Genomic DNA, 115343 nt, shown 5'->3' on the forward strand with positions numbered 1-115343 from the left:
AAGACGCGCAAAACCAAGGCCGGCAATCCTGAGAACAAATAGCATGACCGACGCGAAGAATGCTGATTTGAGGTGGAAGCCCGCCGAACAGCTACCCCTGGCTTTTACTCACGATGCCGCGACCGGCCGCGACGACTTGCTGGTCGCCGATCCCCTGAACGCGGCGGTGAAGATCGTCGATTCATGGCCGCACTGGCCGTCGCCGGTGGTTATCCTCGCCGGGCCGGTCGGCTCAGGAAAGTCGCACCTCGCCAGTATCTGGCGCGAGAGGAGTGGCGCGACCGCCATTCATCCGAAAGCCGGCTCCGGGGCAGCGGTTGTGGCTGCGAACGGCCCGGTCATCTTCGAGGATGTCGACCGCCTGGGCTTTGACGACACCGAGCTTTTCCATGTCATCAACAGCGTCAGGGAAAACGGCACGGGCTTGCTGATGACCAGCAGGCTCTGGCCGATGTCCTGGCCGGTGACGCTGCCTGATCTGCGCTCGCGGCTGAAGGCGGCGACCGTCGTCGAGATCGGCGAGCCGGACGAGGAATTGTTATCGCAGGTGATCGTAAAGCTCTTCGCCGACCGCCAGCTTTATATCGATGACAAGCTTGTTCTCTATATCGTCAATCGCATGGAACGCTCGTTGAATGCCGCCCAGTTGATCGTCGACCGGCTGGACCGCCTCGCGCTCGGTCGCGGTACCAGGATCACACGCATTTTGGCCGCTGAAGTCTTGAACGAATTGGGTAATTCCGCCCCGGCCGATTGAGCGATGGGTGAACTGTCACAGTTCCGTCGTCAAACTGCTATACGTGGCGCAAGGTTATAAGATGAGGCAGGTGGAACATGGACTCGGCATTAACGGAACATCAGGACGCCAACCAGCAGGTCCCGGAGGCCGCGCCGCCGATCAACGAGTTGCTGACTAGCCCCGAGCGCTTCATCAATCGCGAATTCTCCTGGCTGCAGTTCAATCGCCGTGTTCTTGAGGAAACGCTGAACACGGCGCATCCGCTTCTGGAGCGCATTCGTTTCCTCTCCATTTCCGCCGCCAACCTCGATGAGTTCTTTATGGTGCGCGTGGCCGGCCTCGAAGGTCAGGTCCGCCAAAAGATCTTAATGCGTACCCCGGACGGCAAGACACCGGCCGAACAGCTCGACGACATCCTGCGCGAAATCGACAATCTGCAGATGGAGCAACAGGCGTCGCTAGCCGTGCTGCAGCAGTATCTTGCCAAGGAAGACATTCTGATCGTGCGCCCGCCGGCACTTTCCGAAGTCGACCGGCAATGGCTTGCCAACGAATTCGAGCAGTCGATCTTCCCGGTCCTGACCCCGCTTTCCATCGATCCGGCGCATCCGTTCCCGTTCATTCCGAACCTCGGCTTCTCGATCGCGCTGCAACTGAACAGCATGAACGGCCGCGAGCCGATGACGGCGCTGCTGCGTCTGCCGCCGGCGCTTGACCGCTTCGTCCGTTTGCCGGACGCCAGCAACGTCATTCGCTACATTACGCTCGAAGATGTGGTGAACATCTTCATTCACCGGCTATATCCGGGTTACGAGGTGAAGGGTTCGGGTACCTTCCGCATCATCCGAGACAGCGATATCGAAGTCGAGGAAGAAGCCGAAGATCTGGTGCGTTTCTTCGAAACGGCGCTGAAGCGCCGCCGCCGTGGCTCGGTGATCCGCATCGAGACCGACTCGGAAATGCCGCTTGAGCTGCGCCAGTTCGTGGTGGAATCGCTGAACGTGCCGGAAAACCGCATCGCCGTTCTACCCGGCCTGCTGGCCCTCAACACGCTGTCCGAAATCGCCAAGGCACCGCGCGACGATCTGCGCTTCGAGCCCTACAATGCCCGATTTCCTGAGCGCGTCCGCGAACATGCCGGCGATTGCTTTGCCGCGATCCGCGAAAAGGACATGGTGGTCCACCATCCCTACGAATCCTTCGATGTCGTGGTTCAGTTCCTTCTCCAGGCTGCGCGCGATCCTGACGTTCTGGCGATAAAGCAGACGCTCTATCGCACCTCCAACGACAGCCCGATCGTGCGGGCGCTGATCGACGCTGCCGATATGGGCAAATCGGTTACGGCGCTGGTCGAGCTCAAGGCTCGTTTTGACGAAGAGGCCAACATCCGCTGGGCGCGCGATCTGGAACGCGCCGGCGTGCAGGTCGTCTTCGGCTTCATCGAGCTGAAGACCCATGCGAAGATGTCGATGGTCGTGCGCCGCGAAGACGGAAAGCTGCGCACCTATTGCCATCTCGGCACCGGCAACTATCACCCGATCACCGCCAAGATCTATACCGACCTGTCCTATTTCACCTGCGACCCGAAGATCGCTCACGACATGGCGAATATCTTCAACTTCATCACAGGTTACGGTGAGCCGGAAGAGGGCATGAAGATCGCAGTTTCGCCCTATACCCTGCGCCCGCGCATCCTCCAGCACATCGAGGAGGAGATCGAGCACGCAAAGAACGGCCAGCCGGCGGCGATCTGGATGAAGATGAATTCGCTGGTGGACCCCGACATCATCGATGCGCTCTATCGCGCGAGCAACGCCGGCGTCGAGATCGATCTCGTCATTCGCGGCATCTGCTGCCTGCGTCCGCAGGTGCCGGGGCTTTCCGAGAATATCCGCGTCAAGTCCATCGTCGGCCGCTTCCTCGAACACAGCCGCATCTTCTGCTTCGGCAATGGCCAGGGCCTGCCGTCGGAGAAGGCGCTGGTCTATATCGGCTCGGCCGACATGATGCCAAGAAACCTTGACCGACGCGTCGAAACTCTCGTTCCGCTGACCAATAAGACCGTGCATGAGCAAGTGCTTTCGCAGATCATGCTGGGCAATATCATTGACAATCAGCAGAGCTACGAGATATTGCCGGACGGTACTTCGCGGCGCATGGAGGTGCGCAAGGGTGAAGAGCCATTCAACGCGCAGCAGTATTTCATGACCAATCCCAGCCTGTCGGGCCGCGGTGAAGCTTTGAAATCCAGTGCGCCGAAACTGATCGCCGGGCTGTTGTCAGGCCGCAAGAAATAACTGGACCTGCATGGTTGAATCAGAAGCCCAGGGGCGCCTTCCCGGTATAGCCCCTGTCTCCGTCGTCGATATCGGATCGAACTCGGTTCGTCTTGTCGTCTATGAAGGCCATTCGCGGTCGCCGACCATTCTTTTCAACGAGAAAGTGCTTTGCGGCCTCGGCAAGGGCATAGCGCTGACCGGAAAGATGGATGAGGAGAGCGTCGCGCGCGCACTCGCAGCCTTGCACCGGTTCAAGGCGCTGTCCGATCAGGCGCGCGCATCGACCATCTATGTTCTGGCGACGGCCGCCGCCCGCGAGGCAAGCAACGGCCCGGAATTCATCCATCAGGCGGAATCGATCCTGCAGCGCAAGGTGCGGGTGCTTTCGGGCGAGGAAGAGGCGCGCTTTTCTGCGCTTGGCATCATCAGCGGCTTTTTCAGCCCGGATGGCATTGCCGGCGATCTTGGTGGCGGTTCGCTCGAACTCATCGACATCAAGGGCAGGGAGATCGGCAAGGGCATCACCCTGCCGCTCGGCGGCCTCAGGCTTTCCGAATATGCCGACGGCTCGCTCGCGAGAGCGCGCAGCTTTGCCCGCAAGCATGTCAAAACAGCGAAGTTGCTAAGCAAGGGCGAAGGGCGCACCTTTTATGCGGTCGGCGGCACGTGGCGAAACATCGCCAAGCTGCACATGGAAATGCGTAAATATGCGCTGCATATGATGCAGGGCTATGAAGTGCCGCTGGACGAGATGATGCGTTTCCTCGATCAGATCAGCGAAGCAAAGGAGTCGAAAGAGCCGGCGTTGCTGGCCATCTCCAAGCATCGCCGATTGCTGCTGCCCTTCGGTGCTGTGGCGATGCGCGAGGTGCTGGCGGAAATGAAGCCCTCCATCATCTCCTTCTCGGCCCAGGGCGTGCGTGAAGGCTACCTCTATTCGTTGCTGACCGAGGCGGAACGCCATAGCGACCCGTTGCTTGTCGCCGCCGGCGAACTTGCCATCCTGCGTGCCCGCTCACCGGAGCATGCTCGCGAGCTCGCCGAGTGGACCGGTCGCATGATGCCATTCTTCGGCGTTACAGAGACGGAGGAGGAGAGCCGCTACCGCCAGGCCGCCTGCCTGCTTGCCGATATCAGTTGGCGTGCCCATCCCGATTATCGTGGCCTGCAGGCGCTGAACATCATCGCCCACACGTCCTTCGTCGGCATCACCCATGCCGGCCGCGCCTATATCGCGCTCGCTAACTATTATCGTTTCGAGGGCCTTCACGACGACGGCGCCACCGAAGCGCTGGCGGCGATCGCCACGCCACTGTTCGTCGAACGTGCCAAACTGTTGGGCGGCCTGCTGCGCGTCGTCTATCTCTTTTCGGCTTCCATGCCGGGCGTTGTTCGCGCCCTGACATTTCGACGTTCGCCGAGCCCGGACCTGGATCTCGAATTCGTCGTCCCCGCCGAATACCACGATTTCGCCGGCGAACGACTCGAAGGCCGCTTGCAACAATTGGGCAGGCTGACGAACAGACGACTGGCATTTCGGTTCGAATAAAAAACCTTCTCCCCCGCAGGGAGAAGGTCGCGCAGAATGCGCGGGTTGAGGGGGCGTTTCACCGTAAAGATCGGCCCGCGGCCCTTACCTACCGGGCCATCGCTCTCCCACTCATTCGACCTTTGGGCATGAAGCAATCCGGCGTCGGCTGCTTTGGATCGGCGCAAGCCTTGCAGTAGGCAGCGGAAGATGACTATTCCGTTCCTATTGCCTATTGCCTATTGCCTATTGCCTATTGCCTTGAGTGCCGGCCGCCTCGCCATATGCAGCGCAATCACCTCCAGCGTCTGGTCGCGACCGCGAACGGCATGGTCGCCGAGATTTTCCCTGGCGATATCGTCGGGAAGTTCGATCCGTCTTGCAAGATCTGCCGAGATCAGCACCTGGCGCTCCAGCGTCTTGCAAAGAGATTCCAGCCTCGCGGTGGTGTTCACCGTGTCGCCGAAATAGGCGATCTTGTGGTGGTCGATACCGATTTCGGCAGTGACGATGCCGCCGCCGTGCAAGGCAGCCCTCAGACGCGGCACCCTGCCATAGGATTTCAACCATGTCTCCGCATTCGCCTCGATATCGGCAAGGATGTCGAAAACGCAGCGAATGCAACGGGCATTCTTCACGCCACGTTGGAGCGGCCAGGTGATGATGGCGGCGTCGCCGATATAGTCGTCGATCGCCCCCTTGTGTCGCCGCACCGGCTCGGCGAGCGCATTGAACACCGAGCCCAGGAATTGCTGCGTCCTGAGGTCGCCATGCTCTTCGGCAAAAGCCGTCGAACCGACGAGGTCGATGAAGAGAAATACACGCTCTTCCTGCACCGGATTGCGATAACGGCCGGTCAACAGGCTGAGAAAAACATCACGGCCGAGCAGCTCCCGCACGCGTCCGACGAAAATGATGATCGCGGTCACCATGACGGCGTAGATGTAGACATCCATCTTCAGCAGCATGACGTCGGCCCAGCTATCGGTAATCAGATGCAGGGATTTCATCAGGCCTCCGGCCATCGCAAAGCCGATGGCGATCAAGGCGAAATCGACAACCAAGGCCGAGGCGATAAAGGCCGGCGTGGGCAGCCGGTGCATCCAATGATTCAAGCGTGGCAGGATCATGCGGCGTTCGAAGGCCAGCGCCGGCATGCCGCAGAACAGCGCGTAGATTGCACCAATATATAGCGGCGAAGAGTGGAAAAATATCTTGCCATAGACGACGCCACTTGTGGCGACGACGATCGCGGTCACAATCCAGTTAAGCGCCGAAGGGAATCTTCCCATGCTGCCGATCCGCCAAGAGCCGGCGCATGCCCCCCCAACCGGAATTGGCTCGGGAAAAGACCTGTGCGCCACCAAATATGTTATTGCGCTAAGAGCCCATTCTGTCGGATGTGCGGCGCAATCGCGTTCGCAAACAGCATCTCTATTTTTGGATGGCGCGCAACCGGCAAATGGTCGGCGTCACCTGCGGCTATCAAGTCGCGGGATCACAGGCTGACCGTCTCGACCCGCTTGCCGACGAAGCGCAATGCCACCTGGCCCTGGATGAGCTGCAGCGCCGTCTCGCCGAACAGATCGCGTCGCCAGCCGGTGAGGGCGGCCACTTCGGCTTTCTCGCCTTCGGCGGCGATCTTGTCCAGATCTTCGCTGTTGGCGATGACTTTCGCGGCAACGCCGTGTTTTTCAGCGATCAGTTTCAGGAGAACCTTCAGCAGTTCGGCTGCTGCGGCCGTGCCCTCCGGCGCCTGCTGATGACGCGGCACATGCGGCATCTCGGCCTTGGGCAATGCCAGGGCCTGGTTGATTGCCTCCAATACGGCCGTGCCGGAGGCGGATCGTTCCCATCCCTTCGGGATCGTCCGCAGGCGTCCCAGCGCTTCCACGTCCTTTGGCTGCTGCTGGGCGATTTCGTAGATGGCGTCGTCTTTCAGTACGCGGGCGCGCGGCACGTTGCGGGCTCGCGCCTCGCGTTCGCGCCATGCGGCGACGTATTTCAACACGGCTAGTTCCTGCGGCTTGCGCAGGCGCATCTTCAGCCGCTGCCAGGCATCATCCGGATGCAGATCATAGGTTTCGCGCGCTTCGAGGATCGCCATTTCCTCGAGCAGCCAGGAGGCGCGGCCTTCGCGTTCGAGCTGCTGTTTCAGCGAGAGATAGACGTCGCGCAGGTGGGTGACGTCGGCGAGCGCATAGTCGAGCTGCTTCTCCGACAGCGGCCGGCGGCTCCAGTCGGTGAAGCGCGAGGACTTGTCGATATGGACGTTCTTGATGCGGCTGACGAGCTGATCGTAGGAGACCGAGTCGCCGAAGCCGCAGACCATGGCGGCCACCTGCGTATCGAAGATCGGATGCGGGATGAGGTTGCCGCGATTGAAGATGATTTCGATGTCCTGGCGTGCGGCGTGGAACACCTTCATGACAGAGGGATTGGCCATCAGCTCAAAAAAAGGCTTCAGGTCCAGGCCCTTGGCCAGAGGATCGACGAGTACTTCGGTCGTGGGGCTCGCCATCTGGATCAGGCAAAGCTCCGGCCAGAATGTCGTCTCGCGCAGGAATTCGGTGTCGATGGTAATGAATTCTGACTTGGCCAGCTCTTGGCAGGCCGCCTCCAATTGGGCGGTAGTTTCGATCATATCAACACATTCATGGTAAAATAGTTCGTTAACCTTCCTTCTCCTTTCGACCGGATATGTCAATACGTCGAAAGGGCAAGCCCCGTGTACACGCCGCTTTTAAGTGGAATCGCCGAAAGCCCGTGGGTTGCCCCGAGCGAGCCCGGAGCACATTTGCGACCGTGCTTAAGCCACACGAACATAGCTGGTCATGCCCGTCTTCTGATGTTCGATGATGTGGCAATGCAGCACCCAATCGCCAGGATTGTCAGCGACGAAGCCGAGCTGCACCTTTTCATTGGGCTGGATCAGGTAGGTGTCGGAGACGAACGGCTGCACCTGGCGCGTCGAAGAGGAGATCACGGTGAAGCTCATGCCGTGCAGATGAATCGGATGCGTATGCGGCGTTACGTTTTCCATGTCGATGACATAGCTCTTGCCTAGTTTCAGTTCGGCGAGCGGCGCGGTCGGATCGGGCCCATCGCCTGGCCACGGCACCTTGTTGATCGCCCAGAAACTGTAGCCGAGCGAGCCACAAATGCTGTTGTCGGCGGTATTTTCCGCCGTGGCGCTGAGGATCAGCGGAATATGCTCCGCCGCGCCGATATCGGCCTTTGCGACCGGATTGCCTTCGAGGGACGCCAGATCGCGAACATCGCGCTTCAAGGAGCTGCCGACGGAGCGCAGTGTCGTCAGCACTTTCGGATCGGTGCCCCTGATGTCTTCGAGCTTGACGATCGCGCCTTCGTCATCGGGCATGCGCAGGGCCAATTCCAGTCGCTGACCAGGCCCGAGCTGCAGCAAATCGAGCGGGAAGCGCTGCGGCACTGGATTGCCGTCGATGGCGATCACCGTCGCCTCGGCTCCATCCACGCGGAAAGAATAGATGCGGGTGACGTCGGTGATGGCGAGGCGCAGGCGCACCAACCCGCCGGAAGGGGCGTCATATTGCGGCTGCTGTTGCCAATTGGCGGTCCGCACCGTTCCGTAGGTGCCGGATTTGGCGGAATCGCGCGGGCGGAACTGCGCGATGAACTGGCCGTCGCCGCCGAGCCGCCAGTCGCGCAGATTGAGGACCACTTCCGAATCGAATGCCGGGTCCTTCGGATTTTCCACGACGATGAGGCCCGTCATGCCGTGTCCCATCTGGGTCAGCGTGTTGCAATGCGGATGGTACCAGAAGGTGCCGGCGTCCGGAGGCGTGAAGGCGTAATCGAAATGATCGCCGGTATAGACGTAAGGCTGCGTCAGGAAGGGCACACCGTCCATCTTGTTCGGCAGGCGAATGCCGTGCCAGTGGATCGTCGTCGGCTCGTCGATGCCGTTGATCAGCCTTGCGGCGAAGGACTCGCCCTTTTTCATGCGCAGGACGGGCGGCATGCCGGCTTCACCATAAGTCAAGACATCCCTGGTCGCTCCGGCATCCATCAAATTGGCTTGGATCTTCGCGGTCCTCAGCACCAGCGGCTCCGGCGCCGCCATAGCATTGCCGCCAAACCTGCCGGCAATGCCGAGCCCCACGCCATAGGCACCGGCAACGGCGGAGGCTTTCAGAACATTGCGGCGGGTAAGAATGGGCATGCGAGGCTCCGGAGGCGCTGGGATACGCACGCCTGTTTAAAGTTGACCATGGTGTTCAGCAATAGCGTTTGGGTGGCTGAATTGCCGCATGGACCACTGAGGGTAGTGATGGTCATTGGCGGCCAGTTCTCGTAATGCTAGAAATCTACCTGGCTTGATGCTTTTCACATGGAAACGAGAGAACTCTTGCATCGCAATGTTCCTGATCGACATAGGCAATTTGCCAGAGCGATGCGCAACGATGCCACCAAGGCAGAGAATATGCTTTGGCAGGCCTTGCGGGGCAGGCAACTTGAAGGATTGAAATCAAGCGACAGGTGCCGATTGATGGCTATATCCTGGACTTTGTATGTTTCGGAGCGCGGTTGATTGTTGAAGTCGATGGCGCGCAACATGCTGAAAGCGTGACTGATCGCGAGAGAGACGCGTATTTTCTAAATCAGGGCTTTCGCATTTTGCGGGTCTGGAACCATGAGGTCATCACGAATCTCGATGGAATCTGCTTGACGATCTTGGCAGAACTGAAAAACACTGGAGTATGAACTGGAGAGTGCGGCAAGCTCGAAGCCTATCTCGCCCTTGGCGGGCGAGAAAGCAATTTCATTGGTTTAGGAATTGCGCGACAGGAAGTTCCATGCACTCAAAAGCTAGGCGTAATTTCTAAGCCATTGAAATTGCAAGAGCGGGGGTCCGTTGCTTGCGTAACCTAGTTCAAGAGTTCTGTACCTCCCTGCCTACCCCCTCTCTTGCAAAAACTAAGACTTAGAAGAGGGACGAGCCCTCGTCTAAGCCTAAGTTTTTGCTTTCTCGCTCGCCGGGGGCGAGATAGAAGCGGCTTTCCAGCCTTGACAAATCGGGCGCACCATGCGCTTTTCCGCCCGATTTTCTCGTCGGCGGGCGAGGGGTCTGCGTGTCCTTTCGCCACCGTCCGCCAAGTCCAGGATAAATACTATGCATCGCTATCGCAGCCACACATGCGCCGCCCTGCGCAAGTCCGACGTCGGTTCGACCGTCCGCATCTCCGGCTGGGTTCATCGCGTCCGAGATCATGGTGGCGTGCTCTTCATCGATCTGCGCGATCACTACGGCATCACCCAGGTCGTCGCCGACCCGGATTCTCCGGCCTTCAAGCTGGCCGAGACCGTGCGCGGCGAGTGGGTCATCCGCATCGACGGCCTGGTGAAGGCCCGTACCGAAGATACGATCAACAAGAACATGCCGACCGGCGAGATCGAGCTTTATGCGCGGGAGATCGAAGTGCTCTCCGCCGCCAAGGAGCTGCCGTTGCCGGTCTTCGGCGAGCCGGACTATCCGGAGGACGTGCGCCTGAAGTATCGCTTCCTCGATCTGCGCCGCGAAACGCTGCACAAGAACATCGTCAAGCGCACGCAGGTCATTTCCTCGATGCGCCGCCGTATGGGCGAAGTCGGCTTCACCGAATACACCACACCGATCCTGACGGCCTCCTCGCCGGAAGGCGCGCGCGACTTCCTGGTGCCGAGCCGCATCCATCCCGGCACCTTCTATGCCCTGCCGCAGGCGCCGCAGCAGTACAAGCAGCTCCTGATGGTCGCCGGCTTCGACCGTTACTTCCAGATCGCGCCGTGCTTCCGTGACGAGGACCCGCGCGCCGACCGTCTGCCGGGCGAATTCTACCAGCTCGATCTCGAAATGAGCTTCGTGACGCAGGAAGATATCTGGAATACGGTGGGGCCACTGATGACCCAGGTGTTCGAAGAATTTGCCGAAGGCAAGCCGGTCACCAAGGAATGGCCGCGCATCCCCTACGACGTAGCGATCCGCAAATACGGTACGGACAAGCCGGACCTGCGCAACCCGATCGTCATGGAAGCGGTGACCGAGCATTTTGCCGGCTCCGGCTTCAAGGTTTTCGCCAACATGATCGCCTCGAACCCGAAGGTTCAGGTCTGGGCGATCCCGGCCAAGACCGGCGGCTCCAGAGCTTTCTGCGACCGCATGAACGCCTGGGCGCAGAGCCAGGGCCAGCCCGGCCTCGGCTATATCTTCTGGCGCAAGGAAGGCGAGAAGCTCGAAGGCGCCGGCCCGCTTGCCAAGAACATCGGCGAGGAGCGCACGGATGCGATCCGCACCCAGCTCGGCCTCGGCGACGGCGATGCCTGCTTCTTCGTTGCCGGCGATCCCGACAAGTTCTACAAGTTTGCCGGTGAAGCCCGCACCAGGGCCGGCGAAGAACTGAACCTGGTCGACCGCGACCGCTTCGAGCTTTGCTGGATCGTCGACTTCCCGTTCTTCGAATGGAGCGAGGAAGAAAAGAAGGTCGATTTCGCGCACAACCCATTCTCGATGCCGCAGGGCGGTCTTGAGGCGCTGCAGAGCCAGGATCCGCTGACGATCAAGGCCTTCCAGTACGACGCCGTCTGCAACGGTTTCGAAATCGCCTCGGGCTCTATCCGTAACCAGTCGCCGGAAATCATGGTTACCGCCTTCGAAAAGATCGGCCTCAGCCAGGCGGATGTGGAGGAGCGCTTCGGCGGCCTCTACCGGGCCTTCCAGTACGGCGCGCCTCCGCATGGCGGCGCTGCTTTCGGTATCGATCGTATCATCATGCTGCTGGTCGGTGCCAAGAACCTGCGCGAAATCTCGCTGTTCCCGATGAACCAGCAGGCGCAGGATCTGCTGATGGGCGCTCCGACGCCGGCAACGCCGACGCAACTGCGCGAGCTGGCAATTCGCCCGGTGCCGCCGGTCAAGAAGGACTGAAGCTCCGACGACTTCGATGGACACTAAAAACCTGGCGATTTCGGTCGCCGGGTTTTTTGTTGACCTTTGAGCTCAGCCAATGGCGGGCGGCATCAGCCGCATAAAAAACCCGGCGACCGAAATCGCCGGGTTGCTGACTGTCAAAATCGAATCTTCGATCAATCGTTGGACGAAACCTTGAGGCCGATGACCTGCGGGATCGACGACGGAGCGCCCATGGCAGCGCCAATGATCATCGGCAGCGGCACCGGCTTGTCCGGCGAAGCCTTGACCGTCAGGCTCTTCGGATTGTCGAGATAGGCGCTGACGGCGGCAGAAACGGCATTCTGCAGCTCCGGAATGTTGAGCTGCGCCATCATGATCGGCGTCATCGCCTTCAGCGTATCGGCCAATTGCTTGCCGGAAACGCCTTGCTGCTTGCCGGCAAATTCGAGCGCGCGGGACGTGATCGAGCTATCGTCGAAGCGGATCTGCGCGCTGTTGAAGGTTAGCTGCTGCAGAAGACCGAGCATGGCAAGACCGGCGGATTGCTGTGCGTCCTGCTGGTTCGGATTGGAGCGAACCGTCTTGAGCGCATCCTGAAGCGACTTGGCGAAGGCAGGCGTATAGCCGGAAAGGCTGAGCGCAATGTTCAGCTTGCCCACGTCCTTGAAGTCGAAGGAATATTCGGTGATGTCGATCTTGCCCGGCGCCATCTCCCAGCTACCCTTCATGGCGATCTTGCCGTTTAGCTGCTGCAGGTTGAGCTGACTGATCGCCTCTCTGGCCTGCGGATCGTCGACCTTGCTGAGATCGGCCTTGACGCCGTCCACTTCGGCATCGAAATCAAGGCCGGACTTGTCGGCGCGTTTGTTCATTGTGGCGTCGGCATTGGCGATCGAGAAGACCTGCGTGCCGTCCTTGGTGAAGGAGAGGGCGCCGGCATGCGCGCTCTTATACAAGAGCAGGGAATCGAGATCGCCCTTGGTTACGTCGGCCGGGATTTCGATCCCATTGATCTTGAGGTCGGAGGCTGCGATGGTAACGCCGTCCTTGGTCGTGGCGACATCGGGAAAGGCGATCTGATCGATTGTGTAGCCACCACCTGCTTCTGTGACGCCGGTCAACGTAAGGTCGCCCAGCTTGATGCCATCGGCAGCGCCGGCCGCTTTGACGCTGATGCCTTTCAGCGTCACCGTCGAACCGCTGACATCGATGCTGTCTGCGGCGATCGAACCGCCTTGCTGAGCGTAGACGTCATTGATCTTCTTCAGAAGATCGTTACCGTCGAGCGCAAAGGCCGAGCTGGCAAAAGACAGTAAGGCGGCGCTGGACAGCATCAGCCGTGTTGTCCGATAGAAAGTCATGATGGCTTTTCCTCATTGAGCTGGTGTAGGCGGGTACATATTTAGCGTGTACTGCCGTGAGTTATATTCACGTTCGCCTAAAATTCCAATGGCATGGCGATAGCAAATATATGCACGAGAATTGTGTCTGACGTTACGCCACATTGTGCTTGAACCGAGGCGTCATCCACAAATGCTTTCCACTGATTTCTTGCCGGGAATCGGCTTCTCCGCTAGTCAAGAGCCATGGGACAAAATCTTTTACCGCCCGGTGGCGGCGACGACGACAGCATCCTTCCGGTCGATCTCAAGGCCGCGCTCGAAGAGCGCTACCTGGCCTATGCGTTGTCGACAATCATGCATCGCGCCCTGCCGGATGTTCGCGACGGCCTGAAGCCGGTCCATCGCCGCATCGTCTATGCAATGAGCGAGATGGGCCTGCGCCCCACCGCGGCCTTCCGCAAATGCGCCAAGATCGTTGGCGAGGTGATGGGTAACTATCATCCGCATGGCGACCAATCGATCTACGACGCGCTCGCCCGCCTGGCGCAGGATTTCTCGCAACGCTACACGCTGGTCAACGGCCAGGGCAATTTCGGCAACATCGACGGCGATAGCCCCGCCGCCATGCGTTATACTGAATCCAAGATGACGGCGGTCTCGGAACTGCTGCTCGAAGGCATCGATCAGGATGCCGTGGATTTCCGCGATACCTACGACGAGTCTAATTCCGAGCCGGTCGTCCTGCCCGGTGCTTTTCCGAATTTGCTCGCCAACGGCTCCTCGGGCATCGCGGTTGGCATGGCGACCTCTATCCCGCCGCATAACGCTCACGAACTCTGTGACGCCGCACTTCACCTGATCCGCGATCGCGACGCGACCGTCGAAAAGCTGGTTGAGTTCATTCCCGGCCCGGATTTCCCGACCGGCGGCATCATCATCGACGATCGCGACAGCATCATCGAAAGCTACAAGACCGGCCGTGGCGGCTTCCGCGTCCGTGCCAAATGGGAAACGGAAGATCTCGGCCGCGGCGGCTATCAGATCGTCATTACCGAAATTCCGTTCCAGGTGCAGAAGTCGCGGCTGATCGAAAAGATCGCCGAACTGCTTCTGGCGCGTAAACTGCCGCTGCTTGAGGACGTTCGCGATGAGTCCGCCGAGGACATCCGCGTCATTCTCACACCGAAGAGTCGTACCGTCGATCCGATGATCCTGATGGAATCGATGTTCAAGCTGACGGAGCTGGAAAGCCGTTTTCCGCTGAACATGAACGTTCTCTCCATGGGCCGCATTCCGAAGGTCATGGCGCTGAACGACGTGCTGAAGGAATGGCTGGACCACCGGCGCGAAGTTTTGCTCCGCCGCTCGCGCTTCCGGCTCGCGGCGATCGAAAAACGCCTGGAAATCCTCGGTGGCTTCCTGATCGCTTACCTCAACATCGATGAGGTCATCGCCATCATCCGTGAGGAGGATGAGCCGAAGCCTGTCATGATGGAGCGGTTCGGTCTGACGGACAATCAGGTCGAAGCGATCCTAAACATGCGGCTGCGCTCCCTGCGCAAGCTCGAGGAATTCGAGATCCGCAAGGAATTCGACGGCCTGACCAAGGAAAAGGCCGATATCGAGGCCTTGCTCGCCTCCGAGGATAAGCAGTGGCAGACAGTCGCCTGGGAAATCGGCGAGGTTAAGAAGAAATTTGCGAAGGCGACCGAGCTCGGCCGACGCCGCACGCAGTTCGCCGAAGCGCCCGAGACCGATGATGCTGCGGTCCAGCAGGCGATGATCGAGAAGGAACCGATCACCGTCGTCGTTTCGGAAAAGGGCTGGATTCGCGCGCTGAAGGGCCACATCTCCGATACGTCGACGCTCACCTTCAAGGAGGGTGATGGGCTGAAGGTGGCATTCCCGGCGCAGACGACGGATAAGATTTTGATCATCACGACCGGCGGCAAGGCCTATACGCTGGGCGGCGACAAGCTGCCCGGCGGCCGTGGCCACGGCGAGCCGCTGCGTATCATGGTCGACATGGAAAACGATCAAGACGTGCTGACTGCCTTCGTTCACGATCCGCAGCGCAAGCAACTGGTCGCCTCGACCGCCGGCAACGGCTTTATCGTGCCGGAAGTGGAGCTGGTCGCCAATACCCGCAAGGGCAAGCAGATCATGAACCTGACGACGCCGGATGAGACGAAGCTACTCGTGCCGGTCTCGGGCGATCACGTCGCCGTCGTCGGCGAAAACCGCAAGATGGTGGTATTCTCGCTGTCGCAGATCCCGGAAATGTCGCGCGGCAAGGGCGTGCGCCTGCAGCGCTACAAGGATGGCGGCGTCGGCGATATCAAGTGCTTCGCCATCGCCGACGGCCTGACATGGGAGGACAGCGCCGGCCGTACGTTCACGAAGACCAAGGATGAGCTGATAGAATGGCTGGGTGACCGCGCCTCTGCCGGCCGTGCCGTGCCGAAAGGCTTCCCCAGGAGCGGCAGGTTTTCGGGGTGACGATCGGTCGGGCAAAGCCCGAGCAATCGACCAGGGGGTCGATTGCTGCGAGGAATGCTCTGGGCAGAAGTAAAGATTGAGCGAGGCAGAATGCGAGCCCGTTATTCCTCGTAGGGAATGCAAACGTCTCTAAGGAAACGCGTAGTGCCTTCTTCGTCAATTTCACCGGCGGCAACGGCAAGCACAAAGCTGTAGAGATTAGCGTCCGTTGTCTGGATCTTGTAACCATTGTCCATAAGGAAGATACCAGCAGCTACGATGGCGATGCGCTTGTTGCCATCCACGAACGCATGGTTTTTCGCCAAGCCAAACAGATAACCGGCAGCGAGTTCGACAACATTGTCGCTTCCGTACTGGGCTCTATTGATAGGACGCGCCAAGGCGGATTCGAGGGCGCCTTCGTCCCTTAACCCGTACGAGCCCCCAAATCGTTTAATTTGTATCTTGTGCAATTGTTCGACGAGCGTTCGCGTCAGGAAAACGATAGGCATTATTCCGCCAACTTCTTCAGCGCCACTTTATATTGATCCATGAAACGCTGCGCATGCTCCATTTGACGCGCGAAGTCCGCGTCAGTGGGCTGCAGGCGCAGTTCGCCGCCTTGCATGCTGAGTTCCAGCGTGTCACCGGCTTCAAGGCCCATTCGATCAAGAATTTCTCTCGGAATAATGACGCCTTCGGAATTGCCAATCTTGCGGATCACGACGTTCATGGTTTTTCTCCCAATGTAATAACGGCGTTATAACATCTTGATTCGGCTGCCGCAATATACGGTTCGCTTCACCCCACCGTCGCCACTCTCGCTCTGACCCGCACCTGCCACAGCGAATGCGCCGCCAACGCCATGATCAACACCAGTCCGCCGGCGAGTGTCATGTTGCTCGGCGCCTCGGCAAAGATCAGCCAGACCCAGATCGGCGCCAGGATCGTTTCCAGCAGATAGAACATCGCCACTTCCGGCGCCGAGAGAAAGCGCGTGCCGGTGGCGAGACACCAGAAGGAGAGGGGCATCAGGATCGCGCCGTCAAGCAGGATCCAGCCGGGGTGGTTGATCATGATACCCGAAGGCATGACATGGTAGAGTCCGACTGCAGCGGGGATGATGGCAGAGAGCAGCGAAGCAAAGCCCATATCTTTGCGCGAAGCTCGGGCGATTGTGATTGCGCAGGCAATGAAAAAAGAAGCGAGAACCGAAAGCGCGTCGCCGAGGAAATGACCGCCTTCCATACCGTCCCCCACGATCAGGCCGACGCCGAAGAGCATCGCGATCATGGTAATGATGGTGGAAAGAGCAGGGCGCTCCTTCAGGAAAATCCAGGAAAGGAGTGCTGCGAACATCGGATTGAGGGCGATGATGAACACCACGTTCGCTGCTGTCGTATAATAGATGGCAAGCAGAAAGGTGATGGTCGTCAGGCCATAGAAGAGGCCGACGGGAAGTCCGATCCAGCCCGGAAGCACGTTGCGCAGCGATCCCGTCATGCGGCGGATGACGATCAAAGCGAGAAGTGCCACGACGATCGTAGCAAGGCTGCGCGCCGACAACACGGACCAGACGTCGCCGCTCGAAAGCCGAATCAGCGGAATGTCCATCGACAGCGTGAGACCGCCGATGGTGGTCAGCAGCAGGCCTTTTCTGTGTTCCGAGAGATGGGAGACCATTTAGCGAGAGGGATCTTCGCTGACATCGGCGGGATTGAAACGTTCCCAACCACGCGGGGTCAGGTGCTCCTGCGGCTGAAACCGCGTCTTGTAATCCATCTTGCGGGAGCCTTTGACCCAATAGCCGAGATAGACATGCGGCAGCCCAAGCGCCTTGGTCCGCTTGATATGATCGAGGATCATGAAAGTGCCGAGCGAGCGATGGTCGAGATCCGGATTGAAATAGGAATAGACCATGGACAGCCCGTCGCTCATCACGTCGGTCAATGCTGCTGCCAGGAGCTCTCCCTTAGGCCGCTGCTCCAGCCCGGAGCCTTCTTCGCGCCGGCGATATTCGATGATGCGGGTATTGACGTGGGTGTCCTCGACCATGATCGCGTAATCGAGCACGGTCATATCGGACATGCCGCCCTGCTGATGACGATAATCGAGATAGCGGCGAAAGAGGGAATATTGCTCGCTGGAAGGCTGCGCCGGAAATTCCGTGGCGATGATATCGCTATTGGACGACAGGACGCGCTTCATCGATCGGCTGGGCTCGAATTCCTGAGCGAGAATGCGAACGGAAATACAGGCCCGGCAGGATTCGCAAGCCGGGCGATAAGCAATATTCTGCGAGCGACGAAAGCCGCCCTGGGTCAATATATCGTTCATTTCCGCCGCGCGCGGCCCGACGAGATGGGTGAAGACCTTACGCTCCATCTCGCGCGGCAGGTACGGGCAGGCGGCCGGTGCCGTCAGATAAAACTGCGGGGATGGCGTCGACTGCGTATTCATCTGCCGTTGATTAACCTTCCATTCGGCATTCGACTTCTCACAAGCATGGCCCAACTTTAGAAAACGTCAACTATGTCCTTTGTCCAAGGCCATAGTTTCCCAGCTTCTTCAGTAGCAAGCGGGATTTCTTACGATGATAGGGCGGATAACCAAACCGTTGGGGTGAGTTGAGCGAAATAGCCTTGCTTTACGCCGTTCGGACGATGACCGTGCCGAGGAGCAGGTCATGCACCAGCCGGCTGCGTTCAATGAACAGGCCTGCAAGTAGGATGAGCGGCGTCAGAACGGAGTTCAGAATCCAGAACAGCGCCAGATGCACGATCGCGGTGAGAAAATCCATCGGCCGGCCATCGATCCGCGCCATCGCGATGCCCATGGCGCGCATACCGAGCGAGGCCTGATGTGGCCCGCCGAGCGTCCAGCCGAAATAGAGGCCCGCAACGATGATAAAGAGGGCAGGGTAGAGCAGGAAGCCCAGTCCAAGCGTCAGGATCGAGACGAAGAACAGTACGACCGCGGCCGGAATGCAGAGCAGGCCGACGATGATGTAGTCGAGGATGAAGGCAAAGATGCGCCGGCTCAGCACACCACTATAGGCGCGCCAGTCATCCGGTGCTGCATAAAGCGGGCTGGGGTTCATGCTCATTGTCTTCCTCCTTCGCGCATAACCCCTTCATCGTTGCGATTTAAGGAAGGCATGCGCGGGTTAAAGATTCCACTGCGACCTTTGCGCATCCGGCAGGACGCGCGGCGCAGTAGGAAACATTTGCCGAACATATGGTGTGAGGTCCGGCAAATGCAATAAGCTTTGTGGCCGGTGATTACCTCTTTGCCAGCAGTCTTGCGACTTCGAGCGCGAAATAGGTGAGAATGCCGTCGCAGCCGGCGCGCTTGAAGGCGAGCAACGTTTCCAGCATCACCCTTTCGCCATCGATCCAGCCATTGGCGGCGGCAGCCTTGACCATCGAATATTCGCCGGAGACCTGGTAGGCGAAGGTCGGCAGGCCGAATGCCTCTTTCAGCCGCCAACAAATGTCGAGATAGGGCAGGCCGGGCTTGACCATCAGCATGTCGGCGCCTTCTTCGACATCGAGCGCGGCATCGCGTACCGCCTCGGTGCCGTTGGCCGGGTCGATATAATAGGTTTTCTTATCACCCTTCAGCAGCCCGCCGGTCGAGATCGCCTCGCGATAGGGGCCGTAGAAGGCGGAGCTGAACTTGGTGGCGTAGCTCATGATGCCGACGCTCTGATGTCCGGCGGCGTCGAGCGCATGACGGATCACGCCGATGCGCCCATCCATCATTTCCGACGGCGCGATGATGTCGGCGCCGGCATCGGCCTGGTAGACGGCGGCGCGCGCCACCTGTTCGACGGTCTCGTCATTGACGATTTCGTTACCGCGCAAAATGCCATCATGGCCGTGGCTGGTGAAGGGATCGAGGGCGACATCGGTGATGACCCCGATATTCGGCACGGCTTTCTTGATGGCGGCAGTGGCGAGATTGATGAGGTTGTTCTTTTCCAGGCTGTTCGAGCCGGTCTCGTCGCGCAGTTCCATTTCGATGTTCGGGAAGGTGGCGAGCGCGGGAATGCCGAGGTCGGCCGCCTCTTTTGCGGCTTCCACCGCCTTGTCGACGGTCAATCTGAAGACGCCGGGCATGGCTGGGATCGGCTCGGCGATGCCGCTACCGGGAATCAGGAAGATCGGCCAGATCAGGTCATCGACGGTCAGACGGTTTTCCTGCACCAACCGGCGCGTCCAGTCGGCCTTGCGGTTGCGCCGCATGCGCCGATGTCCGGTGATCTCGTCAACAAGATGCGTCTTGTCCTGCATGGTGCCGCCATCCTTTTTAGTCTATCTATGGCCTTAATGTATCGGCAGCGTACCTATCACGCTGTCCCCAGGAAACAAAACCCGGCGAAAGGCCGCAGCCATTATAGCGCTGGCGAGCTTGTGGCCCTCTACTTATTGTTCGCGCATGGAACCCGATTCTCCGACCATACCCAAGAGCACGCTGACGGACATCCTGTTCGTCCTGTTCCTGCGGCTGATTGCCATTGCCTGTTTCTGGCTTGGCCTGCAATATTGGTCGATGCTGGTCGGCTATTCGCTGGACGGCCAGGCGCGCTTCGACCTTCTCAATCTGCCCTGGAAGGTGGCGGGTGCAGGCCTTGCCGTGGTCTTCCCCGTCGCGGCCCTCGGCCTGTGGCTGACGGTCTCCTGGGGACCGGTGATCTGGGTGCTGGCGGCAGGCAGTCAGGCGCTGATGTATGGCCTCTGGCCGCAGATTTTCGGCTCCAATCCGTTGATCGTAATCCTGCATGCAGGCGTTGCCGTGCTCTATTGTATTTTCCGCATTTTGCTCTGGCTGGAGAAGCGCAAGCGCGAGCAGCAGGTAATGGTTGATTTACCCTGAAACACCAAGACTTCCTGGTAAGGTGCTGTTAAGCCTGCAGTTTAAGTAGAATTTTATGTGTATTCGATAGGGTCTCACTCAAGGCGGGAAGAAAACGACACCGCCAAACAAAACAGTGAGGCCAAGTCATGATGAACACGAAAATCAAGCCGCAGGCAGTTGCGAATGCTCGGGACCAGCAGATCGAAGATATCCGTGGTCTGTATATGGAATCGCTCCATCTGGTGGAGCGTCTTCACCGCCGTCTCCTTGATGTTATCAAGGACGAGTTCGACCGCCAAGGCCGCGACGACGTCAACGCGGTGCAGGCGCTGCTCCTCTTCAACATCGGCAATTCCGAGCTGACAGCCGGTGAACTGCGCTCCCGCGGTTTCTACCTCGGCTCCAACGTTTCCTATAACGTCAAGAAGCTGGTCGATCTCGGCTTCATCAACCACCAGCGCTCTCGCATCGATCGCCGCTCGGTCCGCATCAGCCTGACGGAAACCGGCCAGGAGATCGCCGAAACCGTCGCCAAGCTCTACGAGCGCCACATCGCCTCCATCGACAAGGTCGGCGGCATCGGCACGGACGAGTTCACCCAGATGAACAAGCTCCTGCAGCGTCTCGACCGCTTCTGGAACGACCAGATCCTCTATCGCCTGTAAGTCACTACGGCCGAGTTGCCGCTTGACTCTCCAGCAAAGCAAGCCGGACACGTTCCCTGCGTGTCTGGCTTGAACTTTTTATCGGCTTGCAATTGTGCGCTTTTTGCCACGCCCCCGCCGTGACGTTGCGCTGCACGCCCTGTATGCTGCATCTGCGCCATTGACGCGGGATCGTCACGCGCTATGAACCACACTCATTTAGTGGTATTTTAGCAACGCAAAATGGTGTTTCTTTCGACCCGGTCGATGAAGGCAAGTTTCATGCCGGGCGACACGAATTGGCCATATTGCTATGACAGCGGAAACGGACGGCAAACGGCGCTTTTCAAGTCTTGATCTTCATGCCTTAGCGCTTTGGGCTCGCAATATTGTGATGGTCCGGAGCGAAGTTTTAGTGGTGCTCTAAGGCAACGGATTGATACGGACCTGCGTTACTTGGCGCGAGCTGCAGTAATTTACTGCTTTATCTCTTGGCTGCGGATGAATTGGGTCGCAGCGTCAAACGGTGGGATATGTCGAAGAAAACCGGAATTGAACCTTTCTCGCGCCGCTCCTTCCTGCGGTCTGCGGCGACTTTTGGCGTGGCCGCTCTGGCAGCCCCGGCTTTTGCACAGGACCAAACGCCTCTCGATGCGCTGATCAACAATCGCGCCCGCGGCAACTGGGACGATCAGTTCGATGCAAAGGCCGCCGCGCGTACCGCCGCAGCGGTTGTTTCCAACACACCGATCCTCGGGCCTGATTCCGTACCGAACATCCAGCAGGCGATCGCCCAATATCAAAGCATCGCTGCCAATGGCGGCTGGCCGCAGGTCAATCCCGGCGAGCAGCAGCTCCAGCTCGGCGTCACCGATCCTTCCGTGCAGACGCTCCGCCAGCGTCTGATGGTCACCGGCGACCTGCCGAAGGAAGCTGGCATGTCTTCAGCGTTCGATTCCTATGTCGACGGTGCCGTCAAGCGCTTCCAGGCCCGCCACGGCCTGCCGCCGGATGGCGTTATCGGCGAGTTCACGCTGAAGGCGATGAATATTCCCGTTGATGTCCGCCTGCAGCAATTGAACACCAACCTTGTTCGCCTGCAGACATTCCCGGCCGATCTCGGCCGCCGCCACGTTATGGTCAATGTTCCGGCGACCTATATCGAAGCCGTTGAGGACGGTCAGGTGGCGCTGCGTCACGAGGCGATCGTCGGCCGCATCTCACGCCCGACGCACCTCATCAATTCCAAGATCTACGAGGTCATCCTCAACCCGTACTGGACGGCGCCGCGCTCGATCATCGTCAAGGACATCGTGCCGCTGATGCGCAAGGATCCGACCTATCTGACGAAGAACAACATCCGCCTGTTCGACAACAAGGGCCAGGAAGTTGCGCCTGAGACGATCGACTGGAATTCGGATAAGGCGCCGGATCTGATGTTCCGCCAGGATCCGGGCAAGAACAACGCCATGGCGTCCACGAAGATCAACTTCCACAACCCAAACAACGAATATATGCACGACACGCCCGAACAGGGCCTGTTCAACAAGCTGATGCGTTTCGACAGCTCAGGCTGCGTGCGCGTGCAAAACGTGCGCGACCTGACGACCTGGCTGCTTGCCGAAACGCCGGGTTGGCCGCGCCAGCATATCGAGCAGGTCATTTCCACCCGTGTCAACACGCCGATCACATTGGCAACGGAAGTCCCGGTTTATTTCGTCTATATCTCCGCATGGGGTGCCGGCAACGGCATCGTCCAGTTCCGCGACGATATCTATCAGCTCGACGGCAATTCCGAGCTGGCGCTGGATACGACGCAGGGCATGGAGCAGCCGGTGCAATAATCCGGCGCCGTTGCGACGATAGCCTCAGGAAGCCGCGTCCTTGGATGCGGCTTTTTTCTTTGCAGGGACCTTCATCGTAGAATGCCCAGCAAATGTCGCTGATTGTATTGCTCTTGTGCGACCCTGACGCTAATACCGTCTCCATTGCCGTTCCGGCCCGTTCAGGAGCTCCCACGATGACCAATGCTTCAACCGAACTTTTCTTCAATCGCTCGCTCGCAGATACCGATGCGGAAATCTTTAGCGCGATCGGCAAGGAATTAGGTCGTCAGCGGCATGAGATCGAACTGATTGCCTCGGAAAACATTGTTTCCCGCGCCGTATTGGAAGCGCAGGGTTCGATCATGACGAACAAATATGCCGAGGGATATCCGGGCAAGCGCTACTATGGTGGCTGCCAGTTCGTCGATATCGCTGAAGAGCTCGCCATCGAGCGCGCCAAGAAGCTGTTCGGCGTCAATTTCGCCAACGTTCAGCCGAATTCCGGTTCGCAGATGAACCAGGCGGTCTTCCTGGCACTGCTGCAGCCGGGCGACACCTTCATGGGCCTGGACCTCAATTCGGGTGGTCACCTGACGCATGGCTCGCCGGTCAACATGTCCGGCAAGTGGTTCAACGTCGTTTCCTACGGCGTGCGCGAAGGCGACAACCTGCTCGATATGGAAGAAGTGCAGCGCAAGGCCGAGCAGCACAAGCCGAAGCTGATCATCGCCGGCGGCACCGCCTATTCCCGCATCTGGGACTGGAAGCGCTTCCGCGAGATCGCCGACAGCATCGGCGCTTACCTGATGGTGGATATGGCCCACATTGCCGGTCTCGTTGCCGGCGGCCAGCATCCGTCGCCGTTCCCGCATTGCCATGTCGCTACGACCACCACCCACAAGTCGCTGCGTGGCCCGCGCGGCGGCATGATCCTCACCAATGACGAGGATCTGGCGAAGAAGCTCAATTCCGCAGTCTTCCCCGGCCTGCAGGGTGGCCCGCTGATGCATGTCATCGCTGCAAAGGCCGTGGCACTCGGCGAAGCGCTGAAGCCTGAGTTCAAGGACTATGCCGCCCAGATCGTCAAGAACGCCAAGGCGCTTGCCGAAACGCTGATCTCCGGCGGTGTCGACGTCGTCTCCGGCGGCACGGACAACCACCTGATGCTGGTCGACCTGCGCAAGAAGAACGCGACCGGCAAGCGAGCTGAGGCAGCTCTCGGCCGCGCCTATGTGACCTGCAACAAGAACGGCATCCCCTTCGATCCGGAAAAGCCTTTCGTCACCTCCGGCGTCCGTCTCGGCACCCCGGCCGGCACGACGCGCGGCTTCAAGGAAGCCGAATTCCGCGAGATCGGCAATCTCATCATCGAAGTGCTTGATGGCTTGAAGGTTGCCAACTCCGACGAAGGCAACGCCGCCGTTGAGGCTGCAGTGCGCGAGAAGGTGGTCAACCTCACCGGTCGCTTCCCCATGTATGGTTACATGGGCTAAGGAGAGCGCATGCGCTGCCCTTATTGCGGTTCGGAAGATACCCAGGTCAAGGATTCACGCCCGGCGGAGGACAATACGTCCATCCGCCGTCGGCGTATTTGTCCGGATTGCGGCGGCCGCTTCACAACCTTCGAGCGCGTGCAACTTCGCGAGCTGATGGTCATCAAGAAGACCGGCCGCAAGGTGCCTTTCGATCGGGACAAGTTGGTACGCTCCTTCGAAATCGCGCTGCGCAAACGCCCTGTCGACCGAGATCGTATCGAACGTGCCGTCTCCGGCATTGTCCGCCGTCTGGAAAGCTCCGGCGAGACGGAAATCAGTTCGGAGCAGATCGGCCTGCAGGTGCTTGAAGCCTTGAAGAGCCTCGACGATGTCGCCTTCGTGCGCTACGCTTCCGTCTATCGCGATTTCTCGCATGCGGAGGATTTCGAGCAGGTGATCACCGAGATCAACGCCAAGATCGCCCGCGATCCGCTGGACCCCTGACCATGGCGCTGCGGCCTGAAGACGAGCGTTTTATGGCCGCGGCGATCCGCCTGTCGCGCACGCATCTGGGGCTTACCTCCACCAACCCATCCGTCGGATGCCTGATCGTCAAGGATGGTGCCGTCATCGGCAGCGCCGTGACTGCGCTTGGCGGCAGGCCGCATGCCGAGCCGCAGGCTTTGGCCGAGGCCGGCGAAGCGGCGAGGGGGGCCACGGCCTACGTCTCGCTCGAACCTTGTTCCCACCACGGCAAGACACCGCCCTGCGCCGAGGCGCTCATCGCCTACGGCGTCGCCCGCGTCGTCATCAGCGTCACCGATCCCGACCAACGCGTTTCCGGCCGCGGCATCGCGCTGCTGCGGGATGCCGGGATCGAGGTCGATGCCGGTATTCTCGAAGAGGAAGGCAGGCGCGCGCTTGCCGGCTACCTCACGCGCCAGACGAAAAACCGGCCTTATGTGACTCTCAAACTTGCTGTTTCCGCAGACGGGATGATCGGCAAGACAGGCGAAGGGCAGGTTCGCATCACCGGCGATATCGCCCGCGCCCAGGTGCAGGTACTCAGAGCCGAAAGCGATGGCATTCTCGTCGGGATCGGCACGGCGATAGCAGACGATCCGGAATTGACCTGCCGTCTCCCGGGGCTGGAAAGCCGTAGCCCATTGCGCATCGTCATCGACGATCAGCTTCAGCTTCCGCTCGGCAGCAAGCTCGTGAAGACGGCACCTCAGTATGGCCTCATCATCGTCGCCGGTGATCCGCCGCCCTTTGATGTGAATATCGACAAGGCCTTCCTGGACCGCCGCGCTGCGCTCGATGCCGCGGGCGCTGAAGTGCTGCAATCCAGTTCCGGCGAACCGGGAGAACTGCTTGAGGCGCTGGGAACGCGCGGCATCTCCTCTCTATTGGTTGAAGGCGGCGCAAGGACGGCGCAACGCTTCCTCGCTACCGATCTCGTCGACCGCATCCTTCTGTTCCAGGGACCGGCTACGATCGGCGAGGGCGGTATTGAATCGCCGATCACGAAAACCAATATCCCATCGAGTTTCAGGCATATCCGCGCGAGCCGGTTTGGCGATGATCGCTGCGACGAATTTGAAAGAGGTTTTTGATGTTTACCGGAATTGTCACCGATATCGGCAAGGTCGAATCCGTTTCCCCCCTCAAGGAAGGCATCAAGCTGCGCGTCGCCACCAATTACGATCCGGCAACGATCGATATGGGTGCCTCGATCTCCCATTCCGGGATTTGCCTGACGGTGACGGGCCTGCCCGAAGCCGGCAGCAATGGCCGCTGGTTCGAGGTGGAGGCCTGGGAGGAAGCCCTGCGGCTGACCACCATCGGCACCTGGGAAGCCGGCAGCAATATCAATCTCGAACGCTCGCTGAAGATCGGCGATGAGCTCGGCGGCCATATCGTCTCCGGCCATGTCGACGGCAAGGCGGAGATCCTGTCTGTGACGACGGAAGGCGACGCCACCCGCTTCCGCCTGCGTGCTCCCTCCCATCTCGCCAAATTCGTCGCACCTAAGGGCTCGATCGCGCTCGACGGCACGTCGCTGACGGTCAACGCCGTCGACGGCACTGATTTCGACGTACTCCTGATCCGCCACACGCTGGAGGTCACGACCTGGGGCGAACGCAAGGCCGGCGATTTCGTCAATTTCGAAGTCGACACTATGGCCCGCTATGCGGCAAGGCTGGCGGAGTTCCCGACGGCCCGAGAAAGCTGATCCGAGACGGTGCCTGACAGTCTCCGTCGGTTCCGACGTTACCGCTCGAACATGATGTTGGGCTTGTCCTTGTAGAACACTTCGCCGATCCGGCGGAAGCCGACCTTTTCGGCGACCCGCTGCGATGGCCTGTTTGCCGGATCGATGATGCAGGTCATGCGTCGGCCTGGGAAAGTGTCTTCGGCCCAGGCGATCGCCGCGCTGACGGCTTCCGTCGCGTAGCCTTTGCCCTGCAGCGCCGGCGTAATCCCCCAACCGGCTTCCAATGTGCCTTCTGTGGTGGTCGGTTTCATGTCGCGATGCAGGTCGAGAAAACCGACTTCGCCGATGAAGCGACCGCTGCGACGCTCTTCGACAGCGAAGAAGCCGAAACCCAGATGATGCCACATGCCGGCATAACGCAACAGGCGCGACCAGGCCTGTTCGCGCGTCGAGGTCTCGCCGCCGATATAGCGGACAAGATCCTCCTGCGACCAGAAGGCCGTATAGTCTTCGAAGTCCTCCAATCGATGGGAGCGGAGGATGAGGCGTTCGGTCATCAGCGTCGGAATCATGGTCATGGCGGGAGCGGCTTCCTTCTTGTCTGCCATTTCTGCATTCATGTGCATCCGTTTATGCTCCCGGTTCGCCATCCCAATAATCCACGGCGTCGCCTTCGCGCCCAATGAAGCTGAAGCGCCGCGGCGCGTGGCCGGCTCGATTGGTTTTTGCCATGAACTTGCCGGAGTCGGGATATTCGACAATCTCCGTTCGGGCTTTGGTCGAAATGGCGAGATAGATCAGCACGCCCGGGCCGATATTGATGAGCTGGTGGGCTGTTTCATGGCCGCCGGCGGGTGCTCCCAATACATCGCCCTTCGCGACCGGAATACGCTCGCTCCCGAAGCGATATTCGCCTTCGCCGTCGAGAATGACGAAGAGTTCTTCTTCGACGTGATGATTGTGAAATGGACAACCGGATTTGCCGGGCGGCACTTCATTATAGCTGATGCCGAGATCCTTCAGCCCGAGCAGTGCGCCGAAGGAGACATCGCTGCCCGCAAAAAAATCTCCCTGCCGCCAATGATCGAGCTGCAGCGCGCCAAGGTTGACAGCATGTCTGGTTTTCTCTGTCATCAGGTTCCTCCCTGCCAGCTCAAATTCTTATCGAAGCGAGTGAGCTGGCGGAAGATACAATTTCTGGCACGGATCAATGTTCCTCAAATCGGGATTAGAATCGGCGCAGGCATCCAAAAACACTTGCCAAGCGCGGCCTGCCGTGGTTTGACCCGCCCTTAATCAAGGTGCTGCCCGCCCCTCTCATTTAGCAGGTGACGTATGTCCAGCTCTACCAATGCCCACATCCTCATCGTCGAAGCCCGCTTCTACGATGACATGGCCGACGCTCTTCTCGACGGCGCCAAGACCGCGCTCGAAGAAGCCGGCGCGACCTATGACGTCGTCACCGTGCCCGGCGCCCTCGAGATCCCGGCCGCCATCGCCATGGCGCTTGACGGTGCCGATAATGGTGGGACCGAATATGACGGCTATGTCGCCCTCGGCATGGTCATCCGCGGCGAGACCTATCATTTCGATATCGTCTCCAACGAATCCTCGCGTGCGCTGATGGATCTGGCCGTCAGCGAATCTCTGGCGATCGGCAACGGAATCCTGACGGTCGAAAATGACGATCAGGCCTGGGTGCGTGCGCGCCGTTCGGACAAGGACAAGGGCGGTTTCGCCGCCCGTGCAGCGCTGACGATGATCGCGCTGAAACAAAAGTTGGGTGCATAAATTCATGAGCAATCAGGATAACGAGCGACCGGCAAAGACCGCGAACCAGCGCGGGGCGGCACGCCTTGCCGCAGTTCAGGCGCTCTATCAGATGGATATCGGCGGTACCGGCGTGTTGGAGGTAGTGGCCGAATATGAGGCACACCGTCTCGGGCAGGAGCTGGACGGCGAGACCTATTTGAAGGCCGACGCATCCTGGTTCCGCTCCATCGTCTCCGGCGTCGTGCGCGAGCAGACCCGGCTCGACCCGCTGATCGGCTCTGCTCTGCAGGACGATTGGGCACTGTCGCGCCTCGACAGCACCGTGCGCGCCATCCTGCGCGCCGGCACCTTCGAGCTTCTCGACCGCAAGGACGTGCCGGTCCCGGTCATCGTCACCGAATATGTCGAGATCGCTCACGCCTTCTTTGAGGAGGATGAGCCGAAGCTCGTCAACGCTGTGCTCGATCGAATCGCCAAGCAGGTCCGCGGCGAAGCCAAGAAATAAGGGTCCACGTCAGCGCCGGTGCTTGTTCCCACCGCTTTCGTTTCCTTCGCTCGCGCCTGATTTCAGCAAGCGACATTCTTTTGAACCTCCATCGGGTGTTTTACCCGCTGGCGGTCTTGACGCGACGTTTTCCCAAACGCAATCTCGCCTTGCACATTTGCCGACCCCCTTGGGAGGAGGGGGCTGGCCGTTGTCGCAGGCGGCCGGAGGGGGAGTGAACCGCCGGCTTTTTTGGAGGGAAAAAGCGAAATGTCGATTCTTTTAGGAGTGATCGCGTGCGGACTGCTCTCGGTGATCTACGCCGTCTGGGCAACCCGGTCGGTGCTATCAGCCGACCAGGGCAGTGCACGCATGAAGGAAATCGCAGGCTATATTCGAGAAGGCGCGCAAGCCTATCTGGCACGTCAATACAGAACCATTGCCATTGTCGGCATCATCGTTTTCATCTTGGCCTGGCTGCTCCTGTCGGGCGAAGCCGCCATCGGGTTCCTGATCGGCGCTATTCTGTCGGGTTCCGCCGGGTTCATCGGCATGCATGTCTCCGTGCGCGCCAATGTCCGCACTGCGCAGGCCTCCTCGCATAGCCTGTCGGCCGGTCTTGACATCGCTTTCAAGTCGGGCGCCATCACCGGCATGCTGGTCGCCGGCCTCGCTTTGCTCGGCGTCTCCATCTATTTCTATGTGCTGACCACTATTCTCGGCCATGAGCCGGGCTCGCGCGATGTTATCGATGCGCTGGTGGCGCTCGGCTTCGGCGCTTCGTTGATTTCGATCTTCGCCCGTCTCGGCGGCGGTATCTTCACCAAGGGCGCCGATGTCGGCGGCGATCTCGTCGGCAAGGTGGAAGCCGGCATTCCGGAAGACGATCCGCGCAATCCCGCGACCATCGCCGACAATGTCGGCGACAATGTCGGCGACTGCGCCGGCATGGCCGCCGACCTCTTCGAAACCTATGCGGTCTCCGTCGTGGCGACCATGGTTCTTGCCGCGATCTTCTTCGCCGGCACGCCGATCCTCGCCTCGGCCATGATCTATCCGCTGGCGGTCTGCGGCACCTGCATCATCACCTCGATCATCGGCACTTTCTTCGTCAAGCTTGGCGCAAACGGCTCGATCATGGGCGCGCTCTACAAGGGCCTGATCGCCACGGGCCTCCTGTCGATCATCGGTCTCGCGGTCGCCACCTCGCTGACCGTCGGCTGGGGTTCGCTCGGTGCCATCACAGGTTTCGATGTCACGGGCACGAGGCTGTTCATCTGCGGTATCCTCGGCCTGGTCGTCACGGCGCTGATCGTCGTCATCACGGAATATTATACCGGCACCAACAAACGCCCGGTCAATTCCATCGCCCAGGCCTCGGTCACCGGCCATGGCACCAACGTCATCCAGGGCCTCGCCGTTTCGCTCGAATCGACGGCGCTGCCGGCCATCGTCATCGTCGGCGGCATTCTGGCCACCTATCAGCTCGGCGGCCTGTTCGGCATCGGCATTGCGGTCACGGCCATGCTCGGCCTCGCCGGCATGATCGTTGCGCTCGACGCCTTCGGTCCGGTCACCGACAATGCCGGCGGCATCGCCGAAATGTCTCATCTTCCGCCGGAAGTGCGCAAATCGACCGACGCGCTGGATGCGGTCGGCAACACCACCAAGGCGGTGACGAAAGGCTATGCCATCGGCTCGGCCGGCCTAGGCGCACTGGTGCTCTTCGCCGCCTATTCGAACGACCTGAAATATTTCGCAGCCCATGGCGATCTGTTCCCTTATTTCAAAGATGTGGGCACGATCTCCTTCGATCTCTCCAACCCTTATGTCGTCGCCGGCCTGTTGTTTGGCGGCCTGATTCCGTATCTTTTCGGTGGTATTGCCATGACGGCCGTCGGCCGTGCGGCCGGCGCGATCGTCGAGGAGGTGCGCAAGCAGTTCCGCGAAAAGCCGGGTATCATGAAGGGTACTGAGCGTCCCGATTACGGTCGCGCCGTCGACCTTCTGACCAAGGCCGCCATTCGTGAGATGATCATTCCGTCGCTGCTGCCGGTATTGGCGCCGATCGTCGTCTATTTCGGCGTATTGCTGATCTCCGGCTCGAAGGCGTCGGCCTTTGCTGCGCTCGGTGCCTCCCTGCTGGGCGTCATCATCAACGGCCTTTTCGTCGCCATTTCCATGACGTCGGGCGGCGGTGCCTGGGACAATGCCAAGAAGAGCTTCGAAGACGGTTTTGTCGACAAGGACGGCATGCGTCACCTGAAGGGTTCGGAGGCGCACAAGGCTTCCGTCACGGGCGATACCGTCGGCGATCCCTACAAGGACACGGCCGGCCCCGCCGTCAACCCGGCGATCAAGATCACCAATATCGTCGCGCTGCTGCTGCTTGCCATTCTCGCCGCATAAAAGCGAGAGTCATACAAACGAAAAAACCCGCGAAGCCTGAGCTTCGCGGGTTTTTTGATGTGATCTCGCCTGCTTATTGGCCGGCGTTAAGGTTGTTGAGGAAGTTCTTCGCCCCGTTGATGCCGTTGCCGCCGCCCTGCAGGATTTGTTGCAGGAAGGTCATGTCGCGACCGCCGGTCGGCGTCGTGCGGCTGATCATGTCGAAGACCTTGCCGTCCTTCAGCGTGTAGTTGGCTTCCTGCTTCACCACGCCGTCCTTGTCGAAATAGATCGCCAGGATGTTCTGATCGACCAGCTTCGGCTTCATGAAGGCCGCGGCGCGCGTGCGCTTCTGGGAGATGTAATAGAAGACTTCGCCATCGAAGGTCGCCGTCGTCGACGGGGTGCCGAGCGAAAGCAGCACCTGCTCGCGGCTCGAGCCGACAGGCACGAGATTGAGCGATTGCTGGTCGAAGATGTAGCCGTTGTTCATGACCTCGCTGGTCTGGCAGCCCGCGAGCCCCGCGGTGGCAATCACCAGAGCGATAGCGGCACTGCTGATGAAAGTCCTGTCAGACTTGAAATACCGTCTCGTCAACGACATCTCATCTCCCCTAATGAATCAAACCGATGGCCGAGCGGCCGATATGACCTTGCTGTGCACATCATTGTGGCCTTTCCGCGATTGGAGAAGACACAGCGATGTTGTTCGGCACTCTTCATAACCAATCATGCACGGGAGTGACGACGGCTTGGGGCGGGACCTTTGAAGCGGGCACAAACGGCATTGCAATTCGCGCCTGCTTCGGTAAACCAGCTTTCAAGTGGATGCAACAAGGCCAAGTGCAACGGGGCGCTCAGAATGAGCCAATTCCGGGAATTTTCATGATTTTTGGGCTCTTCCGCAAAAGAAATCACAACCAGATCATCGTCGTCAGGCAATATGACGCCTTGACCTCCATCGCGCGCTTGCCGGTTTTTTATACGGATTATGACGTGCCGGATACGGTCATGGGCCGTTTCGAGCTGCTGTCGGCGGTGATGATCCTGTTTTTCCGCCGGACGCGTTCGTCCGAAACCAGCGGCCAGGAGCTTGCGCAGGAAATCGTCGATGCCTTTTTTGAGGATATCGATTACTCCATCCGGGAGCTCGGAATCGGCGACAACAGTGTGCCGAAGCGGATGAAGAAACTGGCGGGCATGTTTTACGGGCGGCTGGAAAGCTACGCCGCGGCGATGGACGGGAACGACCGCAGCGCACTGGCCGCCGCGCTACGGCGTAATATCTATCCCAAGGCAGGCGAGGGAGCTCCCTCGATGATCGGCCTGGCGGATTGGATGATGACTGCCGAGGCGCATCTGTCAGGAACTGCGGAAACCGAGATCGCCACCGGCTCCGCAACGCTCCCGCAGCCGCCACAGATCGGCAAGACCGCATCTCAGATCGGCGAAGACGCACCTTAGGAGACAAAAAATGAAAAGACCCAACTCCGACGAAACGCCCTTTTCCTATCTCGTGAAGGTCGGTCATATCTCCGCCAACCCGGTGGACGTGCATCTCGAAGCCGACAAGAGGGAACTTGCCGGCCTGGCTGCGCTCTGGGATGTGCTTTCTGTCGAGAAGCTCTCGGCGGAACTGAAGATTTCCCGCTGGAAGCGCGATGGCATCCGCATCAAGGGCAATGTTCGCGCGAAGATCGTCCAGGCCTGCGTGGTCACACTGGAGCCGGTCGAATCGGAGATCGACGAGGATTTCGAGCATATTTTCATTCCCGAGGATTCGAAGCTGGCGCGGTCGCCGGCCGTGGATGCCGGCGAAATGGTGCTCGACCCCGACGGCCCGGATCTTCCGGAAACCTTCACCGGCGATACGATCGATGCCGGTGCCGTCGTCGCCGAATTTGCCGCCCTTGCCATCGATCCCTATCCGCGCAAGCCCGGTGTCGAGTTCGAAGGCCACGTCGAGGACAGTGGCGAAGATGACAAGAAGCCGTCGCCTTTCGCTGTCCTGAAAGACTGGAAAAAGGAATAGACCCCTCTGGCAATTGAACACAATTCAGTTGTAACGCGAGGAGAAACCGGTATTTTGACGCCAAATTCGCCGGGCCCGGCGGACAAAAAGGACTAGGGACGCGTGATCAGAATTTCTCTTGACCTAATGGGTGGCGACTTCGGCCCTGAGGTTGTCATTCCCGGCGCGGCCAAGGCGCTGGATAGGCATCCCGATATTACATTCATAATGTACGGTATGAAGGATCGTTGCGAAACGATCCTCGGCAAATATCCGAAACTTCGGGAAAAGTCCGTCTTCCACGAGTGCGATGTCGCCATCAGCATGGATGAAAAGCCGAGCCAGGCCCTGCGCCGCGGCCGCTATATATCCAGCATGTGGCGCTCGATCGAGGCGGTCAAGGTCGGCGACGCCGATGTCGTCGTTTCCGCTGGCAATACCGGTGCGCTGATGGCCATGGCGAAATTCTGCCTGCGCACCATGGCCAATATCGAGCGCCCGGCGATCGCCGCGATCTGGCCGACGCTGCGAGGCGAAAGCATCGTGCTCGATGTCGGCGCGACCATCGGCGCCGATTCGCAGCAGTTGCTGGATTTCGCTCTGATGGGCGGTGCCATGGCGCGCGCGCTCTTCGAAATCGATCGACCGACCATTGGCCTCCTCAATGTCGGCGTCGAAGAAATCAAGGGTCAGGAGGACGTCAAGGAAGCCGGCCGCCTGATCCGCGAAGCCAACCTCGAATCGCTCGAATATTTCGGCTTCGTCGAGGGTGACGATATCGGCAAGGGCACGGTCGATGTGGTGGTGACGGAGGGGTTTTCCGGCAATATCGCATTGAAGGCGGCGGAGGGTACGGCAAAGCAGATCGGTGCTTATCTGCGCGCCGCCATGACACGTACGCTGCTGGCCCGCATCGGCTACATCTTCGCCAAGGGCGCCTTCGACCTGCTGCGCGAGAAGCTTGATCCGAGCAAGGTCAATGGCGGCGTCTTCCTCGGTCTCAACGGTATCGTCATCAAGAGCCATGGCGGCGCCAATGTCGAGGCCTTCGCGGCCGCCATCGATGTCGGCTATGACATGGCCAAGAATGGCTTGACCCAAAAAATCGACAACGATCTGAAAAAATATCATGCCAAACGGCAGCCGCCGATCGGACCGGAAGCGGCATGAGCGACGGGGTATAACAAGAATGATCCGTTCAGTTGTTCGCGGATTTGGATCGGCGCTTCCCAAGCGCGCCATGACCAATCGCGAGATGGAGCAAGTCGTCGACACGAGCGATGACTGGATTGTCCAGCGCACCGGCATCCGGCAGCGTTATATTGCCGGCGACGGCGAGACCACCGCCTCGCTCGGCGAGCAGGCGGCGCGGGCGGCCCTTGCCAATGCCGGCCTGACGGCTGACGATATCGATCTGATCATCGTCGCCACCTCGACACCGGACAACACCTTTCCCGCCACCGCGGTGAACATCCAGAACCGTCTTGGCATGCATCATGGCTTCGCCTTCGATGTCCAGGCCGTCTGCTCTGGCTTCGTCTATGCGGTGACGACAGCCGACGCCTACATCCGCGGCGGTATAGCCAAGCGCGTGCTCGTCATCGGCGCCGAAACATTCTCCCGCATTCTCGACTGGACGGACCGCACGACCTGCGTCCTCTTCGGCGACGGCGCCGGCGCGCTGATCCTCGAGGCAGGCGAGGGGACCGGCGCCAGCAGCGATCGCGGCGTGCTGACGGCAAGCCTGCGCTCCGACGGTGCGCATAAGGACAAACTTTACGTCGATGGGGGCCCCTCCTCGACAGGAACGGTCGGCGTGCTGCACATGGCGGGTCGGGAAGTGTTCAAACATGCCGTCGGCATGATCACCGATGTCATCCAGGCCACCTTCGAAGCGGCAAGGGTGACAGCCGACGATCTCGACTGGCTGGTGCCGCATCAGGCGAACCGCCGTATTATCGACGGCTCGGCCAAAAAGCTCGGAATTGCTCCCGAGAAGGTTGTGGTTACCGTGGATCTTCATGGCAACACGTCAGCAGCGTCAATCCCGCTCGCGCTTGCCGTTGCGGCAGGTGACGGCCGGATCAAGAAGGGCGATCTGGTAATGCTGGAAGCCATGGGCGGCGGTTTTACCTGGGGTGCCGTCCTGCTTCGCTGGTAGGCTGCGTCTCTAAAATCCGATTCCTAACAAGAGCTTGACCGTTTGGTGCAAGGGCAATAGTCTCTTGCAGCTTAGATATAATTACGTAGCAATATGGGCGGGGAACTATGACTGGCAAGACAGTGACGCGCGCGGACTTGGCAGAGTCGGTATTCCGGAAAGTCGGCCTGTCCCGGACTGAGTCGGCGGAACTGGTTGAAACGGTAATCGACGAAATTTGCAACGCCATCGTGCGTGGCGAAACTGTAAAACTCTCCTCCTTCGCGACGTTTCAGGTGCGCGACAAGAACGAGCGTATCGGCCGAAATCCGAAGACCGGCGAGGAAGTACCCATCTCTCCGCGCCGTGTCATGACGTTCAAGGCATCGAACGTCCTCAAGACGCGTATTCTGAAAGCCCATACCAGCCGCAAGGCGAAAGCCCGGCCGGCAAATCCCGTTTCCTGATTCACCAAAGCAGATCCTGGCGGGGCCGGTGTCGCGCGCTTCGGCCGCGCTGCTTTTTCGGACTATTCGCGGTTATTTTTCGGCTTGCTTGTGAAAGAGCTGAAGAGGCGACTTGAATTTCTCCCGGCAAACCGTTGAAATATGATGAGTCGTATCGCGATGAGCTGCGGTGCGGATATGCGGTTTCGCATGATCTGGCCTGAGTGGCGGAGTCATGGTGTGGGAGTATGACGATGGACAAGAGCCCGGATGCATTTCGCACGATCAGCGAAGTCGCGGAAGACCTTGATCTGCCGCAGCATGTCCTGCGTTTCTGGGAAACCCGTTTCCCGCAGATCAAGCCGATGAAGCGCGGCGGCGGCCGCCGCTACTATCGCCCGGAAGACGTCGATCTGCTGAACGGCATTCGCCATCTGCTCTATGACCATGGCTATACGATCAAAGGCGTTCAGAAGCTTCTGAAGACCAATGGCAATAAATTCGTCATCGCCGTCGGCCATGGCGATCTCGCGAGCGTCGAGGCGCTTGCCACTGCGCAGGAGCCAGCAGTAGTCGAGCCGCGCGTCGGATCTCCCGACGACGACCAAATCGTCGGCCGTCCCAAGGCGCCGATCAGCCGTCGCTTCTTCAACTTTGTCAGCGGTGAAGACGAGGCTCCCGATGTTTCGATCGGCAAGTCGAGCGTCGGCAAGGAAGATCGGGCGCTGCTGCAGGAAACGCTTTACGACCTGCTGGAATGCAAGCGGCTGCTCGACCAGGTGCGGTAAGATCGCGGCGACCTGAAAAACGAATAGTCTGCTTCTCTGGCTCAGTTACATCTGCGAGGGACGATGGGATTGGCCTCGCTCGGCGCAACGATCGATTTGCCATCGGCGGAGCGGGGCAGCGTCCAGCATGCGTTCGGGTCTTTTTCCTCTGCGTCGCTCGTGTAGTGATCACCGACAATGGTGTTGCGATAATTGCCGGGGTCGTCCGCGCCCGGACTGTCGCCCCAACCACCACGATCGCCGCCAGCTCCGTGGCCGCTTGACGCCGCCATCGCCGTGGTGACCATGCCGATGCTAAGGAGAGATATGCTTAGAATTCTGAAAAACATGGGCTTTTCCCGCTGATCTAGGCATCTGCTACCACCATTGCGGTTACCGCAGACATCGTAACCGGAGCGGTGGATTGTATTTATTTATTGCCATCATTCAATACGACTAAAATACGCCTCGTGCGAAGCGGAGCAGCTTTCAAGCGCCTTAATCGAGCAACTGCCAGATGTCCGAGCAAACGTAAGTGTTATTTTCGTCACATATGGCGTTCGACGTTAATGTGACGATTAATTTGCTTTGCTTATTAACTTGCAAGCTCGCTGTGCCGGGTCCAGCTTCATTGCGCCGTCCTCACCGTAAGGGGATTTAAATCAGGTTATGGAGCGGTCCGATATCATCCGCCGTAAAGCCCATACTGATGGATATTCGAATGGAGACACCATGAACATCAAGAGCCTTTTTCTCGGCTCCGCGGCCGCATTGGCAACGGTGAGCGGTGCGCATGCGGCAGACGCCATCGTTGCGGCAGAGCCGGAGCCTTTGCAATATGTGCGCATTTGCGATGCCTATGGCACCGGCTATTTCTTCATTCCCGGCAAGGAAACCTGCCTCAAGATCGGCGGCAAAATCCGCACTGAAGGCGAATGGTATGACGCCTATAATCCGAAGAGCAGGGTCGGCACGCTCTGGCACGACCGCGCGGAACTCAATTTCGATACGGCGACGGACACGGAATACGGTCCTCTGAAGACAAATCTTATCCTGCGCTGGGAATGGAACGATGGAGGCGATACCGCTTCGAAGCTGCTGTTTGCCAATATCAGCCTTGGCGGTTTTACCGTCGGCAAGCTCGATTCGCAGTATAACCTCTATGCCGGTTATGCCGGCGACGTCATCAACGACGATGCGATCTATGACGGCCCGTATGAGCTCAACCAGTTGACGTACAATTATGACGCCGGCAACGGCTTCACCGGTGTCATTTCGCTGGAAGACAGCAATTCGACCTCGGATTCGGATAGCTATGGCGGCGCCTGGGTGACCTCGAAGGCCGACCACTATGGGCCAAATGTTGTCGCCGGTTTCGGCTACAAGACGGACACCCTCGGCTTCAAAGTCGTCGGCGGTTATGACTCTATCGTCGAGGAGGGCGCCATCAAGGCGCGCATCGATGCCAAGTTCGGCGGCGTGGAAGCGTTTCTGATGGGCGGTTGGAACACGGATGGCGATAAGCTCAACCAGTATGCCGGCTCCTATCAGAATGAATCGGCATGCACGACGTCAGACGGTATCGTTCACGGGGCAAAGTGCGGCTGGGGTGATTGGGCCGTGTGGGGCGGCTTGGGCGTGCCCATCAATGAAAAGCTGAAGTGGAACCTGCAGCTCGCCTATACCGACTCGAAGATTTTCGAGGCCACCACCAACCTCAAGTTCAATCCGGTCAAGAACCTGCTCATCGAACCGGAGGTGACCTACATGCATTATGACTTCATCAATGATGATACGGTCGCCGGCGTCCTTCGTTTCGAACGGAATTTCTAAGCGGAAGCGACCTTCGACCGAAAGCAGATAATCTCGGGGTCTGCCGCCGCCTCAACGCTGGTAAAGCGGGAGGCGGAGTTTTTTGTTGGCGGGTCTCGCCATCGTCAGAACGGCCGTGTCATCTCTTCTCTACTGCCAAGCTTCAGACTGCGATCGGGCTGAATAATGTAGGTTTCGTAGACATCCTGGCCCCACTGATTGACGAAATGATGCTGCAATCGGGTGCCCGGAGGCGATTGCGTCAGCTTCAATTGCGGCTGGCCGCGATAGGTGATGCTGCCGGGAACCGGCTGCAGCGATTGGTCGTTCGTCGTGCATGCGGCAAGCAGCAGCGTGCATAGCAGAAAGGCAATCAGGGGCTTCATCGCCGTAACTTTCTAATCACTTCTTATTCAAAGAAAATCCATTGGAGAAGAAAGGCAGAAGGGCATCTGTGAGCGTGGCTCGAAGCCACTATATAGAAGTAATGCCGGAGTGGTCGGCGGCAAGGTTTGCACGCAGATGTGCTTGGATCTGCCGCCGTTGGAGCTCGAAGGAGTCACAGATGCGAACGATCACAAGGTCGATAGCGGTCGCGGGTTTGGGTGCATTGCTGGCGGGAGGCGCCGCTGTGCCCGCCGGGGCCATTACCATGCCCGCGCTCTCGATGCCGCAGCAATCTGATATCATCCAGATTCACGACCACCATAACCATAACCGTTGGCACGAAGGCCATAAATTCCATGGCTTCGACGGCTACTATGACGATGATTCCGATAGTGGAGTGCTGTTCAAATCCTTCGTGACGGGGACGCTCTTCGACAGGCAGCGTACGGAAGGCTACTACGACAGCCATGCGCAGGCCTGCGCAGACCGCTATCCATCATACCGCGCCTCGGATAATACATATCAGCCGAGCCACGGGCCGCGGCGGGAATGCAGGTGATCGTGGAGCGAGCACTTTTCTCGCTCTTGATGCCATTTTTATCCCGACCTGTGATTTTACCTCTTGCGCAGCCATGCCCGAAAGTCTAACAGGATCAGGCCTTTTCGGCAGGTCGGGGCGTAGCGCAGCCCGGTAGCGCACTTGACTGGGGGTCAAGGGGTCGCTGGTTCGAGTCCAGTCGCCCCGACCATTAAAATCAATCACTTAGCCCCAGATGAGTGATTTGGCCAAAATATTTGCAGCCGGAAATATAGCCAAAGCGCGGCATTCGGAAATGCCTGCGCTTGTGATATCAGTCCCGGCTTAGATGTTTCCGATGCACTGAGGGCAGCGGTCTTTCGACCGTCCTACTCCGATTTGCCTATTGCACAATCTCGCAGAAGCGCCATACTTCACTCATGAACCACTTCTGATCGCTGACCGCGGATGTACCGGCAGCATCGGATTGGAGCAAGGAAGGCCGGCGAGAACATCGTTCGGCCTTTCCGTTTTAATGGTCCAGTCTGGCCCGACCATTTATCCCCTTGAGCTTAAATTCTACTGACTTAGCTGCACCACGACGTTGCCTGTCCCGTCCAGCGGCGGGCCAATCCTTCTGCAACCAACTGATCGCCGATGGACCGGCCGGCGCGCATGGCGATGCGGAATTTGCCGCCGTGCTGATCGTCGCCACGTCCGCTGGCGGAGAGCACGAAGGTGTCGTTGTTGAGAAGGGCTTGCAGCCGCAGCTTCGCGGCGGTGGCTTTTTGCCGTTCGTCCGCACAATGCGACGGCTCGATGTCAGGGACATCGATATCCGCCAGGCGGATTTTGATTCCGTTCTGCCAAAAGGTGTTGCCGTCGACGACACAGTTGATGCCGCTTTCGCCGCCGCACAGACCGAATCGTCCCGCGCGTTCGGGTCCGGCTGTGGCCAGCATTCGATCCGCCGGCACGGCGACGACGGGAATGGCGTTTGGGGGAACCGGCAGCGTCGAAGCCGGACGTTCGGGAGCGACGGCAGCCGTTTTTATCTTCGGCTTGGCAGTCGGCAGCGGTGCCTCCTGCGGCACATGCCGAACAGTGGCGGCGCCGGCATAGGCCTGCAGTGAAGCGGCCTGCAACGAAGGCATGTCGCGGCGATGCTCATAGGCGTACATGCCGGCGACGGCCGCCAGACCGACCATGCCCCATAGCCACATCGAATTGCCCGATTTGGGCTGTGGCTTGCGCCGCGTGCGTCGTTTCGCTTTTGCCATGGCTTCATTCCTCGATTGCGAGGAAATTATCGCCAAGATTTCTTACCGATCCGTTGGCTTCCCGTTGCCGAGTGGTCACATGGAACTCTTATTCACTTCGCGGCGCCGGCGGCAAGTTTCAGCTTGACGGCCATGGTGACCTGGCCGCGCACCATCAGCTTCGGGCCCCGGCCGTCGATATTGGTGACATCGGTATTGCTGGAAAGGCCGCTGATCTGGCAATCGTCGGCAATGGTGTCGAGCAGCACGGCGCAGTTGCTGGCGGCGATGCGATAGAAGGATTTGATCGCATCCTGCTGCTGCTTTTCATCATTGCCATCCGTGATCGGGATCGAAAATGATATCCCGGATTGTACGGAGATATAGCCATCGGGAGCCTGCCGCTGACCACGCAGCGGCAATCCCGAAAATGATTGCGAAAAGGCCGGGCCCGCAGAGCCGAGCAGAAGCATGCAAAGTGTCGCCGAGATCAGGCGTTTGTTCATCAGAAAGCCTCCGTTTCCTCTCTTTATGTCAGGCACCGATGAAGGCTTGGTGATGGTGTAACTTAAAATTGTAATCTTGTAAGAATTGCGAGCATATTCTTTCGAATCAGCAGCGCTTCAACATAAAGAGCCATTCCCACAAAACCTCGCTTGCCAAGCCTTTGAGCAGGGCGCATAGTCACTTTCTGTATCGTCGGTTTAACAAACGGGCACCGGCGAGTGTATATGCGTGCTGCCCGACGGACGAGGCGGCGCCATGTTGGAAACCTCCATTCATCCGCAGGATTTGCCCTTGTTTTCCGACGATTTGGATCGTTTGGAAAAGGTGTTGGATGCTGTCTGCCTGGATCGCGGCATCAGCCTCCGCAGCCAGGAGGCCGAACGCCTCGGTGCCCTGATGATTCAGCTCTATCGCCAAGGCGTGAAAGAGGATGCAAAGCTCCTCGCGCTTGCAAAAGCCTATCTCTGACGGCTTTTCCGTCAGTCATCTCATCGATTTAGGCCGATTTCACATAGCAGCAATGACGCATTGTGCCTGCTCGAATGCGTATCGCCGCCTTATATTTGCTGCATCGCACAAGCAGAGTCGATTGCTCGATCTCGTTGCCCTAGCGGGGTCGATGTGCGGCCCGTCCGCCAAGCTAAATCAATTACGGTGGGCGCGGATAATTTGGAAGGTCTATGATGAATTTCAAAGTTCCGAGCCGGCTTCGCCGTTTGCTCGTTGATTCCGTTGAGCTGCCGCAGTTCAAATTCCCCGTGACGCGGCCGCGATCGCAGCCCGCCCGCCGGCGCGTCTCCACGCAACTCGTGCCGCAGCGTCTGACGGAGGTTCTGTGGTTCGGGCGCAACCCTGGCGATCTGCGTATGCTGGAATATGTGCCGGCGGGCGTCAAAGGTCCGATGCCGCTTGTCGTGGTTTTGCATGGCTGTCACCAGAATGCCGAGGATTTCGATCGAGCCAGCGGCTGGACGGCCCTAGCGCGCCAACATGGTTTCGCCGTGCTCTATGCCGAGCAGAAGCCGTCCAACAATGCCAATCTCTGTTTCAATTGGTTCCGCCCCAGCCTTGTGACGCGCGACCGCGGCGAGCTGGGTTCGATCCGCGAGATGATCGATTTCAGCCGCCGGCTGCATGACATTGACGACAGCAAGATCTTCGTCATGGGCCTGTCGGCCGGTGGCGCCATGGCTTCGGCTCTGCTCGCCACCTATCCGGAGCTGTTTGCAGCCGGCGCCGTTATCGGCGGCTTACCTTTCGGCGCTGCCCGCGATGCCATGTCCGCGCTGGATGTGATGAAGAGATCCACAGCACGCACCGCCGAAAAATGGGCCGAACTCGTTCGTGAGGTCTCGCCGGATGCCGCTCGTTTTCCCGCCATCTCCATCTGGCACGGGACCAATGACGACGTCGTTTCGTTCGGCAATGCCGAAGCTTCGGTGGCGCAGTGGCTGGCCGTGCATGGGCGTCCGCAAACCAAGGGTCGGTTGCGCCTGTTCGAAGGCGGCGAGCGGCGCGAATGGCGCAATGACTATGGCGATGTGGTGCTGGAGCTGGTGACCCTGAACGAGTTCGGCCATGGCTTGCCGATCTGTCCCACCGGCGAGGCCAAGGAGCCCGCCAACGATACCGAACGCTTCATCTTGCCCGCCGCTCTCTCCGCGCCGCAGCAACTGGTTCGGAACTGGGGACTGGCTTAGTGCGTAAGCGCCCGGACCTCAGCCTAATTAGATCGGTCTGGGCAAAATCGTCGCCTTTATATAGAAGGCCGCTTGTTCCTGGTTGATGATTGCGACAATGACCGATGCGTCGATGAACATCAGGTGTCATCCCACATTTCGTCCGTAAATGCTTTAAAGTCGAAATCTGAATTAGGCAGACCGAGTTTCGCAGCTTCCGCCTGAATTTTGGCTATGCGATCATGCAACGGCACCGCCTGCCGCATTCGGTCGATTTCGTGGCGAAGAGCGGAGCGTACGGCCTCAGTTTTTGTACGTGCTTTGCTCAGAGCCTGCAGTTCCACTGCTAAGGCGTCGATATCGTCATACAAAGAGGCATTTGCATATCCCAAAATGAATATCCGAATATATCCCAGCGGATATTCCTCTGTGTCGCAATGCCGTGATTTCAATCGTCGTTGGTGGCGTTCAGGTTTTCCGGCCGGATACCGCCGTCTTCCGCCCAATGCTTGAAGCGGATGCCGGCGCCGCCGGCTTCGTCGCTCCCGCTGGCGAGGAACGATATGCCGCGGGCTTCGAGGGCAGCCCGCAAGGCGACAAGCGCCTTGGCATCCGCCGAACCGACGTCCGTTTCCAGTGTTTCAATCGTGGCTACGGAGAGATTGCTTTCGGCGGCAAGCGTCTCTGTCGTCAGTCCGAGCATGGCGCGTGCGCCGCGTAGTTGCGCTGATGTGATCATGTCTGAAATTTAGCGCATAAATCTGAAAATCGGAACCGATTTTCGAATTGGAACCATGTGCGACATTAAGATGAGGTTGCCCCTTTAGGACGCGCTGCGCAGTACAACTTTTTCCGGCGTTCTTAGGAGGTTAGGAGCGCGATAGCCGAGTAGTTCAAAATAAATTTCCTCGGTCGCATCCGCCATGCCGGCCAGCGTATAGCCGTCCTTGCGCAGCCGGGCCTCGTTGGTGAAACTTCGCAGCAATTTGGGATCGGCAAAGCGCATCATCGCCGCCGCCAGTTCCGATGGGTCGTCGCTGTTGGCGACGATATAGCCGTTCTTGCCGGGCTCGATCACCGTGCGCGCGCCGCCGACATCGGTCAGCAGCAGCGGCTTGCCACCGGCTGCAGCCTCGAGCATGACATAGGACATGGCCTCGTAGCGGCTCGGCATGACGACCACATCGAAGGCGTCGACGGCGGTTGCGCCGGGGATGGAGCTATCGAGATGGGCACGGTCTTCCAGGCCGGCGGCCTTGATCATATCGCGGACAGTGCCGGCCAGTTCGCCGATCCCGATCATCAGCAGATGTGCTTGTGGCAAGTCCGCGGCGATGCGAGCAAAGGCTTCGACCAGTCGCTGCGGCGCCTTCTGCTGCGTCAGCCGTCCGACGAAACCGAAGAGGAGGGCGTCTTGCGGTATCCCATAACGTGCGCGGATGGAGGCGCGTTGACCGGATGGCGGTGCGCTGACGCCGTTGACGACGATACGCAGCCGCTCCTTTGGAATGCCCAGGAACAGCGCATGATTATATTCATCGCGCGATACGCAGATCAGTCGGTCGGATAGCCAGTTGCCGAGCAGCCTCTCGATACCGCCATAGATCATCCGGCCTCTGCTTCCCAATGTCGGATCCATGGTGCGGAAGGCATGCGGAGTGTAAAGCACCGGGATATGCGGGCCGGGCAATCTCAACCGCGTCAGCGCTCCGGCTTTGGAGCTGTGGCCATGGATCAGATGAAACGGCCCGTGCCGTGCAACGATCTTGCGAATTTGCCACCAGGCAGTGACATCCCATGGTCCGGGCGCGCGCCGCATGGCAAGCGAGATGACACTGTCGAGGCCCATGCCTTCCAGTTCAGCCACGAAAGCCGCTTCGGCACGCAAGGGCGAATAGATCGCTGTCACTGAATGGCCGCGACGCTGCATCGCGCGGCAGAGATCGAGGAAATGTCGCCCGGAACCGCCGCCGCTTGGTTCGAGAACTTGCAGCAGCGACAGGCGTTTGATGCCGACATTGATAGTCACGGTGCTGCTTCCCTTCGGGTCAGGCTGCGCTGGTAACGTTGCTCGAGTGCCCCGCAGCCCCAGACGATGCCGATCAGCATGTAGAGATGGCGCCAATGATCGGTGTCGATAACGTTGCCGATGCCGACATGGCCGAGAATGACGATCCAGGCGATCATCAAGTAAGGCTGCCAAGGTCGTTCCTTCAAAAAGTTGCGGAAGCCGATATAGACGGTCCAGCAGATCATGCTGACCCAGCAGAAAAAGCCGAGCCAGCCATAGGTGGTCAGCGTCTTCAGCCAAATATTGTGCTCGTCCTCGCGAAACAGAGTGGAAAAGACGAGCGGTCCGATGCCGAGCGGCCGTTCCATCGACAGCATGAAACCGATGCGATGGCGCTCGAAGCGACCGAGATGGCCGCCATCGTAGTCCTGCACGAGTTGCGTGCGCGTCGAGAAGAGGTCGCTCACCTGATGGAACTGCAGCGCGACGATCAGCAGGAGGACCATGAGAAGGATCGCCGTCAGCGACATCACCAGAATGCGCAGCCGAAAGGCATTGCTACGGTGTTTCAGCAGCATGCAGAAGATCAGCATCGCAGAGGCAAAGGAGAACAATCCCCATGCGGCGCGCGAGAAGGAGAGAAAGATGCCGAAGGCCAGAATGAACAGACCTATCCCCTTGATCGGCGCCTTTTTCAGGTCACCGATCAGGATGCCGTGCATCAAGTATATGGTTGGTGTCACCAGGTAGGGACCAAAGACGTTGGGGTCTTGGAACACACCCATGGCACGGTCGTAGCGGGTAAAGATTTCAGCGCCCGGAAAGGCGTGGAAATAACCGAGAATGCCGAGGCTCGCCGTGATCAGCGCGGCGATGACCCAAGTATTGAAGATCAGCTTCAGTCGCTTTTCGCTGTCTTCGATGATTGCGGCATAGAAGACCGAACTCAGCGCCAGGAAGGTGGAGACGGCGACGTAGACTGGTCCGTCGAGATGGGAATTGGCGCCGAGGTCGCGCATCTGCGTCAGCGACAGCATGCCGCCGACGTTGAAGGTCAGGAACAGCGCCAGTAGGGGCGCGACATTGCGCGAGATCTTCAGCCCAAGGATGAACCAGACCCCGATGAGAAAGGCGACCCACAGCTCATAGGGCGCCGGTTCGGCGATGACGAAGCCCGACAGAAAGACCCCGAAAGCGACGCAAGCCGTTCCGATCAGCCGCAATGTTGCGAGCTGAGGCCGGTCGACGCGCCGATAGGGGAGATCGATCGCGGTCAATAGGCGTTTTCCGTGTTGAGAAGACGGAAGGGCGTCAGGAACAGGATCTTCAGATCGAAGAACAGCGACCAGTTCTCGATGTAATAGAGATCGTAAGCCGTGCGAAACTTGATCTTGTCGTCGCTGTCGATCTCGCCGCGCCAGCCATTGATCTGCGCCCAGCCGGTGACGCCGGGTTTGACGCGATGACGTGCGAAATAGCCTTCGACCACATCGGCATAAACGCGGTTGTGGCTTGCTGCCAATACGGCATGCGGACGAGGCCCGACGAGCGATAGACCGCCTAGCAGCACGTTGAAGAGCTGCGGCAATTCGTCGATCGAGGTCTTGCGGATGAAACGTCCGACCGGCGTGACGCGCGGATCGTTCTTCGTGACGGCATTGCGGGCCGTCGGGTCGCTCATATTGGTGTACATCGAGCGAAACTTGAAGACTTTGATGATTTCGTTGTTGAAACCGTGGCGGTTCTGCATGAAGAAGACCGGCCCCTTCGACGTCGTCTTCACGGCGATTGCGGCGCCGAGCATGATCGGCCAGAGCAGGCAAAGCGCCAGCAGGCTGAAGAAGACATCGAAGATACGCTTGGCGACGCCGTCCCAATCACGGATCGGTTTGTTGAAGATGTCGAGCATCGGTACCGCGCCGACATGCGAATAGGAACGCGGGCGGAAGCGCAACTTGTTGGCATGCGCCGCCAGTCTGATATCGACGGGCAGCACCCAAAGCTTCCTGAGGAGCTGTAGAATCCGGTCCTCGGCGCTGATCGGAAGCGCGATGATCAGCATGTCGATGCGTGTCAGCCGGGCGAATTCGACCAGCTCGGCAACGGTGCCGAGTTTCGGGTAGCCGGCGACCATCACGGGCGAGCGCTTCTCGCCTCGATCATCAAAGATGCCGCAGATGCGGATATCGTTGTCGGATTGATGCTCCAGCGCGCGGATCAGTTCCTTGGCGGGCTCTCCGCCGCCGACGATGACGGCGCGTCTTTCCATGAGGCCGTTGCGCGCCCAGTTGCGAATGCCATAGGCGAACACGGCGCGCGCAGCGACGAGGAAGACCGTGCCGGCAGCGAGCCAGATTCCAAGCACGCGGATCGAATAGATATGGTCGAGATCGAAGGGCAGGAGGGCAAGAACCATAACCGCAAATGCGGCCACCCACGAGGTTAGGATGCGCTGCGGGAAACGATGGGGTGCGCGCAGGACCGGGATCTGGTAGGCGTCAGCCACCTGCAGGAAGACGATTGCGAGACCGCAAAGCGCGATCGTCACCGCCGCCTGCGCCAGGAAGGGGTGGACGCCGGGCGCGGTCTGGAAGAACAGAACCGCAAGCCCTACGGCAAGCAACGACAGAAATTCGAAAAGCCGATATTGGCCGATGATGATTGCCGGCGTCTGATTGCTCTCGCGAAATTGTTCGGCGATCTGGCGGGCATAGGCATTGATGTCGCCGGCTTGGTGATCGCTGCTCTGTTCCTCGGTGCCGCGAGTGCGAATTTCCGAGACCTGCTTGCGAATATTGTCCAAGTTAAATTGCTCGGACTCGTCAATATCGTTCATGGCAATTCATCCGGTCGTTACCGGAAATGGCCTAACAGATATGAGCTAATAAACGTTTACAACACTTGCTTGTATTCTAATGTTCGCCATCTAATTCAAGTATATTGTAATATAGGTCTATAGTATCCTTCGCCATGACCGATGCCGAAAATGCCGACCGGATTCTGTCGATATTCGGCATGGTCTGCTGACGCCATTGCGGCTCGGTGATTGCGGCTGCCATGACACGTGCGAGATCGTCGGCATTGCCCGCCTCCGCGAGCGCTGGGCTCTGCTCACCAAGCGCTTCGGCAATGCCGCCGACGCGCGAGGCGATCACCGCCTTCTCGGCAGCCAGGGCTTCCAGTACGATATAGGGCATGGCTTCGGCGCGTGAGGGGACGACGACATTCTGCGACATGGCGAAGGCTTCATGCACGCGCATGGCCGGCAGCATTCCGATGCGATGACCAAGGCCGCGCTGGATCATCATGGTACGGTATTTGTCCTTGTCCGGTCCGTCGCCGATCATCAGAGCGGACAGGGGCCGGCCGATCCGCCGTTCGGTCTTGGCGAAGGCATCCACAAACAGATCGGGACCCTTCAGGTCCCGAAGCATGCCGATATAGACGAAGTGTACCGAGTCCGATCGCGTGGGCACGTTCCGAAAATCGCGCCCGCTGATGCCATTATATATCATGACGGTGCGCGTCCGCGGCTTGCCGATCTTGCTTTCGTAACTTCGGCGCTCGAATTCGCAGATGAAGATCAGCCCGTCGGTCAGAAATTCCAGCAGCCGTTCCAAGCTGTGCACCAGCAGGCCTTGCGGCGAGGCGCGCGAGAAATGCAGGCTGCCACCATGCGCAGTATAGACGCGGGCTACGCAATACTTGTTCACCCGCAAGGCTGAGCCGAGGATGCGCGCAAGCAGGCCGCCTTTGGCGCCGTGCCCATGCAGCACATCCGGCCGCAAACTTTTGACTTTGTTGTAGCTGTTCCAGAGCGTCGCGGCATCCGACAGGCTGATCTGACGCCGGATGGGCAGGCGCGTCACGCCGAGCGAGAGGAAAGGTCTCACATCGTCGAACAGCCGGTCCTCATGCGCCCCGCCGGTGAGGCTGTCGCAGAGAATGCCGACCGCATGTCCTGCCTTGCTCTGCTCTTCCGCCAGATCGCGGACATGGCGGAATATCCCGCCGACCGGAGACCTGAAGCAATGAAGGATGCGGAGCGGTCTTGCCATGATCGGGAACGGTCAGAATAGCCGTTCACGGACATAGATCGTGTCGCCCGCCAGAACCGGATCGGAGATGCCAACCCGCCCGGTCATGACATGGCCATTGATCTTGCGGGTGACGTCTGCATTGGACTGGTTCGCGCGGCTGGTGAAGCCGCCGGCAACTGCAATGGCATTCTGTATCGTCATGCCGGGCACGTAGGAATACTGACCGGGCTGGCCGACTTCGCCCATGATATAAACGGAGCGGTAGCGATCGACATCGATGGTGACGTCGGGATCGCGGATATAGCCTTGACGAAGTTTCTGCGCGATCTGGCCGGAGAGCTGCTGCAGCGTGCGGCCGCGGGCAGGGACCTGGCCGATCAGCGGGAAGGCGATATAGCCGGCCTGATCGACCGTATAGGTATTCGTCAAACCTTGCTGGTCGAAGACGGTGACGCGCAGGCGGTCGCCGCTATCAAGCGTATAGGGCTGGATCGTTGCTTCACTGAAGGCTTTCGGCGCCGGCTGATAGGTGTTGCAGCCACTGAGCGCAGCGCTCACGGCAGCAATGCCGAGTGCCAGGACAATCTTTGGCGTTGCGAAGGGCATTTCGCGCTCACAGGAGAGGAAAATCACTGTCGCCGTTATCGATCCGTTAGGGTTAACGGCCGGTAAAGAGGAAGAGAAATTCTATATTCTTTATTAGAAAGTACGAAAATAATACACGAAAAATACTTTAACGCTTGGGTTACCATAGTCGTTTACCCTTCTCTCGGCTTTATATTACGGAGTTCTTGCGTATGCCCGGCGTAAACAACAGCCAGCAGGATGTCGATATTGACCTCGCGCAGCTTTTTCGCGCCGTTTGGCAGCGCCGCGGGCGTGTCATCGCCATTACGCTGGTGGGCGCTTGCCTGGCCTTTGCCGTCGCCAAGATCGTCTCGCCGGAATACCGCAGCGAAACGCGCATCCTCATCGAACAACGTGCGCCTGCTTTTGCGACCACGACGCAGAATAATGATGCCAGCGCCGGTCCGCTGCTCGATGAACTCAACATCGCGAGCCAAGTGCAGATCCTGCAATCGGCCGATCTCATCAAGCAGGTGATTACCAACCTGAAGCTCTATGAGCGCCCCGAGTTCGATGACGCCACCAAGAGCTCGGCCATTTCCGACATTCTTGTCATGTTGCATCTGAAAAAGAGCCCGCTCGACAAGGCACCCGAAGAGCGGATGCTCGACGCCTTCACCAGCAAGCTTCAGGTCTATCAGATCAACAGCTCGCGCGTCATCGGCATCAGCTTCACTTCCCGCAGTCCGGATTTGGCGGCCAGCGTTCCGAACGCCATGGCGCAGGTCTATCTGTCGATGCAAAGCGGCGCCAAACTCGATTCCAATACCGAGGCGACGCGCTGGCTGGAGCCCGAGATCGCCAATCTGCGAAACAAGGTCAACGAAGCCGAGAAGAAGGTCGCCGACTATCGCTCCGCCAATGGGCTGCTGCAGACCAGCGACAACAATACCTTCGCGACACAACAACTCGCCGATATTTCCGGCCAACTGGCGCAGGTGCGCGGCGAGAGGGCCAATGCCGAGGCGCGGGCTCAGGCCGTGCGCAATGCGCTCGCCACCGGCCGTTCCACCGATACGCTCGCCGATGTTTCGGGATCGCAAACCATCCAGCGGCTGAAGGCGACGGAGTCCAGCCTGGAATCGCAGATTTCGGATCTCTCGACAACGCTAATGGATGGCCACCCGCGGCTGAAGAGCCTGCGCGCCCAGCTCGCCGACATCCGTCAGCAGATCGACCGCGAAACAAAGAAGATCCTTGCCAGCATCGAGAATGAAGCCAAGGTGGCACAACTGCGCGAGCAGCAGCTTGTCGCCCAGTCGAACACGCTGAAGGCCGATAGTGCCAGGGCAGGGGAAGACACCGTCGGCCTCAATGCGCTGGAACGCGAAGCGGCCGCAGAGCGGCAATTGCTGGAAACCTATCTCGCCCGCTATCGCGAAGCCGCTTCCCGCGTCGACAAGAATTCGAGCCCGGCGGATGCCCGCGTGGTCTCCCAGGCCGTCGAACCGGTCGATCCCTATTTCCCGAAGGTCGGTCCGATCGTCGTCGTCGCCACGCTTGCAACCTTTATTCTGACCGCGATCGTCATCATGCTGACCGAACTCTTCAGCGGCCGCGCCTTGCGTCCGGTCGGCCCCGTTGAACGCGAAGTCCTGACCCGGAAAGAAACCGCTCGTCCGGAAGCAGCAATCGAAGCCGCCCCTGGCAAACTCGTACCCGCAGCGCGTAAGGGCGACGTGCCGGCAAGCATGCTCTCCGTCGTTGCCGACGAGACGTTGGCGCGGGAGATGGAAAAAGCGGTTGATCTTGGGGATACGCCGCAAGAGGCTATTGAAGAGGCGGAAGACGAAGAGGATTTTTCCATCCAGTCGGTCGCTGATTATCTGATCGAACGCGACTCTCGCCTCGCCATCGCCATATCGCCGACCGGAGACAACGGGTCCACGGCGACAGTGATGCTGGCCCGTACCATCGCCGATGCCGGACGCCGTATCGTGCTGGTCGATATGACTGGAACGGGATGCCCCTCGCGATTGATGGCCGAAAGTGCAGGCCTTTCCGGGGTGACCGATCTGCTTTGCGGCGAGACCGCCTTTGCCGATACCATTCATCCCGACCGTCTTTCCGATGCTCATCTCGTGCCGCAGGGCACCAGCGACCTCGGCCGTGCCATGCGCGGCGCCGACCGCCTGTCGCTGATCCTCGATGCACTCGGCTCGGCCTATGATATCGTCCTGGTCGAATGCGGCGCCGCCGACGTGTCAGGCGTTGCGAGACTGACGCGCAGCAAGGATACGGAAATCATCCTCTCTATGCCGGAACCCGACGAAAACCAGTTTATGGCGGCAATGACGGAATTCCAGAAGGCCGGCTATGAGCACATCATCCTGATGTCCGGCTGGCGCCAGGAACATGGCCCCGACGCTCGTCAGCACGCGGCCTGATCAGTCCTTCTCGGCCTCTGCCGCCGAAGTATCCTTACCGCCTTGCCGCGCTCGCAGCCGCTGGATGAATCCATAGAGCTGCGGGTTGGTCTTGATGGCCGCCTTGGCGCGCGTCACTCCGCGTTGCGCGAAAGCCGCCGCATGGCCGATCCCCGACACCGGCAGGATCAGGTCATGCTGTGTCGTTTCCATCGGGCACCACGAGCGCTTGTAGTTCTGGTCGCCGATACCGAAATCGAAGATGGCGACACCCTCGCGATGAAGCCTGTCGATCATCAGCCAGAACAGCAGTTCGCCGGGGCTTGCCTCGGGAACCAGCGCCTCGTCGATCGAGGCAAACTGGCAGATGACGTGATCGCCTTTGCGCGAGAGGGCCGCGACCGCGGGGATATGTCCCTCATGCTCGCCCTTCAGCCGCAAGGCATGCATCTCCAGCGCTGCATAGGATCGCTCCTCACTGCTGAGCTCCAGCAGCCTGTGCAGCACCGTCTGAGTCGGCAGATCCTGAAACACATCCGGTAGGCCAGCCGCTTCAAAGCGGACGGCTTTCTGCCGAAAGAACAGCTCAAGCAAGGCATCCCGCTGGTGAGGCGCTGCGATCACATATTCGTAGCCGCCCTTGTCATTGAGAATGCGAGTCTGGTGATTGAATTTCTTGCGTCGCCGTTTCGCGTTCACCTGCTTCAGTGTCGCTTCGAAGGCGCCGAGGAAAGGCAATTGAAAGGCATGGTTCTGATTCTCGACGGCGGGCATTGAGGCGAGGGGGCTTTTGCGGCCTCGCCAGTCCAGCGGCACGTTGCGCAGGAGCATCAGGTCGGCCTTGCCGTGCAGCGCTCGCGCAATCTCTGCCTGCTGCGATGTCGAAAGGCCATTCTCCGCTGTTTCGAGAAATTCGCTGGAGAACAGGCCGGTATTGATATTGCTGTGACGCGCGCCGATGAATTCGGCGCGACGGATGCCGTGCGTGCGGATGATTTCGAGGGGCAGGATAAAGGCGGTGCGGCCGTTGAAAGAGCCGCGGACGATGGCGAGCGGATGCCGAAAGACCTCGGCCCAGGCGGTGCACCAGTCATAGCTTTGATGAAGCGAGTTGAGATCGTCTTGCTCCAGCGCCCGCCATTCGGCCTCCAACGGCGCCATGCTATCGAAGATGTCGATGCGCATGCCGTCGCCTGCCACGCCCGCAATAGGCATGGCTGCGATATCGAGCTTTTGCGTTTGTACCCTCTGCGCCTGCATCTGGGCGTCTCCAATCGGACGGCATTTGCACGCAGTCTTCAGGGCAGGCGGCTTATTTTTGGTTTAAGGCGAAGTGACCGGGCGGATTTCCCGTTGATCACGGTTATCTCCACGTAAATCCGAAATCGCTTGAATAAGGCAGCACCTATTGCGGACGCGGCCCGGCCATCCACTTGATGATGCCCATCGCCGGCAGTACCCAGATCATTCCGCTGAGGAGGAAATAGAGGAAATGCACCCAGCCGGGTTGGTCGCCGAGCGTGCGCACCGCCACGATCATCGCCACGATCGCATAGATGACGACCAGCAGGACAAGCAGGACCATGCCGATGAATTTGCGCAGGCGAAGGGGCAAGGGTGATCTCTCCTCTCTCGACGGCGTGCCGCGACGGCATGCCGCAAAGTCTCGGGACTTGTTTTGCACGCCCCTATCAGGCAAATCAACAGCCGGATTGAAGGGAGATCCCATGGTTGTCGCTAATTTCACGTCGGAACAGGCCGTTTTGAACGAAGTGGCCCGCCAGGATCGCAATCGCCGCGCCATCCGCATCTGGCTGGCCTGCGTGCTGTTGTCTCTTTTTGCTCTGGTGCTCGTCGGGGGCGCGACGCGCCTGACCAATTCCGGCCTGTCGATCACCGAATGGCAGCCGATCCATGGCGTCATCCCGCCGCTCAATGCGCAGGAATGGCAGGAGGAGTTCGACCTCTATAAGCGCATCCCGCAGTTCCAGCAGTTGAACAAGGACATGACGGTCGATGAGTTCAAAGGCATCTTCTGGTGGGAATGGGCGCATCGGCTGCTAGCCCGCGGCATGGGCGTCATCTTCGGCGTGCCATTGCTGTTCTTCGTTCTGACCGGCCGCGTCGAGCGTAAACTATGGCTGCCGCTCGGCGGTATTTTCGTGCTCGGCGGCTTACAGGGCGCAATCGGCTGGTGGATGGTGTCGTCCGGCCTGGAAGCGCGAACTGATGTCAGCCAGTATCGTCTTGCGACCCACCTCGTTACGGCCTGCCTGATCTTTGCCTCCTGCATGTGGTTCATGCGGGCGCTGTCGCCGCATTCGAAAGACCCGGCGCCGACACGTTATTCGGCAAAGCTTGCCGGCCTCATCGCCTTCATGGCGCTGTTCCAGATCTATCTCGGCGCACTGGTTGCCGGCCTCGACGCCGGTCTTTCCTACAACACCTGGCCGCTAATGGATGGCGCGGTGGTGCCGGGAGGATTGTTTGCGCAATCGCCGGGCTGGATCAATTTCTTCGAGAACCCGAAAATGGTGCAATATGTCCACCGTCTCGGCGCCTATGCGCTTTTCACGGTGGTTGCCATCAACATGATCATCTCGCTGCGCGCTGCCCCAGAGACGACGCATGCCCGCCGCTCAGTCGTGCTGTTCGTGCTGGTGCTGATCCAGGCGATCCTCGGCATTTCGACGCTGCTCATGCAGGTGCCGCTGCATCTGGCATTGACGCATCAGGCCGGCGCTCTCATCGTCTTCGGCTTTGCCATTGCCAATTGGCGCGGTTTCTATGGCGAATATCCGCACCAGACGGTCATCACTGTAGGGAACTGAGGCGGATAACCGCCTCGCCGTCGTGTTTCCTAAAAACTCAGCGCGCTGCAATTTTGCTGGGCGCCGACGACAGACTCGCTACTACCCGTATGCGTTTGATTTCGCCGCGCTTGAAGGCAGCAAGGAAGCGCTTGTAATCCTTGAAGACCACGCAGCCATTCGAGTCTCCACGGGATCCTCTGAGCATGTAGGTGTGAGCCAGCAAGCCGACGCGGCCATAGACGCGGGCGCCGTTTGCGGGTGTCAGTCGCAGCGCCTGCACGCCATGGAATAGGCTTTCTCTATAAGTCAGGTCATAAGTTTCAGGTGGCGTCGGACCGGTGTTCTTGCGGTCGACATAGCGGGGATTGTCGCGCATGTAGCCGAGGCCGGAATGCGCCTCGAGGCGTTCGCCGCTCGGCAGGTAGACGGTTCCGGCCGAGATATCGTAGATGGCGGTTCCACCTCGCGGGGTAAGGGCGGCGAACGGGTTGAGGAACGACCGCGACCGCTTGACCTCTTCATCCGGCTTGGCATAGGCCAATACGTGCGTCGGCGGCGTGTCAGCTTCGTCAGCAGCGTCCTGCGTGCTTGCGTCCGAGGCGGCGGCCCTTGCAACGACATGGGCCGGGCGCGGCAGCGGCACGACACTAGGCAGGTCCTCGACAGCCGACGTGTCTTCCGCTTCTGCAATATCGATGGTTCCGGGGTCCGACTGGTCCGGACGCGGCATCGGGATGATATCGAAAGGCTGCGAAGCGGAATCGCTGGAAGCCGTCGTCGCGAGGCTCTCCGCAACCGCGCGGTCGATCGTTCCGGCCGATGGGACGGCCGATGCCATCTCGGTGGGCGGTGCACCGCTTGCGGATGCTGCGATCGGCAGACCGTCCTTGCCCGGATGATCCAGGGCAGCCGAATTTGCCCCTGCGGTTTGGGGTGCGGGTTTGCTCAGCGCAACCTCTGCTGACCGCCGCATGGAACTGGCCGTGATCGAGACTGCTGCCCCGACGATCTTGCTCTGTATGAGGGACTTCCCGGCATTTGTCAGGGCGAGGGCGGCGACATCGCGCAGATGCGCAACCGTTTCCGGCGAGATCGATGCATCGTTCTTGGCAATGGCCGAAGCCGTCTGCGCCTCTGCGAGATCTGAGGCCTGCTGCGATAGCGCGCTTGCCAATTGCTGCTTGGCCAGCCCGCGCGCCAGGATCACTTTGGTACGTGCGATGGCCTCCTGCTTCTCCGCATCGGCGGACATGCCGCTTACCCGTGCTCTTCCGCCCATGGGCACGGTCTGGCTGGCAACACGCGCCGCATGCAGAGTGTGCCCCTGCGGCACGATGAAGGCAGACGCCCTCGGCGTCAGCGAATCCTGTAGCGTAGTATCTGCACCGGGGAGGGACAGGACCATCGATTGCGTGGTGATCAGCGTCGCGGCCACCCATGCAAAAACCGCAACTGCGACACCGGTGATGACCGTACCGTGACCGATTCCCGGGGATTTTTTCCGGCGTGGAGCGTAGCCGGAACGCGAATTGAAGTTACCGAACGTCTCGGTCGCAAACGCCATGATACTCATTATCCAAACTACATACGCCATGCCGGCCCACAAAAGTGCTTACGCCGAGACGCAAGATCTGCGTCCGGTCGTCACTTTGCCGACTGTCGGAAAGCATGCCGAATTATGGTAACCAATTCCTTTACGCCGCCCCGATCTTGGAACTGTGCATTCCTGATGGCCGCGATTATTGCGGCGGCGACAGCCGAAGCAGGCGATAAGGGCTGATTTGTGACAAAAAATTAATAATGTCTAATAAAGTATTATAAAATGCATACGAAAGGAGCGATCGGACGGATCAACGGCAATGCGGCATTTCAAAGCGATCCGCGATGACCATAAAGGTAGATGCGCCGAAGATGATTTCAGCCCGAATAAGTCAAGCCTAACCGAGCGACCTGGACGAGGCGATCGGTTGGGCTTCTTTGGCTTTGAATGTTGATGAGGTCGCTTGGATGATGTCATCGAATGGCATAGGCTGACGGCAGAGCAAGCGGCACTGGTAGAAGCAGGAGAAACGTCGTGGAGATCAAGCCCAATGGATCGCGCCCGTCTTTCGACGCGCCGGCCGAATATTTCACCGGCAGCGTACGCCAGGAACCATTGATACAGGCGCAGGCACCGGCTCGTGTCCAGGTGATCAATGTCAGCTTCGATCCCGGCGCCCGCACGGCTTGGCACACCCATCCCTTCGGCCAGACTTTGGTGGTGACGTCCGGCAAGGGACTTGCGCAGAGCTGGGGCGGCGAAATCCGGGAGATCAATGCCGGCGATGTCCTCTGGTTTGCTCCGGGCGAAAAGCATTGGCACGGCGCCGGGCCGGACACCGCATTGACGCATATCGCCATTCAGGAAATGCACGACGGCAAGGCCGCCGAGTGGATGGAATATGTAACCGAAGAGCAGTATCGCGGATAAAACAGCGCGGCGGTTCCCTCAGACGAGATAGCCGCCGAAACCTTACATCGATGGAATGCGCAGCTTCGTTGGCATCAAGATCTTCGGATCCGATTTATCTCGGCTATATGCCGGATTGATCGCGGGGTCCTCGAAAGTCGGTGTTGCGTGCAGCCGGCGCAGATTGTCTTTTTCCCGTTCAAATCGCTTTTTCCGTTCGCCGGATTTGTCCGATCCCCGTGAAAGCGATTCATGATGGTAAAGGCAGGCGAATGGCGTCCATATGATGCGAAAACCGGCCTTATGGGCTCGCAGGCAATAGTCGACATCATTGTAGGCGACAGCGAAATTTTCTTCATCGAACGTGCCGATGGCTGTGGCACAGTCACCGGAGATCAGCATGACCGCGCCGGTCACGCAGGTCACCGAATTGCGGACGTGCAGCCTGTTCATCGGACCGCCGAAATCTCGGGGCTTGTTCAGATACCAATGACCTGCCAGCCCGCCGAAGCCGACCATAACGCCGGCATGCTGGATCTTGTCGTTCGGATAGAGAAGCTTGGCGCCGACAATGCCGGTTCCTTCATAGGCAAGACAGGCCACCATCTCCTTCAGCCAGTCGGGCTCGATAATCTCGACGTCATTGTTGAGGATCAGATAGTGCTCACCTTTGGCGGCGCGCAAACCGCGATTGATCGACCGGGAGAAATTGAAGGGTTCGGGCGTGATCGCGACCGAAAACGCTGGCTGCGATTTGCGGTAGTGCTCATAGAGATCCAGAACGGCTTTGTCCGAAGAGCCGTTGTCGATGACAAGCACCTCGAAATTGGCATAGTCCGTTCGCTCGAAGATGTCCTTCAACACCCTGGAGATCAGGTCGAAACTATCCTTGCTTGGAATGATGATGGATATCTTCGGCCACGAGGTCTCCGGACGCTCGAACATCACGCGATGCAGGGTATCCGTCAGTGCCCCCTCGACGCGAACAGGCTGCCGTTGGCGATCAAATCGTTCGACAAGCGCTTTTCTGGCATTGGCGGTCGCAGCATCCATGAATTTCCGCGAATAGGTGCGTCCATTGCGCCGCCACCAATAGGCGGGGTAGGGCAGGTGAAGGATGGTATTGTCGGGCAGCCCTTCCAGATAGCGCAGCAGGAGATCATAGTCCTGCGATCCGTCATATCCGGTGCGGAGATAGCCGATCTCCTGAAGCCGGCTGCGGCGGTAGATGGAGAAATGATTGATGTAGTTGACCCCCGTCAGAAGAACGGAGTCATAGGCCGGTTTCAACATCAGACCCGTAGGCTTCAGTGCATCATCGACAACCATTTCATCGGTATATAGAAAATTTGCATCGGGATTTTGCTCCAACGTGCGTCGCACGACTTTGAAGGCATGAGGGGCGATCACGTCGTCATGGTCCAGGAACGCGACCCAAGACCCGCGCGCATGCAAAAGTCCGGCATTGGTGGCGGCCGCTATGCCGCCGTTCTTCTCGTTCAGAACGAAATGGACATTGTCTTTCGATCTCTGCGTCTCGAACCATCGCCGCGTTTCCGGCAAGGTCGATCCGTCGTCGCTCAGGATGAGTTCCGTACCTTCTTCGTTTTGTGCGTCGAAGGATCTTACGAGATCTTCGAGATACCGTACCGGGGCGTTGTAGACCGGGACGACAACGCTGAGCCATCGTCCCGCCGTCCGGGAAACAGGGGCAGCAGTGAGATCGGCGGCAAGCCGATAGCTTGCCTCCGCATATTGTATCGTTATGCTCCGCGAACGCTTTCCGAAGGCCAGCTTTGGCAGCTTCGTCCAGTATTGCGCAAGTTTACCGAGATCGACCCGTTCGGCTTGCCCGTCTGCACCCAGCAGAGTTGAAATATGCTTCTCAGCCGATTTCGCCGAAGAAAATGCCGCAACGTCGAAGCTGAACTTAGTCGGAAAACTTGTCGGGTCGGCACGGAGCGAGCAGATGGTGCCGACTGCTCCCACATCGGCCGTAACAATGAAGCGGCGCCCTGCCGACAGCGTGATCGCATCCTTTTCCCGAAAACCGCGACCGCGATTGATGTAGAACTTCGGATCGATGTCCTCATCGGTGCTGGCTATATGAATAACGACAAGCCTCCTTCTAAAGGGGGCGAATCGAATTTCGAAAGCAGGATCGTCGCCAAGGGATTTCCATAGATTGGCATCCGCATCGGGAGAAATCTCGCGTTGAAGATCGTCGTTGGGTAAAATCTTAAGTGTCATTGATTCATCAATATCCAAATTCCGGCAGCGAGAGCATCGCCTTGGCTGGCCATCAAGCCATATCATCAAGTCCAACGAAACGTACGCCTGGAAATGCCAGCGTCGCGTTCTGCCGCATTTTTTCTATGGATTGTAGCGTCGCATCGCGCGCGGCAATTCGCCGGTCCCGACCTTCCGCAAGCTGATCGATTGCCATCAGCCATTCCTCCGGCGTGTTCCCGATGTGAATCTCTCCAGCGACGGCGCAGCGTGTAAATGTCGCGCATCGGGAAAATATGGCGGCGGCTCCCATGCGGCTTATATCGATCCGCTTGGTATCGGCGCGGCTGTCGTTGGTTCTTCCCGCCAGGAGCGGCGCCAAGGCAATATCGGCACCATGATCCGCGGTCCTCGCAAGATAGGACGACCACGGCAATTGCGGGCGGATCGTCATCCGACCCGGATCGATATCCTGACGACGCCATCGGCGCGCAATACTGCCGTCGGCAAAGACCTCGAAATGTAAATTCTTATGCTTGTCCATGGCGGAGCTGACGATCGGCATCAGGAATTCGTGCTCACGACGGTGAATGCCGGTCGCATGATAGACCATCTTGAGCGATGCAGTCGTTTCGTCCTCGATCTCGGCCGATCTCGGGGCGAGTCGGGATGGCATCGGCGCAAGGATGTCGACCTTATGGCCCGAGTTTGCCAGTGTATCCGCCAGGTGCTCCGTCGAGGCCCACAGGTGGGTGAGCCGTCGGTTGAGGCGCGGGAGCGGTCGGATCGCGAAATTGAGCAGCCTGAATTTATAGGGCCAACTGGCTTCGTCGCCCGCGATGACGGCGGGAATATCGTCGTCGATGAAATAGGCTATCCCCGCCAGGCTCTTTTGCCTGTGCTCCAGCCAGCGCAGTTGCGGCCCCTTGATATAGCGGCAGATGACGACAAAAAGCCCCTGGCAATCGACGTCGTCCAAGCTGTCATCAAGCCCCTTCAGGATGACGGGAATATCGGCAAGGGCCCTGACGCGTTCATCCAGATAATAGCTGACGCTCGGGTTGGGATATCGCGACAGGATGAGCAGTCGTTTTGCGGGGGCGCGAATGCCGCCAAGAGATGTGGCGGAATGCCGCGGCTTGGGTATCAATCCGTAAATGGCGTCGCGCAGACTTTGCATGGGTGACTGACCGAACGTGATCACCCCAAGCGATTTCGCAGGGTTGTCAGCAGGCCGACGACAATGCTCCAAATCAGCAAGGTGGCTACTAAGACACCACCGATCCAGAGCCCTCGTCTGGGATACTCCGCTTCGTCCGGAAGGTCCGGCGCAAGAAAGGTATCGAGATAGAGGAGCTGTTGCTTGCTGACAAACTGCACTTGCTCCAACGTCTTCATGGCTATGGCGAACTGCTGTTCGGCGAGACTCTGTTCCAATTGTCGCTGGGACATGTCGACCGACACGTCGGCAAGGTTCCGCTCGGATTTATTCTGTCCTGCCACCTTGCTGTTCAGATCATCCAGTTGCTTCTGCTTGCTGTCGATTTCGCGCTTCAGAACCTTCATCTGTGGCGCATTGGGCGCCACCGTCCCGAGCAAGGCATCGTATTTCTGCTGAAGGTTGATCTTGTCCGTCTGAACGCTGGTTATCAAGCCCGAGAGAATTGCCGATGATCCCTCGACACTGAGGACGCCCGTTTGGTTACGGGCGAGCTGAAGCTGCTCCCGCGCTTTCTGTAGTTGATTCTTTGCATTGTCCAAATTGGTTTGAGCAGTGTTGATGACGTCGCGCCAGATGCGGGTGTTGACGTCGTTGACCACCGCTTCGGAAGCGGCAACGACCTCCTGCAATATCTTCTGCGCATCGGCGGCTGAAAAGGCACGGACCTTGACCGTTACGATGCCGCTGTTGGCATCGATTTTGACCGAGACCATATCCTTCCAGTAGTCGAGCATTTTCTCCGATGTCGCATCCTGCTTGAGCCTCGCCAGCGGGTCGATCGCCGGATTTCCATAGAGTTTTTGGAAGTCGACCTTGTTCCGGAGTGCGGCCACCATATCTTTGCTGGCAATGAAATTGGTAACGATCAACGTATTCTGAACGATCTGCGCCGATGGCAGGCCGGTTACCTTGGCCAGTTGGTCCTTCCCGAGCGCAGGCGTCGAAGACCGGACGGTAAAGCGCGTTTCGGATTGATATTGATCCGAGGCCATGCGTGTGAAGTAATAGATCGAAACGGCATTCGGAATAACCAGAAACAATACCGTAAAAGCCAATATGGCCCTTCCGAGGATTTGTTCCATCGGGCGGGGACGCAATCCGACTGCTTTGTAAAACTGGCTTCGCTTCGATGTCGAAAAGCGCAATTTGCGCGCAGTCACCGACAGTTTCGCGGCAACGTCGCGGCTATGCTGGATCGCACTGAGCTGAACAGTTTCAGATGTCTTTCCGGTATCGTGAGCCATATGGGACCTTGTTGACAATCCGTCGCATCTTATCTGTTCAATCTATAGTAGGCTTCGATGGCCTGCTCGACCTGATCGAAAAATATAAGTCTGCCGTCGACGAGCACCATTCCCTTGTCGCAATGCGATTTGATCATGCTCATGCTGTGCGAGATCATGATGATGTCGGAATATTTCCGCCGGCTGTCAAATGCGACGCGGCAGCGCTCCTGGAACCGAGCATCGCCCACCGCCAAAACTTCATCGACGAGATAGCATTCGAATTCGATAGCCATGGAAAGCCCGAAGGCCAATCGGGCGGCCATGCCGGAAGAATAGGTGCGCACCGGCGCATTGATATAATCGCCGAGCTCAGCGAACTCTTCGACAAAACGGGAGACTCGCCTGACATCCTCGCCATAGGCGCGGGCGACGAAGTGAAGATTGGCGCGGCCAGTCATATAGGGATTGAAGCCGCTGGAAAGGCCCAATGGCCAGGACACCCGAACATCCTTGGAGATCTTGCCTGAATTTGGCAGCATGGTGCCGGCGATCATCCGCATCGTCGTGGACTTTCCGGCACCATTGACGCCGAGCAGACCATAGGAATAGCCAGACATGAATTCGCAGCTCACGCGATCCAGGATCACTTTTTTGCTATTCTGCGTCTTGAAGTGTTTCGATACGTTCTTGAAGCGGATCATCGCGCCTTTCTCACTTATATCCGATGATCCTCTACCGACGCCCAGATCAACGAAAGAGTTGTCCAGAGAACGGCCAGGCCGAGCAATATGATCAGTGGTGTGGTAATCCGGTGAGGAAATTCGGCTTCATCCGGAAGCGCCGGCTTTACGAAAACCGCCAAGTAAAGCGTCTTTCGAAGTGCCTCCGCGAGGACCGCGTCGTAATTCTTCTGGGAAGCCTCATAGAGCTTCTCCGCGATCATCCGGTTTGTGTCGAGCTTGGAGTATTCGAGCAGTGCTTTGGCGAGGCTGGCGTTTTCCGGCCCGGTCAGTTCTGCTTTCTTCTTGTCGATCTGAGCGTCGAGGCTCTGTAGCGCGAGCGTGAGCTGCTGATAGGTCGGAGAACCCTCGGCATGGGATTGCTTCATCACGAACAGGCGCGTTTCGAATTCGAGCTTCTGCGCAAGGAGCCCCGTCAGCAGCGCGCTGCTGTCCTTCGCCTGCGTCTCCGGGCTGAGAAGCCCGGATTGATGTTGGAACTGATTGAGTGCAGCCAGGGTGTCGTTATAGGCTTTGCCGCTTTTCTCGACGTCGGCCTGCATGCTTTGCACGATATCGTTGCGTGCACGTTGGGAGAGCTCGTTGATCAACGATTCGCTCTCTTGAATGATGGCGTTGGAGAGCTTTACGGAATCATCGGGCGTGAATGTGCGCACCTTCAAAGTGATGATGCCGGAAGAGACGTCGATATAGGCGCTAACGTGGTTTTCCCAATAATTCAGAAATTCCTCATCGGATTGGGACGAGCGGAATCGAGATAGAAAATCGGCGTCCTGCCGCGCGAACATCGATCGATAGTCGAGTTTTTCGCCGATCCGTTTGAGAATCTCGGTGGAGTGAATGAAGCTCGTGACGACATAGGCGTCCTGTGACGCAGAACGCATGTTGAGAAGGCCCGCGGCGCCGTCGGATCCGCCGCTACCGTCGCCCTTGTCGTCCGAACTGGTGCCGGAGAGGGCACGGACGGCGAAGCGGGCTTCGGCAACATACTGATCCGAGGCAATGAAGACGTAGTAGATCGAGCTTGCCAGAAACGGCAGGATAACGATCAATAGAAAGCTGAGGAGCCTGAGTGGCGGTTTGCCGCCTTCTTGGGGGGTGGGTTCGTGCGCGCCGGGGGCCGGTATATATTCGATATCTTCCAGGTCAGTGTGCTGGTGCCGTTCCGGCAGCCTTCGCCGAAACAATGACGGCAGGATGTGCCGTACTGGCTTTACCCGCGGATATTGCTGATCGATTGTCTCTTCAATGGCTATTTTGGGCATATCGGCTTGCATTCGCTTTTTGCAATTCCGGCGCGGTTGGTTTCATCGCCTCACGCACGTAATGATCAAAAATCAAATCTTCTTCGAGTATCAGTTCGGCAATATGCAACGAGCGCAATCTCGTCGCAACGTCTTCCAGAGCGGAATGCCGCGAGGGCAGCGGAAGATCGCCTATGGAAATGCCAAGCAGCTCACCGATCGCGTCCTGAAAATGCAGGCTATCGGCATCGTGCCCGACAATGGTGAATCGTGAGAGCAGGTCGATCGCCGCGGCGACGTCGCTGCGCTTGACGAGTTGCTCGGGAGTGGTGGCGACCAGTTGGCGGGTGACGGGGGACAGCAGAACGTTTCTGACATTCTGCGACGCTTTCTTGAGCGCCGATTTAAGCGACGCCTCGCTTTCGAGATCGACATCGGCGAAATGCTCTGCGGCTGGCGCCAGGATGATCTTGTCCCGGTCGCCAAAGAAGGAAATCTGGGTTTTTGCCATTCGTTTCAAAAGGAATATGCGCAGTGCCAATTCGTAGTAGGGGTCTGTGAGCAGCACGATGGCCTTGAACCCCTTATCGAGAAACTCCTCATAATTCCGCAGCAGCAGCCGCCCGCTGATATAGATCGACTGAATGGCATTGAGATGAAAGGCCTGGAGCGCAGTTTCGTGGCCGAAGCGCTCCACGGACGACAGCTCATATTGGAAATGGCGGCCACAGTGATAATCGAATTTCGCCATGGGCACGAGTTGCGTTTCCAGACGCAGTATCTTCTGCGGAACCGGCTGCGATACCTGCGGCCGCCGGTAGATCAGCAACCCAGACTTGGCATCATGGATCATGAGCGTTTTTCGCTCGGCAATATCCGGAATGACAGACGCGTCTAATTTGAAGCCTACGCGCCCGTTTTCATGCCGCCCTGAGGCGACAACCGCCTCCTTGATCTGATCGCAAGGCAAGACCATCAGCTCGCCATCCACGTCGGATACCCTGATATGCGGCAGATCGGAAAATCCGTCCGGAATGAGATAGCCTTCCAGAACCGTGCCCCGATCATATTCGAGATTAAACAGCACGGCTATTCTCCGGCGTCTCAAGCTTGCCGGCAGGGAAGGAGCCTTGGCCCTCAAGAACCGTCAAATTGTCGTAGGTGCCTTCAAACACGTCATGATTATCCAAAATACTCTAGGGCGCAGAGCTTCGGCAGGCATGTGAATCACACAGCCGCATGCGCTTTGCGCGCCAGAAGAGAAAAGCACGGTCCACCGGAATGGCTGAAGTCCTGATCCTTGATTGTGATATCGCTGAATCCAAGCTTGTCCAGCAGGGTCAATATATCGTCTCTATGCATCCAAAAATGCCGATCCTTCATACCACCGCAGAAAGACGCGTTCGCGTTGGCATGTTGATAGCTGCGTTCGTAGTAGCGTACCGGAACGCCCTCGATCACCTTCGTTTCGACCTTTCCGCTGAAGGGATTGCGGCGCACATCGCCAGCAGGCATCGCTTCTTCCAGAAAAAAATGCGTCCAGATAAAAATGGCATTGGCGCGACTGGCCAACAGTCTCAAAAACTCTCCGGGATCGGCCATATGATAGAGGACGCCGGAAGCGACGGCAAAATCATAAACTTCACTGTGGTCGGTGAGCCACGCTTGAATATCGCCTAACAAAAACGACGCGGTGTCGATATCGAGAATCTGCCTTGTCACCAGGCACCGCAGGAAACAGAGCCGATTTGCTTCGATCGCATCGATTCGGGCCGGACGCTCGCGATGCAGCATATAAGTATGCATCCCCTCGAGGGGCCCGACTTCGAGTATCGTCTTCCCCGCAATCGAGCCAAACGATCGCAGAGCCCAGTCTATTCGATCGTCCGCGTAAAGATGATGTTTTCCGGCATTCAAGTTAAGCGCGACGGGAAAGGCGCTATTCCATCCGGGGAGGGCGTCAATCGCATTCTGATGGTCAGGTTTGCCCTGCTCGTATTGGTCAAATATCGCTTCCAGAGAATTCTCTGGCACCTTTTTCCTGGATCGCCTTGCAAAACCGAGCATCGACAGCACCTTCATTCCATCGGTATTTTGGTCCGGTTTCGAGACGCCTCTAAGCCGGTGGAAGAGGCCGGCTTTCAGCCGCCCTCATCCAAATCGCCGCAGCATCCTGCTTGGCCGGCGCGATCGCTTTACGGTCTGCTGCCATTTCCTGGGTCTGAGCCTTCAGGCGCTCAGCATCAGGTCCATGTTCTGGACCGCAGCGCCCGAAGCACCTTTGCCGAGATTGTCGAGCAGAGCGACGAGATTGACCTGAGTGGTGCCTGGCGTGCCGAATACGAACAGCTTCATCGTATCCCGGCCGGCCAGCTCGACGGCGTCGACGCGCGGCAAAGCGCGGCTTTCTGCCAGCGGGACGACCTGCACGATATCCTGACCGGCATAGTGGGCCGCGAGCACAGCATGGATGCTCTCCAGCGTCGCGCCTTCGGCGAGATCGTCGAGGTGCAACGGCACCTGCACGATCATGCCCTGCGGAAACTTGCCGACGGATGGCGAGAAGATCGGTGCGCGGTCAAGCAGGCCGTGCGTCGTCATCTCCGGCACATGCTTGTGAGTGAGCGGCAGGCCATAAAGAAAGTGCGGCGCGGTGATCGCATCAGGGTGATCGGCATTTTCCATCTGCGCGATCATCTGCTTGCCGCCGCCGGTATAGCCGGAAACGGCATTGATGGTGACGGGATAGCCATCTGGCAGGATGCCGGCAGCGCGCAGCGGCCGGATGAGGCCGATGGCGCCGGTGGGATAACAGCCGGGATTGGCGACGAAACGGGCAACCTTGATCTTGTCGCCCTGTTCCTTGTCCATTTCGGCAAAGCCATAGGCCCAGCCGGGATTGACGCGATGGGCGGTGGAGGTGTCGATGACGCGGACCCTGTTGTTCGCCGAGACCATCTTCACTGCTTCCTTCGATGCATCGTCGGGCAGGCAGAGAATGGCGATATCGGCGCTGTTCAGCATGTCTTCGCGCATCGCGGCATTGCGGCGTTCGGCTTCCGGAATGGACAGAAGCTCGACATCGCGGCGGTCGGCCATGCGCGTGCGGATCTGCAAGCCCGTGGTTCCGTGTTCGCCGTCGATGAAGATTTTCGGTGCCATTTTAATCCTGCTCTTTCAATAGGTTAAGAGTGTTTCCGGACTCGGTTTGCCATGGAGTTGATTCAAAATGATAACAGCTGCAATCAGCGGCTGCTCGCGCGCCTTTCCGCGTGGAGACCGAGCATATACATTGCCACTGTCGCTCCCGCAATGGCGGTGATGTCGGCATGGTCATAGGCCGGAGAAACTTCGACGATATCGGCACCCCTGATGTCGAGCTGATGCAGCCTCTGCAGCGCCGACAGGATTTTCGCACTCGACGGGCCACCGGCTACCGGCGTTCCGGTGCCGGGTGCGTAGGCCGGATCGAGGCAGTCGATATCGAAGGTCAGGTAGGCGGGCGCGCTCTTGGTGTGGGAGATGATCGTCGACGCAATGTCGGCCGCGCTCATATCTTCGACTTCATGGCCGTAGAGAAGCCGAATGCCGTAATCCTCCGGCGCGTGCGTGCGAATGCCGATCTGGATGGAGCGGTTGACATCGATCAAGCCGTCACGGGCAGCGCGTGCGACGAAGGAGCCGTGGTCGATTCGCTTGCCGTCGTCGAACCATGTGTCCTGGTGTGCGTCGAACTGCACCAACGACAAGGGGCCATGCTTGGCCGCATGCGCCTTCAGCAATGGCCAGGTGACGAAATGGTCGCCGCCGAGCGTGAGCAAAAAAGCGCCGCTATCGAGGATCGTGTTCGCTTGCCGCTCGATCTCCCCTGGCGTCTCCTGATGGTTGCCGTAGTCGAGCAGGCAATCGCCATAATCGATGACGGCCATCTCGGCGAAGAGGTCGCGGTGGAAAGGATATTGCGGATCATTGTCGAAGATCGCGGAGGCTCGACGGATCGCCTGCGGCCCGAAGCGCGTTCCAGGCCGATTGGATGTCGCCGCATCGAAAGGAATGCCCCATACGACAGCATCGACACCCTCGAGCGACTTGGTGAAGCGCCGGCGCATGAAGGAGAGCGCCCCCGCAAAAGTCGGATCGCTGGCAGCCGACGTCAGGCCTGTTGCCGAAAAGGCGTGATCAATCGACGTGCTCGGCAAGGGATTCTCCTCCTTTGTTCGCATGGAAACTATAGGCCCGCTCAACCCGGGCGACGCGGACTTGATATTGCTCGTACCAACGGTCGCGCCCGAGCTTTTGAGCCGCCATATGCGAGACGACGTTCTTCCAGGCCAGAATGCTTTTTTCATCCCGCCAGAAGGAAATGGTGATGCCGAAGCCATCGCTGCGTCTGGCGCTCTCAAGGCCGAAGCAACCATCCTGAGCGAGCGCCAGCGCCTCCATTTTCTCTCCCATGGCACCGTAGCCCTGATCGCCCGCGGTGCGGATGGAGGAAAAGGAGACGATGTAGTAGGGCGGCTCCGGCGTGGCGGCAAAAGGCGATGCACGATCATGTGTCATAGCGTGTCTCCCAAGGCGAAGAGAAGTAGAGGGCATAGACGTGGCATGCAAGCATCGGAGCTACAAACGCTATTTGCTTGCTGGCAGTGTGCATCGATACGCTTGCTTCACACAGGCGATTTGCGGCGTTGAACATTGCGCCTTTCCGTCGACAACGGCGCAGATCGAACATTGGTCGGTAAATTGCCGGCAATGCGGATTGGCTTGAAGGAAATCCCGCATGCTTTCCATGGGGACCGGTGCCGCCTCGATCGTCGTTACGGCATCCGCTGAAAGAGCCGCGGTTGCGCAGAGGGCTGCAAGCGCCAGCGAAGAGACCAAACCCAATCTCGTAGATCTCATGCCTGCCCCTGTCTGATTCCTGTCTCACCGATTGATGATACGATAACAGAGAAAAAGCGCTGACACATCTCAATGTGGAACATCGACCGCCGAGGGCATTGCAGTTCCGATAACTGAACACAACGAAAAAAAGGCCGGGCGAACCCGGCCTTTCCAAAATCCGATCTCGGATAAGCGATTAACGCTTGGAGAACTGGAACGAACGACGCGCCTTGGCGCGGCCGTACTTCTTGCGTTCGACGACGCGGCTGTCGCGGGTCAGGAAGCCGCCCTTCTTCAGGACCGAGCGCAGGCCCGGCTCGAAGTAGGTCAGCGCCTTGGACAGGCCGTGGCGAACGGCACCGGCCTGGCCGGAGAGACCGCCGCCGGCGACGGTTGCAACGATATCGAACTGGCCGTCACGGGCAGCAGCGACGATCGGCTGACGCAGGATCATCTGCAGAACCGGACGGGCGAAGTATGCCGTGTAGTCCTTGCCGTTGACGATGATCTTGCCGGAGCCGGCCTTGACCCAAACGCGGGCGACGGCGTCCTTGCGCTTGCCGGTCGCGTAGGAACGGCCAAGCGAATCGACCTTGCGGACGTGAACCGGAGCAGCAGCTTCCGATGCCGTGCCGAGATCCTTCAGGGAAGAGAGATCAGCCATTATCAGGCGCTCCTTACGTTCTTCTTGTTCAGCTTGGCCACGTCGAGAACGACCGGCTGCTGGGCTTCATGGGGATGGTTGGAGCCGGCGTAGACGCGCAGGTTCTTCATCTGGCGACGGCCGAGCGGGCCGCGCGGAACCATGCGTTCGACAGCCTTCTCGAGAACGCGCTCCGGGAAGCGGCCTTCGATGATCTGGCGAGCGGTGCGCTCCTTGATGCCGCCGGCATAACCGGTGTGCCAGTAGTAAACCTTGTCTTCGTACTTCTTGCCGGTGAAGACGACCTTGTCGGCATTGATGACGATGACATTGTCGCCGTCGTCGACGTGCGGCGTGAAGGTAGCCTTATGCTTGCCGCGCAGACGCATTGCGATGATAGAAGCGAGACGGCCAACGACGAGCCCTTCGGCGTCGATGAGAACCCACTTCTTCTCCACCTCTGCAGGCTTCTGGGAGAAGGTAGCCATGTTGAATACTCTCTTTTGGATCCCCGAGCCCGAAGGCATCAGGGCGTTTCTTGTTGCTTGGTTTGGCGAGCGAAACACGCGCCAAAAAGAAAGCAGCCCGGAAAGGCTGCGATCTGGTGCGGCTTATAAAGGGAATGGGTGAGGAGGTCAATAAGAGGAGATTTTGCAGTCTGAAAAATTACCGATTAAAATCAATAGGTTAAATATACGGTGTGTTAATACCACATATTTCTTGTCTCTAAGCCAGCCTCAGAACCAATACACCCCCTGCAATAATGGCACCGGCCACATAGCGCCAGATGCTCGATCGCTCCTTCAGGATAACCACCGAAATCACCAGCGCGAACAGGATCGATGTCTCGCGCAACGCCGCCACCATGGCGACGGGAGCCTTTGTCATCGCCCACAATGCCAGGCCGTAGGATGTCAGCGAACCGCCGCCGCCGATCAGCCCGCGCCACCAGTTGTAGCGGACGTGGGCGGCGACGACGGAAACGCCACGCCGCGAGATCGCCCAGGTGAACAGGAGTACCGGCGGTAGGAGCGACATCCACAGCGTATAGGATATGGAATTGCCGGAAAGGCGTGCGCCAATGCCGTCGACATAGGTATAGGTGGCGATGACCACCGCGTTGGATAGAGCGAGCACGATGGCCTGCCGGCCGCCCTTGCGGGCTTCGAAGGCAAGCGTCAATATCCCGGCGCAGATCGTCATCGTGCCGAGCAGCGCGCCACCGGACAGCGCCTCCCGCAAGATAAAGCCACTGGTCGCCACGATGATCAGCGGCGCCACCCCGCGCATGAGCGGATAGACGAGGCCGATGTCGCCGGCGCGGTAGGCCGCGGCGACCAATTGAAAATAAGCGAACTGCAGGATCGCCGACGCGCCGATGAATGGCCAGGCGGCCGAAGCCGGCAATGGCAGAAACGGTAGAAAGGGCAGGGCGGTTGCCGCGCCGCCGGCTGCAACCATGGCAGCATCCAGCGACTTGTCCGTTCCGGCCTTGATGATGGCGTTCCATGTTGCGTGCAGCAGGGCGCCGAAGAGAACGAGTGCAATAACGTCAGCGGACAAGGAGACCTCGGGATTGCGCGGCAACGGGCAAAGGTTTGACGATTTGTGGCTATGCAGGTGCCATTTGCGCCTCAATGCGCCAAAAGGCAACAAAATGTGTGGGTTTTCATGCGCCTGGCCGTCCTTTCTTTCAATAAACCCAATAGAAAAACATGGTTGTGCGTTCTTCGTTTGTTCGATTTGTTTGCGCAACCATGAGATGTTTCTAATTTATAGGGGAATGAAGCGGGAACAAAAATTGCATGCCGGGTGAACGCATGACGCGGGGTTATTTCGATAACATCCAAAGCGCTGTGAGGGTGTTATCGTAGTACCATTGAAGGCAGAAATTGTAATGGAAAGAATCCCGCTGCTTTCGGTTGGCTAAACTCATTGCGGGCGCAGGAACCACTCTGCGTCGGAAATTCGAGGCTTCCTGCAGGCTGAGCCACATCTTTCGTGAAAGCCGGACAACCTGTCGCTGCTATCGACGCGGGATGATCAGATCATCCTCGTCGAAATCGGTCGACGGCCGGCAGATATAGACAGGGCAATCGGCTCGGTCCTTGGTGGGCATATAGTCCTGATAGGCATAAAAGCCGGTATCGCAGGCATTGCTGTCTGAAACGAAGCGATCATAAAGCGTCATGTTGCGCACCCTGGAGGACGGATAGCGCATGATGACAGCCCGTTCGCGGTCGATGATCGCCTTCGCCTGGCCGCAGGTGAAGGACATGGAATTGTAGCGCGAGATCGCCAAGGCCGGCGTGGCCGCAGAGGCGATCAGCAGGCTCAGCAGAACGATTTTTTTCATCGGAGCAATCCTCCTCGAAATTGTTATAATGCTTATATATACGCGAAAGCCGCGGCCGTGGTTTCCGGATTTGTGGCAAAACGCAAGTGTGATCCAATGGGAGGCTCTGTGATGAACCATGACCGTTATGAGGATTCTTATATCGCCGACATTCTTTTATCCGTGCGGACCATCGCGCTTGTCGGCGCATCGCCCAATCCCGCGCGTCCAAGCAACGGCGTCATGGCCTATCTGATGGCGCGAGGCTATCGCGTTATTCCCGTCAATCCCGGACAGGCCGGCAAGGAGATCTTCGGACAATGGGTTTTTGGCCATCTGGCCGATATCCCTGAACCGGTTGACATGGTCGATGTTTTCCGTGCGCCGGAATATCTGCGATCGGTCGTCGAAGAGACGATCATGATCGAACCGCGGCCACCGGTCATTTGGGGCCAGCTCGGCGTAAGGGACGATGCCGCCGCTGCAAGAGCGGAAGCGGCCGGCGTCAAGGTCGTCATGGATCGCTGCCCGGCTATCGAATATCCGCGGCTGGTCGCCTGACGCTGGCGGGCGCCGCCGACTGCGAAAAACCTGACATGCGATATCGCTGAAAGATGGCAGGTTTTTCCCTCCGGTGGAAAAGCTCGGCAAAGTTCGCGGTTAACTTTCAAGCCTGAGACGTTATGATCCTCCCGTCACAACAGGGGCGGGAGAAGAGAAGTATGCCGACGAATAATCCGGGTTTCGACACGCTGGCGATCCATGCAGGCGCGCAGCCGGACCCGACGACGGGCGCCCGCGCGACGCCGATCTATCAGACGACCTCCTTCGTCTTTCAGGATGCGGACCACGCCGCCGCACTTTTCGGGCTGCAGCAGTTCGGCAATATCTACACGCGCATCATGAACCCGACCCAAGCCGTGCTCGAGGAGCGGGTGGCCGCTCTCGAAGGCGGCACGGCGGGTCTTGCTGTCGCCTCCGGTCATGCCGCCCAGATGATCGTTTTTCACACTATCATGCAGCCCGGCGACAATTTCGTCGCCGCCAGGCGGCTCTACGGCGGCTCGGTCAACCAGTTCGGTCATTCATTCCGGAATTTCGATTGGCATGTGCGTTGGGCCGACCCCGCCGATCCGGCCACGTTCGAGGCTGAGATCGACAGCCGCACCCGCGGCATCTTCATTGAAAGTCTTGCCAATCCCGGCGGCACCTTCGTCGATATCGAGGCCATCGCCGCCGTTGCCCGCAGGCACGGCCTGCCCCTGATTGTCGACAACACCATGGCCACTCCCTATCTCATCCGGCCATTGGAACATGGCGCCGACATCGTCGTGCACTCGCTGACCAAATTCATTGGCGGCCACGGCAATTCCATGGGCGGCATGATAATCGATGGCGGCACCTTCGACTGGTCGGTCTCTGGCAACTATCCAATGCTGTCGACGCCGAGGCCTGAATATAACGACATCGTGCTGCATGCGACCTTCGGCAATTTCGCTTTCGCCATAGCCTGCCGCGTCCTCGGCCTGCGCGATCTCGGCCCCGCCATCTCTCCTTTCAACGCCTTCCTGCTTCTCACAGGCATAGAGACGCTGCCGCTGCGCATGCAGCGCCATTCCGACAATGCGCTCGCCGTCGCCCGCTGGCTGAAACAGCAGCCCAAGGTGGCCTGGGTGAACTATGCCGGCCTTGAGGACGATCCGAACCATGCGCTGCAACAGCGCTATTCGCCGAAGGGAGCGGGTTCCGTCTTCACCTTCGGTTTGAGGGGCGGCTATGAAGCGGGCAAGGGCTTGGTGGAAGGCCTGGAGCTCTTTTCCCATCTCGCCAATATCGGCGATACCCGCTCGCTGGTCATCCACCCCGCTTCAACGACGCACAAACAGCTCACCGACGAGCAGAAAATCGCCGCCGGCGCCGGTCCCGATGTCGTACGCCTGTCGATCGGCATCGAAGATGTCAAGGACATCATCGCCGACCTCGAACAAGCGCTGGCGAAGGTGTGACACGGAAGCGTTTCCGGATCGGGACGGAGGATTTATGACAACATATTTACGATTGGGCCAGGACGGCATCGAGCCGGAAGCCGGCGCTCCCGCTGACGATCGCGTCCTTTCCGGTGCGCCAAAGTTCCGCACCTGGAACGTCGAGGAAGCCGACGGTGGCCTCTATGCCGGCATATGGGAGGCGACCCCCGGAAAATGGCAAATCGTCTATGACGAGTGGGAGTATTTCCACATTCTTTCCGGTTATTCGGTCGTCACCGCCGAAAATGGCGAGACTTTTCATCTGCGCGCCGGCGATCGGATGATTCTGAGACCCGGCTTCAAAGGGACGTGGGAAGTCATTGAAACGACTCGAAAGGATTATGTAATCCGTCTTTGAAGGCGCTGCTAATCCCGCCGCCAAGCGATCGGATTAATCCGTAAAGGCGAGCCTTGTTGGGATGTGGGCAGGTATTCATCGCACGGCCGGGCGACGGCCATTTTCATTGCCGCAAGTTGTGTCACTGGCCTTTCACCAAACTGTCATCAAACTGAAACACTGCGAGATTAGAGGCATCACTGTCGCCAGGAGATTGAGGTGGGGGTACGAACCAATGGGGCGCTCCACGCTAATCTCCTGCTCGCAATCCTTTCATCACTCTGGGAAGTGAGTTCAATCATGTTGCAACAGAAATTTCGTTCGCTTTGCCTGACTGCAGGCTTCATCGCGGCTATGTCCGTCTCGGCCTCTGCTGCCGACATCACGGGCGCCGGCTCGAGCTTCATCGCGCCGGTTCTGTCCAAGTGGGCCGAAGGCTATAAGGCTGCGACGAACAATGTCGTCAACTACCAGTCGGTCGGTTCGGGCGCCGGCATCAAGCAGCTCCTTGACAAGACCATCGTGTTCGGCGCTTCGGATAAGCCGATGAGCGACGCTGACCTCGAGAAGAACGGCATTGCCCAGTTCCCGATGATCTCCGGCGGCATCGTCGTTTCCTACAACATTGAAGGCGTAAAGCCGGGCGAACTCGTTCTCGACGGCAAGACGCTGAGCGACATCTTCCTCGGCAAGATCGCCAAGTGGGACGATGCGGCCATCAAGGCCCTCAACCCCGAGCTGAAGCTGCCTTCCACGGCAATCTCCGTCGTTTATCGCGCCGACAGCTCGGGCACGACCTTCAACTTCACCGATTACCTGTCGAAGGTTTCGCCGGAGTGGAAGGAAAAGGTCGGCTCGAACACGGCGGTTGAATGGCCGGTCGGCTTCGGCGCCAAGGGTTCCGAAGGCGTTTCCACCACTGTCAACCAGACGGCTGGTTCGATCTCCTACGTTGAATATTCTTACGTCGTCGCCAACCACATCGGTTTCGCGAAGATGAAGAACGCTGCCGGCAAGGTTATCGAGCCGAGCCTCGACACCTTCAAGGCTGCTGCTTCCAACGCAGATTGGGCGCATGCCAAGAACTTCAACCTGATCATCACCAATCAGCCGGGCGAAAAGAGCTGGCCGATTGCAGCTTCGACCTGGGTTATGCTCTACAAGAAACCGGCCGATGCTGCTAAGAACGAAGAGGCTCTGAAGTTCTTCAAGTGGGCCTATGAGAACGGCCAGAAGGACGCGACGGCCCTGTCGTATCTCGCGGTCCCGGACAATGTTGCAGAGGTTGTCGAGAAGTCCTGGAAGCAGGACTTCGGCACGAAATAATTTGTGCTGGATGTGAAGTTGCGGCGGACCGGGCAATGGCCCTGTCCGCCTTTCGTGACAGGACAAGGGGAAATCGATGGCTGATGCGACTCAGACGGCTGGCTTCCAGGCTCTGGATACCACCGCCGCCACCAGAAAATTCCGGATGCAGGATCGGATTTTCTATTTTATGACGCTTGGCTCGGCTACTCTTGTCGTGCTTCTGCTGTTGGCAATTCTTGCCGTTCTTGTCATCGATGCCTTGCCAACCTTCCAGACCTTCGGGTTTTCGTTCCTCTGGGGTACCAAGTGGAGTGCTCCAGTCGATATCTATGGTGCCGTGCCTGCCGTGGTCGGTACGCTGGTGAGTTCGATCATTGCCATGCTGATTTCCATTCCGCTCGGCATCGGCATCGCCATCTTCCTCACGGAACTCTGCCCCGGCAGCCTGCGTCGTCCGATCAGCACGGCCATCGAGCTTCTGGCCGGCGTTCCCTCCATTATCTACGGCATCGTCGGTCTGTTTATTCTCGTGCCGTTGATGCAGAACTATGTCCTGCCCTTCCTTATGATGACGATAGGCCAGGTGCCGTTGATCGGCCTGCTGTTCCAGCCGCCGGCGCCGGGCGTCGGCCTGCTGACGGCAAGCCTCGTGCTGGCCGTCATGATCCTGCCGTTCATCACCGCGATCTCCCGCGACGTGTTCAGCACCGTGCCGCCGATGCTGCGTGAATCCGCTTACGGCATGGGCATGACCACATGGGAAGTGGCTCGCCACATCCTCATCCCCTATACGCGTCGCGGCCTTGTCGGCGGCATCATGCTCGGCCTCGGCCGCGCGCTTGGCGAAACCATGGCTGTCACCTTCGTTGTAGGCTCGGTTAGCCGTCTGCAATCGTCGATCATCTCGCCGTCAACTACCATTTCCGCCCAGATCGCGAACAACTTCGGCGATGCCGACGGTCTGCAATTGTCGAGCTTGATTGCGCTCGGCCTGCTTCTGTTCGTCCTTTCCTTCTGCGTGCTTGCAGTGGCGAGATGGATGATCGGCCGTGGCGATTCGCTCTGAGGAAAAAACCATGGAAAATGCAATTCGTCAGAATCTTGTGTCGAGGCGGTATGCAAAGAACCGGGTGATGATGGCCTTGTCCTTCCTCGCGGCCATTCTCGGCATATTCTTTCTCAGCGTGATCCTTGTAACCCTGCTTTATCGCGGCGTATCGGCTCTCAGCCTCGACGTGTTCACCATGTCGATCCCAGCCCAGGGCTCGCGCGGCGGCCTGATCAACGCAATCTACGGCACTGTGCTGGTCACGGGCTGCGCCATCCTGATCGCTGCGCCGATCGGCATTCTCGCCGGCACCTATCTGGTGGAATATGCCAACGGCACCAAGCTTGCCGAGGCTGCCAAGTTCATCAACGACATCCTGCTCTCCGCACCGTCGATCATCATCGGTGTGTTCGTCTACGGCCTCGTGGTCGTGCCCATGCACGGCAACTCTGCCATCGCCGGCATCCTCGCGCTGGCGCTGATCGCCCTTCCGGTCGTCAACCGCACGACGCAGGACATGCTGTTGCTGGTGCCAAATGCGCTCCGTGAGGCGACCGCTGCGCTCGGCGCGCCGCGCTGGAAATCCATGATGATGGTGATCTACCGTTCCGCCTGGACGGGCATCCTCACGGGCATCCTGCTGGCTGTCGCCCGTATCAGCGGCGAAACCGCGCCGCTTCTCTTCACGGCCGGTTACAGCAAATTCATGAATGCAGGCCTGACCGGTCCGATCGCCACGCTGCCGGTTGCCATCAATACGCTCGCCGCCGATGCCGGCGAGGATCTCAAACAACTTGCCTGGGCCGGCGCGCTGATCATCACCGTTGCCATCCTTGCCCTCAACATCCTTGCCCGTGTCTTGAGTGGGCGCCGCCAGTGACGCAGCCGCCGAACGATAGGAATGAAGCCATGAACATGAGCGACAGCAATTTCCAGAGCGTCAACGCACAGCCGGGGAAGGACGCCGTTTCCCAGTCAGGTCTCGGCACGCTCGCGAAACTTGAGGTGAAGAACCTCGATTTCACCTATCAGAACGGCCATCGCGTTCTGAAGGGTGTGAATATGAACATCCGCAAAAATGCGGTTACGGCCTTCATCGGCCCTTCGGGTTGCGGTAAGTCCACGCTGCTGCGCACCTTCAACCGGATGTATGATCTCTATCCAGGCCAGACGGTTTCGGGTGAGATTCGGCTGGACGGACGCAATATTCTCGCCAAGGACGTCGATCTGAACGATTTGCGCGCCAAGGTCGGCATGGTGTTCCAGAAGCCCACGCCATTCCCGATGTCGATCTATGAAAACGTCGCTTTCGGCATCCGCCTTTATGAGAAGATCTCCAAGGCGGAAATGGACGTCCGCGTCGAAGCGGCGCTGACGGAAACAGCGTTGTGGAGTGAAGTGAAGGAAAAGCTGCACCAGAGCGGACTTGGCCTTTCCGGCGGCCAGCAGCAGCGTCTCTGCATCGCCCGCGCCATCGCTCTGCGTCCGGAAGTTCTGCTTCTCGACGAGCCGACCTCGGCTCTCGACCCGATCTCGACCGCCAAGGTCGAAGAATTGGTATCGCAGTTGAAGGGCGAGTTCACGATCGTCATCGTCACGCACAACATGCAGCAGGCAAGCCGCATCTCCGACAGCACCGCCTTCATGTATCTCGGCGAGCTGATCGAATACGGCCCGACCGAACAGATTTTCCAGGCGCCGAAGGTCAAGCGCACGGAAGATTACATCACCGGCCGTTACGGCTGATATGGCAGAGGCGGGCGTCTCCTGCTTCCCAGTGATTTTGCGATGGCGCGCCTGCCCGGCACGCCATTTTGCATTTTGGGCGAGGTTTCGTGACCCGGCTTTGAACGACATCAACGCCGTCGAACTTAAATCACCAGGTCAATTCGAGCTTGTCCAGGCCGTGGAATTGATAGAGGTCCTTGACCTCCGGCGTCTTCTTGAGCTTCAGGCCGCGCAGGCGCTCGAACAGGATCGGCAGCACCGCATTCAGTTCCAGCCGCGCCAACGGCGCGCCGATGCAGAAGTGGATGCCGGCGCCGAAGGAGAGGTTGGGCGCTTCATTGCGGTCGGGTTTGAAGGCGAGGGGATTGGAGAATTTCGTTGGGTCCAGATTGGCGGCGGCGAGAATCAGCGCCACCTTGTCGCCACGCTGGAAGGAAACACCGTCGATCTCGGCCGGCTCCAGGCACCAGCGCTGAAATACATGCACAGGCGCGCAGATGCGCAGGGTTTCCTCGACCGTACGCTCCGTCGTCGCCTCGTCCTTGAAGAGCTCGGCCGGTGCGTAGCCGCTCTCCAGAATGACGCGAACGGAATTGCCGATCTGGTGCACCGTCGCCTCATGGCCGGCATTGAGCAGCACGATCGTCGTCGAGACCAGCTCGTCTTCCGTCAGATACTGGCCCTTATGCTCTGTGGTGATCATATGCGTGAGGAGATCGTCGCGCGGATTGGCGCGGCGCTCGCGAATGACTGTTTTCACGTAGTCGGCAAATTCCTTGGCCGCCTGATCGGCAGCAATCTCGTCCTCGGGCGTACGGCCGAATATGTACATGCGCACATAGGCATGCGACCATTTCAGCAACTGTGGCCCCATCTCTTCCGGAATGCCGATCATACGGGCGATCATCGTGACGGGAATGATGTCGGCAAAGGCCGACAGCAGTTCGACTTCGCCTTTTTTCTCGAAATTGTCGATCAGCCGGTTGGCGAGCTCCGCCAGCTCCGGCTTCATCTTCTCGACGTGACGGGAGACGAAGGCGCGATTGACGAGGGTTCTGAGCCGCGTGTGTTCCGGCGGCTCGATTTCGAGAAGCGAATGCTGTTCGGCAAGATCGAAGTTCTTCAGGTGCGGCTGCGGCGCAGGGAGGCCGAGTTCTTCGCGGTCGGCGATGTGCAGGATCTGCCGGCCGAAGCGGCGGTCGCGCAGCAGGCCGTTCACGTGATCATAGCCGGTGAAATACCATTGCTGCTGCTGTTCCCAATAGAAGGTGGGACATTCGGCATGCAAGGCGGCATAGACGGCATTCGGATTGTTGTAGAAGGCGGGATCGCGGGCATTGAGGGACACGCGACGCGCCACGGGATCGATGGAGAAAACGGAGGATGTGGTCATGACGAAAGGATTATCGGAATAAATCGGCCGGGAAAAGACCGTTACATCCGCGACAAAGTGCCGAGGCGGCGCAGCGCATGGATTTGATCGTCGAGCGTCGGCACAAGTTCACCGCCGTTCGGATCGGGCGGCGTATCCGTAGCCATTGCCGCTTCAGCCTCGCTGAAGACGATCGTGCAATTGCGGCCGGCGCGCTTGGCGGCATAAAGCGCCCGATCGGCGGCGGAAACCAGCCGATCCCAATTCGCGGTTTCGCATGGCATGATCGCCAGGCCGATACTGACGGTCGCCGGCACCAATGAGCGGCCGGCAAGCAGCGGCACCCGGCAGAACTCCGTGCGGATAGTCTCGGCGATCGCCTCCGCCTCCGCCTGGTCGTCGACAAGGATGAAGGCGGTGAATTCTTCGCCGCCCATGCGGCCGAATGCGCCGCTGCGAGGCACGAACTGCCGTCCGATACGCGCGAATTCGGCAAGCACGATATCGCCCGTCTGGTGACCATAACGGTCGTTGATCGCCTTGAAATGATCGAGATCGAATAGCAGCGTGGCGATCTTCTGCGAGTCTTTCTTAGGCTTTCCGGCGACAAGCTCGAAAAAGTCCTGCAGGCCGCGTCGGTTCAAAACGCCCGTCAGCGTATCCGTGATCGAGATCGCCCGCCAGCGTCGTTCGGATCGTTCCATCATCAGCCTGCCGCTGAGCGCGATTGCCGTTGTGATCAGCAGCGCGCTGCCAAGGGCGGAGTAGCTGCGATAGTTCAGCGCATCCTGGAGGCTGGGCTGCAGAAGCGTCATCGATATGGCGGAAACGAAGCAAAGGCAGGCGAGCGCCATGAAAACGAAGCCGAGCTGACCGCGCACCCCCTCGCGCCGGCCTTCCGCCGGGCGAATCGAAGAGGCGAGCAGCGTCGCGCCGACAGCGCCGGCGAGATCGTAAAGGATGACGCGATTGACGTAGCTCTCGTGAATCCAAGGCAGTTCGACGCCGGCAAACCAGATGAGCGGCGGGAACAGCGCCCGCCAGTCCAGCCTGCGATTGTCCAGCCAGCAAAAGCCCGCGATCCACGCGCTTTCGCCGAGCAGGGCGACGCCGTTGCCGACTTCGATCGACAGGAAGTCCGGAATGAAACCGCGCGCTGCCACAAGCGCGAACCCGACGGCGCTGACGGTGAAGCCCAGCGCCCACATCAAATAGGCAGGCGTCTGGCGATCATGCCGCCAGGCAAAGAAAAGCACGGTTGCGAGCGTAAGCGCCTCCGAACACCAGATGGTGAGGCCCGTGGTGATATTGAGCACGATATGCGTTTCTCCTTTACCGTGGCGCGTATATCGTCTGCGCAAGGGACGCGGTAACGCTTGCAATGGAGGCATCATCGCTGAATAAGATGGTGAGTTCCTTAAGTCGCTTGGTAAATTTTACCTGCGCATCGGATTGATGCTGTGCCAACCTCGTCTGCGTTTCATCTTTCGTTCACCCTGCAGTTGGGAAAAGCGGTGGACCGCGCGCAGTGCATCATCGGATCTATTGGCAGGGGGAAATCAGCGGTTAGAAACGCTTCCTCAACATCTCCTGGGCCATTAGTCCTTTTTGACGTTATCCTGTCGCGCGTCTTGAAGTGCAGGGCAGTGACACTCTATGTAGGGTAAGGGATTTTATTCGATTCCCGGCATTTCGCCGTCGGGGCAAGTTTGGTAAAGGACGCACATGAGAAATCCAGTCGATACAGCTATGGCTCTGGTGCCGATGGTTGTTGAGCAGACCAACCGCGGGGAACGGTCTTACGACATCTATTCTCGCCTGCTGAAGGAACGCATCATCTTCCTGACAGGCCCGGTCGAAGATCAGATGGCAACGCTGGTCTGCGCCCAGCTTCTTTTCCTCGAGGCGGAAAACCCGAAGAAAGAGATCGCGCTCTACATCAATTCGCCGGGCGGCGTCGTCACGGCCGGCATGGCAATCTACGACACCATGCAGTTCATCAAGCCCGCCGTATCGACGCTTTGCATCGGCCAGGCGGCGTCCATGGGCTCGCTGCTGCTGGCGGCCGGCGATAAGGACATGCGTTTCGCGACGCCGAATTCGCGCATCATGGTTCACCAGCCTTCCGGCGGTTTCCAGGGGCAGGCTTCGGACATCGAACGTCACGCCCGCGACATCATCAAGATGAAGCGCCGCCTGAATGAGGTTTATGTCAAACATTGCGGCCGTACCTACGAAGAGGTGGAGCAGACGCTCGATCGTGACCATTTCATGTCCTCCGAGGAAGCCAAGGATTGGGGTCTGATCGACAAGGTGCTGACGTCCCGTACTGAAATGGAAGGGGAAACCCCCGCCTGAGTTATCCAAGGGCGGTGTCTTCTACGCCACAGTTCTATCCCATTTGTGATCGAATAGGGGTTTAATGTGGTGTAGAACACGGTAATAGTAAGCGTTAATGCTATGTAGCGAATTTATGACATAGCATTCGGCATTCGAAGGGGGATTCGTTGCCACCGCAGCCCGGGTATGTGGTCTGGGCTACGTTCAGTACCCCGAAGAGCGCCGCGATCTGCTGATGAAACGAGGGGCAGGTCCGGTGGGCGCAGTGAGTGGACCGCGATTTCAATCTGAAAATCAGCGGCGTGCTGGAAGGAAAATGATATGAGCAAAGTCAGCGGCAGCAACGGCGGCGACTCCAAGAATACCCTGTATTGTTCATTCTGCGGCAAGAGCCAGCATGAAGTGCGGAAGCTGATCGCCGGACCGACCGTCTTCATCTGCGATGAGTGCGTCGAGCTCTGCATGGACATCATCCGCGAGGAAAACAAATCCTCGATGGTGAAATCCCGTGACGGCGTGCCGACACCGCAGGATATCATCAAGGTTCTCGACGAATACGTCATCGGCCAGAGGCAGGCGAAGAAGATCCTGTCGGTGGCCGTTCACAACCACTACAAGCGTCTCGCACATGCGTCCAAGAACGGCGATGTCGAATTGGCGAAGTCGAACATCATGCTCGTCGGACCGACCGGCTGCGGCAAGACCTATCTTGCGCAGACGCTGGCCCGCATCATCGACGTGCCTTTCACCATGGCTGACGCAACGACGCTGACCGAAGCCGGCTATGTCGGTGAAGATGTCGAAAACATCATCCTGAAGCTGCTGCAGGCTGCCGACTACAACGTCGAGCGCGCCCAGCGCGGCATCGTCTACATCGATGAAGTCGACAAGATTTCGCGCAAGTCGGACAACCCGTCGATCACCCGCGACGTGTCGGGCGAAGGCGTCCAGCAGGCGCTGTTGAAGATCATGGAAGGCACGGTCGCTTCGGTTCCTCCCCAGGGTGGCCGCAAGCATCCGCAGCAGGAATTCCTGCAAGTTGACACGACGAACATCCTGTTCATCTGCGGCGGCGCTTTTGCTGGTCTCGACAAGATCATCTCCGCCCGCGGCGAAAAGACCTCGATCGGCTTCAGTGCCGCAGTCAAGGCGCCCGATGACCGCCGTGTTGGCGAAGTGCTGCGCGAACTGGAGCCGGAAGACCTGGTCAAGTTCGGCCTGATCCCGGAATTCATCGGCCGTCTGCCTGTTCTGGCGACGCTGGAAGACCTGGACGAGGATGCATTGATCCAGATCCTGTCGGAACCCAAGAACGCGCTCGTCAAGCAGTATCAGCGCCTGTTCGAGATGGAAGACGTCGAGCTGACCTTCCACGAGGATGCGTTGCGCGAAATCGCTCGCAAGGCGATCGTGCGCAAGACCGGCGCTCGCGGCCTGCGCTCGATCATGGAAAAGATCCTGCTCGACACCATGTTCGATTTGCCGGCGCTGGAAGGTGTTCGCGAAGTGGTCATCTCCGAAGAGGTCGTTCGCGGCTCTGCCCGTCCGCTTTACATTTATGCTGATCGGCAGGAAGAAAAGGCCAACGCCACCGCCTGATCGCCAGATTTGCGGCTTAATTTCGGGGCTCGTCGTTGACGGGCCCCTTTCTATTTGAAAAATCGTGCAGTTTCCTGATAAAGTCCGGGATAAGCTTGATGGGACGCCGACTAGACCGGTTGTTAAGAGCGCCCGCCGCGGCCATGATGGCGTGATTCTGGAGATCATCGGCGGATATGTGGATTTGCGTCCGCGAACCGCGTTGCCGGCGATGTTCGAGTAGCCGGGGTCCGGTGTTTGTTGTGCGTTCCTCCTCGTGATATGCGCGTTTTCGTGACCCGACGGCGCGTCTTGCACGACTTGAAATGATTGATGTGAAACTCCACTTCTAACCCAAGTGAGAGAGCCGGCTAATTCCCCCCCAAGCCGGCAGAGAGCCCGGGAACGGGACGACGGAAAGGAAATGACATGACTAAGAAAACGTCTGCGGCAAATGAGAGCATTGCCTATCCGGTATTGCCATTGCGCGACATCGTGGTTTTCCCCCACATGATCGTGCCGCTGTTCGTCGGACGGGAGAAGTCCATCCGGGCGCTTGAAGAGGTCATGGGGTCCGACAAGCAGATCATGCTCGTCACCCAGATCAACGCCAGCGACGACGATCCCGCCCCGGACGCAATTCATAGGGTTGGCACCGTAGCCAATGTGCTGCAGCTCCTGAAGCTCCCCGATGGCACCGTCAAGGTGCTGGTCGAAGGTCGGGCACGCGCAGAGATCGATTCTTACACGGGCCGCGAGGATTTTTACGAAGCCCTCGGCCATGTCCTGAATGAGCCGAATGAAGATCCGGTCGAACTGGAAGCGCTGAGCCGCTCGGTCGTTTCGGAATTCGAAAGCTACGTGAAGCTCAACAAGAAGATTTCGCCGGAAGTGGTCGGTGCGGCCAGCCAGATCGACGACTATTCGAAGCTCGCCGATACCGTTGCTTCGCACCTGTCGATCAAGATCACCGAGAAGCAGGAGATGCTGGAAACCACTAGCGTCAAGGGCCGCCTAGAAAAGGCGCTCGGCTTCATGGAAGGCGAGATTTCGGTTCTGCAGGTCGAAAAGCGTATCCGCTCGCGCGTCAAGCGCCAGATGGAGAAGACCCAGCGCGAATACTACCTGAATGAGCAGATGAAGGCGATCCAGAAGGAACTTGGCGACGGCGAGGAAGGCCGCGACGAGATGGCCGAACTGGAAGAGCGCATCTCGAAGACGAAGCTCTCCAAGGAAGCCAAGGAAAAGGCCGATACGGAGCTGAAGAAGCTGCGTCAGATGAGCCCGATGTCTGCGGAAGCTACCGTCGTGCGCAACTATCTCGACTGGTTGCTGGGTATCCCCTGGCATAAGAAATCGAAGATCAAGACCGATCTGAACAATGCCGAGAAGATCCTCGAAGCCGATCATTTCGGTCTCGAGAAGGTCAAGGAGCGCATCGTCGAATATCTGGCCGTTCAGGCTCGTGCCACCAAGATCAAGGGCCCGATCCTGTGCCTCGTCGGCCCTCCGGGCGTCGGCAAGACCTCGCTCGCTCAGTCGATCGCCAAGGCGACCGGCCGTGAGTACGTTCGCATGGCGCTTGGTGGCGTTCGGGACGAAGCTGAAATCCGCGGTCACCGCCGCACCTATATCGGCTCGATGCCCGGCAAGGTCATCCAGTCGATGAAGAAGGCCAAGAAGTCTAACCCGCTCTTCCTGCTCGACGAGATCGATAAGCTCGGCCAGGACTATCGCGGCGATCCGTCTTCGGCTTTGCTGGAAGTGCTGGACCCGGCGCAGAACTCGACCTTCATGGATCACTACCTGGAAGTCGAATATGATCTGTCTGATGTGATGTTCATCACGACGGCGAATACGCTGAACATCCCTGCGCCGCTGATGGACCGCATGGAGATCATCCGTATCGCCGGCTACACCGAAGACGAGAAGCGCGAAATCGCTAAGCGGCACCTGCTGCCGAAGGCCATTAAGGAACATGCGCTGCAGCCGAATGAATTTTCGGTCAGCGACGACGCCCTGATGGCGATCAGCCAGCAATATACCCGTGAAGCCGGTGTGCGTAACTTCGAACGCGAATTGATGAAGCTCGCCCGCAAGGCGGTCACCGAGATCATCAAGGGCAAGACCAAGTCCGTCGCGGTCACCGCTGCGAATATCGATGAATATCTCGGCGTTCCGCGCTTCCGCCATGGCGAAGCCGAGCGGGACGATCAGGTCGGTGTCGTAACGGGCCTCGCATGGACGGAAGTCGGCGGCGAGCTGCTGACGATCGAAGGCGTGATGATGCCGGGCAAGGGCCGCATGACGGTCACCGGCAACCTGAAGGAAGTCATGAAGGAATCGATTTCCGCGGCGGCTTCTTATGTCCGCTCGCGCGCCGTCGATTTCGGCGTCCAGCCGCCGCTCTTCGACAAGAGCGACATCCACGTGCACGTGCCGGAAGGTGCGACGCCGAAGGATGGCCCCTCGGCCGGCGTTGCCATGGCGACCGCCATCGTCTCGATCATGACCGGCATCCCGGTTTCCAAGGATGTCGCCATGACCGGTGAAATCACGCTGCGCGGCCGCGTGCTGCCGATCGGCGGCCTGAAGGAAAAGCTGCTTGCAGCGCTTCGCGGCGGCATCAAGAAGGTGCTGATTCCGGAGGAAAACGCCAAGGATCTGGCGGAGATTCCGGACAACGTGAAGAACAACATGGAGATCGTCCCGGTATCCCGCATGGGCGAGGTAATCAAGCATGCGCTCGTGCGCAGGCCCGAGCCGATCGAATGGGACGGCACCGTCGAAACGCCCGTGATCGCAACGGTTGAAGGCGTCGATGATGTGGGGGCGGCCATCGCCCACTAGGCTTGGTTGAGCCTCATTTGCGCCGAATTGACATAAAACCAGAAAAGACCGGCATTTTTGCCGGTCTTTTTTTGTGAAAAGCTTTTGGCGGCGCTTGCTTTTCCTTGATTTGCAGGGCTTTTGGGGGTTGCGGCGGGCTGGAGCACTCGTATTCTGCGCCCCGCTTACAAGATGAGTCGTTTCATACCAGAGAAAGGGGTGGAAACATGAACAAGAATGAGCTCGTGTCCGCAGTGGCCGAGAAGGCCGGTATCACGAAGGCTGACGCTGCTTCCGCTGTTGACGCTGTTTTCGATACCGTGCAGTCTGAACTGAAGAAGGGCGGCGACATTCGTCTCGCAGGTTTCGGCAGCTTCACCGTTTCCCACCGTGCAGCTACGAAGGGCCGTAACCCGTCCACCGGCGCTGAGGTTGATATCGCGGCTCGCAACGTGCCGAAGTTCACGCCCGGCAAGGGCCTGAAGGACGCCGTCAACGGCTGATACTCGTTTCCACCCGCCTCCCAGAAGATGATTTTGGAGGTGGAAGGTATAGGGGTCCGAACTTTCGGGCCCCTTTTTTTCCGTTCAGTGGCTTCTCGGAACATCCGGCGGCTCTGATGCATGTCGCGCAAAAGTGTGCGGCGGTTTTGCGAGAACGACATGCAAAAACAAAGAGCTAAAGCGTCGGAGCGAATCTGAAAAATCGCGACGAGCTTTAGGCGAGGCGCTTCAAAGAAGCCATGTGTTTTCCCAGCGACTCCTATCGCTACCAGCGGTGATGAACGTGCGGAGCGATCAGGCGTTCGTAGATCTCCCGCGTTGCCGCCATGACATCGGCTGAAAGCGGCGCAAGGTCAGCCGCCGCCGCATTTGCCCTGGCCTGCTCGGCATTGCGGGCTCCGGGGATGACGACCGTGACTGCGTCGCTCATCAGGATCCAGCGCAGCGCAAAAGCCGCCATGCTGGTGCCTGCGGGGACGAGCTTGCGGACTTCCTCGACCGCCTGCAGGCCGACCTCGAACGGCACGCCAGCAAAGGTTTCGCCGACATCGAAGGCCTCACCGTGGCGGTTGAAGTTGCGATGATCGTCGCTGGAGAACTGGGTATCGCGGGTGATTTTGCCGGAAAGCAGGCCGGAGGCCAGCGGCACGCGGGCGATGACCGCAACATTCTTGCGCCTGGCTTCCTTGAAAAACAGATGGTCGGGCCGCTGGCGGAAGATGTTGTAGATGATCTGGATGCTGAGCACGCCCGGATATTCGATCGCCTTCAGCGCTTCCTCGACCAGCGCGACACTGACGCCGTATCCCTTGATCTTTCCGGCCTTCTGCAGTTCGTCGAGCCCGGCGAAGACTTCGGGGCGATAGAGCACCTCGGTCGGCGGGCAATGCAATTGCACCAGGTCCAGGCTGTCGACGCCAAGGTTTTTCAGGCTGCGATCGATGAAGCCCTCGAGATTGGCCTTGGTGTAGCCATCGGCGACGTGCGGGTTGAGCCGGCGGCCGGCCTTGGTCGCGACCATCGGGCGCGTACCGCCGCGAGCCTTCAGCACATCGGCGATGATCTTTTCGGAGCGGCCATCGCCATAGACGTCAGCCGTGTCGATGAAGGTCATGCCGGCGTCGAGCGCGGCATTCAGGGCGGCGCGGCCATCGGCCTCGCTGACATCGCCCCAGGCGCCGCCGATCTGCCAGGCGCCGAAGCCCACATTCGTAACGATAAAAGGCGTGCGGCCGAAAGCATCGTGTTTCATGGAACTGTCTCCCCTCGTGATGAAATGCCAAGGCACTACCAGCCGCTCAGAGTGCGGACAAGCCTGTGACGACGTTGCAGGATCGCAATCGCGTGACATAGGAGCATGACAGGGCGTGACAATAGACGAAAGCGTTGGATGACCTCTTCCGCATGGTGTTCATCGGCTGCGTATTTCCCTAAAAGAAGATGCCAGCTATCTGACGATGACCGGAGCTTATGCCCTCTTTCAGTTTCATCCACGCCGCCGATCTGCATCTCGGCAGTCCTTTTCAGGGGCTGGCGTTGAAAGATGCGGCTATTGCCGCCGTCTTCGTGGAAGCGAGCCGTAAGGCCTTTTCGACGCTGGTAGGGCTGGCGATCGAGAAAGCGGTCGATTTCTTCCTCATTGCCGGCGATGTCTATGATGGCGATTGGAAGGACAACAAGATCGGCCTGTTTTTCAATCGGGAAATGGCGCGGCTGGAGCGGGCTGGTATTCGGGTCTATTTGCTGCGTGGAAATCACGATGCGGCAAGCGTCATCACCAAGACCATTACGCTGCCGGCCAATGTCCATGAATTCCCGACCAACAAGCCCGGCTCCGTCAAGCTGGATGGGTTGCAGGTGGCGCTGCACGGGCAGGGCTTTGCCGAACGCTCGGCCAACGACAATCTGGCGCTCGCCTATCCAGCGCCGGTGCACGGCTGGTTCAACATCGGCATTCTCCATACTTCGCTGACCGGCCGCGAGCCGCATGCGCCCTACGCGCCGTGCTCGGTCGATGATTTGCGTTCGCGTGGTTATGATTATTGGGCGCTTGGCCATGTGCACGACTATGAGGTGGTGGCGAGCGACCCGCTGGTGGTTTTTCCTGGCAACCTGCAGGGCCGCAGCATTCGCGAGCGTGGAGCAAAGGGCGCCGTGCTGGTCACGGTCGACGACGGCCGCGTCAGCCACGAACGCCTGATTGTCGACGAGGCGCGGTTCGCGCAAGCCGATATTGCCGTCGATCCGGAGGATGATCAGGCCGCAATCCTGCGCCGTATCGAACAGGCGGTGCAGCCGCTTGCCGATGATATGGCGGGGCGCATGACGGCGCTGCGCGTCCGGCTGTCGGGCATTACGCCATTGCAGGGCACTATTGCGGCCAATCGCCAGCAATGGCGTGACGAAGTCGAGGCCGCCTGCCATCGCGTGCATGAGGATATCTGGCTGGAGAAGCTGGAGCTGCGGCTGGAGCCGCCCGTCGCGAGCGCTGTCGAGGCCAACGGCACACTCGATCTCGGCCAATTGCTGACCGAACATGCCGGTGATGCGGATATTGTCGCGGAAGCGGAAAAGCTTGTCAGTGAGATCGCGATGCGCTTGCCGTCCGGCCTGGGCGCGGCGGAGTTGCCGCTTGACGATTCCGTCGAGATGTTGATGGAGGAGGCGCGGCAATTGCTGCTGGCGCGCGGGCAGGGGGCGGGCTGACCCATGCGCTTCGACCGGCTCGACATTCTCCGCTACGGCGCGCTGACCGAGCGCACGCTCGATTTTCGCGCCGGCGCGAAACTGCATGTCATCTACGGGCCGAACGAGGCCGGAAAGTCCTCGGCGCTCAGCGCCATTTCCGATCTGCTTTTCGGCTTCCCCGCTGCGGCCGAACAAAGCTTCCTGCACGAGCCGACGAGCCTGCGTGTCGGCGCGACAATCAGCGCGCGGGACGGTGCCATGCTCGCTTTCCGCCGCCGCCGCGGGCGCAAGAACACTTTGCTCGCGCCTGACGATAAGGAGACGCCGCTTGCGGAAGATGCCTTGGCGCCATTCCTCGGCAATTTGAGCCGAGACGTCTTCGAACGCGCCTTTGGCCTCGATTCCCTCCGGTTGCGCCAGGGAGCGACCGCCATGCTGCACAGTGGCGGCGAGATCGGCAGCCTGTTGTTTTCCGCCGCCTCCGGCCTCACCGGCCTCTCTCGCTTGCGGCAGTCTCTTGAGGGTGAAGCGGATGGCATCTATGCGCCGCGTCGGTCGAAGGATCGCAGTTTCTATCGGGCGCTGGACCGCCATGACGAGGCCCGCAAGGCCGAGCGCGACAATGAACTCAAATCCGGCGATTGGAAGAAGCTGCTGGCGGAAGCAGCGGAACTGGAAACGGAATTGGAGCGCCTGCAGGACCAGCGCCGCCAGACGCGGCAGGCGCTCGACCGGCTGCAGAGATTGAAGACGCTGCAGCCGCTGCTGGCCGAAATCGATGGCGAGGTCGCAGCTCTCGATCGCCTCGCCGATCTCTCGGCGCTACCGGACAGCTTTGCGGATCGGCTGGAGCAAAGCCTCAGCGATAAGCGCGCCGCCGAGGACGAGCTGCGCCGTGCCCAGCAACTGGCCACTCGCACCGACGAAGAGCTGTCGTCGATTGAGATAGACGAAACTCTGCTGCAGATATCGGGCGACATCACGCAGCTCTTTGCCGACACTGGCAACTATCGCAGCCAGCGTCAGGATCTACCGCGCGTCGATCAGGAATTGGCCGGTTATGACGCTGCGCTCGTACAGCTTGCCCGCCGCCTCGGCTTTTCAGATATTGCTCAGTTGGAAAAGCGCCAGCCGAGCGACGCCGACTGCGCGCGCCTCTCCGAACTGGTGGAAGAGGGCAGGCGATTGCAGCTCCGGGCTCAGGCCATCGCAGAGCAATTGGAGAGTGAGCGCGGCCAGCTCGCGACGCTGGAGAGAGACGGCCTCTCCGGCCGTTTGATCGATCCCCGGCCTCATATTGACCAACTGGAGTCACTGGGTAGTGACTTGGCTGCTCTTGCCGGTCTTGATGCGCTGGAGACACAAATCCGCCGTGCCGAAACGAACCTTCACGAAGCCGCCGCCCGCCTGCGCCCTCCTGTTGCGGATGTCGAGGCGCTATCCACCGCGCCGTTGCCGGACACAGTCGAGATCGCCACGCATCGCGAGACGATCGATGCCGCCCGCAATAGCTTCCGCGAGGCATCGGACAAGGTGCGCGTCTATGATGAGCAGTTGGCCGAGATCGAGCGGGCGCTGGAGGATGCCGAGCGTACAGGTTCGATCGTCACGCGCGAACAGATCGCCGACGCTAGGGGCGCGCGTGATGTCCTATGGCAATCGATCCGCGATGGATTGGCGGATGGTGGCAGGGCTCCCGAAGGCAAAGCGATCGCCAGTTTCGCGACGAGCCTTGCGGAAGCGGATCGCCTGGCCGATGCGGCACTGAGCGATGCGGACCGGGTTTCGCGCCATGCGGACAACCTGTTGCGTCAGGCGCGGCTGCGGCGGGAGCGCGAGGCCGCGGCGAAGCGAGTGCGGCAGCACGAGGAAACGTCGGCACAGGCGCTCGCCGCCTTTGCCGCACTCTTCGAGCCCTGCGGTGTCACGGCCCTCGATTCGGCGGCCATGCTGGAATGGCGGCGCGCAGTTGAAGGACTATTGCGGGAGCGCCGGGCTCTGCATGATCTCGTGGACGAGCGGGATGAAGCTGCCCTTGCTGAAGCGCGCGTTTCTCCGGCACTGAAAGATATCGCCGACGCCACCGGTTATAAAAGTGCTCGACTGCCGCCAGGCGCCATGGCGGAAGGATTGCGAAAACATCTTCGCTTGCTCTCGGAGCGCTGGAATGAAAGCCGCACGCGCGAAGGCGAGATCGCTTCGGCGCGTGACCGGCTGACGCGTCTTGGTGAGCAGAGCCAAGATATCGAGCGGCGGCAAGTCGGTTGGCGCGACGCATTCGGCAAAGCCGTGTTGCCGTTCGGTCTTTCTGCCGATGCGACACTGGAAATGGCTGCCGCTGCCTTGAAGGCATGGACGGAGCTTCCGGATGTCTTGGCGGAGCATGACAACCGTCGACGCCGTGTCAGCGGCATGCGCCGCGACATGGCCGATTTCGAGCGCCGGCTCGCCACACTTGCCGCAACCGCCGGCTATGAACTCGATCATTTGCCGCCGGATGCCGCAGCCGAAGCGCTGCACGCTCGCGCCAATGCGGCGCGCGGTGAACAGAAGAAGCACGATCAGCTCGACGAGGAGCGACAGCGCGCAGAGGCGCAGGCTATCCGCTGCGGTGACGCGGTTGCAAAGGTGATGGCTGCCCTTGACCGTCTGACCTCCGATCTGCCGGAGGATGCCGATCTGCCGGCTTTGCTGTCACGCCTGCGCGAACGTGCCCGGTTGAACACCAGGCTGATGGAAAGCCGCGACCGTTTCCGCCAGCAGGCCGACGGCGACAGCGAGGATGAAACCCGCGCTCAGCTCGCCGGCTTCGAGCGCGTCGCGGCGGAGTTGGAGATCGAGCGGCTAACTGGCGAAGATCTCCGGCAATTCACCGTGCATGGTGAATTGATGGCGCGCTTGTCGGAAAACCAGCGTCAGCGGCGCGCGCTGGAGACCGGCGTCAGCTCCGAACACGCCGTCTTCGAGAAGCTCTCTGCGGAGCAGGAAGCCAAGGACCTGGCGCGGCAATGGGTGGTGCTGAAACTCGCGGCACGGATGCTGGCAAGCTCGATGGAGGCCTATCGCGAGCAGCAGGCCGACCCCGTCATCAAGCGGGCAGGGGACCTGTTTTCGTTACTGACCGGCCAGCGCTTTGCGCGGCTGGTCGAGGAACATGACGAGAGGGACGCTCTGCAACTGCTGGCGGAGCGCTCGGGCGGCGAGCGCGTGCCGCTGGACGGCTTGAGCGAGGGTACTGGCGATCAGCTTTATCTCGCACTGCGGCTTGCCTTCCTCGAAGATTATTCGTTCCGCAACGAGCCCGCGCCGCTGATCGTCGACGACATCTTCCAGACCTTCGACGATGACCGCGTCAGCGCCGGCCTGAAGGCGCTTGTCGGCACGGCGGAGCGTTTCCAGACCATTCTTTTCACCCATGAAATGAGCCTGGTCGAGATTGCCAAACGGGATATCGGCAAGGACCTGGATCTGATCCAGTTGTAAAGCGCCGACATCGGCCATCACAAGGGCGCCCTCATAAAAAGGAAAAGGTGCTCGCCTTCGCTTCTTCCGTTTCGGCCGTGGAAGATTTCAAACTGCTTGATGTCATTACTTAATGGATTCCTTTATCGTTCAGTGAATATTAATTTAAATTGCTTAGAGAATTCCCGTAGAAATTGCCTTATTTCCGTTTTCAGCCTATACCGTAGGGATATGCTGCCGTAGCGTGAATTTGGAAGTATGCTTATAAGATCGCATACAAATTTTTTTCACGGTACTCGTGCTAAATCGGCTTGTTGAGGGGCTCCCATTATGCTTTTCAGGGCGCCGACGGATTTTATGAATAATGCGCTGTCCTGACCCGAGTCGGTAAGGTCGGCCGATATTGATTTTGAGGTTATTCAATTGATTCGCGTAGGGGCGGCGTTACTAGTTTGCGTAGTTCTGGCGGGATGTAATTCCGTCTCGAGCGAAGGGCCGCTGGCCGGTGCGATAGATGATGATGCCGGGCAATCGGGTGCGGAGCTTGGGCGCAAGAATGTGGCGGTCTTCGATGTCGTCGACATAAACAGCCGTACGGCGCGCTTTGTCTCGGATTACGTTTCCAGCGCACTCAACCGCCGATTCGGGATAGGCGGCCCTGTAGGCCGGGTTGTTATCGGCGTCGGCGATTCGCTTAAGGTGACGATCTTCGAGGCAGGTGCCGACGGATTGTTCTCGACGGCCCAGTCGAAGCAGGTATCTTTGGATATTATCGTCCAACCGGATGGGACTGCGGCCATTCCCTATGCCGGCACGGTCAAGTTTGCCGGTAAGACATTGGAACAGGCCCGGCAAGCTATTCTGGCGGCGCTGGCCACCAAGGCCGTCGAACCGGACGTCATCGTGACGAGCATGGGCACATCATCGCGCACCGTGACTGTTTCCGGCGCTGTCGGCCGCCCGTCGCTGGTTCCCTTGGATTTGACCGGCGAAAAGATCACGCAGGTGATTGCCAAGGCAGGTGGTCCCGTCACCCAACCTTACGAGACCTATGTGACGTTGGTTCGCGGCAACAGGACAGGGACAGTTCTGCTGAAATCGATCATCGAACATCCCACTGAAGATATTTACGTTCAGCCTGGCGACCAGATTTTCCTCGTGCGTGATCCCAGGACCTTTACTCTTCTTGGTGCCGTCAAGGGTGACGGACGTCTTGAGTTTGGGGCCAATGACCTGAATCTGCTGGAGGCTGTCGCCCTGGGTCACGGGGCGGTTGATGAAGCCGCCAATGCGCAAGGGTTTTTCCTGTTCCGGTATGAAGAGCCGGAAATCGTTCAGAATCTGCTCGGCGGCGCTCGCTTCCAAGAGCTGGTGCGCAAGGGAATGGTGCCGGATTCCAAGGGACGCTACCCGATCGTCTATAAGTTCGACATGTCGCATCCCGACAGCCTTATCGTCGGCCAGACATTCCCCATCAAGAGCCGCGACGTCATCTATGTATCGCGTCACCCCTCGGTCGATATCAGGAAATTCCTGACGCTTGTCGGCGCACCGCTCAATATAGCCTCCCAGGGCGCTGCGACAGCGGTCAATCTGGGACAATGACGCCGGCTTGACCGCGAGGCGACGCTTTGCCGGGAGTTGCGAGGCTCGCCGGCATAATCGCATTGTCGAAAGACAGGGATTCGTCGATCCACAGAGAACGGCTGAATCCGTAGGCTGCGTCGTGTGTTTGAATTTCGACGGCGGGTCTTCTATAAGGGGTTGTGGTCGGCCGAGCCTATCCACTTCGGCTCATGTTCGCGTTGTTTATTGATATGGTGTTCTGAACTCGGTTTTTTGCAGGTGACAACTGCGGGCAATTATGGTGTGAACAGTTGATAAGCAAATATGGCTACTTTCATCCTATGCAATTTTAAAGACGACGCCGAGAGATCATGACGGTTGAAATTATCGGGCGGGCGAGTATTGCCCCGGGGGCGGGTTCGATTGAAGAGCTGCAGCTCGTCCTCAAGGAAGGACGTTGCACGGTTAGCCGGATCCCCGATGAACGCTGGGATCTCGCGCGTTTTTGGCACCCCGTCGTCGGCACGCAAGGAAAGACTTATAGTTACGCCGCCGGTGTCATGGCGGATATCTACGCTTTTGACCCGGCAGTCTTCGGCCTCTCGCAGCGCGAGGCGATGCAGATGGATCCGCAGCAGCGCATTCTTCTGAATCTCGTCTGGCGGGCTTTAGAAGATGCGAACTTGCCCGTCGACAGTTTCGAAGGTGAAAGGGTCGGCGTCTATGTGGGCGCTTCCTCGCTCGACCATGGCAATCTCACCGCCGAAGACCCGGCCTCCGGTAGCCCGTATTTTATGACGGGCAACACGCTCTCGATCGTCTCCAACCGCATTTCGCATATTTTTGGCCTGCGTGGCCCAAGCATGACGATCGATACGGCCTGTTCGTCTTCGCTCGTGGCGCTCGACCAGGCGGTGAGGGCGCTGGAATGCGGCGATATCGATACGGCGATCGTCGGCGGCGTCAACCTTCTGCTTCATCCGCTCTCCTTCGTCGGCTTTTCCCAGGCGCGCATGCTGTCGCCGGAAGGGCTTTGCCGTGCCTACGATGACAACGGCCACGGCTACGTTCGTGCGGAAGGCGGCGCGGCTATCATCCTGCGTAGGACCGATCGCGCTTTGCGCGAAAGGGACCGCAGTCATGCGCGTATCCACGCTGTCGGGGTGAATTCGTCCGGCCGTACGAATGGGATTTCGTTGCCCTCGCGCGATGCACAGGCCGCTTTGCTGCGTTCGATCTACGAAGGGCAAAACATCGACGTCGATCGGGTTGCCTTCATCGAAGGTCATGGTACGGGAACCAAGGTCGGCGATCCCGCCGAGATCTGGGCGATCGGCGATGTCATCGGCCGGAACCGCCGGGCGCCAGTGCCCGTCGGCTCGATCAAATCCAATATCGGCCATACCGAGCCCGCGTCCGGGCTCTTTGGCCTGCTGAAGGCGATGATTGCGCTGGAGAATAATTTCCTGCCGGCATCGCTGCATTTCGAGCAGCCGAATGAAACCATCGATTTCGAAGGATTGAACGTTCGGGTCAATACATCGGCCATTGAGCTCCTTCCGGCCAAACGGCCACGCTTTGCCGGCATCAATTCCTTCGGTTTCGGCGGCACGAATGCCCATGTCGTCATCAGCGATCCTGATCCGGTCGCTCCACCCGTACCTCAGTTGCGGGGCGAAGGCGCGATTTTCACGGTAAGCGCCCATACGGCTACGGCGCTCTCGAAGCTGCTCGAAGACTACCGGAGCCGCATCGAGAGTGCAGAGCCTAAGGAGGCCCGGCAGATCATCGCGTCCGCCGCTGCCAATCGCGAACCGATGCGCCATCGTTTCGCAGCCAAGGCCAAAGACAGTGCCGCAGTGCTCGCGGCGATCGATGCGCATCTTGGCGGTGAAAATTCCGTCGGTGAAGTCGGCGAAGCGCCGGCGCAGGCGGTCAAGATCGCTTTCGTCTTTTCCGGTAACGGCTCGCAATGGGTGGGCATGGGCGTCGAGGCCTATCGGGAAAACAGCCATTTCCGGCAATGTTTTCAGTCATTCAGCGCGCTCTTCGAATATTATCTCGGCTTGAAGCTCACGGATATTCTGGTTTCCTCCGATTTATCCCTGCGGCTCGCCGACACCAAGATCGCGCAGCCTCTGCTTTTTGCAATTCAAGCTTCGCTGTCGGACTGCTTTTCGGCGTTGGGCGTGAAGCCTGATGCCGTTCTCGGCCACTCCGTCGGTGAAATTGCCGCTGCCTATGCTGCCAAAGCGCTGACGGCTGCCGAGGCGGTCGCCATCGTCGCCAAGCGCTCGCTGCATCAGGATCTTCTTGCCGGAGAAGGCAGGATGGCTGCGGTCGTTCTCAACGAGGACGCAGCACTCGCCTTCGCCAAATCGCACGATCTCCACAACATCTGCATCGCAGCGATCAACGCGCCGAATTCGATAACGATTTCCGGCCCTGTCCATGAGATCGAAGCATTCAAGGAGGCGGCCCGCAAGTCGCAGATCGTCGCGCATATTCTCGACATCAACTATCCCTTCCATCATCCAATCATCGATCGTGCGAAGGAAGCCTTTCTGGCCGATCTGCCTGATGTCGCGCCGGATGCCGGCGTCGGCACCTTCATTTCGACGGTGACCGGCGCCGTCTGTGACGGTCGCGTGCTGGACGCACAATATTGGTGGCGTAACGTCCGCGATCCCGTGCTTTTCAAGAGTGCTTGTCAGGCGGCGATGGCGATGGGGTGCAACCTCTTCATTGAAATTGCCCCGCGTCCGATCCTGTTGAATTATGTGACTGAAATCGCCAAGCAGGCGTCCGTCCAGGCGGTTGTGATACCGACATTGCTGCGGGAGCCAGGGCTCGCCGGCCGCGATCCGGTTTCGCAGGCCTTTGCGCGTGCTGTCGCGCATGGCGCGCCGGCGCTGCGTTCGCGCGGCAGCGCCACCCGCAACGCCTTCGTCAAGCTGCCGCCTTTGCCGTTCGAGCCCGTGGAGTTGCGTTCGCAGCCGACGACGGACGAAATCGACATTTTCGGCCGCGACGGTAAGAGCCCCTACACCTTGCTCGGCTGGCGGACGGACCCCAACGCCTCCACCTGGAAGAACCATCTGGATGCGCATCTCTTCGCGGGCCTCGCCGAACATGTCGTCGACGGCAAGTCGATCCTGCCAGGCAGTGGTTTCATTGAGATCGCCGTCACGGCGGTTCAGCGATATTATCAAACCGATGCGGTTGAGATCGGCAACCTCGAAATCGTCAGGCCTCTGGAACTGCGCCAGGACAGGATGATGGAACTCTCGACCATCCTTTCCCCGGAGACCGGTGACATCGAGATCCGCTCGCGTGAGCGGCTGAGCAACGACGACTGGACTGTTCATGCAGTCGCGCGTGGCCGCAAGTCGATCGGAAAGGACTATGCCGAGGGGCAAGCCACATGGCGGCTCGAAGAGCAGAAATCCGTCCTGACGTCCGAGAAGACCTATGAGATGGCGGAGCGTTTCGGGCTGCAATATGGTCCGCGTTTCCAGCTTCTGTCGAAAGCTGTCGCCTTCGGGCGCAACGTCATTGAAGTGGACCTCAAGCCGGCTGCGGCGCCCACCCATCCGTTCGTGACCTTCAACCTCAATCCGATGTCGATCGATGCGGCGTTCCACGGTCTCGTCGCGCTCTTCGATCAACTGTCAGGGGACGAGGCTGGAGCTCCCTATATCCCGGTTCGTTTCGGCACCGTGCGGGTCGCCGGCAAGAGAAAACCGGTTGTCAAAGCGGTCATAGAGATCGATCGGTTCAGCAAGAATTCGATCAAGGCCCGTTTTCGGATGTTCGGCGGCGATGGCGATGAGATTGCCGTTTTCGACGATTGCCGCTTCCGCCGCACCTATCTGCGCCGGCACACGACGCTCGATTCCGTCGCCTTCCACTATGAGACCGTGCCATCGACGATTTTTAGAGGTCGATCAGCATCCGACGTGGTGGTGCCGGATGCTTCGGTGCTGCGCCGCCTCGACGGAAATCATTCGCTCAATAATGCGACCCTGCTTCTCGATGCGGCGATCTACCGGGCATGTCACGAGACCGCCCTGGCGATCGCAGCCAGAGACGGAGCGCTCTCGCTTTCAAACCTTCCCGACGATCCGGAATTCCGGCCGTTTCTGATCAACTGCCTCTATATTCTGGAGGATGCCGGCATTGCTTCGGCTGTTGACGGCGGATGGCATATTCCGCTCGATTTTACCTTGCCCACGGTGAGCGAAGTCCTGCAGGAGCTTTATCGCGAGGATGCCGGCCGGGTTGCCGAAGCAATTCTTGTCAACAATGCCTATCGCGAAACCCTGGAGCGTCTGGCCGCCGTCCATAAGTATGTGCTTGGCCAACAGCGGGCCGAGACAATAGCTCATGCGGCTGGAGGAGCGACGCTGGAGCACGTGCTCGTTCACTCGCCCTTGAGCAGCAGGCGGCTTTCATTGATTGCTGAGGCGCTGATGGCTACCGTCGAGGCCAATCCCGGCAGCATCGGGCACATTTTGGAAGCGGGTTCGACATCCACGGCCTTCAGCCAGCGGTTGGCAGCGATCGCCGCCGGCGCCGGCGCGAGTCTGATCATAGCCGAGCCGCGAGAGCAGGTTCGCCGCGCGCTCGAAATCGCCTTTGAAGGAGCTGCGCATGTCACCGTCGCGGAGCCCGGCAAGCTTGCCGATCAGCCGCTCGCCGACGTTATCATCGCATGTGGTGATCAGAGCCAGCGTCTTCTATCGCACGACGAGGACCTGAAGGCGGCCATCCGCGGCGCTGCGGCGCGTGGTGCGCAACTCCTTTTTGCCGATCGCGCGCCGAGCGTCTTCAACGATTTTGCCTTCGGCCTGTCGGAAGGATGGTTCGCCGGCAGTCAGTCGCCTGAATTCCCGATCGGCCGATTGGGTACGTTGCAGCAGGTCGAGGATATCCTCGCAATGCTCGGTTTCGGCAAGGCGCAGGCCGAGGAGCAGGTTTTCCCGGAAGGGGGGCTGATCACCGCAGCGGCTGCATCGGAACGTCAAATCGAAGATGAGCCTGCTCTGTCCCGCACCAACGCGCCGCTTTTGGTTCTGTCCGAGCGCGGGGAGGGCATCGGTTTTTCCGATATGCAGGTGATCGCTGTCGGTATCGGGGCAGGATCTTCGAACCTCGCCGGTGTCCTGGCGTCCCATCATCCGCGCCGAATTCTCTATGTGGCGGAACGGGAGGGCGGTCGCAGCCCGTCCGATCTGTCGCGGATGCGGCTTGAGGTGTTCAGAGAGCTGGCCGACGCACTTACCAGATATGCGGAGGGCGACAGACCGCGCCTTGTCATCGTGGCTCCGGGCGGTTCGCCGCTCGCCAAGGGCCGGATTGATAGCGCCAATGCTGGATTGTGGGCCTTCGCGCGCGTGCTGCAGAACGAATATGACGGCTTCGACGTACATCTCCTTGACGCCGAAACGGACGACGAGCGGGCGATTGCGGCCATCGAGACCCTTCTTTTCACCGAGAGCAATAACGGGGAGTGGGTGCTCGACAGGGTAACCGGCGATATCCGTGAAATCCGGGCCGTAGCGGGTCCTTTCGGGGTGGCCGAGACGAACCGCCGCGACGTTGCCGCGGCGACCATCCGGCAACATACGAGCGGCCGGCTGGACAGCGTCGTTTGGGAAGAGGCGGATTTGCCGGCACCGTCAGACGACGAGGTCATCATTGCCGTCGAAGCGACCGGCCTCAATTTCCGCGACGTCATGTGGGCGATGGGCCTGTTGCCGGAAGAGGCGCTGGAGGATGGGTTTGCCGGCGCCACGATCGGCATGGAGTTCGCCGGCCGCGTGCTGCAGACCGGCTCTGATGTCGGTGATCTCCAGCCAGGCGACAAGGTCATGGGCATCGGTCCGGCTGCGTTTTCGACCCATGTGCGCGTGCGCCGGGACGGCGTCACCAGGTTGCCGGAGACGATGGACACGCTCGCCGCAGCCACGGTGCCCGTTGCCTTCCTGACCGCCTATTACGCTATGGTCGAGCTCGGGCGCATCCAGCCGGACGAAACCATCCTGATCCACGGTGCCGCCGGCGGCGTCGGCCTTGCTGCGCTGCAGATCGCCAAGCTCAAGGGGGCCAAGGTCATCGCCACCGCCGGCACGGTCGAGAAGCGCCGTTTCCTTCAAATGCTCGGCGTCGACCATGTGCTCGATTCCCGTTCGCTGGATTTCGTCGCGGGCGTTCGCCACATTACCCGGGGCGAAGGCGTCGATCTCGTGCTGAATTCGCTGTTCTCCGAAGCGATGGAGCGGAGCATCGAGCTGGTCAAACCGTTCGGGCGGTTCCTGGAACTGGGTAAGCGCGATTATTATTCCGACCGCAAGATCGGGCTGCGCCCTTTCCGCCGCAATATCAGCTATTTCGGCATCGACGCTGACCAATTGCTGGTCAACGCTCCCGCCTTGACGAAGCGGATCTTTACGGAAATCGGTCAGCTCTTCGCCGATCACAAGCTGACACCGTTGCCTTACCGTGCCTTTGGCTATGACGAAATCGGCAGCGCTTTCCGCTTGATGCAGAACGCCGGTCACATCGGCAAGATCGTCGTTCGTCCGCCCGTTCTTGGGGTCGATTCTGTCTTGCCGGCTCCGGCCAAGTCGCTGCGGCTCGATCCCGCCGGTATTTTCCTCGTGGCGGGCGGTATCGGCGGTTTCGGTCTCGCGGCAGCCGATTGGCTGGTATCCAAGGGCGCGCGCCGCATCGCACTGTGCTCGCGTCGGGGTGTCGCTGACGAGGAGACGCTGAAGACCGTGGGCGAATGGGAGAAGAGAGGCGTCACGGCAACGCTGCACGCCTGCGATATCACCGATGAGGTCGCTGTCGAGACGCTGCTTGGCTCTCTTCGCGCCGAGGGCGCGCTAAGAGGCATCATCCACGCCGCCATGGTCCTGGACGATGCACTTCTCGCCAACCTGACGCCGGAGCGCAATCGGCCGGTCATCGACGTTAAGGTCCGAGGCGCCGACAATCTTCATCGATTGACTGAGAAAGATGACCTCGAGCTGTTCCTGCTGTTTTCGTCGGCGACGACGATGCTCGGCAATCCGGGCCAGGCGAATTATGTCGCCGCAAACGGCTACCTTGAGGGTTTGGCGCGCGCACGCCGCGCCGCCGGTCTGCCGGCGCTCGCCGTCGGCTTCGGCGCCATCGCGGACAAAGGATTTCTTGCCCGCAATATCGAGGTCAACGAACTCTTGTCCAAGCGTATCGGCAAAGCGGCCCTGAAGGCGCGCGATGCGTTGGAGCAGGTCGAACGCTACATGCTTGCCGATACCGGCAAGATCGATGCCGCAGCCGTTATGATCGCCGAAATCGATTGGAGCGCGGCGCGCATGCTGCCGATCGCCGCTCGGTCGCTGTTTGAGCCGCTGATGCGCCAAGCTGGCGATCATCAGTCCCTGAACGATGGCGACATCATCGATCTCGCTCAGTTGATCAAAGGCAAATCCGAGGACGAGGCGCAGGGCGCTTTGCATGAGATCGTCGCCTCGGAAATTGCTGCGATCCTGCGTGTGACCGAAGATACGATTACGCCGGACAAGGTGCTGAAAGATATCGGCCTCGACAGTCTGATGGCGATGGAGCTCGGCATGAGCTTCCAGCAGAAGACGGGTTTCGACATTCCCTTGAGCGGCATCGGAGAGGGGACGACGGTCAGCGATGTTGTCAGCCGCCTGCGTGATCGGGTCATGAATCGCGGTGGCGCGGAGGCCGAGGGTTCGGCGGCGGGCGACGATCAGGTGGTCAGCCGATTGGTCCAAAGCCACTCCCTGCAATCGCCGCAGAAGAGAGCCGCACAGTCATGACGCAGGATGCCAATGATACCCCGCCCGGCGATAAGAAAAGCAGCCTGCTGGAGCAGATGCGCCGTGCCAATGAATCCTCCGGACGCAATCGAGTGGAGCGGTTGAACAGGCAACCGCAGCAGCCGATTCGCCAAGCCCTGCGCTTTGAGGATTTGCCGGAATACAAGCGCGTCATGACGCAGAAGATTGCCGGCGAGATGGCTGGCATTACCAATCCCTTCTACCGCTCGCATGATACTGCCGCCGGTGCGACGACAAAGATGGGCGGGAGGGAATTCGTCAATTTCGCCTCCTACGACTATCTGGCTACCAATACCGACCCGCTCGTGGCAGCCCGTGCCAAGGAAGCTATCGATCGTTTTGGCATCTCTGCCTCGGCCAGCCGCCTTGTTGCCGGCGAGCGGCCGGTGCATGTCGAGCTGGAGCAACAGCTCGCCAAGCTCTATGGCGTTGATGCCGCCGTCTGTTTCGTCAGCGGCTATCTGACCAATGTGGCGACCATCGGCTGTTTGCTGGGACCGCAGGATCTCGTCGTTCATGACGAGTTCATCCACAACAGCGCCCTTGCCGGCATCAAGCTTTCCGGCGCGGCGCGGCGCCTGTTCAAGCACAATGACGCCGAAAATCTAGAAAGCATCCTAAAGACGCTGTCTTCCGACTTTCGCCGCATCCTCGTCATTGTCGAAGGCATCTATTCCATGGACGGCGATGTCGCCGATCTCCCGGCGCTGTTGAAACTGAAGGCCCGCTACGGCTTCTGGCTGATGGTGGACGAGGCCCATGCGCTTGGCATACTCGGCGAAAAAGGCCTCGGCACCTTCGAACATTTCGGCGTCGATCCGCGCGAGGTCGACATCTGGATGGGTACGCTTTCGAAGACGACATCAAGCTGTGGCGGCTATATCGCCGGCAGTCGTGCGCTTGCCGATATCCTGAAGGCGGAGGCGGGCGGCTTCGTCTATAGCGTCGGCCTTGCCCCCGTTCTGGCTTCAGCGGCCATGGCCGGCCTGCAAATCCTGGAATCCGAACCGGAGAGAGCTGCCCGGCTAAGGCGCAACGGCAATCTTTTCCTGCAATGCGCTCGGGAAGCCGGCCTCGATACTGGTTTGAGCCTCGGCTTTTCCGTCGTTCCCGTCATCGTCGGCGATTCGCTGCGAGCGGTGCAGCTTTCCAATGATCTGCTGAGTGAAGGCGTCAATGTGCTGCCCATCATTCATCCGGCCGTGCCGGAAGGCATGGCCCGCCTACGCTTTTTCATCACCTGCAATCATACCGAAGAGCAAATCCGCCGTTCCGTCGCTGTCACCGCGCAGAGACTTCAAGATTTGCAGGATCGGAATTTCGGCTTGGCGTCCATCGATATGGAAAAGGTGATGCAGTTGTTGCCGGTGCGTCAGGCTAGCGGAAAGCCATAACCTTAAGGCGCTCAGTCCATGCATATCATCGTCACCGGAGGCTCAAGCGGAATCGGTCTAGCGATCGCCAAGCTCTATGCCACCAGGGGCGACCGGGTTTCTCTTCTCGCTCGCCACTCCGGGCGTTTGGAACAGGCGCGTATCGAGATTGCGGCGATGTCGGGCGTCGATCTTTCTCGCATCCAGATAGCCTCCGTCGATGTCGCGTCCGCCAATCAAGTTTCTGAGGCCGTTGAGACCTGCGAGCACGCCTTCGGGCCTTGCGACATTCTGATCGCGTCGGCCGGGATCGTAGAACCTTCTGCTTTCGATATCATGCCGGCGACGGTTTTCGAGGAGCAGATTGCCACGAATCTCCTGGGGACGGCGAATATTGTGCGTGCTGTCTACAACGGCATGAAGACCCGTCACGCTGGCAAGATCATGATGATCTCATCCGGCGCTGCTTTGATTGGCATTTACGGCTACACCGCCTATTGCGCTTCCAAGTCGGCATTGATCGGCTTTGCAGAGGCGTTGAGCGCCGAGGCGGCCGTTTCGGGCATTGGTGTCTCCATCTGTTTTCCGCCGGATACGCTCACCCCACAATATAGCCGTGAAATGTCGATGCGACCGGCGGAAGCGGAGCTTCTGATGGGCACGGTCAAGCCGTGGAAAGCGGAAGCCGTGGCGGCAAAAATCGTCCGCGGCCTCGACCGCGGCAGGACCCGAATTCACTTTGGATTGTCGCTGACCGCTCTCGCCTATTTCGGCCCGCTGATAAAGCCGCCGTTGATATGGTGGTATTCCCGCAAGCTTCGAAAAATAATTGAGCAAGGATGAGATGAAAGCCTTGCGCGCTCGAACGACAAAGGCTTTGGTTGAACGCGATTTCCATAATTCATGTGATGCTCCAGCGCGCCTGATGGGACGCGCTTAAAAAACGACAGAATTTGGAATTGGCGGGTTTTCTCTGGTTTTGAGGGAGCTGCCGCCGATTATGGTATTTGGACGGTATGGTTTTGAGACTTCATGATTTTCCGGCTCTTTTGACGATTGCCTGCTTCGCTTTTTCCTGTGTCGTCATTTTCCTGACCGACCCCTTTGCGATGCCTGCCGCCGTCAACAAGCAAAATCATACAAAGAGAAGTCTGAAGCGCCTGGCCTTCGAGTGGGCGGCAAGAATTCCCGTCATCGCTCTCGTCTATGCGTTTTTCTTCGCGATCTCCTGGCGTCCGATCTACGGTGCGCAGGGCGCGATCAGTTTTTTCGTCATCTTCACCGGAATATCGCGTGCAAAATTCGAGTTCATCCGCGAGCCTCTGGTTTTCTCCGACATCGCCCTGGTGGTCGACGTTTTCAAATACAAAGAGATTTTCTACGCGACGTCTCTGAACATCGTCTTCTGGGTCATCGCGCTTTCCTATGTGTTCGGCGTCAGCGCCCTCTATATGTATTTCGAACCGCCGATCCTGCCCGACCACCACGGCTTCCTCTGGATCCTCGTGATGTTGGCGGTGGCCTTCGGCCCCTGGCTCGCCTTGTTCAGCAGGGTCGTCAGCGGGCCCGTCTGCCGTTTCACGCAGAACGTCCTCGGCAAGATCGACGTCAAGAAGGATACGGTCAGGTTTGGCACCTTCGAATCCGTCGTTTTTCATTTCGTCATTTGGGTGGGCGTCAGGCGCGAGGCCATTGTCACGCAGTTATCGGAACGGTTCATCTCCGCCCTTCATGATCTATGGGAACATGGCGACGAGCCGTTGATCGTCATATGGCAATCCGAATCCTTCATCGATCTCCGGCATTTCGGCGCGGAAAATATCAAGCTGCCCAATCTGGACCGGCTACGGGATCAGGCAGCGCAATGGGGCCGCATGACAAGCGTCTTCGAAGGCGGCTATACGCTGCGCACCGAATTTGCGGTGCTGAGCGGGTTGTTGCCTGAAAACGTCCATATCGACGCGAGCTACCCCTATCTGCGCGCCAGCCACTACAAGGATGTCGTCTGGCCGCAACGGCTGCGGAAGGCGGGTTGGAAGACACAATTCATCCACCCCTACGACAAGACTTTTTTCCTGCGCCACAGGGCCATGCCGCAGCTTGGTTTCGACCGCATGATGATGCTGGACGAGTTCGACCACCGGCCCGAACGCGATGGCCCCTATGTCAGCGACCTGTCGCTGACGAAAAGCGTTATTCGAGCCATCGACGAGGACGGCGCCGGCAAAAACTTCGTCTTCGTCGCTTCCATGGCGAATCATGGGCCTTGGGAGCCGGGCCGCTGCGGCGACCTGACGAATCCGGTGGATATCTATAGCGAGCTGCTGATGCGCGCGGACCATGCGCTGGGCAATCTCGCGCATCATCTGGATCGGCTCGATCGCCCTGTGTGGCTTTTGTTCTATGGCGATCACGCGCCGCTGTTGAAGGCCTTTGCCGATCCCTTTCCGGATCCGCGCACGGACTACATCATCGTTCCGCTCGGCCGTGCGCGGTCACACTCGCAAAAGCCATTGCCGCCGCAGAAAGAAGCGCCCTGGAATCTCATCGGCACGCTGCTGCGTTATGCCGGCCTCAGCACCGAGGTTCCGGAGTGACGGCTGACGGGCAAAGAGATGCGGGGGCTTCTCAGCGCGTCTTTCTGTTCTTGCAGGGACCGTCCTCGCCGCTTTTTTCCGAAATCGCCAGGGCGCTGGAAGCCGCGGGCCATCGCTGTATTCGCATCAACCTGAACCCCGGCGATTGGATATTCTGGCGTCGTCGCGGAGCCTTCAATTATCGCGGCGGCTTTGCCGGCTGGCGCAGCTACGTTCGCCGCCGAATCGAGGCAGACAAGATCACGGACGTGATTCTTCTCGGAGAAGAGCGCCCGTATCATCAGGTCGCCATCGAAGAGGCGAGGCGGCGCTCCGCCAGCATCAACGTTGTCGAGATGGGATATCTGCGGCCGGATTGGGTGACGCTAGAGCGTGACGGAATGTCGTCCAATTCCCGTTTTCCTGTCGATCCGCTCTACATTGTCCAGGCTGCGGCGAGCCTTCCCGAGCCGGATTGGACCCGCCGGTTCAGTCATAGTTTTCTGGCGGAGGCGGCATACGACCTTCTCTATAATCTCCCCAACGCTTTCCTGTGGTTTCTCCATCCCGGCTATCGGCGTCATGCGCTCTATCATCCGCTGGTGGAATATGCGGGCTGGCTTTGTCGGCTGCCGTCGAGCGGCAGGCGCGCGCGGGAGGCAGAGGCTACGATCGAACGCTTGATCGCCGACGAAACGCGATTCTTCGTCTATCCCCTGCAGCTACAGACGGATTATCAACTGCGCTCGCACTCGCCATTTCATCGGCAGCAGGATGCCATCAGGCAGATCATGCGGTCGTTCGCCGCGCACGCAGCGCCGGATACGAATTTGGTGATAAAGCTCCATCCGCTCGACAATGGGCTTGTCGATTGGAGAGGCTATATCCACGGCATGGGCGCAAAGCTCGCCTTGTCTTCTCGCATCCATTTCATCGACGGCGGCAACCTCGAAAGACTGATCTCGGCAAGCCAGGGCATGGTGACGGTCAATTCCACCGCCGCGCTTTCCGCCCTTCAAGCTGAGAGGCCGGTAAAAGCGCTTGGAGCGGCTATCTACGATATCGACGGTCTGACCGATCAAAAGCCGCTGGACTTGTTCTGGGGCAATCCAGGCAGGCCGCTAATCGGCGTTCGCAATGCATTTCTGAAACTGCTTGCCGCATCGATACAGGTGCGCGGGAATTTCTACTCTCGTGTCGGCGCACGGGCGGCATCGGATGCGATCGTCGAGCGCCTTCTGTCGCGGAGCATCAACCTGCCGGCCGCCTTTATCGATCCGCCGCCTCGGCAAAGGCCGACAAAGATCAATATTCCCTGATCGCTCAGTCGATCGCCTAACAAGCAGTTTTGATCACACTCGGAAAGCCAGTGTTCATCTTCCGCTAAACATAAGAGTGACCTTTTGGATCATTGATCCTGAAATTGACATATCGTCCACGTATGGGAGATTCGCGTTGAACCCAATGCATCGATTCGGCGTTGGGACAGAGGGCGAATAAGCGGTTTGCAGGGAGCAAACGCCATGAATGGCAGCAAGATGGAACGCTTTATGCTGAAGGAGCTGCTCGCGATCATCGCAGCCCTTGTGCTTGTTTCAGCGGTACTTCTGACGATCGTGATTACGGGGAATTATTAAGCGGAACGCTGAATAGCGCATCCGCATCGTTCGATCCGCAAAAAGCGCTACCAAACCGCTATCTCAGTCAATCAACTATATCTTTGGAAAATGGTGGGCGATGAGAGACTCGAACTCCCGACATCCTCGGTGTAAACGAGGCGCTCTACCAACTGAGCTAATCGCCCTTCATGCTAGCGGGTCATTGCCCCGCCGCGTTCGGTGGCCGTGATCTATGCGGAACGACGAAAAACCGCAAGAGTGTTTGTGAAGATTTTTTGATTTTTTTGATGCCACGGCATGGCTGGCGGATATCGAGATCATACGGCTGCGGCCAAAGCTGGCTTGGACAGCGCGGCTTATGAGCTGTCTTTGAAATGCGCGGAGCGCGAACCTGCCATGCCAAATCGGCGGAGCGGAAACGTGCCGGCGGCCGTCGCGAAAACAATTCGTGCTCTGTCATGGATTTGTATTTAAACCTGCTTGACACCCAAACGCGAACCCCGTAGTTAGCCGCTCATCGAACGGCGAGGCCGCTTTGATGGGTGCGAAAGCATCCGGTATGCTTGAAATGAAGTGCGGGTGTAGCTCAGTCGGTTAGAGTGCCGGCCTGTCACGCCGGAGGTCGCGGGTTCGAGCCCCGTCACTCGCGCCATTTCAAAGCACAATCGCCGGATTTCGCACGACCGAGAGGTCAAACGATGCGCGGGTGTAGCTCAGTCGGTTAGAGTGCCGGCCTGTCACGCCGGAGGTCGCGGGTTCGAGCCCCGTCACTCGCGCCATTTGTTTCAAGTCATTACAATCAATCATCAATTTGCTGCGACTGCGAAAAAGCCGTTTTGCATTTGCGCGGATTTGTCGCGATATCGTTACAGCCTGTTGATCAGTCCGGTTCGGTGGTGCTTGAAACGACATATTCAAAAGGCTTGCGCCCGCGCTCCGGCTGCGCTAACCACGGCTCTGTTGCAACGCTCTTTCGCTTGGCTTGGGCATTTGCTCAGAGGCGCCACCCCGGCGCACATGGCAAGCAGGGATGGACATGATGACTGGACTGCTCAGTTCCTATATTCCGATAGCTATTTTCATTGGTATTGCCGTGGTGATCGGCCTGGCGTTGTTGATCACGCCGTTTGCCGTCGCCTTCAAGGCGCCTGATTCGGAAAAGCTGTCGGCCTACGAGTGCGGCTTCAACGCATTCGACGACGCCCGCATGAAGTTCGACATCCGCTTCTATCTCGTGTCGATTCTCTTCATCATCTTTGACCTGGAAGTCGCCTTCCTTTTCCCCTGGGCCGTATCCTTCGGTGCGATCGGCTGGTTCGGGTTCTGGTCGATGATGGTGTTCCTGGCGGTGCTGACCATCGGCTTTATTTATGAATGGAAGAAGGGGGCGCTCGAATGGGAGTAGCTCAAGGCAACATGCTCGTCGCGCCGCAGCCGAAGGGGATCATCGATCCCGCAACCGGCAAGCCTGTCGGCAGCAACGATCCGTTCTTCGGCGAGATCAACAATGAACTCGCCGACAAGGGTTTTCTGGTCACCTCGACCGACGAGCTGATCAACTGGGCCCGTACCGGCTCGCTGATGTGGATGACCTTCGGTCTTGCCTGCTGCGCTGTCGAGATGATGCAGGTTTCCATGCCGCGTTACGACGTCGAGCGCTTCGGCTTCGCGCCGCGCGCCTCGCCGCGCCAGTCCGACGTCATGATCGTCGCCGGCACGCTGACCAACAAGATGGCTCCGGCTCTGCGCAAGGTCTACGACCAGATGCCGGAACCGCGCTACGTCATCTCGATGGGCTCCTGCGCCAATGGCGGCGGCTACTATCACTATTCCTATTCGGTCGTGCGCGGCTGCGACCGCATCGTGCCGATCGACATCTATATACCGGGCTGTCCTCCCACGGCTGAGGCGCTGCTCTACGGCGTGCTTCTGCTGCAGAAGAAAATCCGGCGCACCGGCACGATCGAACGGTAAGGCAGGGGACAAGGCAATATGAGTGAAGCCCTGAACGAGCTCGCCACCTATCTCACGGAAGTTCGCGGTGCTCTGATTTCGTCGTTCGAGATCAAGTACGGCGAGCTGAACGTGACGACATCTGCCGCAAACATCGTCGCGCTGCTGACGTTCCTGCGTGACGATGCCAAATGCGGCTTCGTCAACTTGACGGACATTTGTGGCGTCGACTGGCCGCAGCGTCCCGATCGTTTCGACGTCGTCTACCATCTGCTGTCGCCGAAGAAGAACCTGCGCATCCGCATCAAGGTTCCGGTTGCGGAAGACCAGCCGGTTCCGTCGGCCTGCAGCGTCTATCCCGGCGCCGATTGGTTCGAGCGCGAGACCTGGGACATGTACGGTGTTCTCTTCACCGGCCACCCGGATCTCCGCCGCTTGCTGACCGACTACGGCTTCGAAGGTCATCCGCTGCGCAAGGATTTCCCGACGACCGGTTTCGTCGAAGTTCGTTATGACGACGCCGCCAAGCGTGTCGTCTATGAACCCGTCGATCTGAGGCAGGAATTCCGTAATTTCGACTTCTTGTCCCCTTGGGAGGGCACAGATTATGTGCTGCCGGGTGACGAGAAGGCGAAACAGTAAGCTCAGGCAGTAGGCAGTAGCCAATAGGCAATAGGAGAACGGCAAACGGCGATTAATTCCTACTAGGACCTTACTGTATGGCAGCGCGCCATGGACCTTGCAGTTGAATGTTACGCTCTTACTAAGGAATTTCCGAAGGAAGAGATTTACGGCTTGGTTTCGCAGATACGGCGCTCATCTGTGTCTGTCGCAGCAAACATTGCAGAAGGTTATGGGCGAGAAGCTACAGGGGCTACGTTCATCACCTGAAGATCGCACAAGGGTCGCTGAAGGAATTGGAAACGCATCTTATACTTTCAACACGAGTAGAGATCGTCGCTGGAACGAGTCAAGGCGGCGATGTCCTTGGGTGATGAAATCGGAAAGATGCTGCGATCGCTTATCCGCCGGTTGCAGGACGAACGACATGAATATGAAAGCTAACGGTTACACTATTGCCTATTGCCTACTGGCTAATGCCTGCAATAAGCGGAGCGCATTGCAATGACAGAACACAACGTTCGCAACTTCAACATCAATTTCGGTCCGCAGCACCCGGCCGCGCACGGCGTTTTGCGTCTTGTCCTTGAATTGGACGGCGAAATTGTGGAACGCGTCGATCCGCATATCGGCCTGCTGCATCGCGGCACGGAAAAGCTGATCGAATCGAAGACCTATCTGCAGGCCGTTCCTTATTTCGATCGCCTCGATTACGTGGCGCCGATGAACCAGGAACATGCCTTTGCGCTGGCGGTCGAAAAGCTGCTCGGCATCGACATTCCGATCCGCGGTCAGTTGATCCGCGTGCTCTACTCCGAAATCGGCCGCATCCTTTCGCATCTGCTGAACGTCACGACGCAGGCCATGGACGTCGGCGCGCTGACGCCGCCGCTCTGGGGCTTCGAAGAGCGCGAAAAGCTGATGGTGTTTTATGAACGCGCCTCCGGCTCGCGCATGCATGCGGCCTATTTCCGTCCGGGCGGCGTTCACCAGGACCTGCCGGAAAAGCTGGTGCAGGACATTGGCGACTGGTGCGATCCTTTCCTGAAGGCACTCGACGATATCGACGAACTGCTCACCGGCAACCGCATCTTCAAGCAGCGCAACGTCGATATCGGCGTTGTGTCGCTGGAAGACTGTTGGGCCTGGGGCTTCTCGGGCGTCATGGTCCGCGGCTCCGGTGCCGCCTGGGACCTGCGTCGCGCGCAGCCCTATGAGTGCTATTCCGATCTCGAATTCGACATTCCGATCGGCAAGAACGGCGACTGCTACGATCGTTACCTGATCCGCATGATCGAGATGCGCCAGTCAGTCCGCATCATGAAGCAGTGCGTAAATCGCCTGCTCGGCGATGCCAAGACCGGCCCGGTTTCTTCTCTCGACGGTAAGGTCGTGCCGCCGAAGCGTGGTGAGATGAAGCGCTCGATGGAAGCGTTGATCCACCACTTCAAGCTCTATACCGAAGGTTATCACGTGCCGGCCGGCGAGGTTTATGCCGCCGTCGAAGCGCCGAAGGGCGAGTTCGGCGTCTACCTCGTCTCCGACGGGTCGAACAAGCCGTATCGCTGCAAGATTCGCGCTCCGGGCTATGCGCATCTGCAGGCCATGGATTTCATGTGCCGCGGCCATCTGCTTGCCGACGTCGCGGCCGTGCTCGGTTCGCTCGACATCGTGTTCGGTGAGGTGGATCGCTGATGCAGTTTTGGCCGGTCATCGCTACTGCTCTTCTCGTTGCTTCCGGAGCTTCGGCTCAGCAGGTCGGCAAGGCGCAGGCGTTGCCCAGCATCTCCGTGCAAGGTTCGAATGCGAAAAGCGCGAATGGTGCAAAGAGCGGAAATACGGCTTCGCAGAGCGCGGTATCGACCATGGGCGATCTCGTGTCACGTGGCTATGAAATAAAGGCCGCCGTGCCGAACGGCGGCAAGTTCGTTGTGTTTATGCAGAAAGACCAGTCGGCCTATGCCTGCGAATTTTCGTCTCTGACGGATACGCGGTGTGGGTCCTTAAACTGAGATAAGGCGTGAAAGATGTCCGTTCGTCGACTAGCCGAAGATCAATTCCAGCCTGCCGCTTTCGCCTTTAACCAGGAGAACGCGGCTTGGGCTGAAAAGACGATCAAGAAATATCCCGAGGGCCGTCAGCAATCAGCGATCATCCCGCTGATGATGCGTGCGCAGGAGCAAGAGGGCTGGGTCACCAAGGCGGCCATCGAAAAGATCGCCGATATGCTCGACATGGCCTATATCCGTGCGCTCGAAGTCGCCACCTTCTACACGCAGTTCCAACTGCATCCGGTCGGCAGCCGTGCCCATATTCAGGTCTGCGGCACGACGCCTTGCATGTTGCGCGGCGCCGAAGGATTGGTGAAAGTCTGCAAGAGCCGGATTTCCGACCACGCGCTGGAGCGCAATGCCGAGGGCACGCTTTCCTGGGAAGAGGTCGAATGTCAGGGCGCCTGCGTCAACGCACCGATGGTCGTGATCGGCAAGGATACCTATGAGGATCTGACGCCGGAACGTCTCGAAGAGATCATCGATGCATTTGTCGCAGGCAAGGGCAGCGAAGTCCCGACCGGTCCGCAGATCGATCGTATTTTCTCGGCACCGGAGGGTGGTTTGACGTCGCTTCTGGATTCGCCGGCGGCGAAGACGAAGAAGAAGGCCAGTGCTAAGGTTGTTGCCGCCGAAACGGTCGCTCTGCCGCCATCCGAGGCAGCAAGGCCCATCAGCGGCGACGCCGAGACCAATCCGGCGCTGAAGAGCCCGGCCGACGGCAAGAGCGCGCTGCCCGCCGAGCATCCGAAGGCGGCTCCGGCCAAAAAAGACAATACGGCTGTCGGCGACAAGGCTGAGTAAGAGGTAAGGTATGTTACAGGATCAGGATCGCATCTTTACCAATATCTACGGTCTCAAGGACAAATCCCTGAAAGGCGCGATGAGCCGCGGCCACTGGGACGGCACCAAGCAGATCCTCGAAAAGGGCCGGGATTGGATCGTCAACGAGATGAAGGCATCGGGTCTGCGCGGCCGCGGCGGCGCAGGCTTTCCGACGGGCCTCAAATGGTCCTTCATGCCGAAGGAAAGCGACGGCCGCCCGCACTATCTCGTCGTCAATGCCGACGAGTCCGAACCTGGCACCTGCAAGGACCGCGACATCATGCGCCACGATCCGCATACGCTGATCGAAGGCTGCGTTATCGCTGGTTTCGCCATGGGTGCGAATACGGCCTATATCTATGTTCGCGGCGAATACATGCGCGAGCGCGAAGCTTTGCAGGCCGCGATCGACGAGTGCTACGATGCCGGACTTCTCGGCAAAAACAACAAACTCGGCTGGGATTTTGATGTTTTTGTTCATCACGGCGCCGGCGCTTATATCTGCGGCGAAGAAACCGCGTTGCTCGAGAGCCTGGAAGGCAAGAAGGGCCAGCCGCGCCTGAAGCCGCCGTTCCCGGCCAACATGGGTCTTTATGGCTGCCCGACGACTGTCAACAACGTCGAGTCGATCGCCGTTGCCCCGACGATCCTGCGTCGCGGCGCCGGCTGGTTCTCGTCCTTCGGCCGTCCGAATAACGTCGGCACGAAGCTGTTCATGCTGTCCGGTCACGTCAATCGTCCCTGCACGGTCGAAGAATCGATGGGCATCACCTTCCGCGAACTGGTCGAGAAGCACGGCGGCGGCATTCGTGGCGGCTGGGACAATCTGCTTGCCGTCATTCCCGGCGGCGCGTCGTGCCCGGTCGTTCCGGCGGCCGACATCATCGATTGTCCGATGGATTTCGACGGTCTGCGCGAAGTCAAGTCGTCCTTCGGTACGGCGGCTGCGATCGTCATGGACAAGTCGACCGACATCATCAAGGCGATTGCCCGCATCTCCGCCTTCTTCAAGCATGAAAGCTGCGGCCAGTGCACGCCATGCCGCGAAGGTACCGGCTGGATGTGGCGCGTGCTGGAGCGCATGGCGCGGGGCAATGCGCAGAAGCGGGAAATCGACATGCTGTTCCAGGTGACGAAGCAGATCGAAGGCCATACCATCTGTGCGCTCGGCGACGCCGCCGCATGGCCGGTACAGGGTCTGATCCGCAACTTCCGTCCGGAAATCGAAAAGCGCATTGACCAATACACGGCCAATGCCACGAGCCACGGCGCGGTGTTGGAAGCGGCCGAGTAAGGACTATGATGGCGAAGACCGCGGATACAAGGCAGAACAGCGGAGCGGCCGATGCATCGGCCGATCTCGGCCGTATCGCTGCGGATATGCTGCGGAATTCGCCGGTCTTGTCGATCAATCCGCTAATGGCACATCCGGCTGCTGCATTTGCGGCGGCGACTGCGATTGGGTTCGGGTTCTCGTCGCAAATGGCCGGTGCCTTCTTCGGCGCGCTGCAAGGCGCAGTCGAGGCGACGAACAAGCTTGCCGGGTCGCTGGACGAGAAGAACAATGACGCTGTTGAGGAAGAGCTGCCGACAAAGGGCGATGGGGTACGCGAGGCGACGCCGGTGAAGGCATCGCCTGCTGTCAAGCCGGTTAAAGCGACCCCGGCAGAGGTGAAGAAGGTCGAGCCGAAACCTGCCGCAGTGAAAGCGGAGCCGGTAAAGACGCCTGCCAAAGCGCGTGCCAAGGTCAAGGTCGTTGCCGCGGAGCCGGTTGCGGCAAAGCCGAGCACGGCGCCTGCGCGCAGCCGCAAAGCTGCTGCGAAGACCGATGACCTGAAGCGAATTTCGGGCGTCGGTCCGAAGTTGGAGCAGGTTCTGAACGGACGCGGCATTCTGCGCTTTGCCGATATCGCCGCCTGGAACGAGGCAGATGTCGAGCGGATCGATGCGGAACTCGGTTGCGACGGCCGTATCCGACGCGACGATTGGGTTGGCCAGGCGAGGGCGCTGCAGCCGAAAGGCCGGAGTTGAGAATTTTCTTCGGCTGCGCCCCAAGCGGCCGAAGTGTGTGAATAAGGCGGTGGGCATCTTGCGGGCGGGGCCTGAGATGTTTCAGCCGGTATGCTGATCTTGTGGGGGCAAGTTTCGGCAAGGAGATTGTGAGCAAGACCGGTGCCACGCGGCTCGAGTGCCGTGCCGGTGGCGAGACGGTATTGCGATCATGAAATTGTCTGTGGCCAGGTTGGGCGGCGGACGTGATATAGGACTGAGTGGACGATGGCAAAACTGAAGATTGACGGTAAAGAGATCGAAGTTCCGGATCACTACACGCTTATCCAGGCGTGCGAGGAAGCCGGCGC

The 115343-nt window shown here is 59.1% G+C and carries 102 protein-coding genes, 4 tRNA genes and 3 pseudogenes (2 of these 109 only partly in view); 64 read left to right on the forward strand and 45 right to left on the reverse strand.

Annotated features, from left to right (window positions below; all coding sequences use genetic code 11):
- The 4 genes from QA646_RS04140 to ppx form a co-directional block, all read left to right on the forward strand.
- A protein-coding gene (locus QA646_RS04140; RefSeq protein WP_283057773.1) for an AI-2E family transporter crosses the window boundary here: on the forward strand, positions 1-42 show its 3' end. 1089 nt of this gene lie to the left of the window's left edge; 42 of the gene's 1131 nt are visible here — the last part of the coding sequence; the start codon falls outside the window, past its left edge; the stop codon is at positions 40-42.
- Position 43: 1 nt separating this feature from the next.
- The gene (gene hdaA / locus QA646_RS04145; RefSeq protein ID WP_283057774.1) at positions 44-757 is read left to right on the forward strand and encodes a DnaA regulatory inactivator HdaA; all 714 of its coding nucleotides are present in this window, start codon (positions 44-46) and stop codon (positions 755-757) included.
- A 77-nt stretch (positions 758-834) separates the two neighbouring features.
- The gene (locus tag QA646_RS04150) at positions 835-3036 is read left to right on the forward strand and encodes an RNA degradosome polyphosphate kinase (protein WP_283057776.1); all 2202 of its coding nucleotides are present in this window, start codon (positions 835-837) and stop codon (positions 3034-3036) included.
- Between the two features lie 10 nt (positions 3037-3046).
- The gene (gene ppx / locus QA646_RS04155) at positions 3047-4567 is read left to right on the forward strand and encodes an exopolyphosphatase (protein WP_283057777.1); all 1521 of its coding nucleotides are present in this window, start codon (positions 3047-3049) and stop codon (positions 4565-4567) included.
- A gap of 218 nt (positions 4568-4785) precedes the next feature.
- Here ppx and QA646_RS04160 read toward each other — a convergent pair whose 3' ends face one another.
- From QA646_RS04160 to QA646_RS04170, 3 genes are all read right to left on the reverse strand, one after another.
- Positions 4786-5838: an adenylate/guanylate cyclase domain-containing protein gene (locus tag QA646_RS04160; protein WP_283057778.1), complete on the reverse strand. Its 1053-nt coding sequence runs from the start codon at positions 5836-5838 to the stop codon at positions 4786-4788.
- A 206-nt stretch (positions 5839-6044) separates the two neighbouring features.
- Positions 6045-7190 carry a ribonuclease D gene (gene rnd / locus QA646_RS04165; protein ID WP_283057779.1) on the reverse strand — a complete coding sequence of 382 codons (1146 nt, stop codon included), beginning with the start codon at positions 7188-7190 and terminating at the stop codon, positions 6045-6047.
- Positions 7191-7355: 165 nt separating this feature from the next.
- Positions 7356-8750, reverse strand: a complete 1395-nt coding sequence (locus tag QA646_RS04170; RefSeq protein WP_283057780.1) for a multicopper oxidase family protein — start codon at positions 8748-8750, stop codon at positions 7356-7358.
- Positions 8751-8981: 231 nt separating this feature from the next.
- Here QA646_RS04170 and QA646_RS04175 point away from each other — a divergent pair.
- Positions 8982-9292, forward strand: a pseudogene (locus QA646_RS04175) (DUF559 domain-containing protein).
- Between the two features lie 409 nt (positions 9293-9701).
- Positions 9702-11492 (forward strand): aspartate--tRNA ligase, encoded by a 1791-nt coding sequence (gene aspS / locus QA646_RS04180; RefSeq protein WP_283057781.1) that lies wholly within the window; start codon positions 9702-9704, stop codon positions 11490-11492.
- A 158-nt stretch (positions 11493-11650) separates the two neighbouring features.
- Here aspS and QA646_RS04185 read toward each other — a convergent pair whose 3' ends face one another.
- Complete coding sequence (locus QA646_RS04185; RefSeq protein WP_283057782.1) at positions 11651-12838, reverse strand: hypothetical protein; 1188 nt, start codon at positions 12836-12838, stop codon at positions 11651-11653.
- Positions 12839-13063: 225 nt separating this feature from the next.
- Between QA646_RS04185 and parC the strand changes: the two genes are divergently transcribed.
- Positions 13064-15319 (forward strand): DNA topoisomerase IV subunit A, encoded by a 2256-nt coding sequence (gene parC / locus QA646_RS04190; protein ID WP_283057783.1) that lies wholly within the window; start codon positions 13064-13066, stop codon positions 15317-15319.
- 101 nt (positions 15320-15420) lie between these two features.
- Here parC and QA646_RS04195 read toward each other — a convergent pair whose 3' ends face one another.
- The 6 genes from QA646_RS04195 to hemB form a co-directional block, all read right to left on the reverse strand.
- On the reverse strand, positions 15421-15810 hold the full coding sequence (locus tag QA646_RS04195) for a type II toxin-antitoxin system death-on-curing family toxin (RefSeq protein ID WP_283057785.1): 390 nt from the start codon (positions 15808-15810) through the stop codon (positions 15421-15423).
- Positions 15810-16031, reverse strand: coding sequence for an AbrB/MazE/SpoVT family DNA-binding domain-containing protein (locus QA646_RS04200; protein WP_283057786.1), 222 nt, complete (start codon positions 16029-16031; stop codon positions 15810-15812). Before QA646_RS04200 ends, QA646_RS04195 begins: the two co-directional genes overlap by 1 nt.
- A gap of 68 nt (positions 16032-16099) precedes the next feature.
- Entirely contained in the window at positions 16100-16981 is an 882-nt protein-coding gene (locus QA646_RS04205; RefSeq protein ID WP_283057787.1) for a DMT family transporter, read from the reverse strand.
- Complete coding sequence (locus QA646_RS04210; protein WP_283057788.1) at positions 16982-17758, reverse strand: arginyltransferase; 777 nt, start codon at positions 17756-17758, stop codon at positions 16982-16984.
- A gap of 187 nt (positions 17759-17945) precedes the next feature.
- Complete coding sequence (locus QA646_RS04215) at positions 17946-18404, reverse strand: RDD family protein (protein ID WP_283057789.1); 459 nt, start codon at positions 18402-18404, stop codon at positions 17946-17948.
- Positions 18405-18579: 175 nt separating this feature from the next.
- Entirely contained in the window at positions 18580-19593 is a 1014-nt protein-coding gene (gene hemB, locus QA646_RS04220) for a porphobilinogen synthase (RefSeq protein ID WP_283057790.1), read from the reverse strand.
- A gap of 145 nt (positions 19594-19738) precedes the next feature.
- Between hemB and QA646_RS04225 the strand changes: the two genes are divergently transcribed.
- The 7 genes from QA646_RS04225 (at position 19739) to QA646_RS04255 (ending at position 26339) form a co-directional block, all read left to right on the forward strand.
- A complete protein-coding gene (locus tag QA646_RS04225) occupies positions 19739-20176 on the forward strand; it encodes a DUF6163 family protein (RefSeq protein ID WP_283057791.1) in 438 nt (145 codons plus the stop codon).
- A gap of 131 nt (positions 20177-20307) precedes the next feature.
- Entirely contained in the window at positions 20308-20823 is a 516-nt protein-coding gene (locus tag QA646_RS04230) for a MarR family winged helix-turn-helix transcriptional regulator (RefSeq protein WP_283058963.1), read from the forward strand.
- Positions 20824-21335: 512 nt separating this feature from the next.
- Entirely contained in the window at positions 21336-22646 is a 1311-nt protein-coding gene (locus QA646_RS04235; protein WP_283057792.1) for a L,D-transpeptidase family protein, read from the forward strand.
- Positions 22647-22822: 176 nt separating this feature from the next.
- Complete coding sequence (gene glyA / locus QA646_RS04240) at positions 22823-24121, forward strand: serine hydroxymethyltransferase (RefSeq protein ID WP_283057794.1); 1299 nt, start codon at positions 22823-22825, stop codon at positions 24119-24121.
- A 9-nt stretch (positions 24122-24130) separates the two neighbouring features.
- Positions 24131-24607 (forward strand): transcriptional regulator NrdR, encoded by a 477-nt coding sequence (gene nrdR, locus QA646_RS04245; RefSeq protein WP_028753312.1) that lies wholly within the window; start codon positions 24131-24133, stop codon positions 24605-24607.
- A 2-nt stretch (positions 24608-24609) separates the two neighbouring features.
- Positions 24610-25719 (forward strand): bifunctional diaminohydroxyphosphoribosylaminopyrimidine deaminase/5-amino-6-(5-phosphoribosylamino)uracil reductase RibD, encoded by a 1110-nt coding sequence (gene ribD, locus QA646_RS04250; RefSeq protein WP_283057795.1) that lies wholly within the window; start codon positions 24610-24612, stop codon positions 25717-25719.
- On the forward strand, positions 25719-26339 hold the full coding sequence (locus QA646_RS04255) for a riboflavin synthase (RefSeq protein WP_283057796.1): 621 nt from the start codon (positions 25719-25721) through the stop codon (positions 26337-26339). Before ribD ends, QA646_RS04255 begins: the two co-directional genes overlap by 1 nt.
- 38 nt (positions 26340-26377) lie before the next feature.
- Here the strand turns inward: QA646_RS04255 and QA646_RS04260 are convergent, their stop codons facing one another.
- Both QA646_RS04260 and QA646_RS04265 read right to left on the reverse strand, forming a co-directional pair.
- Positions 26378-26947 carry a GNAT family N-acetyltransferase gene (locus QA646_RS04260; RefSeq protein WP_283057797.1) on the reverse strand — a complete coding sequence of 190 codons (570 nt, stop codon included), beginning with the start codon at positions 26945-26947 and terminating at the stop codon, positions 26378-26380.
- Between the two features lie 4 nt (positions 26948-26951).
- Positions 26952-27455 (reverse strand): cupin domain-containing protein, encoded by a 504-nt coding sequence (locus QA646_RS04265; protein ID WP_283057798.1) that lies wholly within the window; start codon positions 27453-27455, stop codon positions 26952-26954.
- Positions 27456-27656: 201 nt separating this feature from the next.
- Between QA646_RS04265 and QA646_RS04270 the strand changes: the two genes are divergently transcribed.
- The 3 genes from QA646_RS04270 to QA646_RS04280 all read left to right on the forward strand — a co-directional run bounded on the left by QA646_RS04270 (position 27657) and on the right by QA646_RS04280 (position 30987).
- Positions 27657-28112 (forward strand): 6,7-dimethyl-8-ribityllumazine synthase, encoded by a 456-nt coding sequence (locus QA646_RS04270; RefSeq protein ID WP_028753307.1) that lies wholly within the window; start codon positions 27657-27659, stop codon positions 28110-28112.
- 4 nt (positions 28113-28116) lie between these two features.
- Positions 28117-28599 carry a transcription antitermination factor NusB gene (nusB, locus tag QA646_RS04275; RefSeq protein ID WP_107107680.1) on the forward strand — a complete coding sequence of 161 codons (483 nt, stop codon included), beginning with the start codon at positions 28117-28119 and terminating at the stop codon, positions 28597-28599.
- Between the two features lie 249 nt (positions 28600-28848).
- Positions 28849-30987, forward strand: a complete 2139-nt coding sequence (locus QA646_RS04280) for a sodium-translocating pyrophosphatase (protein ID WP_283057799.1) — start codon at positions 28849-28851, stop codon at positions 30985-30987.
- Between the two features lie 73 nt (positions 30988-31060).
- Here the strand turns inward: QA646_RS04280 and QA646_RS04285 are convergent, their stop codons facing one another.
- Positions 31061-31570 (reverse strand): outer membrane protein assembly factor BamE, encoded by a 510-nt coding sequence (locus tag QA646_RS04285; protein WP_283057800.1) that lies wholly within the window; start codon positions 31568-31570, stop codon positions 31061-31063.
- Positions 31571-31794: 224 nt separating this feature from the next.
- Here QA646_RS04285 and QA646_RS04290 point away from each other — a divergent pair, with 224 nt between their 5' ends.
- The 6 genes from QA646_RS04290 (at position 31795) to QA646_RS04315 (ending at position 36351) form a co-directional block, all read left to right on the forward strand.
- A complete protein-coding gene (locus QA646_RS04290; protein WP_283058964.1) occupies positions 31795-32430 on the forward strand; it encodes a ubiquinol-cytochrome C chaperone family protein in 636 nt (211 codons plus the stop codon).
- Positions 32431-32440: 10 nt separating this feature from the next.
- Positions 32441-32998 carry a DUF177 domain-containing protein gene (locus QA646_RS04295; protein WP_283057801.1) on the forward strand — a complete coding sequence of 186 codons (558 nt, stop codon included), beginning with the start codon at positions 32441-32443 and terminating at the stop codon, positions 32996-32998.
- Between the two features lie 102 nt (positions 32999-33100).
- On the forward strand, positions 33101-34147 hold the full coding sequence (plsX, locus tag QA646_RS04300; RefSeq protein ID WP_283057802.1) for a phosphate acyltransferase PlsX: 1047 nt from the start codon (positions 33101-33103) through the stop codon (positions 34145-34147).
- Between the two features lie 19 nt (positions 34148-34166).
- Positions 34167-35138: a beta-ketoacyl-ACP synthase III gene (locus QA646_RS04305; protein ID WP_283057803.1), complete on the forward strand. Its 972-nt coding sequence runs from the start codon at positions 34167-34169 to the stop codon at positions 35136-35138.
- 107 nt (positions 35139-35245) lie between these two features.
- On the forward strand, positions 35246-35584 hold the full coding sequence (locus QA646_RS04310; protein WP_283057804.1) for an integration host factor subunit alpha: 339 nt from the start codon (positions 35246-35248) through the stop codon (positions 35582-35584).
- Positions 35585-35811: 227 nt separating this feature from the next.
- Positions 35812-36351 (forward strand): MerR family transcriptional regulator, encoded by a 540-nt coding sequence (locus tag QA646_RS04315; RefSeq protein ID WP_283057805.1) that lies wholly within the window; start codon positions 35812-35814, stop codon positions 36349-36351.
- Between the two features lie 41 nt (positions 36352-36392).
- Here the strand turns inward: QA646_RS04315 and QA646_RS04320 are convergent, their stop codons facing one another.
- Positions 36393-36680, reverse strand: coding sequence for a hypothetical protein (locus tag QA646_RS04320; RefSeq protein ID WP_283057806.1), 288 nt, complete (start codon positions 36678-36680; stop codon positions 36393-36395).
- A 382-nt stretch (positions 36681-37062) separates the two neighbouring features.
- Here QA646_RS04320 and QA646_RS04325 point away from each other — a divergent pair, with 382 nt between their 5' ends.
- Entirely contained in the window at positions 37063-38163 is a 1101-nt protein-coding gene (locus QA646_RS04325) for a porin (protein WP_283057807.1), read from the forward strand.
- Positions 38164-38267: 104 nt separating this feature from the next.
- Here the strand turns inward: QA646_RS04325 and QA646_RS04330 are convergent, their stop codons facing one another.
- Positions 38268-38528 carry a hypothetical protein gene (locus QA646_RS04330; protein WP_283057808.1) on the reverse strand — a complete coding sequence of 87 codons (261 nt, stop codon included), beginning with the start codon at positions 38526-38528 and terminating at the stop codon, positions 38268-38270.
- 179 nt (positions 38529-38707) lie between these two features.
- Between QA646_RS04330 and QA646_RS04335 the strand changes: the two genes are divergently transcribed.
- Together QA646_RS04335 and QA646_RS04340 are read left to right on the forward strand one after the other, a co-directional pair.
- Positions 38708-39088 (forward strand): BA14K family protein, encoded by a 381-nt coding sequence (locus tag QA646_RS04335; protein ID WP_283057809.1) that lies wholly within the window; start codon positions 38708-38710, stop codon positions 39086-39088.
- A 113-nt stretch (positions 39089-39201) separates the two neighbouring features.
- Positions 39202-39278, forward strand: a tRNA-Pro gene (locus QA646_RS04340).
- Between the two features lie 355 nt (positions 39279-39633).
- On the opposite strand, the gene QA646_RS04345 is transcribed toward QA646_RS04340, so the two are convergent.
- Together QA646_RS04345 and QA646_RS04350 are read right to left on the reverse strand one after the other, a co-directional pair.
- Positions 39634-40326: a thermonuclease family protein gene (locus tag QA646_RS04345; protein WP_283057810.1), complete on the reverse strand. Its 693-nt coding sequence runs from the start codon at positions 40324-40326 to the stop codon at positions 39634-39636.
- Positions 40327-40418: 92 nt separating this feature from the next.
- Positions 40419-40811, reverse strand: coding sequence for a hypothetical protein (locus QA646_RS04350; RefSeq protein ID WP_283057811.1), 393 nt, complete (start codon positions 40809-40811; stop codon positions 40419-40421).
- A gap of 256 nt (positions 40812-41067) precedes the next feature.
- Here QA646_RS04350 and QA646_RS04355 point away from each other — a divergent pair, with 256 nt between their 5' ends.
- On the forward strand, positions 41068-41280 hold the full coding sequence (locus QA646_RS04355) for a hypothetical protein (RefSeq protein ID WP_283057812.1): 213 nt from the start codon (positions 41068-41070) through the stop codon (positions 41278-41280).
- A gap of 215 nt (positions 41281-41495) precedes the next feature.
- Complete coding sequence (locus QA646_RS04360) at positions 41496-42512, forward strand: PHB depolymerase family esterase (protein WP_283057813.1); 1017 nt, start codon at positions 41496-41498, stop codon at positions 42510-42512.
- Positions 42513-42631: 119 nt separating this feature from the next.
- Here QA646_RS04360 and QA646_RS04365 read toward each other — a convergent pair whose 3' ends face one another.
- The 7 genes from QA646_RS04365 to QA646_RS04395 all read right to left on the reverse strand — a co-directional run bounded on the left by QA646_RS04365 (position 42632) and on the right by QA646_RS04395 (position 49148).
- On the reverse strand, positions 42632-42883 hold the full coding sequence (locus QA646_RS04365) for a type II toxin-antitoxin system VapB family antitoxin (RefSeq protein ID WP_283057814.1): 252 nt from the start codon (positions 42881-42883) through the stop codon (positions 42632-42634).
- 56 nt (positions 42884-42939) lie between these two features.
- A complete protein-coding gene (locus tag QA646_RS04370) occupies positions 42940-43230 on the reverse strand; it encodes a DNA-binding protein (protein ID WP_283057816.1) in 291 nt (96 codons plus the stop codon).
- Positions 43231-43314: 84 nt separating this feature from the next.
- Entirely contained in the window at positions 43315-44520 is a 1206-nt protein-coding gene (locus QA646_RS04375) for a glycosyltransferase family 4 protein (RefSeq protein ID WP_283057817.1), read from the reverse strand.
- Positions 44517-45779, reverse strand: a complete 1263-nt coding sequence (locus QA646_RS04380) for an O-antigen ligase family protein (protein WP_283057818.1) — start codon at positions 45777-45779, stop codon at positions 44517-44519. The genes QA646_RS04375 and QA646_RS04380 overlap by 4 nt, the downstream gene beginning before the upstream one ends.
- On the reverse strand, positions 45776-47338 hold the full coding sequence (locus tag QA646_RS04385; RefSeq protein ID WP_283057819.1) for an undecaprenyl-phosphate glucose phosphotransferase: 1563 nt from the start codon (positions 47336-47338) through the stop codon (positions 45776-45778). Before QA646_RS04385 ends, QA646_RS04380 begins: the two co-directional genes overlap by 4 nt.
- 76 nt (positions 47339-47414) lie before the next feature.
- Complete coding sequence (locus QA646_RS04390; RefSeq protein WP_283057820.1) at positions 47415-48560, reverse strand: glycosyltransferase family 4 protein; 1146 nt, start codon at positions 48558-48560, stop codon at positions 47415-47417.
- 12 nt (positions 48561-48572) lie between these two features.
- Positions 48573-49148 carry a polysaccharide biosynthesis/export family protein gene (locus QA646_RS04395; RefSeq protein WP_283057821.1) on the reverse strand — a complete coding sequence of 192 codons (576 nt, stop codon included), beginning with the start codon at positions 49146-49148 and terminating at the stop codon, positions 48573-48575.
- A gap of 191 nt (positions 49149-49339) precedes the next feature.
- Between QA646_RS04395 and QA646_RS04400 the strand changes: the two genes are divergently transcribed.
- Complete coding sequence (locus tag QA646_RS04400) at positions 49340-51556, forward strand: Wzz/FepE/Etk N-terminal domain-containing protein (protein ID WP_283057822.1); 2217 nt, start codon at positions 49340-49342, stop codon at positions 51554-51556.
- Here QA646_RS04400 and QA646_RS04405 read toward each other — a convergent pair whose 3' ends face one another.
- Positions 51557-52795, reverse strand: coding sequence for a GNAT family N-acetyltransferase (locus QA646_RS04405; protein ID WP_283057824.1), 1239 nt, complete (start codon positions 52793-52795; stop codon positions 51557-51559). It lies immediately after the preceding gene.
- Between the two features lie 145 nt (positions 52796-52940).
- The gene (locus QA646_RS04410) at positions 52941-53150 is read right to left on the reverse strand and encodes a DUF2842 domain-containing protein (RefSeq protein WP_283057825.1); all 210 of its coding nucleotides are present in this window, start codon (positions 53148-53150) and stop codon (positions 52941-52943) included.
- 112 nt (positions 53151-53262) lie between these two features.
- Between QA646_RS04410 and QA646_RS04415 the strand changes: the two genes are divergently transcribed.
- Positions 53263-54366, forward strand: a complete 1104-nt coding sequence (locus QA646_RS04415; protein WP_283057826.1) for a COX15/CtaA family protein — start codon at positions 53263-53265, stop codon at positions 54364-54366.
- A gap of 37 nt (positions 54367-54403) precedes the next feature.
- Here the strand turns inward: QA646_RS04415 and QA646_RS04420 are convergent, their stop codons facing one another.
- Complete coding sequence (locus QA646_RS04420) at positions 54404-55912, reverse strand: tlde1 domain-containing protein (RefSeq protein ID WP_283057828.1); 1509 nt, start codon at positions 55910-55912, stop codon at positions 54404-54406.
- 510 nt (positions 55913-56422) lie between these two features.
- Here QA646_RS04420 and QA646_RS04425 point away from each other — a divergent pair.
- Positions 56423-56818 (forward strand): cupin domain-containing protein, encoded by a 396-nt coding sequence (locus QA646_RS04425; RefSeq protein WP_283057829.1) that lies wholly within the window; start codon positions 56423-56425, stop codon positions 56816-56818.
- Between the two features lie 42 nt (positions 56819-56860).
- Here the strand turns inward: QA646_RS04425 and QA646_RS04430 are convergent, their stop codons facing one another.
- The 10 genes from QA646_RS04430 to QA646_RS04475 all read right to left on the reverse strand — a co-directional run bounded on the left by QA646_RS04430 (position 56861) and on the right by QA646_RS04475 (position 68018).
- A complete protein-coding gene (locus tag QA646_RS04430; protein ID WP_283057830.1) occupies positions 56861-59047 on the reverse strand; it encodes a glycosyltransferase family 2 protein in 2187 nt (728 codons plus the stop codon).
- 52 nt (positions 59048-59099) lie between these two features.
- The gene (locus tag QA646_RS04435; protein WP_283057832.1) at positions 59100-60206 is read right to left on the reverse strand and encodes a hypothetical protein; all 1107 of its coding nucleotides are present in this window, start codon (positions 60204-60206) and stop codon (positions 59100-59102) included.
- 20 nt (positions 60207-60226) lie between these two features.
- Positions 60227-61303: a capsule biosynthesis protein gene (locus QA646_RS04440; protein WP_283057833.1), complete on the reverse strand. Its 1077-nt coding sequence runs from the start codon at positions 61301-61303 to the stop codon at positions 60227-60229.
- Positions 61304-61521: 218 nt separating this feature from the next.
- Positions 61522-62175 carry an ABC transporter ATP-binding protein gene (locus tag QA646_RS04445; protein WP_283057834.1) on the reverse strand — a complete coding sequence of 218 codons (654 nt, stop codon included), beginning with the start codon at positions 62173-62175 and terminating at the stop codon, positions 61522-61524.
- 14 nt (positions 62176-62189) lie between these two features.
- Positions 62190-63479, reverse strand: coding sequence for a capsule biosynthesis protein (locus tag QA646_RS04450; protein WP_283057835.1), 1290 nt, complete (start codon positions 63477-63479; stop codon positions 62190-62192).
- Complete coding sequence (locus QA646_RS04455) at positions 63460-64545, reverse strand: hypothetical protein (protein ID WP_283057836.1); 1086 nt, start codon at positions 64543-64545, stop codon at positions 63460-63462. Before QA646_RS04455 ends, QA646_RS04450 begins: the two co-directional genes overlap by 20 nt.
- Before the next feature lie 140 nt (positions 64546-64685).
- Positions 64686-65540 carry a class I SAM-dependent methyltransferase gene (locus QA646_RS04460; protein ID WP_283057837.1) on the reverse strand — a complete coding sequence of 285 codons (855 nt, stop codon included), beginning with the start codon at positions 65538-65540 and terminating at the stop codon, positions 64686-64688.
- A 147-nt stretch (positions 65541-65687) separates the two neighbouring features.
- Positions 65688-66620, reverse strand: a complete 933-nt coding sequence (argC, locus tag QA646_RS04465) for an N-acetyl-gamma-glutamyl-phosphate reductase (protein WP_283057838.1) — start codon at positions 66618-66620, stop codon at positions 65688-65690.
- Between the two features lie 83 nt (positions 66621-66703).
- Positions 66704-67657 (reverse strand): agmatinase, encoded by a 954-nt coding sequence (gene speB, locus QA646_RS04470; protein ID WP_283057839.1) that lies wholly within the window; start codon positions 67655-67657, stop codon positions 66704-66706.
- On the reverse strand, positions 67638-68018 hold the full coding sequence (locus QA646_RS04475; protein ID WP_283057840.1) for an antibiotic biosynthesis monooxygenase: 381 nt from the start codon (positions 68016-68018) through the stop codon (positions 67638-67640). Before QA646_RS04475 ends, speB begins: the two co-directional genes overlap by 20 nt.
- Positions 68019-68238: 220 nt before the next feature.
- On the opposite strand from QA646_RS04475, the gene QA646_RS30590 reads away from it, so the two are divergent.
- The gene (locus QA646_RS30590; RefSeq protein WP_349254257.1) at positions 68239-68376 is read left to right on the forward strand and encodes a hypothetical protein; all 138 of its coding nucleotides are present in this window, start codon (positions 68239-68241) and stop codon (positions 68374-68376) included.
- 162 nt (positions 68377-68538) lie between these two features.
- On the opposite strand, the gene rpsI is transcribed toward QA646_RS30590, so the two are convergent.
- Complete coding sequence (gene rpsI, locus QA646_RS04485; protein ID WP_028753976.1) at positions 68539-69006, reverse strand: 30S ribosomal protein S9; 468 nt, start codon at positions 69004-69006, stop codon at positions 68539-68541.
- 2 nt (positions 69007-69008) lie between these two features.
- Complete coding sequence (rplM, locus tag QA646_RS04490) at positions 69009-69473, reverse strand: 50S ribosomal protein L13 (RefSeq protein WP_028753977.1); 465 nt, start codon at positions 69471-69473, stop codon at positions 69009-69011.
- Between rplM and QA646_RS04495 the strand changes: the two genes are divergently transcribed.
- The gene (locus QA646_RS04495) at positions 69472-69615 is read left to right on the forward strand and encodes a hypothetical protein (protein WP_283057842.1); all 144 of its coding nucleotides are present in this window, start codon (positions 69472-69474) and stop codon (positions 69613-69615) included. The genes rplM and QA646_RS04495 overlap by 2 nt on opposite strands.
- A 96-nt stretch (positions 69616-69711) precedes the next feature.
- Here QA646_RS04495 and QA646_RS04500 read toward each other — a convergent pair whose 3' ends face one another.
- A complete protein-coding gene (locus tag QA646_RS04500; RefSeq protein WP_283057843.1) occupies positions 69712-70548 on the reverse strand; it encodes an EamA family transporter in 837 nt (278 codons plus the stop codon).
- Positions 70549-71011: 463 nt separating this feature from the next.
- Entirely contained in the window at positions 71012-71341 is a 330-nt protein-coding gene (locus QA646_RS04505; RefSeq protein WP_283057844.1) for a hypothetical protein, read from the reverse strand.
- A gap of 111 nt (positions 71342-71452) precedes the next feature.
- On the opposite strand from QA646_RS04505, the gene QA646_RS04510 reads away from it, so the two are divergent.
- From QA646_RS04510 to pstB, 7 genes are all read left to right on the forward strand, one after another.
- Positions 71453-71881, forward strand: a complete 429-nt coding sequence (locus QA646_RS04510; protein WP_283057845.1) for a CoA-binding protein — start codon at positions 71453-71455, stop codon at positions 71879-71881.
- Between the two features lie 161 nt (positions 71882-72042).
- The gene (locus QA646_RS04515; protein WP_283057846.1) at positions 72043-73326 is read left to right on the forward strand and encodes an O-acetylhomoserine aminocarboxypropyltransferase; all 1284 of its coding nucleotides are present in this window, start codon (positions 72043-72045) and stop codon (positions 73324-73326) included.
- 34 nt (positions 73327-73360) lie between these two features.
- The gene (locus QA646_RS04520) at positions 73361-73705 is read left to right on the forward strand and encodes a cupin domain-containing protein (protein ID WP_283057847.1); all 345 of its coding nucleotides are present in this window, start codon (positions 73361-73363) and stop codon (positions 73703-73705) included.
- 333 nt (positions 73706-74038) lie between these two features.
- On the forward strand, positions 74039-75010 hold the full coding sequence (gene pstS / locus QA646_RS04525; RefSeq protein WP_283058965.1) for a phosphate ABC transporter substrate-binding protein PstS: 972 nt from the start codon (positions 74039-74041) through the stop codon (positions 75008-75010).
- Positions 75011-75086: 76 nt separating this feature from the next.
- Positions 75087-76058 (forward strand): phosphate ABC transporter permease subunit PstC, encoded by a 972-nt coding sequence (pstC, locus tag QA646_RS04530; protein ID WP_283057848.1) that lies wholly within the window; start codon positions 75087-75089, stop codon positions 76056-76058.
- A 10-nt stretch (positions 76059-76068) separates the two neighbouring features.
- Positions 76069-76920 (forward strand): phosphate ABC transporter permease PstA, encoded by an 852-nt coding sequence (gene pstA, locus QA646_RS04535; RefSeq protein WP_283057850.1) that lies wholly within the window; start codon positions 76069-76071, stop codon positions 76918-76920.
- 29 nt (positions 76921-76949) lie between these two features.
- A complete protein-coding gene (pstB, locus tag QA646_RS04540) occupies positions 76950-77786 on the forward strand; it encodes a phosphate ABC transporter ATP-binding protein PstB (protein WP_283057851.1) in 837 nt (278 codons plus the stop codon).
- A gap of 130 nt (positions 77787-77916) precedes the next feature.
- Here the strand turns inward: pstB and QA646_RS04545 are convergent, their stop codons facing one another.
- Together QA646_RS04545 and QA646_RS04550 are read right to left on the reverse strand one after the other, a co-directional pair.
- Entirely contained in the window at positions 77917-79161 is a 1245-nt protein-coding gene (locus QA646_RS04545) for a cytochrome P450 (RefSeq protein WP_283057852.1), read from the reverse strand.
- A 41-nt stretch (positions 79162-79202) separates the two neighbouring features.
- On the reverse strand, positions 79203-80456 hold the full coding sequence (locus QA646_RS04550; protein ID WP_283057854.1) for a GGDEF domain-containing protein: 1254 nt from the start codon (positions 80454-80456) through the stop codon (positions 79203-79205).
- Between the two features lie 409 nt (positions 80457-80865).
- On the opposite strand from QA646_RS04550, the gene clpP reads away from it, so the two are divergent.
- The 4 genes from clpP (at position 80866) to hupB (ending at position 86390) form a co-directional block, all read left to right on the forward strand.
- The gene (gene clpP / locus QA646_RS04555) at positions 80866-81498 is read left to right on the forward strand and encodes an ATP-dependent Clp endopeptidase proteolytic subunit ClpP (protein WP_283057855.1); all 633 of its coding nucleotides are present in this window, start codon (positions 80866-80868) and stop codon (positions 81496-81498) included.
- Positions 81499-81801: 303 nt separating this feature from the next.
- Positions 81802-83079 carry an ATP-dependent Clp protease ATP-binding subunit ClpX gene (gene clpX / locus QA646_RS04560; RefSeq protein WP_028753990.1) on the forward strand — a complete coding sequence of 426 codons (1278 nt, stop codon included), beginning with the start codon at positions 81802-81804 and terminating at the stop codon, positions 83077-83079.
- A 408-nt stretch (positions 83080-83487) separates the two neighbouring features.
- Positions 83488-85908: an endopeptidase La gene (gene lon / locus QA646_RS04565; protein WP_283057856.1), complete on the forward strand. Its 2421-nt coding sequence runs from the start codon at positions 83488-83490 to the stop codon at positions 85906-85908.
- A gap of 206 nt (positions 85909-86114) precedes the next feature.
- Positions 86115-86390, forward strand: coding sequence for a DNA-binding protein HupB (gene hupB, locus QA646_RS04570; protein WP_104822664.1), 276 nt, complete (start codon positions 86115-86117; stop codon positions 86388-86390).
- A gap of 265 nt (positions 86391-86655) precedes the next feature.
- Here the strand turns inward: hupB and QA646_RS04575 are convergent, their stop codons facing one another.
- On the reverse strand, positions 86656-87642 hold the full coding sequence (locus QA646_RS04575) for an aldo/keto reductase (protein ID WP_283057857.1): 987 nt from the start codon (positions 87640-87642) through the stop codon (positions 86656-86658).
- A gap of 218 nt (positions 87643-87860) precedes the next feature.
- Between QA646_RS04575 and QA646_RS04580 the strand changes: the two genes are divergently transcribed.
- The 8 genes from QA646_RS04580 (at position 87861) to QA646_RS04615 (ending at position 107233) form a co-directional block, all read left to right on the forward strand.
- Positions 87861-89096: a DNA repair exonuclease gene (locus tag QA646_RS04580; RefSeq protein WP_283057858.1), complete on the forward strand. Its 1236-nt coding sequence runs from the start codon at positions 87861-87863 to the stop codon at positions 89094-89096.
- Between the two features lie 3 nt (positions 89097-89099).
- Positions 89100-92561: a YhaN family protein gene (locus QA646_RS04585; protein ID WP_283057860.1), complete on the forward strand. Its 3462-nt coding sequence runs from the start codon at positions 89100-89102 to the stop codon at positions 92559-92561.
- Positions 92562-92966: 405 nt separating this feature from the next.
- Positions 92967-94145 carry a polysaccharide biosynthesis/export family protein gene (locus QA646_RS04590; RefSeq protein ID WP_283058966.1) on the forward strand — a complete coding sequence of 393 codons (1179 nt, stop codon included), beginning with the start codon at positions 92967-92969 and terminating at the stop codon, positions 94143-94145.
- Between the two features lie 332 nt (positions 94146-94477).
- The gene (locus QA646_RS04595; protein ID WP_283057862.1) at positions 94478-101944 is read left to right on the forward strand and encodes a type I polyketide synthase; all 7467 of its coding nucleotides are present in this window, start codon (positions 94478-94480) and stop codon (positions 101942-101944) included.
- Entirely contained in the window at positions 101941-103359 is a 1419-nt protein-coding gene (locus QA646_RS04600; RefSeq protein ID WP_283057863.1) for an aminotransferase class I/II-fold pyridoxal phosphate-dependent enzyme, read from the forward strand. Before QA646_RS04595 ends, QA646_RS04600 begins: the two co-directional genes overlap by 4 nt.
- An 18-nt stretch (positions 103360-103377) precedes the next feature.
- A complete protein-coding gene (locus QA646_RS04605; protein ID WP_283057865.1) occupies positions 103378-104181 on the forward strand; it encodes an SDR family oxidoreductase in 804 nt (267 codons plus the stop codon).
- A gap of 173 nt (positions 104182-104354) precedes the next feature.
- Positions 104355-105935: a sulfatase-like hydrolase/transferase gene (locus tag QA646_RS04610; protein WP_283057866.1), complete on the forward strand. Its 1581-nt coding sequence runs from the start codon at positions 104355-104357 to the stop codon at positions 105933-105935.
- Positions 105932-107233 (forward strand): capsular biosynthesis protein, encoded by a 1302-nt coding sequence (locus QA646_RS04615; RefSeq protein WP_283057868.1) that lies wholly within the window; start codon positions 105932-105934, stop codon positions 107231-107233. The genes QA646_RS04610 and QA646_RS04615 overlap by 4 nt, the downstream gene beginning before the upstream one ends.
- Before the next feature lie 409 nt (positions 107234-107642).
- Here QA646_RS04615 and QA646_RS04620 read toward each other — a convergent pair.
- A tRNA-Val gene (locus tag QA646_RS04620) sits at positions 107643-107718 on the reverse strand.
- A 390-nt stretch (positions 107719-108108) separates the two neighbouring features.
- On the opposite strand from QA646_RS04620, the gene QA646_RS04625 reads away from it, so the two are divergent.
- From QA646_RS04625 to nuoG, 12 genes and pseudogenes are all read left to right on the forward strand, one after another.
- Positions 108109-108185: transfer RNA gene (locus QA646_RS04625), tRNA-Asp, on the forward strand.
- Between the two features lie 50 nt (positions 108186-108235).
- Positions 108236-108312: transfer RNA gene (locus tag QA646_RS04630), tRNA-Asp, on the forward strand.
- A 260-nt stretch (positions 108313-108572) separates the two neighbouring features.
- Positions 108573-108938, forward strand: a complete 366-nt coding sequence (locus QA646_RS04635; protein WP_028754004.1) for an NADH-quinone oxidoreductase subunit A — start codon at positions 108573-108575, stop codon at positions 108936-108938.
- Positions 108929-109507, forward strand: coding sequence for an NADH-quinone oxidoreductase subunit B (locus tag QA646_RS04640; protein ID WP_283057869.1), 579 nt, complete (start codon positions 108929-108931; stop codon positions 109505-109507). The genes QA646_RS04635 and QA646_RS04640 overlap by 10 nt, the downstream gene beginning before the upstream one ends.
- A gap of 18 nt (positions 109508-109525) precedes the next feature.
- Positions 109526-110128 carry an NADH-quinone oxidoreductase subunit C gene (locus QA646_RS04645; RefSeq protein WP_283057870.1) on the forward strand — a complete coding sequence of 201 codons (603 nt, stop codon included), beginning with the start codon at positions 109526-109528 and terminating at the stop codon, positions 110126-110128.
- Between the two features lie 90 nt (positions 110129-110218).
- A pseudogene (locus tag QA646_RS04650) lies at positions 110219-110551 on the forward strand (four helix bundle protein).
- Positions 110552-110611: 60 nt separating this feature from the next.
- Positions 110612-111802 (forward strand): NADH-quinone oxidoreductase subunit D, encoded by a 1191-nt coding sequence (locus tag QA646_RS04655; RefSeq protein WP_283057871.1) that lies wholly within the window; start codon positions 110612-110614, stop codon positions 111800-111802.
- Positions 111802-112119 (forward strand): hypothetical protein, encoded by a 318-nt coding sequence (locus QA646_RS04660; RefSeq protein WP_283057873.1) that lies wholly within the window; start codon positions 111802-111804, stop codon positions 112117-112119. Before QA646_RS04655 ends, QA646_RS04660 begins: the two co-directional genes overlap by 1 nt.
- A 15-nt stretch (positions 112120-112134) precedes the next feature.
- A pseudogene (nuoE, locus tag QA646_RS04665) lies at positions 112135-112923 on the forward strand (NADH-quinone oxidoreductase subunit NuoE); the annotation flags it as partial.
- Positions 112924-112972: 49 nt separating this feature from the next.
- Complete coding sequence (gene nuoF, locus QA646_RS04670; RefSeq protein WP_283057874.1) at positions 112973-114277, forward strand: NADH-quinone oxidoreductase subunit NuoF; 1305 nt, start codon at positions 112973-112975, stop codon at positions 114275-114277.
- An 8-nt stretch (positions 114278-114285) separates the two neighbouring features.
- Positions 114286-115014, forward strand: coding sequence for a 5' DNA nuclease (locus tag QA646_RS04675; RefSeq protein ID WP_283058967.1), 729 nt, complete (start codon positions 114286-114288; stop codon positions 115012-115014).
- 246 nt (positions 115015-115260) lie between these two features.
- On the forward strand, positions 115261-115343 hold the 5' end (the start) of the coding sequence (nuoG, locus tag QA646_RS04680) for an NADH-quinone oxidoreductase subunit NuoG (RefSeq protein WP_283057875.1). The gene runs 1999 nt beyond the window's last position; only the first 83 of its 2082 coding nucleotides appear in the window; its start codon is at positions 115261-115263; its stop codon lies beyond the right edge, outside the window.

Origin of the sequence: Rhizobium sp. CB3090 (assembly GCF_029714285.1) — a bacterium.
Lineage (GTDB): Bacteria > Pseudomonadota > Alphaproteobacteria > Rhizobiales > Rhizobiaceae > Rhizobium.

What these genes read in the sequence shown, in the direction of transcription:
- hdaA (WP_283057774.1), top strand. Translation starts at nt 44, where the DNA reads ATGACCGACGCGAAGAATGCTGATTTGAGGTGGAAGCCCGCCGAACAG.
- QA646_RS04150 (WP_283057776.1), top strand. Translation starts at nt 835, where the DNA reads ATGGACTCGGCATTAACGGAACATCAGGACGCCAACCAGCAGGTCCCG.
- ppx (WP_283057777.1), top strand. Translation starts at nt 3,047, where the DNA reads ATGGTTGAATCAGAAGCCCAGGGGCGCCTTCCCGGTATAGCCCCTGTC.
- QA646_RS04160 (WP_283057778.1), bottom strand. Translation starts at nt 5,838, where the DNA reads ATGGGAAGATTCCCTTCGGCGCTTAACTGGATTGTGACCGCGATCGTC.
- rnd (WP_283057779.1), bottom strand. Translation starts at nt 7,190, where the DNA reads ATGATCGAAACTACCGCCCAATTGGAGGCGGCCTGCCAAGAGCTGGCC.
- QA646_RS04170 (WP_283057780.1), bottom strand. Translation starts at nt 8,750, where the DNA reads ATGCCCATTCTTACCCGCCGCAATGTTCTGAAAGCCTCCGCCGTTGCC.
- aspS (WP_283057781.1), top strand. Translation starts at nt 9,702, where the DNA reads ATGCATCGCTATCGCAGCCACACATGCGCCGCCCTGCGCAAGTCCGAC.
- QA646_RS04185 (WP_283057782.1), bottom strand. Translation starts at nt 12,838, where the DNA reads ATGACTTTCTATCGGACAACACGGCTGATGCTGTCCAGCGCCGCCTTA.
- parC (WP_283057783.1), top strand. Translation starts at nt 13,064, where the DNA reads ATGGGACAAAATCTTTTACCGCCCGGTGGCGGCGACGACGACAGCATC.
- QA646_RS04195 (WP_283057785.1), bottom strand. Translation starts at nt 15,810, where the DNA reads ATGCCTATCGTTTTCCTGACGCGAACGCTCGTCGAACAATTGCACAAG.
- QA646_RS04200 (WP_283057786.1), bottom strand. Translation starts at nt 16,031, where the DNA reads ATGAACGTCGTGATCCGCAAGATTGGCAATTCCGAAGGCGTCATTATT.
- QA646_RS04205 (WP_283057787.1), bottom strand. Translation starts at nt 16,981, where the DNA reads ATGGTCTCCCATCTCTCGGAACACAGAAAAGGCCTGCTGCTGACCACC.
- QA646_RS04210 (WP_283057788.1), bottom strand. Translation starts at nt 17,758, where the DNA reads ATGAATACGCAGTCGACGCCATCCCCGCAGTTTTATCTGACGGCACCG.
- QA646_RS04215 (WP_283057789.1), bottom strand. Translation starts at nt 18,404, where the DNA reads ATGAGCATGAACCCCAGCCCGCTTTATGCAGCACCGGATGACTGGCGC.
- hemB (WP_283057790.1), bottom strand. Translation starts at nt 19,593, where the DNA reads ATGCAGGACAAGACGCATCTTGTTGACGAGATCACCGGACATCGGCGC.
- QA646_RS04225 (WP_283057791.1), top strand. Translation starts at nt 19,739, where the DNA reads ATGGAACCCGATTCTCCGACCATACCCAAGAGCACGCTGACGGACATC.
- QA646_RS04230 (WP_283058963.1), top strand. Translation starts at nt 20,308, where the DNA reads ATGAACACGAAAATCAAGCCGCAGGCAGTTGCGAATGCTCGGGACCAG.
- QA646_RS04235 (WP_283057792.1), top strand. Translation starts at nt 21,336, where the DNA reads ATGTCGAAGAAAACCGGAATTGAACCTTTCTCGCGCCGCTCCTTCCTG.
- glyA (WP_283057794.1), top strand. Translation starts at nt 22,823, where the DNA reads ATGACCAATGCTTCAACCGAACTTTTCTTCAATCGCTCGCTCGCAGAT.
- nrdR (WP_028753312.1), top strand. Translation starts at nt 24,131, where the DNA reads ATGCGCTGCCCTTATTGCGGTTCGGAAGATACCCAGGTCAAGGATTCA.
- ribD (WP_283057795.1), top strand. Translation starts at nt 24,610, where the DNA reads ATGGCGCTGCGGCCTGAAGACGAGCGTTTTATGGCCGCGGCGATCCGC.
- QA646_RS04255 (WP_283057796.1), top strand. Translation starts at nt 25,719, where the DNA reads ATGTTTACCGGAATTGTCACCGATATCGGCAAGGTCGAATCCGTTTCC.
- QA646_RS04260 (WP_283057797.1), bottom strand. Translation starts at nt 26,947, where the DNA reads ATGCACATGAATGCAGAAATGGCAGACAAGAAGGAAGCCGCTCCCGCC.
- QA646_RS04265 (WP_283057798.1), bottom strand. Translation starts at nt 27,455, where the DNA reads ATGACAGAGAAAACCAGACATGCTGTCAACCTTGGCGCGCTGCAGCTC.
- QA646_RS04270 (WP_028753307.1), top strand. Translation starts at nt 27,657, where the DNA reads ATGTCCAGCTCTACCAATGCCCACATCCTCATCGTCGAAGCCCGCTTC.
- nusB (WP_107107680.1), top strand. Translation starts at nt 28,117, where the DNA reads ATGAGCAATCAGGATAACGAGCGACCGGCAAAGACCGCGAACCAGCGC.
- QA646_RS04280 (WP_283057799.1), top strand. Translation starts at nt 28,849, where the DNA reads ATGTCGATTCTTTTAGGAGTGATCGCGTGCGGACTGCTCTCGGTGATC.
- QA646_RS04285 (WP_283057800.1), bottom strand. Translation starts at nt 31,570, where the DNA reads ATGTCGTTGACGAGACGGTATTTCAAGTCTGACAGGACTTTCATCAGC.
- QA646_RS04290 (WP_283058964.1), top strand. Translation starts at nt 31,795, where the DNA reads ATGCAACAAGGCCAAGTGCAACGGGGCGCTCAGAATGAGCCAATTCCG.
- QA646_RS04295 (WP_283057801.1), top strand. Translation starts at nt 32,441, where the DNA reads ATGAAAAGACCCAACTCCGACGAAACGCCCTTTTCCTATCTCGTGAAG.
- QA646_RS04305 (WP_283057803.1), top strand. Translation starts at nt 34,167, where the DNA reads ATGATCCGTTCAGTTGTTCGCGGATTTGGATCGGCGCTTCCCAAGCGC.
- QA646_RS04310 (WP_283057804.1), top strand. Translation starts at nt 35,246, where the DNA reads ATGACTGGCAAGACAGTGACGCGCGCGGACTTGGCAGAGTCGGTATTC.
- QA646_RS04315 (WP_283057805.1), top strand. Translation starts at nt 35,812, where the DNA reads ATGACGATGGACAAGAGCCCGGATGCATTTCGCACGATCAGCGAAGTC.
- QA646_RS04320 (WP_283057806.1), bottom strand. Translation starts at nt 36,680, where the DNA reads ATGTTTTTCAGAATTCTAAGCATATCTCTCCTTAGCATCGGCATGGTC.
- QA646_RS04325 (WP_283057807.1), top strand. Translation starts at nt 37,063, where the DNA reads ATGAACATCAAGAGCCTTTTTCTCGGCTCCGCGGCCGCATTGGCAACG.
- QA646_RS04330 (WP_283057808.1), bottom strand. Translation starts at nt 38,528, where the DNA reads ATGAAGCCCCTGATTGCCTTTCTGCTATGCACGCTGCTGCTTGCCGCA.
- QA646_RS04335 (WP_283057809.1), top strand. Translation starts at nt 38,708, where the DNA reads ATGCGAACGATCACAAGGTCGATAGCGGTCGCGGGTTTGGGTGCATTG.
- QA646_RS04345 (WP_283057810.1), bottom strand. Translation starts at nt 40,326, where the DNA reads ATGGCAAAAGCGAAACGACGCACGCGGCGCAAGCCACAGCCCAAATCG.
- QA646_RS04350 (WP_283057811.1), bottom strand. Translation starts at nt 40,811, where the DNA reads ATGAACAAACGCCTGATCTCGGCGACACTTTGCATGCTTCTGCTCGGC.
- QA646_RS04355 (WP_283057812.1), top strand. Translation starts at nt 41,068, where the DNA reads ATGTTGGAAACCTCCATTCATCCGCAGGATTTGCCCTTGTTTTCCGAC.
- QA646_RS04360 (WP_283057813.1), top strand. Translation starts at nt 41,496, where the DNA reads ATGAATTTCAAAGTTCCGAGCCGGCTTCGCCGTTTGCTCGTTGATTCC.
- QA646_RS04370 (WP_283057816.1), bottom strand. Translation starts at nt 43,230, where the DNA reads ATGATCACATCAGCGCAACTACGCGGCGCACGCGCCATGCTCGGACTG.
- QA646_RS04385 (WP_283057819.1), bottom strand. Translation starts at nt 47,338, where the DNA reads ATGAACGATATTGACGAGTCCGAGCAATTTAACTTGGACAATATTCGC.
- QA646_RS04390 (WP_283057820.1), bottom strand. Translation starts at nt 48,560, where the DNA reads ATGGCAAGACCGCTCCGCATCCTTCATTGCTTCAGGTCTCCGGTCGGC.
- QA646_RS04395 (WP_283057821.1), bottom strand. Translation starts at nt 49,148, where the DNA reads ATGCCCTTCGCAACGCCAAAGATTGTCCTGGCACTCGGCATTGCTGCC.
- QA646_RS04400 (WP_283057822.1), top strand. Translation starts at nt 49,340, where the DNA reads ATGCCCGGCGTAAACAACAGCCAGCAGGATGTCGATATTGACCTCGCG.
- QA646_RS04405 (WP_283057824.1), bottom strand. Translation starts at nt 52,795, where the DNA reads ATGCAGGCGCAGAGGGTACAAACGCAAAAGCTCGATATCGCAGCCATG.
- QA646_RS04415 (WP_283057826.1), top strand. Translation starts at nt 53,263, where the DNA reads ATGGTTGTCGCTAATTTCACGTCGGAACAGGCCGTTTTGAACGAAGTG.
- QA646_RS04420 (WP_283057828.1), bottom strand. Translation starts at nt 55,912, where the DNA reads ATGGCGTTTGCGACCGAGACGTTCGGTAACTTCAATTCGCGTTCCGGC.
- QA646_RS04430 (WP_283057830.1), bottom strand. Translation starts at nt 59,047, where the DNA reads ATGACACTTAAGATTTTACCCAACGACGATCTTCAACGCGAGATTTCT.
- QA646_RS04435 (WP_283057832.1), bottom strand. Translation starts at nt 60,206, where the DNA reads ATGCAAAGTCTGCGCGACGCCATTTACGGATTGATACCCAAGCCGCGG.
- QA646_RS04445 (WP_283057834.1), bottom strand. Translation starts at nt 62,175, where the DNA reads ATGATCCGCTTCAAGAACGTATCGAAACACTTCAAGACGCAGAATAGC.
- QA646_RS04450 (WP_283057835.1), bottom strand. Translation starts at nt 63,479, where the DNA reads ATGCCCAAAATAGCCATTGAAGAGACAATCGATCAGCAATATCCGCGG.
- QA646_RS04460 (WP_283057837.1), bottom strand. Translation starts at nt 65,540, where the DNA reads ATGAAGGTGCTGTCGATGCTCGGTTTTGCAAGGCGATCCAGGAAAAAG.
- argC (WP_283057838.1), bottom strand. Translation starts at nt 66,620, where the DNA reads ATGGCACCGAAAATCTTCATCGACGGCGAACACGGAACCACGGGCTTG.
- QA646_RS04475 (WP_283057840.1), bottom strand. Translation starts at nt 68,018, where the DNA reads ATGACACATGATCGTGCATCGCCTTTTGCCGCCACGCCGGAGCCGCCC.
- QA646_RS30590 (WP_349254257.1), top strand. Translation starts at nt 68,239, where the DNA reads ATGCTTTCCATGGGGACCGGTGCCGCCTCGATCGTCGTTACGGCATCC.
- rpsI (WP_028753976.1), bottom strand. Translation starts at nt 69,006, where the DNA reads ATGGCTGATCTCTCTTCCCTGAAGGATCTCGGCACGGCATCGGAAGCT.
- QA646_RS04495 (WP_283057842.1), top strand. Translation starts at nt 69,472, where the DNA reads ATGTTGAATACTCTCTTTTGGATCCCCGAGCCCGAAGGCATCAGGGCG.
- rplM (WP_028753977.1), bottom strand. Translation starts at nt 69,473, where the DNA reads ATGGCTACCTTCTCCCAGAAGCCTGCAGAGGTGGAGAAGAAGTGGGTT.
- QA646_RS04505 (WP_283057844.1), bottom strand. Translation starts at nt 71,341, where the DNA reads ATGAAAAAAATCGTTCTGCTGAGCCTGCTGATCGCCTCTGCGGCCACG.
- QA646_RS04510 (WP_283057845.1), top strand. Translation starts at nt 71,453, where the DNA reads ATGAACCATGACCGTTATGAGGATTCTTATATCGCCGACATTCTTTTA.
- QA646_RS04515 (WP_283057846.1), top strand. Translation starts at nt 72,043, where the DNA reads ATGCCGACGAATAATCCGGGTTTCGACACGCTGGCGATCCATGCAGGC.
- QA646_RS04520 (WP_283057847.1), top strand. Translation starts at nt 73,361, where the DNA reads ATGACAACATATTTACGATTGGGCCAGGACGGCATCGAGCCGGAAGCC.
- pstS (WP_283058965.1), top strand. Translation starts at nt 74,039, where the DNA reads ATGTCCGTCTCGGCCTCTGCTGCCGACATCACGGGCGCCGGCTCGAGC.
- pstC (WP_283057848.1), top strand. Translation starts at nt 75,087, where the DNA reads ATGGCTGATGCGACTCAGACGGCTGGCTTCCAGGCTCTGGATACCACC.
- pstA (WP_283057850.1), top strand. Translation starts at nt 76,069, where the DNA reads ATGGAAAATGCAATTCGTCAGAATCTTGTGTCGAGGCGGTATGCAAAG.
- pstB (WP_283057851.1), top strand. Translation starts at nt 76,950, where the DNA reads ATGAACATGAGCGACAGCAATTTCCAGAGCGTCAACGCACAGCCGGGG.
- QA646_RS04545 (WP_283057852.1), bottom strand. Translation starts at nt 79,161, where the DNA reads ATGACCACATCCTCCGTTTTCTCCATCGATCCCGTGGCGCGTCGCGTG.
- clpP (WP_283057855.1), top strand. Translation starts at nt 80,866, where the DNA reads ATGAGAAATCCAGTCGATACAGCTATGGCTCTGGTGCCGATGGTTGTT.
- clpX (WP_028753990.1), top strand. Translation starts at nt 81,802, where the DNA reads ATGAGCAAAGTCAGCGGCAGCAACGGCGGCGACTCCAAGAATACCCTG.
- lon (WP_283057856.1), top strand. Translation starts at nt 83,488, where the DNA reads ATGACTAAGAAAACGTCTGCGGCAAATGAGAGCATTGCCTATCCGGTA.
- hupB (WP_104822664.1), top strand. Translation starts at nt 86,115, where the DNA reads ATGAACAAGAATGAGCTCGTGTCCGCAGTGGCCGAGAAGGCCGGTATC.
- QA646_RS04575 (WP_283057857.1), bottom strand. Translation starts at nt 87,642, where the DNA reads ATGAAACACGATGCTTTCGGCCGCACGCCTTTTATCGTTACGAATGTG.
- QA646_RS04580 (WP_283057858.1), top strand. Translation starts at nt 87,861, where the DNA reads ATGCCCTCTTTCAGTTTCATCCACGCCGCCGATCTGCATCTCGGCAGT.
- QA646_RS04585 (WP_283057860.1), top strand. Translation starts at nt 89,100, where the DNA reads ATGCGCTTCGACCGGCTCGACATTCTCCGCTACGGCGCGCTGACCGAG.
- QA646_RS04595 (WP_283057862.1), top strand. Translation starts at nt 94,478, where the DNA reads ATGACGGTTGAAATTATCGGGCGGGCGAGTATTGCCCCGGGGGCGGGT.
- QA646_RS04600 (WP_283057863.1), top strand. Translation starts at nt 101,941, where the DNA reads ATGACGCAGGATGCCAATGATACCCCGCCCGGCGATAAGAAAAGCAGC.
- QA646_RS04605 (WP_283057865.1), top strand. Translation starts at nt 103,378, where the DNA reads ATGCATATCATCGTCACCGGAGGCTCAAGCGGAATCGGTCTAGCGATC.
- QA646_RS04610 (WP_283057866.1), top strand. Translation starts at nt 104,355, where the DNA reads ATGGTTTTGAGACTTCATGATTTTCCGGCTCTTTTGACGATTGCCTGC.
- QA646_RS04635 (WP_028754004.1), top strand. Translation starts at nt 108,573, where the DNA reads ATGACTGGACTGCTCAGTTCCTATATTCCGATAGCTATTTTCATTGGT.
- QA646_RS04640 (WP_283057869.1), top strand. Translation starts at nt 108,929, where the DNA reads ATGGGAGTAGCTCAAGGCAACATGCTCGTCGCGCCGCAGCCGAAGGGG.
- QA646_RS04645 (WP_283057870.1), top strand. Translation starts at nt 109,526, where the DNA reads ATGAGTGAAGCCCTGAACGAGCTCGCCACCTATCTCACGGAAGTTCGC.
- QA646_RS04655 (WP_283057871.1), top strand. Translation starts at nt 110,612, where the DNA reads ATGACAGAACACAACGTTCGCAACTTCAACATCAATTTCGGTCCGCAG.
- QA646_RS04660 (WP_283057873.1), top strand. Translation starts at nt 111,802, where the DNA reads ATGCAGTTTTGGCCGGTCATCGCTACTGCTCTTCTCGTTGCTTCCGGA.
- nuoF (WP_283057874.1), top strand. Translation starts at nt 112,973, where the DNA reads ATGTTACAGGATCAGGATCGCATCTTTACCAATATCTACGGTCTCAAG.
- QA646_RS04675 (WP_283058967.1), top strand. Translation starts at nt 114,286, where the DNA reads ATGGCGAAGACCGCGGATACAAGGCAGAACAGCGGAGCGGCCGATGCA.